100 protein-coding genes and 3 pseudogenes (1 of these 103 only partly in view) are annotated in these 113,624 nt (G+C 66.7%); 65 read left to right on the top strand and 38 right to left on the bottom strand.

The window, feature by feature from the left end:
- From AC07M7_RS09185 to AC07M7_RS09140, 10 genes and pseudogenes are all read left to right on the top strand, one after another.
- On the top strand, window positions 1-619 hold the 3' portion of the coding sequence (locus AC07M7_RS09185) for a TIGR03571 family LLM class oxidoreductase (protein ID WP_495207214.1). It extends 317 nt beyond the left edge of the window; the window shows 619 of its 936 coding nt (coding positions 318-936); its start codon lies off the left edge, out of view; it ends in the stop codon at window positions 617-619.
- A gap of 154 nt (window positions 620-773) precedes the next feature.
- Window positions 774-1,085, top strand: a complete 312-nt coding sequence (locus tag AC07M7_RS09180; protein WP_049403974.1) for a DUF3817 domain-containing protein — start codon at window positions 774-776, stop codon at window positions 1,083-1,085.
- Window positions 1,086-1,239: 154 nt separating this feature from the next.
- Window positions 1,240-2,436 carry an MFS transporter gene (locus tag AC07M7_RS09175; RefSeq protein ID WP_495207213.1) on the top strand — a complete coding sequence of 399 codons (1,197 nt, stop codon included), beginning with the start codon at window positions 1,240-1,242 and terminating at the stop codon, window positions 2,434-2,436.
- The gene (locus AC07M7_RS09170) at window positions 2,433-3,626 is read left to right on the top strand and encodes an isochorismate synthase (RefSeq protein WP_495207212.1); all 1,194 of its coding nucleotides are present in this window, start codon (window positions 2,433-2,435) and stop codon (window positions 3,624-3,626) included. The genes AC07M7_RS09175 and AC07M7_RS09170 overlap by 4 nt, the downstream gene beginning before the upstream one ends.
- The gene (locus AC07M7_RS09165) at window positions 3,623-5,275 is read left to right on the top strand and encodes a (2,3-dihydroxybenzoyl)adenylate synthase (protein ID WP_495207211.1); all 1,653 of its coding nucleotides are present in this window, start codon (window positions 3,623-3,625) and stop codon (window positions 5,273-5,275) included. Before AC07M7_RS09170 ends, AC07M7_RS09165 begins: the two co-directional genes overlap by 4 nt.
- Complete coding sequence (locus AC07M7_RS09160; protein WP_495207210.1) at window positions 5,275-5,907, top strand: isochorismatase family protein; 633 nt, start codon at window positions 5,275-5,277, stop codon at window positions 5,905-5,907. Before AC07M7_RS09165 ends, AC07M7_RS09160 begins: the two co-directional genes overlap by 1 nt.
- The gene (locus tag AC07M7_RS09155) at window positions 5,907-6,164 is read left to right on the top strand and encodes a phosphopantetheine-binding protein (RefSeq protein WP_046986169.1); all 258 of its coding nucleotides are present in this window, start codon (window positions 5,907-5,909) and stop codon (window positions 6,162-6,164) included. Before AC07M7_RS09160 ends, AC07M7_RS09155 begins: the two co-directional genes overlap by 1 nt.
- Window positions 6,161-10,051: an enterobactin synthase subunit F gene (locus AC07M7_RS09150; protein ID WP_495207209.1), complete on the top strand. Its 3,891-nt coding sequence runs from the start codon at window positions 6,161-6,163 to the stop codon at window positions 10,049-10,051. Before AC07M7_RS09155 ends, AC07M7_RS09150 begins: the two co-directional genes overlap by 4 nt.
- Window positions 10,042-10,800: a 2,3-dihydro-2,3-dihydroxybenzoate dehydrogenase gene (locus AC07M7_RS09145; RefSeq protein WP_495207208.1), complete on the top strand. Its 759-nt coding sequence runs from the start codon at window positions 10,042-10,044 to the stop codon at window positions 10,798-10,800. The genes AC07M7_RS09150 and AC07M7_RS09145 overlap by 10 nt, the downstream gene beginning before the upstream one ends.
- Before the next feature lie 186 nt (window positions 10,801-10,986).
- A pseudogene (locus AC07M7_RS09140) lies at window positions 10,987-11,431 on the top strand (REP-associated tyrosine transposase).
- Between the two features lie 63 nt (window positions 11,432-11,494).
- Here the strand turns inward: AC07M7_RS09140 and AC07M7_RS09135 are convergent.
- The 6 genes from AC07M7_RS09135 to AC07M7_RS09110 form a co-directional block, all read right to left on the bottom strand.
- Entirely contained in the window at window positions 11,495-12,955 is a 1,461-nt protein-coding gene (locus AC07M7_RS09135; protein WP_495207207.1) for an esterase-like activity of phytase family protein, read from the bottom strand.
- A 21-nt stretch (window positions 12,956-12,976) separates the two neighbouring features.
- Window positions 12,977-15,295 (bottom strand): TonB-dependent receptor, encoded by a 2,319-nt coding sequence (locus AC07M7_RS09130; RefSeq protein ID WP_495207206.1) that lies wholly within the window; start codon window positions 15,293-15,295, stop codon window positions 12,977-12,979.
- 384 nt (window positions 15,296-15,679) lie between these two features.
- A complete protein-coding gene (locus AC07M7_RS09125; protein ID WP_495207205.1) occupies window positions 15,680-16,117 on the bottom strand; it encodes a DUF2894 domain-containing protein in 438 nt (145 codons plus the stop codon).
- On the bottom strand, window positions 16,047-16,685 hold the full coding sequence (locus AC07M7_RS09120) for an OmpA family protein (RefSeq protein ID WP_046986176.1): 639 nt from the start codon (window positions 16,683-16,685) through the stop codon (window positions 16,047-16,049). Before AC07M7_RS09120 ends, AC07M7_RS09125 begins: the two co-directional genes overlap by 71 nt.
- The gene (locus AC07M7_RS09115; RefSeq protein WP_253077802.1) at window positions 16,682-18,946 is read right to left on the bottom strand and encodes a DUF802 domain-containing protein; all 2,265 of its coding nucleotides are present in this window, start codon (window positions 18,944-18,946) and stop codon (window positions 16,682-16,684) included. The genes AC07M7_RS09120 and AC07M7_RS09115 overlap by 4 nt, the downstream gene beginning before the upstream one ends.
- Before the next feature lie 10 nt (window positions 18,947-18,956).
- On the bottom strand, window positions 18,957-19,610 hold the full coding sequence (locus AC07M7_RS09110) for a DUF3348 family protein (protein ID WP_046986178.1): 654 nt from the start codon (window positions 19,608-19,610) through the stop codon (window positions 18,957-18,959).
- Between the two features lie 145 nt (window positions 19,611-19,755).
- Here AC07M7_RS09110 and AC07M7_RS09105 point away from each other — a divergent pair, with 145 nt between their 5' ends.
- A complete protein-coding gene (locus AC07M7_RS09105) occupies window positions 19,756-20,676 on the top strand; it encodes a M14 family metallopeptidase (protein WP_495207204.1) in 921 nt (306 codons plus the stop codon).
- Window positions 20,677-20,716: 40 nt separating this feature from the next.
- Here AC07M7_RS09105 and AC07M7_RS09100 read toward each other — a convergent pair whose 3' ends face one another.
- The 10 genes from AC07M7_RS09100 to AC07M7_RS09055 form a co-directional block, all read right to left on the bottom strand.
- Window positions 20,717-21,109 carry a diacylglycerol kinase gene (locus tag AC07M7_RS09100; protein WP_426353368.1) on the bottom strand — a complete coding sequence of 131 codons (393 nt, stop codon included), beginning with the start codon at window positions 21,107-21,109 and terminating at the stop codon, window positions 20,717-20,719.
- An 82-nt stretch (window positions 21,110-21,191) separates the two neighbouring features.
- Window positions 21,192-21,818, bottom strand: coding sequence for a hypothetical protein (locus AC07M7_RS09095; protein ID WP_480982733.1), 627 nt, complete (start codon window positions 21,816-21,818; stop codon window positions 21,192-21,194).
- Between the two features lie 50 nt (window positions 21,819-21,868).
- The gene (locus tag AC07M7_RS09090; protein ID WP_337302757.1) at window positions 21,869-22,399 is read right to left on the bottom strand and encodes a Cif family virulence factor; all 531 of its coding nucleotides are present in this window, start codon (window positions 22,397-22,399) and stop codon (window positions 21,869-21,871) included.
- Window positions 22,400-22,434: 35 nt separating this feature from the next.
- Entirely contained in the window at window positions 22,435-22,803 is a 369-nt protein-coding gene (locus tag AC07M7_RS09085) for a YbbD-related protein (RefSeq protein WP_248298387.1), read from the bottom strand.
- Window positions 22,804-22,873: 70 nt separating this feature from the next.
- A complete protein-coding gene (locus tag AC07M7_RS09080; RefSeq protein ID WP_136637880.1) occupies window positions 22,874-23,068 on the bottom strand; it encodes a hypothetical protein in 195 nt (64 codons plus the stop codon).
- 862 nt (window positions 23,069-23,930) lie between these two features.
- Entirely contained in the window at window positions 23,931-24,278 is a 348-nt protein-coding gene (locus AC07M7_RS09075) for an RcnB family protein (protein WP_136637881.1), read from the bottom strand.
- Window positions 24,279-24,411: 133 nt separating this feature from the next.
- Window positions 24,412-25,848, bottom strand: a complete 1,437-nt coding sequence (locus AC07M7_RS09070) for an efflux transporter outer membrane subunit (RefSeq protein WP_495207203.1) — start codon at window positions 25,846-25,848, stop codon at window positions 24,412-24,414.
- Window positions 25,845-26,729, bottom strand: coding sequence for an HlyD family secretion protein (locus AC07M7_RS09065; protein WP_136637883.1), 885 nt, complete (start codon window positions 26,727-26,729; stop codon window positions 25,845-25,847). The genes AC07M7_RS09070 and AC07M7_RS09065 overlap by 4 nt, the downstream gene beginning before the upstream one ends.
- Before the next feature lies 1 nt (window position 26,730).
- Window positions 26,731-26,940, bottom strand: a complete 210-nt coding sequence (locus tag AC07M7_RS09060) for a DUF1656 domain-containing protein (protein ID WP_495207202.1) — start codon at window positions 26,938-26,940, stop codon at window positions 26,731-26,733.
- A 4-nt stretch (window positions 26,941-26,944) separates the two neighbouring features.
- Window positions 26,945-28,819, bottom strand: coding sequence for an FUSC family protein (locus AC07M7_RS09055; RefSeq protein WP_495207266.1), 1,875 nt, complete (start codon window positions 28,817-28,819; stop codon window positions 26,945-26,947).
- A 166-nt stretch (window positions 28,820-28,985) separates the two neighbouring features.
- Between AC07M7_RS09055 and AC07M7_RS09050 the strand changes: the two genes are divergently transcribed.
- Entirely contained in the window at window positions 28,986-29,780 is a 795-nt protein-coding gene (locus AC07M7_RS09050) for an AraC family transcriptional regulator (RefSeq protein WP_308517799.1), read from the top strand.
- Window positions 29,781-29,815: 35 nt separating this feature from the next.
- Here the strand turns inward: AC07M7_RS09050 and AC07M7_RS09045 are convergent.
- Window positions 29,816-30,178: pseudogene (locus AC07M7_RS09045) on the bottom strand (alpha/beta fold hydrolase); the annotation flags it as partial.
- Between the two features lie 88 nt (window positions 30,179-30,266).
- On the opposite strand from AC07M7_RS09045, the gene AC07M7_RS09040 reads away from it, so the two are divergent.
- Complete coding sequence (locus tag AC07M7_RS09040; RefSeq protein ID WP_495207201.1) at window positions 30,267-31,277, top strand: alpha/beta hydrolase family protein; 1,011 nt, start codon at window positions 30,267-30,269, stop codon at window positions 31,275-31,277.
- 94 nt (window positions 31,278-31,371) lie between these two features.
- Here the strand turns inward: AC07M7_RS09040 and AC07M7_RS09035 are convergent, their stop codons facing one another.
- Complete coding sequence (locus tag AC07M7_RS09035) at window positions 31,372-31,746, bottom strand: hypothetical protein (protein WP_495207200.1); 375 nt, start codon at window positions 31,744-31,746, stop codon at window positions 31,372-31,374.
- Window positions 31,747-32,312: 566 nt separating this feature from the next.
- On the opposite strand from AC07M7_RS09035, the gene moaA reads away from it, so the two are divergent.
- The 11 genes from moaA (at window position 32,313) to AC07M7_RS08980 (ending at window position 40,214) form a co-directional block, all read left to right on the top strand.
- Complete coding sequence (gene moaA, locus AC07M7_RS09030; protein ID WP_428708748.1) at window positions 32,313-33,293, top strand: GTP 3',8-cyclase MoaA; 981 nt, start codon at window positions 32,313-32,315, stop codon at window positions 33,291-33,293.
- 8 nt (window positions 33,294-33,301) lie between these two features.
- Window positions 33,302-34,300 (top strand): bifunctional molybdenum cofactor biosynthesis protein MoaC/MoaB, encoded by a 999-nt coding sequence (gene moaCB, locus AC07M7_RS09025; protein ID WP_495207265.1) that lies wholly within the window; start codon window positions 33,302-33,304, stop codon window positions 34,298-34,300.
- Window positions 34,297-35,550 carry a molybdopterin molybdotransferase MoeA gene (locus tag AC07M7_RS09020; protein ID WP_495207199.1) on the top strand — a complete coding sequence of 418 codons (1,254 nt, stop codon included), beginning with the start codon at window positions 34,297-34,299 and terminating at the stop codon, window positions 35,548-35,550. Before moaCB ends, AC07M7_RS09020 begins: the two co-directional genes overlap by 4 nt.
- The gene (locus AC07M7_RS09015) at window positions 35,550-35,810 is read left to right on the top strand and encodes a MoaD/ThiS family protein (RefSeq protein ID WP_495207198.1); all 261 of its coding nucleotides are present in this window, start codon (window positions 35,550-35,552) and stop codon (window positions 35,808-35,810) included. Before AC07M7_RS09020 ends, AC07M7_RS09015 begins: the two co-directional genes overlap by 1 nt.
- 3 nt (window positions 35,811-35,813) lie before the next feature.
- Window positions 35,814-36,314: a molybdenum cofactor biosynthesis protein MoaE gene (locus AC07M7_RS09010; RefSeq protein WP_046986192.1), complete on the top strand. Its 501-nt coding sequence runs from the start codon at window positions 35,814-35,816 to the stop codon at window positions 36,312-36,314.
- Window positions 36,315-36,347: 33 nt separating this feature from the next.
- Window positions 36,348-36,896, top strand: a complete 549-nt coding sequence (gene mobA / locus AC07M7_RS09005) for a molybdenum cofactor guanylyltransferase (RefSeq protein ID WP_495207197.1) — start codon at window positions 36,348-36,350, stop codon at window positions 36,894-36,896.
- Complete coding sequence (locus AC07M7_RS09000; RefSeq protein ID WP_428708755.1) at window positions 36,893-37,258, top strand: hypothetical protein; 366 nt, start codon at window positions 36,893-36,895, stop codon at window positions 37,256-37,258. The genes mobA and AC07M7_RS09000 overlap by 4 nt, the downstream gene beginning before the upstream one ends.
- A gap of 68 nt (window positions 37,259-37,326) precedes the next feature.
- Window positions 37,327-38,103, top strand: coding sequence for a helix-turn-helix domain-containing protein (locus tag AC07M7_RS08995; protein ID WP_428708757.1), 777 nt, complete (start codon window positions 37,327-37,329; stop codon window positions 38,101-38,103).
- Between the two features lie 22 nt (window positions 38,104-38,125).
- Window positions 38,126-38,869 (top strand): molybdate ABC transporter substrate-binding protein, encoded by a 744-nt coding sequence (modA, locus tag AC07M7_RS08990; RefSeq protein WP_482997953.1) that lies wholly within the window; start codon window positions 38,126-38,128, stop codon window positions 38,867-38,869.
- A gap of 3 nt (window positions 38,870-38,872) precedes the next feature.
- Window positions 38,873-39,556 carry a molybdate ABC transporter permease subunit gene (modB, locus tag AC07M7_RS08985; protein ID WP_253077772.1) on the top strand — a complete coding sequence of 228 codons (684 nt, stop codon included), beginning with the start codon at window positions 38,873-38,875 and terminating at the stop codon, window positions 39,554-39,556.
- Window positions 39,546-40,214, top strand: a complete 669-nt coding sequence (locus tag AC07M7_RS08980; RefSeq protein WP_046986198.1) for a sulfate/molybdate ABC transporter ATP-binding protein — start codon at window positions 39,546-39,548, stop codon at window positions 40,212-40,214. Before modB ends, AC07M7_RS08980 begins: the two co-directional genes overlap by 11 nt.
- 138 nt (window positions 40,215-40,352) lie before the next feature.
- Here AC07M7_RS08980 and AC07M7_RS08975 read toward each other — a convergent pair whose 3' ends face one another.
- The 6 genes from AC07M7_RS08975 to AC07M7_RS08950 all read right to left on the bottom strand — a co-directional run bounded on the left by AC07M7_RS08975 (window position 40,353) and on the right by AC07M7_RS08950 (window position 45,140).
- Complete coding sequence (locus AC07M7_RS08975) at window positions 40,353-41,882, bottom strand: diflavin oxidoreductase (protein ID WP_495207196.1); 1,530 nt, start codon at window positions 41,880-41,882, stop codon at window positions 40,353-40,355.
- The gene (locus AC07M7_RS08970) at window positions 41,879-42,307 is read right to left on the bottom strand and encodes a PAS domain-containing protein (protein WP_005409905.1); all 429 of its coding nucleotides are present in this window, start codon (window positions 42,305-42,307) and stop codon (window positions 41,879-41,881) included. Before AC07M7_RS08970 ends, AC07M7_RS08975 begins: the two co-directional genes overlap by 4 nt.
- Before the next feature lie 134 nt (window positions 42,308-42,441).
- Window positions 42,442-42,915 carry a hypothetical protein gene (locus AC07M7_RS08965; RefSeq protein WP_253077768.1) on the bottom strand — a complete coding sequence of 158 codons (474 nt, stop codon included), beginning with the start codon at window positions 42,913-42,915 and terminating at the stop codon, window positions 42,442-42,444.
- Window positions 42,916-43,295: 380 nt separating this feature from the next.
- Window positions 43,296-43,877 carry a hypothetical protein gene (locus tag AC07M7_RS08960; protein ID WP_495207195.1) on the bottom strand — a complete coding sequence of 194 codons (582 nt, stop codon included), beginning with the start codon at window positions 43,875-43,877 and terminating at the stop codon, window positions 43,296-43,298.
- A 220-nt stretch (window positions 43,878-44,097) separates the two neighbouring features.
- The gene (locus AC07M7_RS08955; RefSeq protein ID WP_495207194.1) at window positions 44,098-44,412 is read right to left on the bottom strand and encodes an AzlD family protein; all 315 of its coding nucleotides are present in this window, start codon (window positions 44,410-44,412) and stop codon (window positions 44,098-44,100) included.
- A complete protein-coding gene (locus tag AC07M7_RS08950) occupies window positions 44,409-45,140 on the bottom strand; it encodes an AzlC family ABC transporter permease (RefSeq protein WP_495207193.1) in 732 nt (243 codons plus the stop codon). Before AC07M7_RS08950 ends, AC07M7_RS08955 begins: the two co-directional genes overlap by 4 nt.
- Before the next feature lie 127 nt (window positions 45,141-45,267).
- Here AC07M7_RS08950 and AC07M7_RS08945 point away from each other — a divergent pair, with 127 nt between their 5' ends.
- The 16 genes from AC07M7_RS08945 (at window position 45,268) to AC07M7_RS08870 (ending at window position 73,370) form a co-directional block, all read left to right on the top strand.
- The gene (locus AC07M7_RS08945) at window positions 45,268-45,732 is read left to right on the top strand and encodes an Lrp/AsnC family transcriptional regulator (protein ID WP_005409896.1); all 465 of its coding nucleotides are present in this window, start codon (window positions 45,268-45,270) and stop codon (window positions 45,730-45,732) included.
- A gap of 564 nt (window positions 45,733-46,296) precedes the next feature.
- Window positions 46,297-46,977, top strand: a complete 681-nt coding sequence (locus AC07M7_RS08940; protein ID WP_495207192.1) for an STN domain-containing protein — start codon at window positions 46,297-46,299, stop codon at window positions 46,975-46,977.
- Between the two features lie 16 nt (window positions 46,978-46,993).
- On the top strand, window positions 46,994-47,524 hold the full coding sequence (locus tag AC07M7_RS08935) for an RNA polymerase sigma factor (RefSeq protein WP_006370838.1): 531 nt from the start codon (window positions 46,994-46,996) through the stop codon (window positions 47,522-47,524).
- A gap of 69 nt (window positions 47,525-47,593) precedes the next feature.
- On the top strand, window positions 47,594-48,574 hold the full coding sequence (locus tag AC07M7_RS08930; protein ID WP_495207191.1) for a FecR family protein: 981 nt from the start codon (window positions 47,594-47,596) through the stop codon (window positions 48,572-48,574).
- 58 nt (window positions 48,575-48,632) lie between these two features.
- A complete protein-coding gene (locus tag AC07M7_RS08925; RefSeq protein ID WP_295381342.1) occupies window positions 48,633-49,184 on the top strand; it encodes a hypothetical protein in 552 nt (183 codons plus the stop codon).
- A gap of 120 nt (window positions 49,185-49,304) precedes the next feature.
- Entirely contained in the window at window positions 49,305-49,889 is a 585-nt protein-coding gene (locus tag AC07M7_RS08920) for a hypothetical protein (protein ID WP_136637907.1), read from the top strand.
- A 57-nt stretch (window positions 49,890-49,946) separates the two neighbouring features.
- Window positions 49,947-50,384 carry a type II secretion system major pseudopilin GspG gene (gene gspG / locus AC07M7_RS08915; RefSeq protein WP_480982742.1) on the top strand — a complete coding sequence of 146 codons (438 nt, stop codon included), beginning with the start codon at window positions 49,947-49,949 and terminating at the stop codon, window positions 50,382-50,384.
- A 9-nt stretch (window positions 50,385-50,393) separates the two neighbouring features.
- Entirely contained in the window at window positions 50,394-51,299 is a 906-nt protein-coding gene (gspK, locus tag AC07M7_RS08910) for a type II secretion system minor pseudopilin GspK (protein WP_495207190.1), read from the top strand.
- Window positions 51,296-52,459: a type II secretion system protein GspL gene (gene gspL / locus AC07M7_RS08905; protein WP_495207189.1), complete on the top strand. Its 1,164-nt coding sequence runs from the start codon at window positions 51,296-51,298 to the stop codon at window positions 52,457-52,459. Before gspK ends, gspL begins: the two co-directional genes overlap by 4 nt.
- The gene (locus tag AC07M7_RS08900) at window positions 52,456-52,983 is read left to right on the top strand and encodes a type II secretion system protein M (protein ID WP_495207188.1); all 528 of its coding nucleotides are present in this window, start codon (window positions 52,456-52,458) and stop codon (window positions 52,981-52,983) included. The genes gspL and AC07M7_RS08900 overlap by 4 nt, the downstream gene beginning before the upstream one ends.
- Window positions 52,980-55,361: a type II secretion system secretin GspD gene (gspD, locus tag AC07M7_RS08895; protein ID WP_495207187.1), complete on the top strand. Its 2,382-nt coding sequence runs from the start codon at window positions 52,980-52,982 to the stop codon at window positions 55,359-55,361. Before AC07M7_RS08900 ends, gspD begins: the two co-directional genes overlap by 4 nt.
- Window positions 55,358-56,791, top strand: coding sequence for a type II secretion system ATPase GspE (gene gspE, locus AC07M7_RS08890; RefSeq protein ID WP_495207186.1), 1,434 nt, complete (start codon window positions 55,358-55,360; stop codon window positions 56,789-56,791). Before gspD ends, gspE begins: the two co-directional genes overlap by 4 nt.
- Before the next feature lie 7 nt (window positions 56,792-56,798).
- A complete protein-coding gene (gspF, locus tag AC07M7_RS08885) occupies window positions 56,799-57,998 on the top strand; it encodes a type II secretion system inner membrane protein GspF (RefSeq protein WP_495207185.1) in 1,200 nt (399 codons plus the stop codon).
- A 254-nt stretch (window positions 57,999-58,252) separates the two neighbouring features.
- Complete coding sequence (locus AC07M7_RS08880) at window positions 58,253-59,458, top strand: substrate-binding domain-containing protein (RefSeq protein WP_495207184.1); 1,206 nt, start codon at window positions 58,253-58,255, stop codon at window positions 59,456-59,458.
- A gap of 152 nt (window positions 59,459-59,610) precedes the next feature.
- The gene (locus AC07M7_RS08875; RefSeq protein WP_495207183.1) at window positions 59,611-60,807 is read left to right on the top strand and encodes a substrate-binding domain-containing protein; all 1,197 of its coding nucleotides are present in this window, start codon (window positions 59,611-59,613) and stop codon (window positions 60,805-60,807) included.
- Between the two features lie 185 nt (window positions 60,808-60,992).
- Window positions 60,993-73,370, top strand: a complete 12,378-nt coding sequence (locus AC07M7_RS08870; protein ID WP_495207182.1) for a filamentous hemagglutinin family protein — start codon at window positions 60,993-60,995, stop codon at window positions 73,368-73,370.
- Between the two features lie 245 nt (window positions 73,371-73,615).
- On the opposite strand, the gene AC07M7_RS08865 is transcribed toward AC07M7_RS08870, so the two are convergent.
- From AC07M7_RS08865 to gspH, 3 genes are read right to left on the bottom strand one after another with little or no spacing between them, the layout of a single operon-like run.
- Complete coding sequence (locus AC07M7_RS08865) at window positions 73,616-74,230, bottom strand: prepilin-type N-terminal cleavage/methylation domain-containing protein (RefSeq protein WP_253077751.1); 615 nt, start codon at window positions 74,228-74,230, stop codon at window positions 73,616-73,618.
- Window positions 74,227-74,589 (bottom strand): type II secretion system minor pseudopilin GspI, encoded by a 363-nt coding sequence (gene gspI / locus AC07M7_RS08860; protein ID WP_136637916.1) that lies wholly within the window; start codon window positions 74,587-74,589, stop codon window positions 74,227-74,229. The genes AC07M7_RS08865 and gspI overlap by 4 nt, the downstream gene beginning before the upstream one ends.
- On the bottom strand, window positions 74,586-75,032 hold the full coding sequence (gspH, locus tag AC07M7_RS08855) for a type II secretion system minor pseudopilin GspH (RefSeq protein WP_495207264.1): 447 nt from the start codon (window positions 75,030-75,032) through the stop codon (window positions 74,586-74,588). Before gspH ends, gspI begins: the two co-directional genes overlap by 4 nt.
- A 115-nt stretch (window positions 75,033-75,147) precedes the next feature.
- On the opposite strand from gspH, the gene AC07M7_RS08850 reads away from it, so the two are divergent.
- The gene (locus AC07M7_RS08850; protein ID WP_253077748.1) at window positions 75,148-75,600 is read left to right on the top strand and encodes a general secretion pathway protein; all 453 of its coding nucleotides are present in this window, start codon (window positions 75,148-75,150) and stop codon (window positions 75,598-75,600) included.
- A 90-nt stretch (window positions 75,601-75,690) separates the two neighbouring features.
- On the opposite strand, the gene AC07M7_RS08845 is transcribed toward AC07M7_RS08850, so the two are convergent.
- Complete coding sequence (locus AC07M7_RS08845; protein ID WP_012511246.1) at window positions 75,691-76,026, bottom strand: hypothetical protein; 336 nt, start codon at window positions 76,024-76,026, stop codon at window positions 75,691-75,693.
- Window positions 76,027-76,227: 201 nt separating this feature from the next.
- On the opposite strand from AC07M7_RS08845, the gene AC07M7_RS08840 reads away from it, so the two are divergent.
- From AC07M7_RS08840 to AC07M7_RS08815, 6 genes are all read left to right on the top strand, one after another.
- Entirely contained in the window at window positions 76,228-77,844 is a 1,617-nt protein-coding gene (locus AC07M7_RS08840; protein ID WP_495207181.1) for a ShlB/FhaC/HecB family hemolysin secretion/activation protein, read from the top strand.
- A gap of 38 nt (window positions 77,845-77,882) precedes the next feature.
- Window positions 77,883-79,667: a DUF2341 domain-containing protein gene (locus tag AC07M7_RS08835; RefSeq protein ID WP_495207180.1), complete on the top strand. Its 1,785-nt coding sequence runs from the start codon at window positions 77,883-77,885 to the stop codon at window positions 79,665-79,667.
- A gap of 10 nt (window positions 79,668-79,677) precedes the next feature.
- On the top strand, window positions 79,678-80,091 hold the full coding sequence (locus tag AC07M7_RS08830; RefSeq protein ID WP_005409874.1) for an ExbD/TolR family protein: 414 nt from the start codon (window positions 79,678-79,680) through the stop codon (window positions 80,089-80,091).
- Window positions 80,092-80,130: 39 nt separating this feature from the next.
- A complete protein-coding gene (locus AC07M7_RS08825; RefSeq protein ID WP_495207179.1) occupies window positions 80,131-80,796 on the top strand; it encodes a TonB family protein in 666 nt (221 codons plus the stop codon).
- A 42-nt stretch (window positions 80,797-80,838) separates the two neighbouring features.
- On the top strand, window positions 80,839-82,587 hold the full coding sequence (locus AC07M7_RS08820; protein WP_495207178.1) for a putative porin: 1,749 nt from the start codon (window positions 80,839-80,841) through the stop codon (window positions 82,585-82,587).
- 97 nt (window positions 82,588-82,684) lie between these two features.
- Entirely contained in the window at window positions 82,685-83,014 is a 330-nt protein-coding gene (locus tag AC07M7_RS08815) for a hypothetical protein (RefSeq protein WP_094000714.1), read from the top strand.
- Between the two features lie 94 nt (window positions 83,015-83,108).
- On the opposite strand, the gene AC07M7_RS08810 is transcribed toward AC07M7_RS08815, so the two are convergent.
- The 4 genes from AC07M7_RS08810 to AC07M7_RS08795 all read right to left on the bottom strand — a co-directional run bounded on the left by AC07M7_RS08810 (window position 83,109) and on the right by AC07M7_RS08795 (window position 85,912).
- Window positions 83,109-83,507 carry an OsmC family protein gene (locus tag AC07M7_RS08810; RefSeq protein WP_495207177.1) on the bottom strand — a complete coding sequence of 133 codons (399 nt, stop codon included), beginning with the start codon at window positions 83,505-83,507 and terminating at the stop codon, window positions 83,109-83,111.
- A gap of 84 nt (window positions 83,508-83,591) precedes the next feature.
- Window positions 83,592-84,233, bottom strand: a complete 642-nt coding sequence (locus AC07M7_RS08805; RefSeq protein ID WP_253077743.1) for a hydrolase — start codon at window positions 84,231-84,233, stop codon at window positions 83,592-83,594.
- Window positions 84,234-84,293: 60 nt separating this feature from the next.
- Window positions 84,294-84,974, bottom strand: a complete 681-nt coding sequence (locus AC07M7_RS08800) for a hydrolase (protein WP_495207176.1) — start codon at window positions 84,972-84,974, stop codon at window positions 84,294-84,296.
- A 71-nt stretch (window positions 84,975-85,045) separates the two neighbouring features.
- Window positions 85,046-85,912, bottom strand: coding sequence for a pirin family protein (locus AC07M7_RS08795; protein WP_495207175.1), 867 nt, complete (start codon window positions 85,910-85,912; stop codon window positions 85,046-85,048).
- A 150-nt stretch (window positions 85,913-86,062) separates the two neighbouring features.
- On the opposite strand from AC07M7_RS08795, the gene AC07M7_RS08790 reads away from it, so the two are divergent.
- From AC07M7_RS08790 to AC07M7_RS08740, 11 genes and pseudogenes are all read left to right on the top strand, one after another.
- The gene (locus AC07M7_RS08790; protein WP_426353392.1) at window positions 86,063-86,989 is read left to right on the top strand and encodes a LysR family transcriptional regulator; all 927 of its coding nucleotides are present in this window, start codon (window positions 86,063-86,065) and stop codon (window positions 86,987-86,989) included.
- Window positions 86,990-87,188: 199 nt separating this feature from the next.
- The gene (locus AC07M7_RS08785; protein ID WP_006370408.1) at window positions 87,189-87,692 is read left to right on the top strand and encodes an RNA polymerase sigma factor; all 504 of its coding nucleotides are present in this window, start codon (window positions 87,189-87,191) and stop codon (window positions 87,690-87,692) included.
- An 82-nt stretch (window positions 87,693-87,774) separates the two neighbouring features.
- A pseudogene (locus tag AC07M7_RS08780) lies at window positions 87,775-88,730 on the top strand (FecR family protein).
- A gap of 182 nt (window positions 88,731-88,912) precedes the next feature.
- Window positions 88,913-92,035, top strand: a complete 3,123-nt coding sequence (locus AC07M7_RS08775; RefSeq protein WP_495207174.1) for a TonB-dependent receptor — start codon at window positions 88,913-88,915, stop codon at window positions 92,033-92,035.
- Between the two features lie 54 nt (window positions 92,036-92,089).
- Complete coding sequence (locus AC07M7_RS08770) at window positions 92,090-92,854, top strand: Slam-dependent surface lipoprotein (RefSeq protein ID WP_495207173.1); 765 nt, start codon at window positions 92,090-92,092, stop codon at window positions 92,852-92,854.
- Between the two features lie 90 nt (window positions 92,855-92,944).
- Entirely contained in the window at window positions 92,945-94,399 is a 1,455-nt protein-coding gene (locus AC07M7_RS08765; RefSeq protein ID WP_495207172.1) for a surface lipoprotein assembly modifier, read from the top strand.
- A 136-nt stretch (window positions 94,400-94,535) separates the two neighbouring features.
- Complete coding sequence (locus tag AC07M7_RS08760) at window positions 94,536-94,940, top strand: response regulator (protein WP_430766170.1); 405 nt, start codon at window positions 94,536-94,538, stop codon at window positions 94,938-94,940.
- 9 nt (window positions 94,941-94,949) lie between these two features.
- Complete coding sequence (locus tag AC07M7_RS08755; RefSeq protein WP_495207171.1) at window positions 94,950-96,536, top strand: sensor histidine kinase; 1,587 nt, start codon at window positions 94,950-94,952, stop codon at window positions 96,534-96,536.
- A 70-nt stretch (window positions 96,537-96,606) separates the two neighbouring features.
- Window positions 96,607-96,948, top strand: coding sequence for a type II toxin-antitoxin system prevent-host-death family antitoxin (locus AC07M7_RS08750; protein ID WP_012511227.1), 342 nt, complete (start codon window positions 96,607-96,609; stop codon window positions 96,946-96,948).
- Between the two features lie 3 nt (window positions 96,949-96,951).
- Window positions 96,952-97,572, top strand: coding sequence for an ATPase (locus AC07M7_RS08745; protein ID WP_495207170.1), 621 nt, complete (start codon window positions 96,952-96,954; stop codon window positions 97,570-97,572).
- A 79-nt stretch (window positions 97,573-97,651) separates the two neighbouring features.
- Window positions 97,652-98,272, top strand: coding sequence for a hypothetical protein (locus AC07M7_RS08740; protein WP_495207169.1), 621 nt, complete (start codon window positions 97,652-97,654; stop codon window positions 98,270-98,272).
- A gap of 84 nt (window positions 98,273-98,356) precedes the next feature.
- Here the strand turns inward: AC07M7_RS08740 and proP are convergent, their stop codons facing one another.
- From proP to AC07M7_RS08725, 3 genes are all read right to left on the bottom strand, one after another.
- Window positions 98,357-99,844 (bottom strand): glycine betaine/L-proline transporter ProP, encoded by a 1,488-nt coding sequence (proP, locus tag AC07M7_RS08735; protein WP_495207168.1) that lies wholly within the window; start codon window positions 99,842-99,844, stop codon window positions 98,357-98,359.
- 260 nt (window positions 99,845-100,104) lie between these two features.
- Window positions 100,105-100,233, bottom strand: coding sequence for a hypothetical protein (locus AC07M7_RS08730; RefSeq protein ID WP_282567735.1), 129 nt, complete (start codon window positions 100,231-100,233; stop codon window positions 100,105-100,107).
- Between the two features lie 85 nt (window positions 100,234-100,318).
- On the bottom strand, window positions 100,319-100,546 hold the full coding sequence (locus AC07M7_RS08725) for a hypothetical protein (RefSeq protein ID WP_495207167.1): 228 nt from the start codon (window positions 100,544-100,546) through the stop codon (window positions 100,319-100,321).
- Between the two features lie 163 nt (window positions 100,547-100,709).
- Here AC07M7_RS08725 and AC07M7_RS08720 point away from each other — a divergent pair, with 163 nt between their 5' ends.
- From AC07M7_RS08720 to AC07M7_RS08710, 3 genes are all read left to right on the top strand, one after another.
- Window positions 100,710-101,126 (top strand): baeRF12 domain-containing protein, encoded by a 417-nt coding sequence (locus AC07M7_RS08720; RefSeq protein ID WP_136637933.1) that lies wholly within the window; start codon window positions 100,710-100,712, stop codon window positions 101,124-101,126.
- A 5-nt stretch (window positions 101,127-101,131) separates the two neighbouring features.
- Window positions 101,132-101,455 carry a thioredoxin family protein gene (locus AC07M7_RS08715; RefSeq protein WP_295381417.1) on the top strand — a complete coding sequence of 108 codons (324 nt, stop codon included), beginning with the start codon at window positions 101,132-101,134 and terminating at the stop codon, window positions 101,453-101,455.
- Between the two features lie 105 nt (window positions 101,456-101,560).
- A complete protein-coding gene (locus AC07M7_RS08710) occupies window positions 101,561-103,906 on the top strand; it encodes a GH92 family glycosyl hydrolase (protein WP_495207166.1) in 2,346 nt (781 codons plus the stop codon).
- A gap of 115 nt (window positions 103,907-104,021) precedes the next feature.
- On the opposite strand, the gene AC07M7_RS08705 is transcribed toward AC07M7_RS08710, so the two are convergent.
- Both AC07M7_RS08705 and AC07M7_RS08700 read right to left on the bottom strand, forming a co-directional pair.
- The gene (locus AC07M7_RS08705; protein ID WP_495207165.1) at window positions 104,022-105,401 is read right to left on the bottom strand and encodes a sensor histidine kinase; all 1,380 of its coding nucleotides are present in this window, start codon (window positions 105,399-105,401) and stop codon (window positions 104,022-104,024) included.
- The gene (locus AC07M7_RS08700) at window positions 105,394-106,068 is read right to left on the bottom strand and encodes a response regulator (RefSeq protein WP_049462665.1); all 675 of its coding nucleotides are present in this window, start codon (window positions 106,066-106,068) and stop codon (window positions 105,394-105,396) included. The genes AC07M7_RS08705 and AC07M7_RS08700 overlap by 8 nt, the downstream gene beginning before the upstream one ends.
- Before the next feature lie 62 nt (window positions 106,069-106,130).
- Here AC07M7_RS08700 and AC07M7_RS08695 point away from each other — a divergent pair, with 62 nt between their 5' ends.
- From AC07M7_RS08695 to AC07M7_RS08685, 3 genes are read left to right on the top strand one after another with little or no spacing between them, the layout of a single operon-like run.
- Entirely contained in the window at window positions 106,131-107,378 is a 1,248-nt protein-coding gene (locus AC07M7_RS08695; RefSeq protein ID WP_495207164.1) for a TolC family protein, read from the top strand.
- Window positions 107,375-108,547, top strand: coding sequence for an efflux RND transporter periplasmic adaptor subunit (locus AC07M7_RS08690; RefSeq protein ID WP_495207163.1), 1,173 nt, complete (start codon window positions 107,375-107,377; stop codon window positions 108,545-108,547). The genes AC07M7_RS08695 and AC07M7_RS08690 overlap by 4 nt, the downstream gene beginning before the upstream one ends.
- Window positions 108,544-111,618, top strand: a complete 3,075-nt coding sequence (locus tag AC07M7_RS08685) for an efflux RND transporter permease subunit (protein ID WP_495207162.1) — start codon at window positions 108,544-108,546, stop codon at window positions 111,616-111,618. The genes AC07M7_RS08690 and AC07M7_RS08685 overlap by 4 nt, the downstream gene beginning before the upstream one ends.
- A 214-nt stretch (window positions 111,619-111,832) precedes the next feature.
- Here AC07M7_RS08685 and AC07M7_RS08680 read toward each other — a convergent pair whose 3' ends face one another.
- A complete protein-coding gene (locus AC07M7_RS08680; RefSeq protein ID WP_495207161.1) occupies window positions 111,833-112,576 on the bottom strand; it encodes an SDR family oxidoreductase in 744 nt (247 codons plus the stop codon).
- Between the two features lie 106 nt (window positions 112,577-112,682).
- On the opposite strand from AC07M7_RS08680, the gene AC07M7_RS08675 reads away from it, so the two are divergent.
- A complete protein-coding gene (locus AC07M7_RS08675; RefSeq protein WP_136637940.1) occupies window positions 112,683-113,621 on the top strand; it encodes a LysR family transcriptional regulator in 939 nt (312 codons plus the stop codon).
- The last annotated feature ends 3 nt before the right edge of the window (window positions 113,622-113,624 follow it).

Raw genomic sequence — 113,624 nt, 5'->3', positions numbered from 1 at the left:
GAAGTCCGCGTTGAGCCTGGACCGGATCAGCGACGGGCGTTTCGTGCTCGGCCTGGGTTCGGGTGACCGCCCGGAAGAATTCGCCGCCTTCGGCGAGGATCTGGAGGGCAGGGCGGCGATGTTCCGCGAGCGCTGGACATTGTTGCGCGCAGCGCTGTCACCGGAGGCCGGTGAGCGGGCCGCCGTACTGCAGGCGACGGGCGGCTTCGACGTGCTGCCGGCGCCGGCAGCGCGCATTCCGATGCTGGTGGTGGGTACCGCGCGGCAGAGCCTGCAGTGGATCGCGCGCGAGGCCGAAGGCTGGGCCACCTATCACCGCGAGGAAGCCGCACAGGAAGGACGCATCGGCCTGTGGCAGCAGGCGCTGGCGCAGCGCGGCGGGCCAGGTAAGCCGTTCGTGCAGTCGATGCTGCTGGACCTGCAGGCGGATCCACAGGCGCCGCCGGAACCGCTGCCGCTGGGCCTGAAGGTCGGCCGCGATGGCCTGCGTGACTATCTGCTGCGCGTGCATGCGCAGGGCGTGGCGCATGTGATATTCAATCTGGTCGACAACGGGCGACCGATGGACGCGGTGCTGCGCGAGATCGGGGAGCAGGTGCTGCCGCAGACGCTCCGGTAGGTGTCCACCCTGGTGGATACACCGTATCGTTGCCACGGCTGCGCTCGCCGGGGAGGGTCCGGCGCTACCCGCCGGTGTCCGGAACGTTCGCATCTGCGTATCATTCGCATTTGATATCCCGATGCCGGAGCCCCGCGTGACCCAACGTTCCCCCATGCACCCGACCGGACGCCTGTTCGCTGCGGTCGCTTTCATCGAGGCCGTGACCTGGGCCGGCCTGCTCATCGGCATGTGGATGAAGTACGGGCCGATGGCCAACGTGGCGCTGGTGAAGGTGTTCGGGCCGCTGCACGGCGTGGCCTTCCTGGTCTATGTGGCAGTCACCCTGTTTGCGGCGGTGCGCCTGCGCTGGCCGTGGTGGGCCAGTGCCCTGGCCCTGCTGGCAGCCATCCCGCCGCTGGTGACGCTGCCGCTGGAGTGGTGGTTCAAGCGCCGTGGCCTGCTCGGCCTGCGTGCAATGCGCTGAACCCACTGTTGCGTGCCCATTCAAGAGAATGGGTATCAAATGCAAATACGAGCCGTTATCATTTAAGGATGGCATCGGGCCCTGAACAGGGTCGGCGCCGGGTGGGGCGCGCAGGTGCGCCCGGCCAATCCTTTCCTGCTACGGCTGGTGTTTCATGCACGCACGTCCCGTCGTTCCCGGCTTGCCGGCGCTGGTGTTGGCTGCCCTGATCGGCACCATGGCGATGATGTCCTTCGTTGCCGTGATCGGCCCGGTGGTCCGCATGCTCGGTTTGTCCGAGTGGCATGCCGGGCTGTCAGTCACCGCCGCAGGCGTGTTGTGGATGCTGGCCGCGCGCCCCTGGGGCCAGCTCAGCGACCGCATCGGCCGCAAGCGCGTGCTGATGCTGGCGATGAGTGCCTACACCGTGGTCTACATCGCGCTGGCGGTGTTCATCGACGTTGCCCTGCAGGCAGTCCCGCCGGTTCTGGTGTCGGTGCTGGTGCTGGTCGGTGCGCGTGGCTTGATCGGCCTGTTCTACGCCGCGGTGCCTCCTACCGCAGCCGCGCTGATCGCCGACAAGGCACCGACCGGGCAGCGTGCGAAATTCCTCGCCCGCTTGGGTAGCGCCAACGCATTGGGGATGGTTCTGGGGCCGGCAGCGGCTGGCTGGCTGGCCTATACGAATCTGTCGCTGGCGCTGTATGTGGCCGCATTGTTGCCGCTGCTTGCGCTGGCATTGCTGGCGTGGCGGTTGCCGGCCACACCGCCGGTGGAGAGCGCTTCTGCGCAACGCCGCCAGCCGATGAGCCGCCTCGACCCGCGCCTGCGCCTGCCACAGCTGGCGGCGTTCATTGCGATGGTCTCGGTGACCATCGCGCAGGTCACGGTCGGCTTCTTCGCGATCGACCGCCTTGGCCTGGAAGCAGCGGCGGGCGCACGCATGGCGGGTATCGCGCTCACTGCGGTCGGCGTCGGCCTGATCCTGGCGCAGGCGCTGGTGATGAAGCTGGAGGTGCATCCGCGGCGCTGGATCATCCTGGGCGCATTGATTTCGGGCATCGGCTTCGCTTCGGTGGCCGGCGTTCAGCAGGCCTGGCAGTTGCCGGCAGCCTATGCGCTGGCCGCGTTCGGCATGGGTTTCGTGTTCCCCTCGTTCCAGGCGCTGGCTGCCGACGCGGTGGAAGCACACGAGCAGGGTGCTGCCGCCGGCACCGTTGCTGCCGCGCAGGGGCTGGGCATGGTGGCCGGACCGATGCTCGGCACGCTGTTGTATCGCGGTGGGCCCAGCCTGCCTTATCTGCTGGTGGGTGCGCTGCTGCTGTTGCTGTGCGCGTTGGCCGCCGCGTATCGGATGAAGGAGACCTCATGAACGATTCACTGATGCAGGGCGCGTGGCCGGAGGCGGCGCCGTCGGCCCTGGAGGCCATCGACGACGCTGCACTGTTCCTGTTGCAGCATGCGGGTCAGCATGTGCATGCGCGCGGTTGCCGGGCCGCGCTGCCGAGTGGCGCGCTGGCAACCCTGGCTGAGCGTGTTGCGGAGTTCTTCGCCCAGCAGCGTGGCGGCCCCGGCCTGCTGGTTGGCGCAGTGCCGTTCGAGCCGCGTGCTGACGATGCGCTGTACCAGCCCGAGCGGCTGCTGCCGCCATTGCCGTTGCAGCCGCAGGCGGCGCCGCCGCTGGAGGGGGAGCTGTGTGCCGAGCCCGCAGCGGTGGACTATGCCGCCGCCGTGGCCACTGCCGTGCAGGCCCTGCGCGCGCCCGAACAGGATCTGCACAAAGTGGTGCTGGCGCGCAGCCTGCTGGCCCGCACCCAGCAAGCGCTTTCGCCGGACGTACTGCTGGCACGGCTGGGTGCGGACCCCTCGGTGGCCACCTATGCGGTGCCGCTGCCGGTCGAACTGGGGCGGGCCCCGGCCTGGCTGGTTGGCGCAACGCCGGAGCTGTTGCTGCGCAAGCGTGGTGTGCAGCTGCTGTCGCACCCGCTGGCCGGGTCCGCACGCCGCAGCGCCGATGCCACCGAGGACGAGCGTGCCGCGCAGGCGCTGCTGGCCTCGCGCAAGGACCATGACGAGCATCGCCACGTGGTCGAAGCCATCGTCGATGGCCTGGCGCCGTACTGCAGCCACATCGATGCACAGCCGCGGCCGGCGCTGCATGCGACTGCCAGCATGTGGCATCTGGGCACCCGCATCCACGCCACGCTGAAGGATCCGCAGACCTCTGCCGCCGCGTTGCTGGCGCAGCTGCATCCCACGCCGGCCGTATGCGGGACACCGATGCTGGCGGCATTGCAGCGCATCCGCGAGCTGGAACCGGTCCCGCGTGGCTTCTATGCCGGCGCCGTGGGTTGGTTGGACGCGCAGGGTGACGGCGACTGGTACGTGGCGATCCGCTGCGCGCGCCTGCAGGGCACGCAGCTGCGCCTGTACGCAGGCGCCGGCATCGTTGCCGATTCGCAGCCCGAGGCTGAAGTGGCTGAAACCGCAGCCAAGTTCGCTGCCCTGTTGAACGCGCTGGGTGTCCATGAATCGGCGCCCGCCATCGAGCCTGCCGCATGAATACCTCCGCTGATTCTTCCCGCCTGCCACTGCAGCAGGTATGGCCTGATGAACTGATGGCGCGCTATCGCGAGGCCGGTCACTGGCGTGGCGAGACCTTCCCGGCGTTCCTACGCGAGCGCGCGGAACGCTATGCGGATGACATCGCGGTGGTGGCTGGTGACGTCCGCCTGAGCTATGCGCAGCTGTGGCACGAAGCCGGTCGCATCGGTGCCGGCCTGCTGGCACTCGGCCTGCAGCCCGGTGAGCGGGTGCTGGTGCAGCTGGGCAACACCGCTGGCTTCATCACTACGATCTGTGGCCTGTTCCGGGCCGGACTGGTGCCGGTGTACGCACTGCCTGCGCATCGCATCACCGAGCTGGTGCACTTCGCGAACAAGGCCGAGGCCAGTGCCTACATCACTGCCGACCTGCACGACGGCTTCGATCATCGCGGACTCGCGCGGGCGCTGCAGGCCGACGTACCTGCGGTGCGCCACGTGGTCATCGATGGCGATGCAGCGGAGTTCACCGCGCTGGAGTCGCTGCAGGGCGACCGCAGCCAGCTGCCGGCCGACCCGGATCCGCAGTCGGTGGCGTTCCTGCAGATCTCCGGTGGCAGCACCGGCCTGTCCAAGCTGATCCCGCGCACGCACGACGACTACATCTATTCGTTCCGCGCCAGCAATGACATCTGCGGCATCGACCGCGACAGCGTGTATCTGGTCGCGCTGCCGGCCGCGCACAACTTCCCGATGAGTTCGCCCGGCTTCTTCGGTGCGCTGTATGCCGGCGCCCGCGTGGTGCTCAGCCCCGGCCCCGGCCCGGATGCAGCGTTCCCGCTGATCGCCCGCGAGCGCGTGACGTGCTGTGGCCTGGTGCCGCCGCTGGCGCTGCTGTGGGCGCAGGCGGCCGCCAGCAGCAAGCATGACCTGTCCAGCCTGCAGGTACTGCAGGTAGGCGGCGCCAAACTGGTGCCGGAAGCCGCACTGCGCGTGATCGATGGCTTGCGCTGCACCTTGCAGCAGGTGTTCGGCATGGCCGAGGGACTGGTCAACTACACCCGCCTGGATGATCCGGAGGAACTGATCGTGGCCTGCCAGGGCCGCCCGATCAGTCCGGATGACGAAGTGCGGGTGGTCGATGACCACGATCGGTCGGTGGCCGAAGGCGAAGTGGGCCATCTGCTGACCCGCGGCCCGTACACCATCCGTGCTTACCACAACGATGCAGTGGCCAATGCGCGCTCGTTCACCGACGATGGGTTCTACCGCACCGGTGATCGTGTGCAGCAGTTGCCGGGCGGCTACCTGGTGGTGCAGGGGCGTGCAGGTGACCACATCAACCGCGCGGGCGAGAAAATCTCCGCCGAAGAGATCGAAGATCATCTGCTGGCCCATCCGGGTGTGTTCGACGCCGCCGTTGTCTCCATTCCTGACGAGTACCTGGGTGAACGCAGCTGCGCGTTCGTGATCCAGCAGGGTGAGCCGATCAAGGCGCCGGCACTGAAGGCCTGGATGCGTACGCGCGGCCTGGCTACCTTCAAGGTGCCGGACCAGGTCGTGTTCGTTGACAGTTTCGATACCACCGCGGTCGGCAAGATCAGCCGCCGCGAACTGCGCGCGCAACTGCGTGCGCGTCATCTGCAACAGACAGGAGGAACGCGCTGATGGCGCTGCCCCGTATCACCGATTACCCTTTGCCGACCGCCGCCGAGCTGCCGCAGGCGCGTGGCCCGTGGCGCCCGCAGCGTGATCGTGTCGCGCTGCTGGTGCATGACATGCAGCGTTACTTCCTGGCGGCGTTCGACGCTGGCAGTGCGCCGCTGCGGCCGGCGGTGGACAATATCGTGCGCCTGCTGGCGCATTGCCGCGCGCACGGCATTCCGGTGTTCTACACCGCCCAGCATGGTGACCAGGACCGTCGCGACCGTGGCCTGCAGGCCGACCTGTGGGGGCCGGGCATGCGCCGCAGCGCCGACCACGAACCGATCATCGAAGCACTGGCACCGCAGCCGGGTGAGCACGTGCTGGTGAAGCACCGCTACAGCGCGTTCCAGCGCAGCAACCTGGAGACGCTGATGCGGGTACGTGGGCGCGACCAGCTGCTGGTGACCGGCGTGTACGCCCATATAGGCTGCACCGCGACCGTGGTGGAGGCGTTCCAGCGTGATATCGAGGCCTTCATCGCCGCCGATGCGGTGGCGGACTTCTCGCGTGCCGATCACGATCAGGCGCTGTACTGGATCGCGCGCACCAGCGGGGTGCCGATGACCACCGACCAGCTGCTGGAGGTGCTGTGATGGCTGCCACGGGTGAGGTGCTGGATCTGGAGCGGATGCGCGCCGATGTGGCGCGTGTGCTGGAGTGCACGCCGGCCGAGATCGGTGACGACGACAACCTGATCGACCTGGACCTGGATTCGATGCGCATGCTCGGCCTGGTCCTGGCCTGGGGCAATACTGGCCTGCCGCTGGAGTTCTCGCAGTTGGCCGAACACACGACGCTGCGCCAGTGGTGGAACGTGGTGCAGACGCTGCAGGCCGCGCAGAACGCATGAACGCCGTCGCGCTGGCCACGCCGGTGGCATTGACCGAGGCCCAGGCCGGACTGTGGTTCGCGCAGCGGCTGGCATCGGACAATCCGTCGTTCAACACTGCCCATGCTGTGTGGATCGAGGGTCCGCTGGACGTGGCCGCGTTCGTCGCAGCGGCGGACCAGGCTGCGGGTGAGGCCCAGGCCTTTGCACTGCGCTTTGTCGAAGGTGCCGATGGCCAGCCGCTGCAGTGGCATGACCCGGCACATGTGCCGCTGCTTTCGGTGCGTGATGTTTCCGCCGAGGGGGATCCCGCAGCTGCGGTACGCAGCCTGATGTGCGCTGACCGGTTGAGCCCGGTCGACCCCACCCGCGACCGGATCAGCCAGCAGGTGTTGTTCGATCTGGGTGGCCAGCGCTGGGTCTGGTACCTGCGCGCGCATCATCTGGCGGCCGATGGTTACGGCATGGCGCTGTTCACTGACCGGGTGTGCGCGTTGTATGCCGGTCGTGCCGGTGAGTCACTACCAGGGCTGGCGGGCGTGCTGGCTGATGATGCCGCTTATCGTGCCGATCCTGGCCGGGCGCAGGCCGGGCAGTGGTGGCGCGCGCACATGCAGGGCGCACCGGCGGGCGTCGGCCTGGCCGGTACGCTCGCTGCCAGTGAGGACGCGCTGCGCTGGGTACAGCCGCTCGATGCGGCATTCCGGGAACAGCTGCTGCAGGCGTCGGTTCGTTGGCTGCAGCCCTGGCCGGACGTGCTGGCCGCGTTGTCGGCCGAGTACCTGCGGCGGATGAGCGCTGCCGATGAAGTGGTGCTGGGCGTGCCTTACATGGGGCGGCTCGGCAACGCGTCGGCGCGGGTGCCGGCGATGGTGATGAATGTGTTGCCGCTGCGCGTGGCGGCCGCCGAGGGCAGCGTCGAGGCCTTTACCCGCGGGCTGGGCCGTCAGCTCAGCCAGGGGCGCAAGCACGGCCGCTACCGCGGAGAGCAGCTGCGTCGTGATCTCGGTCTAGTCGGCACGCAACAGCGGCTGCATGGTCCGCTGGTGAATGTGCAGCCGTTCTACAAGCCGCTGGCCCTGCCCGGCGTGCAAGCGGCGCTGCAGGTGCTGTGCACCGGGCCGGTGGATGATCTGACGCTGGGTTTCCGTGGCGATGGCCAGGCGCTGCTGGATCTGGAGATCGAGGCCAATCCCGCGCTGTACAGTCGCGAGGATGTCGAGGCGCACGCGGCGCGGCTGTTGCATTTCGTGTCGGTGGCGCTGCAGGCTGACGATATCGCAGCCGTGCCCCTGGCGACGCCCGAGGAGGCGCAGCAGGTGCTGCAGGGATTCAATGCCACCGCGCACGCGCTGCCGGAGACGACCCTGGTCGAGCTGCTGCAGCAGGGCATGGATCGGGATCCGCACGCGCCGGCGCTGGTGTTCGGCGACACTACGCTGGATTACGCAACGCTGGAAGCGCGCAGTTTCGCGCTGGCGGCACAGCTGCGGGCAATGGATGTCGGCCCGGGCAGCGTGGTGGCGGTGGCATTGCCGCGCTCGCTGGAGCTGGTGATCGCGCTGCTGGCGGTGCTGCGTGCCGGAGCCGCCTACCTTCCGCTGGACCTTGCCCATCCTGACGAGCGGCTGGCACGTATCCTCGCCTCGGCGCAGCCGGTCTGCGTACTGGCTGCGACGGAGGTTTCGGCGCGCATGGCTGGTGTGCCGGTGCTCGCGCCCGAGCAGTGGACCGCGCTGAGCTTCGCCGCGCCGTGGGCCGATCCTGCACCCAGCGATGCGGCCTATGTGATCTATACCTCCGGTTCGACCGGCGAGCCGAAGGGCGTGGTCATCGAGCATCGCGCCATCGTCAACCGCCTGCTGTGGATGCGCGAGCACTACGGCATCCGCGCCGATGACCGTGTGCTGCAGAAGACCCCGGCGACCTTCGATGTCTCGGTCTGGGAATTCTTCCTGCCACTGCTGTGCGGGGCCACGCTGGTGGTCGCCGGGCCCGATGCGCACCGCGATCCCACTGAATTGGCGCGCTTGATCCGTGGGCATGGCATCACCACGGCGCATTTCGTGCCGTCGATGCTCGACGCGTTCCTTGCCGCGCAGGCCTCCGAAGGCCTGCAGTTACGCCGGGTGTTCACCAGCGGTGAAGCGCTGGACGCGTCGTTGCGTGATCGTTTCCATGCGCGCATGCAGGCCGAACTGCACAATCTGTATGGCCCGACCGAAGCTGCGGTGGATGTCAGCTACTGGCCGGCGTCGGCGCAGGATCATTCGCGGCCGGTGCCGATCGGGTTCCCGGTCTGGAATACCCGCCTGTACGTACTGGACGCCCGGATGCAACCCGTGCCGGTCGGCGTGGCCGGTGACCTGTACCTGGGCGGGATGCAGCTGGCACGCGGCTATCTCGGTCGCGATGATCTGACCGCCGAGCGCTTCATTGCGGATCCGTTCCGGGCGGGCGAGCGCATCTACCGTACCGGCGACGTAGCCCGTTGGCGCCGCGATGGTGCGGTCGAATATCTCGGCCGCAGCGACCATCAGGTAAAACTGCGCGGCCTGCGCATCGAACTGGGCGAGATCGAGGCGGCACTGCGCGAACTGCCTGGCATGGAGCGGGTGGAGGTGCTGCTGCGCCAGGATGCCCCCGGTGATGCCCGGCTGGTGGCCTATGTGCCGTCCGCGCTGGCAGACGCCGCCACCCTGCGCAGCCATCTGGCCGCGCGCGTGCCGGACTACATGGTGCCGTCGGCCTTCGTCGGCGTGGAGCACTGGCCGGTGACCGCCAACGGCAAGCTGGACCGCAACGCGTTGCCGAAACCACCGCAGCAGGAAGCAGGTGGACTGTTGCCGCGCACGCCGCTGGAACAGGAACTGGCCGTGCTGTTCGCACAGGCGCTGGGCCGCGAGATACCGGTGGCGGTGGATGCGGACTTCTTCAGCCTCGGCGGCGACTCGCTCTCGGCGGTGCACCTGCTGCTGGCCATCGAAAAACGCTGGCGCTGCGACCTCGGCCTGGGTGCCTTGTTCGCGCAGCCGACCGTGGCCGCACTGGCGACGCGCATTGCCGAACCGCCGGCGCTGGCCGACCACGCATTGGGGCCGGTGATCTCGCTGGCTGCGACTGACGCTGATGGGCCCACTCCGTTGTTCGTGCTGCACCCGGCCGGTGGCATCGCCTGGAACTACCGGACGCTGGCGCGCGCCCTGCAGCCGGCACGCGCGGTGTACGGCCTGCAGTCGCCGGCGCTGGATCCGAAGCAGCCGTTGCCATCCAGCATCGAAGTAATGGCCAATGACTATGTGCAACGGGTGGTCACGCTACAACCGAACGGACCGGTGCATCTGCTGGGCTGGTCGGTGGGGGGCATCCTCGCCCAGGCGATGGCGGTGCGCCTGCATGAAATCGGGCGTGAAGTCGGTGAACTGGTGCTGCTCGACGCCTATCCCAGCGAATGCTGGCGCGCCGAGCCGGAACCCGATCCGATTGCGGCGCTGCGTGCGCTGCTGGCCATTGCCGGGCACGATCCGGATGCGCATCCGGAGCTGGACAGCCGTGAGCGCATCCTTGGTTTCCTGCGTCGTGGCGGCAGCGCGCTGGGCAGCCTGCCGGACGTGGTGCTGGATGGTGTAGTGCGTGCGGTGACCGGCACCAATCGCTTGATACGCGAGCATCATCATCGGCCGTTCGTGGGCACGCTGGTGCATGTGCGCGCGGGTCGAGACCATCAGGCACGGCCGCAGCTGAAATCGGCGTTGTGGCGTGCACACGCACTCAAGGTGCAGGCACTTGAACTGCCGTTCCTGCATGCTGAGCTGACCGGCCGCGATGCGGTGGCGCAGCTGGCGCCATGGTTGTCGGCGCGCCTGCGCCATTGGGATGAGCAACAGGAGATCGCAACATGCAGTTGACCGGTTTTGAAGGCCGCGTGGCGTTGGTGACCGGTGCATCCGGTGGCATCGGAGAGGCACTGGTACGGCTGTTGGTCGAGGCCGGCTGCACTGTGGTGGCGACCGATCGCGATGCGCCCGTGGTCGCGGATGCACGTGTGCAGGCGTTTGCCCTTGATGTGACCGACAGTGCAGCGGTGGATGCGCTGGTGGATCGTGTAGAAGCCAGCATCGGGCCGATCGGCCTCGCCGCCAGCGTGGCCGGGGTGCTGCACGTGGGCGAGGTGACCGACACCACCGATGACGATTGGCGCCGGGTTTTCGCAGTCAATGCGGATGGCGTGTTCCATGTCGGGCGTGCGCTGGCGCGGGTGATGTCACCACGTCGGCAGGGTGCGATCGTCACCGTCAGCTCGAATGCGGCGGGCGTGCCTCGGCACGGCATGGCCGCCTACGCGGCATCCAAGGCAGCCGCTACGATGTTCACCCGCTGCCTTGGGTTGGAGCTGGCACCGCTCGGCATCCGTTGCAACATCGTCGCCCCGGGATCGACCCTGACCCCGATGCAGACCGGCATGTGGCAGGACGAGCATGGCGCAGAGCGGGTGATTGCTGGCAACCTGGAGACGTACAAGGCCGGCATCCCGATGCGCAAACTGGCCACCCCGGAGGACATCGCGCACTCGGTGATGTTCCTGCTCTCCGAGCAGGCCGGGCACGTGGCGATGAGCGACCTGTACGTGGACGGCGGCGCCACCCTGCGCGGGTGATTCCTGCTAATGCCGTCCGCCGGCCGGAAACCCATGGCCACGGTAGTGCCGGCCGCTGGCTGGCGATCCAATGCCCCTGGTAGTGCCGGCCGCTGGCCGGCAACCTCATTCAAATTCAGGTATCTCCCAACACCCGTCGAGGCTTGGCCTGACTCTCAACGCCCAATGATGGACCCACCATGGCGCATGAGCAGCCACCGCCTCCGCCTGGGCCGGCGTTCCATTGTCGGTCAGGTCTACGTTCTGACAACGACCACACATCAGCGCCGCCGGCTCTTTGAAAGCGAAGCTGCAGTGGCATGTGTAATCGACCCGTTTCATTACATCGAGCGGCGGGGGCCGTTGCAGTCACTCGCATGGGTCGTCATGCCGGATCACGTCCACTGGATGTTCGAGCTGCGTGCAGCTCACCTTCCAGACATTGCGCGCCGAATGAAGTCGTCGAGCGCGCTTGCCCTGAATCGCCTGGCGGGTCTTCGAATTACGGTGGCAGCCTGGCTACTTCGACCACGCCGTGAGGGCTGAGGAGTCGCTGGCGCGGCCAGCCCTGTACATCCAGGGGAACCCGGTACGCGCCGGTATTGCCGAGCAGATTGGCGAGTATCTGCATGCGTGGTCGGTCTGGGCGTGATGCCGGCCAGCGGCCGGCACTACCAGGCTTTCGAGCGAGACGGTTGCGGCACTACCCTTGCGGTCAGGGAAGGGTCAGTCGGTACACCAGCACGCGGTTGTCGTTGTCGTACGGGCTATCGCAGGGCTGGCCCTGCATGCGGCAGTGACGGGCGATGAAGTCGTTGTCGTTGCCGATCAACAACAGCACGTCGTTCGGATGCTGCGGGTCCAGCGCCGGCAGCACGTCCATGGCTTCCCACTTTTCCGAGAGCAGCCCGGCATGTGGGCCGCGCATCATGTCCAGATCCAGCCCGGCACGCGCGAGCTGCGGGCGGTCGAGCAGGTTCAGCAGTTCGTCGCTGCGTGCGGGCACGACGCCTGCCTTCAACGTGGTACCGGTGGGATCAGCCAGTACCGAGGTCGTGCCGGTTTCGTAGGTGCTGCCGGCCAGATTGCTGGCATCGGCCACATCCACCAGCAACACCGACTTGTAGACGATCGGGTCGTCGACGTCCTTGCCCAGGCCATTGCCATCCCGGGCCAGCAGCAGGAAGCGATGGTCGTCCAGCACGCGGAGCTCGCTCTGCGCGGCGGTGCGGTCCAGTTTGCCCTTGCCGTCTTGCGCGTAGGCGGGCAGGGCCATCACGTAATGGCCGATAGGTTGCTGTGGCGTCGGCGAGGCCGTCACGTCGTAGACCAGTACGCGGGTGTTGATACGGCCCGCCGCGTTGCCCTGCGCGCTGTCCTGCAGTGTGGCGCTCTGCAGGGCGACGAACAGGCGGGTGCCGTCGGGTGACAGGCCCATGCCTTCCACGCCCTGGTTGTTGCGGCGGCCGGTCTGCGGTGGCGCCAGCGAACCGAACGCCGGCTTGCCCTCGCGCTGCGGCCTGATCGCAGGGGGCGCCACGATCACGCCCTGTAGCTGACCCTGCGCATCGAAGTAGTAGACGTTGGCGGTGTACTCGTCGCCGATGTAGAAATGGCCATCGGCGGTGAACTGCAGCGACTCCGCATCCAGCGAAACCTTGCCGGCGCCCGCGCCGCTGGCCGGCGAGGGCAGCACCACATCGCGTTGGGTGATCGTGTGCTCACCCGGGTCGGCACCGGTGAACGGCTGCCCGTTGAAGTCCTTCAGCACCACGCCCTTGTCCGGGACCATCGACAGCGTACCGAGCGCACCGGGCTTGCCTCGCGTAACGTCGATGCGCAGCTGCATGCGCTCCACGCGTCCAGTGTAGTCGTAGAACAGGCCGGCCTCGGGATCGTTGCGGCCGCGGTCGGGCAGTGTCCACAGCACGCCTTCGTAGCCGCTGGCGGTGCGCTTCCAGGTGCCAGGCTGTACCGCCAGCGACGAGAACGAGCCCAGAGTGTCGCCGAGGAAGTCCACCGTGCCTGCCGGCAGCCGCCCGGCGGCGACCAGGCCTTTATCCACGTAAGTACGACCGCCCAACTGCAGGGTGCGTGGCGGTGCGCCAGCGGCCTCGTGTGGAGCGGAGTATCCGCCGGCGGAGAGGGTGGCCAGCAGCAGGGCGGTCGCGAGCATCGGTGGACTCCGGGTGGTCGATCAGAAGCGAAGGTCGATCGTACCGAATACCTGGCGCGGTGCCGAAGCATGGAACACGTACAGCTTGCCGGCCGGGTCGCTCGGCGCGAATACGCTCGAATCCAGGTTGCTGGCGTAGCGCTTGTTGGTCAGGTTGGTCACGTTGAACGACAGGCGCATGCCCTTGGCGAAGCCAATCTGGCCGAAGTCGTAGCCGCCGGCCAGGTCGAACACGGTGAAGCCGCCGAAGCCCTGGTCGTTGGTGTAGGTGTAGAAGCGTTCGCCGGTGTACTTGCCGCGCAGGCTGGCGAACCAGCCGTTGTCACGCCAGGTGATCTCGGTGGCCAGCAGCTGCTTGGGTGTATCGGTCTGGATCTTGCCCTTGATCTGCTGCTCGACACCGGCCTGCACGTAGTTGGAGGCGTAGGTCGAACGGTTCAGCGAGGCCGAGGTGTACCAGCTGAAGTGCTCGTTCGGGGTCCACAGCACGGTCAGCTCGGCACCGCGGCTGTCGACGCCGCCGACGTTGTAGAAGCGGTTGCCGCAGGTGGGGCCGACCGGCTGCCGCGAATCGCAGGGGTTGTACTGCAGCAGGCGATTGTCAAAGCGCACGCTGTAGGCAGCGACCGATGCCTGCAACGTATCGGTGACGAAGCGATAGCCCGCCTCCAGCGAGCGTGATTCTTCCGGCTTCAGGTTGCCCTGCGTGTTCCAGGTGGCCTGGCTGACCGCCTGCGGGCCCAGCTTGAAGCCGCCCTGGAACATGGCGATGTTCTCGGCGTAGCTGGCGAACACTTCGTGATGCTCGCTGAGGCGGAAGTTGGCGCCCACGCTGGGCAGGAAATTCCTGCTGGCCTTCAGCGAACCGGTGGCGAACTGGTTGTTCGAGCTGGGCGAGATCGGCGTCTTCGCATCGCCGGGCAGCGCCTGCGCATCGGAGGTGGCGTGCGGGCTCTTGGCCCCGAATTCCAGCGTCAGACGGTCGTCAAGCAGGCGCCAGGTGTCCTTCAGGAAGAACTGGTGGGTCTTCCAGCGCGTACGCTGGCCGAACACGCCCACATCCGAGGGCAGGGTGTTCATGCCGCTGAGGTCGCGTGGGCCGTCCACCGCCGTCTGGTAGCGTTCGGCGCTGCTGGTATTGCGTTCGTACCAGACGCCACCTTCGAGGCGGTGTGCGCCCAGCTCCCAGTCGAACGACAGCGTGCCGCCATCGCGGTCGATGGTGTAGATGGTGTTGCGGAAGATGATCGGGATTTCCTGCGCGGTGCCTTTGTTCGACCACGCACCGCTGTTCCAGTTGTGGCCTTCGCCGCGGTCATCGTGGTGGTAAGCCAGTGCCCGCAGGCTGAAGCCATCGGCCAGGAAGAAATCGCCGGCCAGGTAGTAGAGGTTGTCATCGCGCAGGATCTGCCCGGCAGTGAATGCACCATCGGCGTCCTTGTCCGGGCCGCTGTTGTCGCACTTCTTCGCGTTGAGGCTGGCGGTATTGCAGTAGGCCTTGGCCACCGCCTTGTTCCAGTCCGGCGCATAGCCACCCCAGTCCCAACCAAGGCCGCGCGACATCTCGTCCTTGGACAGGTAGAAGTAGTCCGCCTGGGTGGTGCGCGAGGTATCGACGAAACCGGTGATCTGGCCGCGGCCGAAGTTCCACACGCCCTTGGCATTGAACTGCTTGGTGGTGGACATGTTGTAGGCGGTCTGGTCGTTCCACAGATCAGAGACGGCGTTCATGCCGGAAACGTAGCCGGAGAAGCCGTTGTACTCGCCGCTGTCGACGCGCACGAAAGTGCGGCGGTTGGCATCGCTGCCGAAGGTCTGCACCACGCGGCCCCCCAGCTCCTGCGCTGGGCGGTCGGAGGTGTAGGAAATGGTGCCGCCGAGGTTGCTGGTGGACGGCGTGCCGAGGCTGCCGATGCCCACCGCCAGTTCGGCGCCGGCCATGTTCTCGCTGATCAGCGCACGGTTGATGGTCAGGCCGTTGTAGTTGTTGTACGCACCGTCGCCCAGCGGCACGCCGTCCAGCGTGTAGCCGAGGCGAGTGGAGTTGAAGCCGCGCAAGCTCAGGGTCATCGACTGTTCGTTGGTGCCCAGCGCATCGGCCGACTGCGCGTTGACGCCCGGCAGCAGGTTCAGGGTCTTCTGCAGGCTGGTGCCCGGCGGCAGGATGTCGAGGTTCTCGCGGGTGATGCGCTGCACCTGGCGCGCTTCACCGCTGCCGATCACCGAAACCGCATCGAGGTTGGTGGCGGAGGGCGTGCTGGAGGTCGGGGCAGCATCCTGCGCCCAGGCCGCGGGAGCGAGCGCCAGGGACAGCGCAGCGGCCAACAAAGTCTTCGTCATGTTACGGACACTCAGGCAGGCACGAGCGACCGCATGGGCGCGGAGCTCATGGATTTCAAAAGGGGAGACAGCCGATGCGACCGGCGGGCGCTGCGGATGCCGTGGGTCAGCGTGAAAATGGTGCGCTAGACAGATGACTGTCTGGTGACACCGCTATGCGCGTGGCATGCCGATGCATGCATTGGTAGATGCCAACCTTGGTTGGCATGCGCGGCGTCGAACAGACGCTGCGCTGCTCTGTCGCAGGAGCGCCAACCAAGGTTGGCATCTACCGGGGCAGGTCAGGCTTGTCGGGTCAGGAGCGCCAACCAAGGTTGGCATCTACCGGGGCAGGTCAGGCTTGTCGGGTCAGGAGCGCCGAACGAGGTCGGCATCAATGCGCGATCAACCCGCGTTGCGCGGCTTGCGCGTGCGCTTCGGCTTCGCGGTATCGCCGCCGCTGGCGGCGCCATCCTGCAGCGCCTGCAGCCACGACAGGGTGTCCACGTAGTCGATGAAATGCCGCAGGTAGCCAGGGCTGGTCGACTGCATCGTGTCCAGCATGCGCTGCACCAGCACCGCCGAGTTCAACGGGCCGCCATCGGCCGGGGCCTCGGTGCGGAGCGAACGGCGTACCTGCAGTTCGCTGCGCAGCTCCGACCACTCGCGCTGCACCTGCTGCAGCATCGGCACCTGCGGGTAATGCGGCAGCGAACGCGATCCCGCTTCGAGATCGCGCACCAGCGCGCGCAGCGCATCCAATGCTGGCGGCTTACTTGGCATCCGCGGCCTTGGGCTTGGGAATCGGTGCGATTTCCACGCGGCGGTTGCGCGCGCGGCCATCTTCGCTGGCATTGGAGCTGACCGGTTGCTCGCTGCCGAAGGCAGCGGCGAATACGGCGTCGGCCGGTACGCCATCGGCGATCAGGGTGCGGGTCACGGTCAGCGACCGCTGCGCCGACAGCTCCCAGTTGTCGGCGAAACGCCGGTTGCCTTCGCGCACCGGCGCGTCATCGGTGAAGCCGCTGACCATCAGGATCTCTTCGCGAGTGCCCAGGTAAGCAGCCAGCGGTGCGGCCAGGCTGCGCAGCAGCTCCTGGCCTTCCGGCTGCAGCTGGTCGGAGTTCAGCGCGAACAACACGCTGCCGCTGATGCCGATGCGGCCATCGACCAGGGTCACGCGACCGGCGGCCAACGGGCCGGCCAGCGCCTGTTCCAGGGTCTGCAGGCGCTTGGCTTCGGCCTGGCGCTGCTTCACTTCCTGGTCCAGCCGCTGCGACAGCTCCAGCTGCACCGCGACCACACCGACCAGGATCAGCACGAACGCGCCCAGCAGCACCGACATCAGGTCGCCAAAGGCGGCCCAGATCGGGGCGTGCGAACCGCCGTCGACCTCCAGCTCGTCGCTCATGCGTTGCCGGCCTTGCCGCGGCGCGCGGCCAGCTGCTGCAGTTCTTCCATTACCTGCTTCTGCGACAGCAGACTGAGGTCGACCACCTCGCGCGCCTGCGCTACGTAGTAGGCCAGCTGCTCATCGCTGCGGGCCAGCGAGGCATCCAGTGCGCCGCCGATCTGTTCCAGGCGGCCGGACAGCTCGGTGGAGGCGCTGCCGAACTGCGCGACCGCTTCGCCGAAGGTGCCGGCCAACTGGCCAACGTCGCCCGCGCTGCCGCTGAGTGCTGCGGCAATGCCATCCAGCTTGCCGGTCTCGGCGGCGATACGGTCGGTGAAACGGTTGCCGACGCGTTCCAGCAGCTCGGCCGAACCGCCGACCAGCGCGTCCACCGCGGTGCGCTGCTCGTGCGAGGCGTGATTGATCGCATCCAGCAGGGTCTGCACGGTGGCCAGCAGGCGGCCGCGCTCTTCCAGCATCGCGTTGTCGCGCACCAGGCTCTCGGAGAGCGTGCTGCGCAGCTCGGTGATGACGTCGGCAGCAGCCTTCGGCGCAGCGGCGGCGGTCTGCAGCAGGGTGGACACTTCGGCCAGTGTGGCGCTGGCCTGCGCGCGACCGTTCTCGCCGATCTGCTGCGCGGTTGCTGCCAGCGTGTCGCAGACCTGCTGCTGCTGGGCGGCCAGGCGTTCGCCGTTGGCCTGCAGGCGTTCGGCCAGCTCCGTGGAAACGTGCTGCAGGGCATCGCTCCAGCGCTGCAGGCGCTGTTCGTCGCCGGCCTGTAGCTGGGTCTGCAGCGCGGCGTGGGCCTGCTGCAGTTCGGCGCTGACCGCGTCCCAGCGCGCCTGGCGCTGCTGCTCGCGGCTGTCCAGGCTGGCCTGCAGTTCGGCGTGCGCGGTCGCAGCGGCGGCCTGCGCGGCCTGCCACTGCTGCGAGCGCTGCTCTTCATGATCCTGCAGCAGCGACTGGCTGGCGCTGTGGTGCTGTTCAAGTGCCTGCAGCAGCGCCTGCGCACGCGCGTCCAGATGCTCGCTGGCGGCCAGCAACGCCTGCTGCTGGCGTTCGACCAGCGCAGTATTCAATGCCTGCTGCTGTTCGGCGGCGGCGCGCCAGGCCTCGGCGTTGCCGTTGGCATCGGCCTGTAGGCGCTCGCCGATGCGCGTGACCAGTGCTTCGGCCTGCGTGCCTTGGCCGTCGCTGAAGGCCTGCAGGTGCTGGCGAAGATCGCTCACCAGTGCCTGTTGTGCCTGGGTCTGCTCGCTCACTACCTTGGCCCAGCTGGCTTCCGTCGCCACGCGGCTGCGTTCGAAACCGACGCTCAGGCCAGACAACTGCTGCTGCACGGCCTGTTCGACACGGGCGTGCAGCGCTTCACCATGGTGCGCCAGGCCAGCCAGCGTGGTCTCGGCCATCGGCTGCAGCGCACCACCAATCGCGGCGGCACTGGCTTCGGCACCTTCGCGCAGCGACTGCTGCAGCGAGACGGCCAGGCGTTCCTGCAGCGCTTGGCTCTGGGTCAGGAACTCGGCCTGGCCGGCCAGCAGGCGCTCATTGGCGGCCGAACTATGCTGTTCAAAGGTGCTGGTCATCGCCTGCAGGCGGTCGACCAGCGCAGGCAGCGCGGCGGACTGTGCCTGCAGCAGGCGCAACGATTCGGCGCGCTGCCAGGCCTGCGAGTACGGGTGCAGGTCGCCGGCAATGGCGCGATCCAGCTGCTGTACGGCCTGCAGGCGGTCACGGCGCAGCAGCGCGGCCAGAAGGCCGAGCATGGCCGAGCTGGCCACACCAGCGATAGAGGTGCCGAATGCCACCGCCAGTCCCTGCACCGGCGACGCCAGCGAGCCGCGGATGGCGGCCATGTCGGTTGCGCTCTGCAGGGCCAGGCCGGTGCCACGCAGCGTGTCCATCATGCCCAGCAGGGTGCCGAGCATGCCCAGCAGCACCAGCAGGCCAACCAGGTACGGGGTCAGCACCGGCGCGGGCAGGGCGGTGCGCTCGCCTTCCACGCGCAGGCGCACGGCGTTGCGCAGGCCCATCGGCACGCGCTCCAGCCAGGGGGCAAGGCTTTCCTTCGCGCTGGACAGGTCACTCAGTGCGCTGCGCAGGCCGTTGCTGGCCTGGCGGTAGCGGTACAGCTCCACGCCACCGGCGATGTAGCAGGCCGCGATGATTGCCGCCACCGCTGCACCCAGCGGATGCACCGAAACGTAGCCAATGCCGATCCAGCACACGGCCAGCAGGCCGACAAGGAAAACAACGACATGGAAAGCAGTTCTGGACATGGTGTTCCGGTCAGTGGGAGCGCAGGGCGTCTTGCAGCCCTTCGATCGGGTGGAAGCGCAGCTGCAGCTCGGCAAGCAGCAGGGTGCGCATGTCATGGCGGAAGGCCGCGCGCCAGCCGGGCTGGCCGTGCACGCGTTCAAAACGGGCGCCGAGCACCGCCGGCGCGGTGGCCAGCAGGCTGTGCTCGCGCGGGGTGAGGGTCTGTTCCATCACCGCATCGACCTCGGCCAGTCGCGCCAGCTCAGGCGAAACCTGCACGAGTTGGTCGCGCAGGCGCCCACGCAGGCCCCCGGTGGCGGTCTGGATTGCCTGCTGCAGCACCCGGTAGCGCTGGCGCAGCGAGGCAAAGTTGGGCGCAGCGGCAGCTTCGGCCAGGTCCAGCAGACGCTCGGCCTCGGCATCCTCACTGATCGAGGCCAGCAGGCTGGCGTGGGCCTGGGCGCAGTCGGCCAGTACATCCTCGACTGCTTCGGCGGCCTCGCCGGGCTCGGGCAGGCGTCCGCCCAGCGCTCCGGACAGGGCCACGGCACGGCTCCAGTCCACCCACTGGCCGAGGCGATCGGTCAGGGCGGGACTGCTGGCCGGCATCGCGCCGTCGCTGAGACGGGCGAGCAGGCGGAGGAATTCCGGTCCACCCAGGACCGGCTGCGCTGCTTTCGCCATCAAGGGGTGAGGGGCCAAAAACCGTTGATTTTACAGCCAGATGACCCGGCCTGGATGAAGGCGGGACGGGGGGAGGGGACCCGCAGGCGCGACAAGGCTTAGAATGACCGGCTGCACCCATTCCGTTCGACCCTTGGAGTACCCAATGACTGTTGCGCAGTTCTACCCGATCGGCACCCCCGGACAGCCCTGGGGCGACGCGGAACGCGCACAGTGGCGGGCCCGCCAGCAGCGTCAGCGCAGCTACCACGACGACGTGGTGGCCGCCCTTGAGCGCCTGGACGACAGCTTCGACGTGATCCAGTACGGCCAACTCGACTACGCCCCGGACCATTACCCGCTGTTCGCCGTGGTCAACCACAACTGGAATCCGGCGCTGCCGACCGCGCTGATCACCGGCGGCGTGCATGGCTACGAGACCAGCGGCGTGCATGGCGCCCTGCAGTTCCTGGAACAGCAGGCCGAGCGTTACCTGGGCCGGCTGAACCTGATCGTGGCGCCGTGCGTCAGCCCGTGGGGCTACGAGCGCATCCAGCGCTGGAATCCGGATGCGATCGACCCGAACCGCAGCTTCCGTGACGGCGGCCAGATCGAGGAAGCCGCCGCGCTGATGCGCTGGGTGGCCGAGCGCAAGCCGAACCTGCTGGTGCACCTGGACCTGCACGAGACCACCGACAGCGACCTGCACGAGTTCGATCCGGCGCGCTGTGCCCGCGACGGCAAGTCGTTTGAGCGCGACACCATTCCGGATGGCTTCTACGTGATCGGCAACAGTGAAGATCCGCAGGCCGAGTTCCAGAAGGCGCTGATCGCTGCCCTCGCCCCGGTCACCCACATCGCCCCGGCCGACGCCGAAGGCAACCTGGTTGGCCTGCCGCTGCAGTCGCCGGGCGTGGTCTGGGGCGAGTCGCGCTCGATCGGCGCCTGCGCCGGTTTCACCGATGCACGCTTTGCCACCACCACCGAGGTCTACCCGGACAGCCCGCGCACCAACCCGCAGGAATGCAATGACGCCCAGGTGGCGGCGGTGTGCGCGGGTCTGGATTTCGCTCTGGCGGCGCAGTAACGCATCAGCGCAGGGTCATACCCGGCGGGTTGGGCGGGGGCTAGCCCAGCAGGATCACGCCCCACACCGTGCCGACCATCAGCAGCGCGGTGGTCTGGGCGGCGCTGCCCATGTCCTTGGCGTTCTTGGAAAGCGGGTGGTGCTCCAGCGAGATGCGGTCGACCACCGCTTCGATGGCCGAGTTGAGCAGTTCCACCAGCAGGCTGATGAAGCAGACGGCCAGCACCACGGCCCGTTCGATCGTGCTGATGTCCAGCACGAAGGCCGCTGTCATCAGTAGTGCGTGCAGCAGCAATAGCTGCCGGAAGGCCGCTTCGCCACGGAAGGTAGCGATGAAGCCGTCGCGCGAATGGAGCAGCGTGTGGAAGATGCGGCGCAGGCCGGTCTTGCCATGCGGATATTTGCCGCTGTTCTTGGGGGAAGGTGGCTGCATGCCGGTCCTGCCATGAAGTGATCTCTTGGCAGCATGTGCAGGCGCGCGTCGGGAAAGCGTCGGACGCCCGTTGGATTTTCCTTCAACCGCCCTGGCGCTGCGCCTGGATGGCCTGATCAAGCGCATCCAGATCGTCGGTCGGCGAGGCCAGCCATGCTGGGTACGCCTCGGTCTCGACGAAGGCGGAGGATCGCAGCACGTCATCGAATGCCGGATTGTCCTTCTCCGCATGGCGCAGCAGGCCGGACATCAGCCCGCAGATGCGGACGGCCGCCTGGTAGGCACCCTGCAGCGATCCGGCCGGCTCGGTGACCGTGTTGAGGAAGGCCGCATAGGCCGGCCCATCGAAGACGAAGTCCTCGCGCTGCTGGAAGGCATCGCCGTTGAGGTTGGCTTCGCCGGAGACGTGCCGTGAGAATCCCCAGGACCAGATGTCGAGGAAACGCAGGTCATCCAGCATCCGGCGCGCATCGTCATTCAGCGCGACCGCGCCGGACAGAGCGTGCTCCAGCGTGGCCGCTGCGAACGGTTCGGTGCCCTCGTGGGCCAGGAAATCGGTCAGGCAGCGCAGGGCGCCGGGATGGTCTGGATCCAGCTGCAACGCCCGGTAGATCACGCGGGCGCCTTCCACATGGCGGCCTTGGGCGATGAAGATGTTGAGCGCGTGGTGGGCGAGCTGGTCGGCGTTGAGGTCGGCAATCCGGGTCATCGGGGTCTGGCTGGCGTGGACGGACGGTGTGCACAAGTCTGCCAGATCACTCATTCGGCCGGGCTGCGTGAATCGCGCATCGAGTAGATCACCGAGAAGATCTTCCAACCCCGCTCGGTGCGGACCAGCTGCCACATTTCCTTGCCCCAGTTCGTCTTCACACCATCGTCGTGGAAACTGTAGTTAAACGACACCGAGGCCACATCACCATCGGTCTCGATCTTCGTGTTGGAGAATTTCTCCTCCGTCGGTTTCGGCGAGGCAACGGCCCCGTCGATCAGCGCGATGAAGTTGTTGGCGGGAATCTGCCGTGCCTTGATCGCATCGGGCCTGGTCTTGCGGATGTCCTGCAGGCGCACGTCCTCGGAAACGACCTGCCAGCCGATGTCTTCCGCCTTGTCCGAGAAGAACAGGCCCATGTAGGTCGGCTTGTCCTTGTTGATCAGCGAGGTGCGGAATGATTCGACCACCTGCTCGATCGCCTTGACGTCTGCACGGGCGTTCTGCGCGGCGTAGACCGGCAGCCACGCCGGGAGCAGAAGGGCGAGGGCGGCGAAGCGTGCACGTGCGTTGGGCATCATAGGATCCTGAGGAAGAGTGAGGTGGCGCTGGCGCATCACCGCGCGTAGGTTCGCCAGAAAAGCACGCGGTCTCCGGTCCTGTTCATGGCGACGAAGACCGATTTTCCGGATTCGGGCGTGCAGCGAAAGACGTGGTACGACGCGCTGAGCGTCGCGTCGCCAGGCCACCAGTATCGATTGAACGCAACAGGATCACTGTTGTCGAATGGGGTCGCCTGGCAATCCGCAGGCAGCTGCAGCGGCAACGCAGGGGGCTTGGTGAAGGCCAGCGCGCTGGTGTTGGAGTCGAGGTCGTGCACCTCGCGCAGGTCGGTCGCCTCGTGGGGCACCCAGCCGGGAATCCACCCCTTGTTCACCATGTCGGAGTCAAGCGCCTCCTGTAGGGTCTCGAACGAACTTTCCATCACTAGGCCGCAGGCGCATAGCGCGCTACAGAATGTCACGACAATGGCGCGCCTGGCCATTCCACCGGGGCTAGTCATCGTCGTCCTCCTCTGCGGAAAGCAGCCTACCCAGTTCTTCCGGCGGCAAGCGCTTGAGCCGCGCTTCCAGTTTCCGATCGTACGGCCGGTCATTGGGTTCGGTATGGCGCTGCGCCTTGCGCGCGTACTGCTGCATGAACAGACCGATCTCCTGCGCGATCCTGTCCTTCCGGCTCTTGCCTGCCATCGACGGGCGTCCCTGTGTTCATCCTGAATCATCGGTCGGCGCACGCTAGCACGGATGCCGGGCGCCACAACAGGCCGGTTTGACGTTGAAGAGTATCTGCGCGGATGACGCGCGGGCGCGCGGCGCGGGAGGGGATCTGCCAATGAGGACGCCGATTTGGGGGCTTGCCGGCCTGTCCGTGGCGTATGTTGCCGGTTGCTCGGCGATCTCAGTGTGGCATTCCCGCGCGCTTGCCTCGGTCCCGGTCGAGGCAAGCAGGGTCGAGGTACTCCGGGCGCTGGGGCAACCTGACGTGGTGGAGCACGCCGGTGTTCCCTTTGCCCGCTATGCCAGCAGTGGATGTAGTGGCCGCTGTGCGCAGCGATGGTGGTATGAGAACCGGTTGGGCCTGGATACCGAAGCCTGGTCGGTGGAGATGGAATGCTTCCGATTACGTACTCGTAAAGTCGCGCGTGACATCACCGTAGAAGACCGCAGCAAGCGCATGCGTATCCATCGTCTCTTCATCGCAAGCCTGGCCCTGATGGCGTGGTGTACGTTGATGGGCGTGCTGGTGCTCATCTACGGCTTCAACGAGCAGGGCCTGCGCTGCGGCAGGCTGTGCTCACTGGAGGTTTCCATCAGCAAGATCTTTGGTGTTCGGGGATTCGAAATACTGGTGGTGATGGGGCTCTTTGCCAGAGCGCTGATGTGCGGGAGCGCTAATGTGCGGGTATGTCGCACTGCGGGAGGGCATGCATGCCGGGCGGCCGCGGAGGCAGGCGGGGCGCCGTGGACGCAAACACCGCCGACTGGGGCGACCCCGGTCGTAAGGTGTCTGCATCGAGGTAAATCGCTCCGTGTGGGGACGCTGCAGGTCGCTTCAGCGATGCAGGGCGTCGACGATCAGCCCGGTGGCGATCTCCACCAACAAGTACTCGTTGTCGGACTGGCGCACCCAGCGCCGGTCGCGGCCCGGCTCACGCAGGTGATAACGCGCATAGTCGTCCACCCAGTAACGGCGATCCACTTCGGCCCAAGGCAGGCGCTCACCACGTCGCCAGGCTTTGTTCTGCCAGCCCGGCGGCGGCGCATCACGGTTGTGTGGGCCGCCTGCATGCGGTGGCGGGCCGTTGCCGCGCGCGTGGTGCGGCGGATCGGCGAAGGCGGGAGCCGCGGCGAGTGCAGCGGCCGTGCTCACGGCAATGGCAAGCAGACGTATGGATGTCATCGGGATGCCTCCGTCATGGCCGCGTTATGCGGCGCTGTGAGCGCGAATGTACGGCAGGCCGTGTGAATGAATACGGGCGTGGGCATGGCTTTCATGAACAGATCGCGTTGCGGCTGCTGCTGCGAAGACGACCTCAGCGGACCGCGCCATTGGCCGCGTCGCCCGCAGCCCAGCCACCACCCAAGGACAGGAAAAGATCCATCTGGCGGTCAATGCGCTGCGCGCGCGAGGCGGCCAACGCGGACTCCGCATCTGCCAGCGCGGCCTGGGCCGAAAGCACATCGAGAAAATCGATCCTGCCGAAACGGTAGAGTTGCTGTGCCTGCCCGGCGGCCCGCGCTGCGTCCCCACGCGCCTGCGCCAGGCTGCGCTCGCGGTCGAGCTCCTGCGCGCAGGCAGAAAGCGCGGTCTCGGTCTGGCGCAGTGCCTGCAGCACGATGCCGTCAAAGGATGCGAGAGCGGTATCTGCATTGGCACCGGCCGCTGCGATGCGGGCCTTGGCTACGCGGCGGTTGGGCCAGTGCCATGACAGCACGGGACCGATGCTCGCACCGAAGCCGTCGGCCGACAGCAGATGCGCCGGCGCGCCAGCCACGCCCGAAGAAGCGCCCAGGATGATCTGCGGATAGAGGCTCGCGGTCTCGGCGCCGATCATTGCAGTTGCGGCGGCCAGGCTGCGTTCGGCTGCGCGTATGTCAGGGCGCCGCTGGAGCAGCTGCCAGCCGTCACCGACCGGCAGCGCCTGCTCCAGCTCAGGGGGCCGAGGGCAAGCTTCGGCCTCCTTGGGATAGTCCGCCGGGAGCCTGCCCATCAGTGTGGCCAGTTCGAACAGTGCGGCCTGGCGTTCCGCCAGCAGGTGCGGTACCCTCGCCGCGCTGCGGTTGACGGCGGCACCGGCACGGCTGACATCGAAGCCCGTTCCGCGCCCGCCTGCAGCCAGGCGACGGGTTGCCTCCAGCGTGGCGTGCTGTATCGCCAGCACCTGCTGGGTTGCAGTGAGCGTGTGATTGCTGGTGCACACCTGGAGATAGGCACGGGTGACGGCAGCAGCGACGACCACGCGGACCTGGTCCCGTGCCGCAGCGACGGCCTCCGCGTCCGCGTTGGCGGCTTCGATGCCGCGGCGGATGCCGCCTGCAAGATCCAGCGGGAAGGAGAGGTTAACGCCCAGCGCATAGGACTGCGGTGCGGCCGACGCCTGGGTGTAACCACCGGTATGGGTGAGCGTGCCCGATGCATCCACTTCGGCCTGCACGGAACCGCGCGCACTGTACTCCAGCACGGTTGCGCTGGCGCGCCGAAGGTTGGCATCGGCGGCGCGGAGGTCGGTATTGGCCGCCAGTGCTTCGCGTACGTAGGCGTCAAGCCGGGGGTCACCATACAGTTGCCACCATCGATCCGGTGGCGCGTCGTGGCTGAACGATGCCTCCTGCGCCGCGATAAACGTCCGCGACGCCCGGGGGGAGGCAGCGACCGCACTCGCAGGCAGGTGATAGTCGGGGCCGGACACGCAGGCCGTCATCGGCAGCAGCAGGGCAAGCAGCCCACCACGTACTGTTCGCAAACTCACTTGCAGGCTCCCTGTGCCGAGGGCGTGATGGTCACGTTCGCAGTGCGGCCGACGATCAGACGCGTATCCGACGGAGCATCATCGATACGGATGCGTACCGGGATGCGCTGTGCCAGTCTCACCCAAGTGTAGGTCGGCGCCACGGCCGGCAGCAGGTTGTGCGTGTTCGAGCGCTGATCGTCGGCAATACCAGCGGCGATGGTGTCCACGTGTCCGCGGACGTCGTGGTCGTCGCCCATCAGGCGGGCCACGGCGGCATCGCCTTCGGTGATGCAGCCCAGTTTGGTTTCCTCGAAGTAGCCCTCGATACGCAGGCTGCGGGTGTCGATCAGCGCCAGCGCCTGCGCACCGGGTTGCAGGTAGTCGCCCGCGTGCAGGTCGAGGTTGGTGATGATGCCATCGGTGGTCGCGCGCACCTCGGTGCGTTGCACGTTGAGCTGGGCAACGCGCTGTTCGGCCCGTGCCTGCGCCAGGGCGGCCAGCTCGGTATCGACCTTGGCGGCATTGCGTTCGCGGATTTCCGACGCGACCAAGTTGCCAAGTGCGTTGTCCCGCGACGATTCGCGGCGGGCCAGCGCCAGCGTGGCGCGTGCGCTGCTGACCGCTGCGTCGGCCTTCTCAAGCGTGGCAGCGAAGCGCGGTTGATCCAGCACCAGCAGCAGTTGACCTGCGCTGACCTGCTGGTTGTCGTGCACCAGTACCTGGGTGACCAGTCCACCTATGTCCGACGCAACGCGCACCACATCGGCGCTTACCCGTCCATCCCGTGTCCACGGGCGCGTTTCGTAACGTTTCCAGATGGACAGGGAGGCGACGACGGCGATCGCAAACACAATCAGCGTTGCACTCCAGCGCCCGATGACAGCAAGCGTGTGTTTCATTTCATTTCTCGAACAGGGGCGCGAGCCGGATCATCAGCTCTGCCAGGATCACGAACAGGGACAGGCCCACCAATGGCCGCCAGGCGAACAACCGGTACAGACCGAGGCTGGCGAGCAGGCATGAGGCCAGCACCGACAACGCCAGCGCGGCGACGGCTACGGCGAGCAGGCCGGGAATGAGCACGCCATCAATGGAAAAATCAGAAAACATGTGGTCAGTGCCGATGGGTAAGCGGGGATGCCAGCAGGTCGCGGCGCAACCCGCAGAGCAGGTGCGACAGATGCCCCTGATCAGCCCCGCTGCTGGCCGCCGCTGCCTCGCGCATGCGGTCCAGCAGTTCCAGAAGATGGATGTCGACACTGCGTGCCGAGTGGGCGCGAACCCTGAAATGTGCAGCGACGCTTTCGATCAGCGCCGCATGAAGCGCCCGGACCTGCGGGTTGTGCAGGCACTTGTCCAGTGCGCGGAGTTGGTTGGATGCACGTGCCGCACGAACGTCCGCAAACAACGCTCGCAGGTCGTGTGCTGCGCTGGAATGGCCCTGCAACCTGGGAGCGAGCAGCCCGACTCGATCCAGCACGCGGCTGAGCCAGGCGCGGGTCACACCGCCTTGTCCGGCGGCGTGTCGTGCGATGTCCCGACGGATCGAATGCTCCAGCCGTGCGCGGTTGCGGCCCGCATCGGCGGTCTGGAACAGCTGCATGCTGCACAGTGCCACCGCCGTACCCACGAACAACGCAACGCTGCTGTTGAGTGCGCCGACGATATTGACCGTATTGGTCGCGCCCAGGCCTGCGATGAGCGGGAAGGTCAGCACCACGCCCAGGGTGGCCATGATGAAGGGCGGCCGGGCCAGGAACGATCCGCACAGCAGCAGCACCGGCGCCAGTGCGACAATCAGGCCGACAATATCGGACAGCGTGGGGAAGATCAGCAGACCGTAGAGCAGGCCGACGGCAACGCCGATGCACGATCCCACCAGGTAGCGCATGACATGCGGTGCCGGCGCTTCGAGGGTGCCGAACAGAACGCATGCAGTGCCGATGATGGACACCGCCGTGGCGCCGTCAGACCAGCCCGTAATGATCCACAGCACGCAGCTTAGCAGGATGCCCACGAACGCCCCCAGCGCGCTGCGCGCGGCGATCCTGTGGTCCCGGTGAATCATTGCGCCCTGCGCATTCCGCGAAAGACGGTCAGGCACCTGCAGGCGCCAGTCGGGGCGCGCAGTGTGCAGTTGTGCCTGCAGCACGCGGCAGTCGGCGTGGGCAAGGTCGAGTTCGGCCCGTTGCGCGGTGAGGCTGGCCTGCAGCAGATCGCGCCAGCCCGTTGCATCCATTGCGCCGGCCTGCGGTGAACGCAGCCGGGCGACGGAATCTTCCACCGCGCTGGACAGCATCAGTACGTCCAGCATCCGGTCATGCAGGGCGCGCAGGATCTGTACCTGGGCCACGCCGTGGGCGCTGTCGAAGGGCAGGTGGATCGACAGCACATGCAGCTCGAGCAGGTCGGCAGCCACTTTCGAACGGTCCGTTGCCAGCACCGTGTTCGATGCACCGGCGCGCATGTCGCGCGTCCATCGTTCCGCATCATCGAGCACGGCAGCAACCCGCGCGTGCACGCGCATCGAGACCCGGCGCGGCAGCACCAGCCCATGTACCAGCGTTGCGGCCAGGATGCCGATGGAGATTTCCTGCACCCGCGTGATGGCAATGGTGAACACATCTCCCGGCACCATCACCGCAGGAAAACCAATCAGGCTGGTGGTATAGCCGGCCAGCAGGAACGCGTACGCACGTGGCGTGCGGTCGAGCATCGCCAGATACAGGCACAGTGCCATCCAGGTGGCGAGCGCGGCGCTCAGCACCAACGGGGCATTGGCGAAGCGTGGCACCAGCGCGACGGTGGCGATGGCCCCACCCACGGTACCGAGCAGGCGGAACAGACCTCGGCTGAGGGTTGCGCCGGACAGTGGCTGCGACACCAGATAGACCGTGCCGATCACCCAGAACGGGCGGTTCAGGCCGATTCGCAGAGAGACATACAACCCCAGCGACGCGGCGAGCAGGCATTTGAGCGAGAACAGCACCGCCTCCTGGTCGGTCCTGAGGGCAGGGCTCTTCAACCGTGCAAATGCCTGGAGCACGTGGGGGAGGAACGGGGTGGGAGAGTGCATGCGGCTCATGCTAGTGATCGGCCGCCATGGCGAATTTCGCTACAATGACAACCAATCGCTAAAACCGGTCAATGTGAGAATGGCTCGCATTTCGCTCCCTGGCTTTGACCTGGACCCGGACGAGACCGATCGCCCGGCGGTCGCCAGCCGCCTCCAGGTGGCCGAGCACGACGCGGAAATTCCCGTGCATGAGCACCGCAAGGGCCAGCTCATTCTTGCGCTGCATGGGGCGGTGACCTGCGAAGTGGCCAATGCGCTGTGGATCGTGCCGCCCCAGTGTGGCGTCTGGATTCCGGGTGGCATGCCGCACAGCAACCGCGCCACCGCCAACGCGCGCCTGTGCTACCTGTTCGTCGAGCCCGGCATCGTCGAACTGCCAGCGCAGTGCGTGACGCTGGCGATCTCCCCGATGCTGCGCGAGATGATCCTGCACCTGGCCGACGCGCCACTGGACTATCCGCATGGCAGTCACGCCGATCGGCTGGCGCGGGTGCTGCTGGACGAACTGGTGCAGATGCCGGCCGAGCACCTCTCGCTACCGGTCAGTAATCACCCGAAGGTGCGGGCGTTGGCTGCGGCGCTGTCGGCTGATCCGGCAGACCGCAGCACCATCAGTCAGTGGGCCATGCGCCTGGCCCTGGGCGAGCGCACGTTGACCCGGCTCATCGAACGGGAAACGGGATTGTCCTTCGGGCGCTGGCGGCAGCAGCTGCATCTGCTCATCGCCATTCGTGAACTCGCCGGCGGTGCACCAGTGCAGCGCGTTTCCGAGACGCTGGGCTATGAGTCGGTGACAGCCTTCATCACGATGTTCAAGAAGGCGCTTGGTCTTTCCCCGACACGGTATTTTGCGGTGCGCCTGCGGGGGCAGTAGCCGGAGACAATCCGGAAAGCCATTGCCTGGAACAACTACTTCAGGATGCCGATGACCGATTGAATCGCGGCCACGACCGCAGCAGGGTCCTCGCGCTGGAGGGTGTGTCCGGTCGACAGATAGCGATGCGTACCGCGCGTGAACCCGAGAAGAGCAGGGCGTGCTGTGCCTTCCAGAGTGCTTTGCCCGCTGCGGTTTCTTCGAAGAACAGCGGTTCAGCCGCGAGCTTCGTTGCAGTCAGCAGCGCAACCGGCACGTCCGGCATCGTGCGCGGGGTCTCCGCACCGGGTGCATCCAGTTGTCCGGTCAGCACCGCGTAGTCGGCGGCCATCACCGGCGGCAGCTGCCTGCACGCGTGCACTGTCGGCCTGCTTGAACGCGTGGCGCTGCCCCATCGTGGTATGCATGGATACGTTCTGCACTTGTGGCCTGGCAACCCAGTGTGCAATTTGCGGGAATGTTCCATAAGCAGATCAGGGGGAAGACATGCAGTTGATCCTGGCGGTGGCTCTGGCTGTGCTGGCAATGCCGGCTGCTGCGCTGGAGGCGGCAACGCCTGCGCAGTTCGATAGCCATGTGGTACATGACCCGGCCCTGGGTGACATTGGCTGGCACATCGACAACCTCAACCCGGAGGAAAAGGGACCGCTCGTGGTATGGCTGCCAGGCTCAGGTGCCTTCCCGCACTTCCAGCGTTTCAGCGACGGCAGCCAGGGAACCAGTTTTCCCCGCGATCTCTTCGCATTTCGCGACCGCGCGCACTTCCTGGTGGTGGACAAGCCCGGGATCCCGTTCTCTGCTGATATGCGGCTGGACGAGGCAACAGGAAGACCTGTGCAGCTGGATGGGCCCATCTATCGAGCGGGGCTTGCGCGCGACAATCTGATCGCGCGCACGGTGAAGGCCATTGCAGCCGCACGCCGCACGCTGGGGGCCAGGGTCGATCAGGTCGTGATCATGGGCGGATCCGAGGGAGCGCAGTATGTCTTTGCGGTGGCGGGCCAGGCACACGCGGACAAGGCCATGGGATGGGGCGGACTGGCCTTGCCGCAGTACCACGACTTCATCATCGAGCAACGGCTGCGTGCCGAACGGGGCGAGATCACCCGCGCCGAAGCGCAGGCCGCCGTCGAGGAGGTCTTCGCGGCCATCAAGGCTATCCATGCCAATCCGCTCGGCCTGGAGCAACAGTTCATGGGCGAGACCAACCGGCGCTGGTCCGGGTTCGGTGCGCATGCCGTGGTGGACGACATGCTGGCACTGAAGATTCCGCTGCTGTTGGTGCAGGGCGGTGACGATGACAAGGCCCCAATCATCAACACCGATTTTGCGATGGTGGCGTTCCTGTCCCGTGGTCGTAGCAACCTTGACTACTGGGTCTATCCGGAGGCCGACCACGGGATGCGGGTGACTGATCCCGCGCGTCCGGGCAAGCGCATCTCGATCGCACCGGAGATTTGGACACGTGTCTGGGCGTGGGTGACGAAGCAGCCCTGAGCGGGTGATGGTGGCGGCTCCCTCACGGACAGTAGATGAACGGGGGACGAGGCAGCCTGACACTTCTGCCCGTCGACCGGCGCGTCGCACGACGTCACACGTCCACCTGCAACCGCCCCACCGCCTGCGCGCACAACGACTGGCTGGCCAGTACCAACCCCTCCATCACCCGGTCGCCCACGTACTCTTCCGGTTCGCCGTTCTGGCGGGTGCGCTCTGCTGCCAGCAGCATTTCCAGCACCACCAGCAATCCACTCAGCGCGCAATCGGCATCGGCCAGTGCCAGGCAACGGCCGGGCAGTTGATGCCGCTCCGGCCAGGGCTGTCCATCGGCCGCTGCACCGGAGCCGATGCGGTTGAGGTTGGCAATGAAGGTGTTCCTGTCCACCGCAGGCGCAGCCTGTGGCGGACCGTCCTCGTGGGCAGTGCTGCGGTAGGCGTGCAGGTGCGAGAAGTCCGATTCGTTCATGGCAAGGCTCCGTACAGGGCAATCGGTAGCCGCCACCCAAAAAAGTGGCGGACGGTACGTGGTTCGAACACCGGGTTGATGTCAGTCCGGCGGGCCCGAAAGCCCCCACGCACCGCCCGCCATAGCCGGCAGACGGATTGCCAGCCGGCGCCACGGTAAGGTGGCGCCGGCTGGCAAGCGCATACATCAACATCAACTCGGGTGTTCGAAGCCCGGCCACCCTTTTCCGGTGGCACGCCATCTGAGCCCCTGGTGCTGTGCAATGCCAATCAGAAGAGTTGCAAACATCACTCGATTGGAGACGCTTTCGGCATTCTCCCACGCTGTTAAGCACTGCCAGCGCTGGCTGGCGTGGTGATCCGCCCGCACCGTGCAATCTGCGACAGGTGTCGAGTTCGTCACCGTGAACGGGAGGGGCAGGGAGGGTCTATTACGACAGGTGGTGCCAATTCAGGTTGGGCACTTCCCGGGTTGACGCTTTCACCGCCCCAGCGCACTCTGCGCTCTGGGGTCGACAACCCGTTCAGGGGGAAGGCTGCAGGGTGGTACCAGGAGGTGGAACAGCCATGAGCCAACTCACCGACGGTTTCGGACGCAGCTTTCCGTACCTGCGCCTGTCGTTGACTGAAGCCTGCAACTTCCGTTGCAGTTACTGCCTGCCCGACGGCTACCAGGCCGATGGCCGCCCGCGCTTCCTGCAGGTGGATGAAATCGCGCGCCTGGTGCGTGCGTTCGCCGCGCTGGGCATGAGCAAGATCCGCCTGACCGGCGGCGAGCCCAGCCTGCGCAAGGAACTCGACGAGATCATCGCCACCGTGGCGGCGGTGCCGGGCATCCGCAAGGTGGCCATCACCACCAATGGCACGTTGCTGCCGCGGCGCCTGCCGGGTTGGCACCGGGCAGGCCTGACCGCGCTGAACGTGAGCATGGACAGCCTGCAGCGCGAACGTTTCAAGGCCATCACCGGACATGACCGCCTGCCGGAGATCGAACAGGGCCTGGCCCTGGCGCAGGCGCTGGGCCTGCCGGCCATCAAGCTCAACGCGGTGCTGCTGCGCGGTCTGAACGACGACGAGCTGCCGCAGTGGATGGACTACCTGCGCGACCGTCCCTTCAGCGTGCGCTTCATCGAACTGATGCGCACCGGTGACAACGAAGCCTATTTCCAGCGCCACCACCTGCGTGCGGACCTTGTGATCGAACAGCTGCTGGCCGCTGGCTGGCACGAACGGCCGCGTGCGGCCGATGCCGGCCCCGCGCGCGAGTTCGGCCACCCCGACCATCGCGGCAGCATCGGCATCATCGCCCCGTATTCGCGTGACTTCTGCAAGGGCTGCAACCGCCTGCGGGTGACCGCCAGGGGCGACCTGCGGCTGTGCCTGTTCGGCGAGTTCGGCGTGCCGCTGCGCCCGCTGCTGCAGCGCGACGAGGACCATGACGCGCTGCTGGCGCGCATCACCACCCAGCTTGGCCTGAAAGCGGCCGGGCATGGACTGCACCAGGGCCAGACCGGGCTGACCCCGCACCTGGCCTCCATCGGAGGATGAGCAACACGATGAGTGGGGAATTGAATGCGGCCTTCCACATGGCCGATGTCCGCGACAAGCGCATCACCCGCCGGCGTGCGGTGGCGGTGGGCGAGCTGCATGCCGGTCCAGTGGCGTATCCGCTGATCGTCGAGCGCCGCCTGCCCAAGGGCGATGCGCTGGTGATGGCCGAGATTGCCGGCCTGCAGGGCGCCAAGATGGCCTCGATGCTGATGCCGCTGTGCCACCCGCTGCCGCTGGAACTGGTGCAGGTGTTCTGCGCGCCGGTGCCGGAACGGCAGGCGATCCGCGTGTGGTGCGAATGTGCCAGCGAGGCGCGCACCGGCGTGGAGATGGAGGCACTGGCTGGCATCAACGCGGCGCTGCTGACCCTGTACGACCTGAGCAAGCCAGTGGAACCGGCCCTGCGCATCGAAGGTATCCGCCTGCTGTTCAAGGAAGGCGGAAAGCGCGGTGTCTGGCTGCATCCCGACGGCATGGACGAGGCCGAGCGCGCGCGCTTCAAGCCGCGTGCGCCGAAGGGTCTGGAGGGCGCGGCCTGCGCGGTGATCACGCTGAGTGATCGCGCCAGCGACGGCACCTATGAAGACATTTCTGGTCCGACCCTGGTGACCGGCGTGAAAAAGCTGGGCGGCGAGGTTGTGGCCGCCGAAGTGTTGCCTGATGGCATCGAGCCGTTGGCGGGCCGCCTGCAGGCCTTGGCGGCCGAGGGCGTGCGCCTGTGCCTGTGCACCGGCGGCACCGGGCTGGGCCCGCGTGACCTGACCCCGGAGGCGCTGCGTTCCTTGAACGTGCGGCCGGTGCATGGCCTGGCGCAGATGGTGCGGGCGCTGAGCGCGCAGCACACGCCGATGGCCTGGCTGAGCCGTGCCGAGGTGGTGCAGCTGGGCAACATGCTGGTGTTTGCATTGCCGGGCAGCCCGAAGGCCGCCGCGCAGTGCCTGGATATCCTGGCGCCGGTACTGGGCCATGCCCTGGCGATGGTCGAGGGAGATGGCCACTCATGATTCCCTACGGCGAAGCCTTGCAGCACCTGCTGGACGCGGCCATGCCGCTGCCGGCCGAGCGCCTGCCGCTGCATGAGGCCGCTGGCCGCACTCTGGCCAGTGACATCATCAGCGGGCAGTCGCTGCCACCGTTCGACAACTCGGCGATGGACGGCTTCGCGCTGCGCGCCAACGGCGCGACGTTCGAGGCCGGTACCGAATTCGTGGTGCAGGGTTGGCAGGCGGCCGGCGATGCCGGTGCCGAAGGCGGCGAGGGTGCCTGGGAAATCATGACCGGTGCGCGCATGCCGGTTGGGCTGGATACGGTGGTACCGGTCGAGAACGTGGACGTCCTCGCCAGCGAGGACGGCCGCCCGACCCGCATCGCACTGAAGAGCACGGTGAAGCCGGGCCAGAACGTACGCCTGCGCGGCCAGGATGTGAGCGACGGCGAGCGTGTGCTGCAGGCCGGGCAGGTACTGGCTATAAATGCACGCACCCTGCTGCACGCCATTGGCGTGGGCCAGGTGGCGGTGGTGGCACGGCCGAAGGTCGCTGTCATTGCCACCGGCAAGGAGTTGGTGGCCGAGGCGGCGCAGACGCTGGAATCCGGTCAGATTCGTGACAGCAACCGGCCGTACCTGGTCGGCCGCCTGCAGGCCGCCGATGCCGAAGTGGTGTGGCAGGGCACGGTGGGTGATGACGTGGCCGCGTTCAATGCGGTGCTGGATGAAGCGCTGGCCGCTGGCGCGCAGCTGCTGATCAGCACCGGCGCGGTGTCGGCCGGCCGCTACGATTTCGTTCCCGATGCACTGCGTGGCCGCGGTGCGCGCATCGTCTTCCACAAGGTGGCGATCCGCCCGGGCAAGCCGTTGCTGTTCGCGGTGCTGCCCAATGGCGCGCTGTATTTCGGCCTGCCGGGCAACCCGGTGTCGGCCGCCGTGGGCCAGCGCTTCTTCGTCGAGCCGGTGCTGCGCCGCCTGCTGGGGCTGGCACCGGAACCCGTGTTGCAGCTGCCGCTGCAGGCCGACGTGCGCAAGCCGCCGGGCCTGCGCTTCCACGCGCGTGCGCGGGTGGAAGTGGACGGTCAGGGGCGCCTGAGTGCTCGCGTGCTGTCCGGGCAGGAGTCGTTCCGTTTGATGTCCATGCTGCAGGCCAACGCCTGGGTGGTGCTGGAGGCCGAGGGCGACCTGGCCACCGCTGGCACGCCGGTGCGGGTACAGGGCTGGGGTCACCATGACCCGGTGCAGCTGGTGAGCCAGGAGTCATGATGAAACAGGTGTATCTGCAGTTGTTCGGTGCGTTTTCCGATCTGGATGCCAGCCGCGAGATCGCGGTGGATGTGGCCGGTGGCACCGTGGCCGATCTGCGCCAGGCGCTGCGCGAGCTGCTGCCGGTGCGTTGGCCGGGTTTCCGCGCCGGCCTGCTGGATTATTCTGCGTTCGCCGACCAGCAACGCGTGCTGCGTGACCACGAGGCGCTGCCCGACGATGGCCGGGTGGCGATCCTGCCGCCGGTGAGCGGGGGCTGAGCGATGAGCGGGAAGATCATCGCCAAGGTGGTGGACCGCGCGCAGGCGGCGATCGATCCGGCCGAGGGCATCGCCGCGGTGTCCGATCCGGGCTTCGGCGGCATCGACGTGTTCATCGGCAAGGTGCGTGACGTCAACATCGGCCGGCCGGTGACCGGGATCACCTACGACCTGTTCGAACCGTTGGTTTTGAACGAGTTCACGCGCTTGGCGGCAGAGGTCCAGGCTACGTTTGGCCCGAAGCTGAAGCTGTATGTGGCACATGCCAAGGGCCGGCTCGGCATTGGCGATGTGGCGGTGGTGGTGGCGGCGGGCAGCCCGCACAGAGACGAAGCGTTCCGTGCCTGCCGCCAGTTGATCGAGGTGGTGAAGCACCAGTGCCCGATCTGGAAGCAGGAGCATTATGAGGACGGCGACAGCGAGTGGAGCGAGGGTTGCAGCCTCTGCCATGTGGAGAGCGAACCCGCACATGCCCATGGCCATGCGCACGATCATCCCCATTGATGCCGATGTCGCCACGCATGGCGTGGCTCGACCATGAATGGAACCATCGACGGCATCGTACTGGCCGGTGGCCTGTCCAGCCGGATGGGGCGCGACAAGGCGTTGCTGCCCTGGCAGGGCAGCACCCTGCTGGAACACATGCAGGGCCTGTTGAAGCAGGTCGGCGCGCGTGAGGTCTGGGTCAGCGGCAACTATCCGGCCTTCGGCGGCATCCCTGATCGTGTGCCCCGATGCGGCCCGCTGGGCGGGCTCTACAGTGTCGCGATGCAGATGCCTGACGGGCCTGCATGGGTGGTGTCCGTGGACACGCCACGATTGAACGCCGCACTGCTGCAGCGACTGTGCCTGGCAGAAGACACCGCCTGCGCGGTGTTTGCCGACGAACCATTGCCGATGCGGTTGCAGATCGATGATCATTGCCGCCGCGCGCTGCAGGAGCTGATTGAAGATCCGACGGCGCGTCGTTCGCTGCGCTCTCTGCAGGAACGCCTGGGCGTGACCCGGTTGCCACTGGCGCCAGGCGATCAGGCGTTGCTGCTCAATTGCAACACCCCGTCGGAGTGGGAGTCCATCACACCATGAAGGTCCAGCTGCAACAGCAATCGATGCGCCTGCGCGTGGATGAAGAAGAGCTGGCGCGACTGCTGGCCGGTGAGTCGGTGGAGAACCTGACCCGGTTTGGCGGTAGCGGTGGCTGGGGCGTAGCGCTTTCTCTGCACGCCGGTGATCAGGCCGTGCTGCTTGATGGCGGCACGTTCTGCCGGTTGGTATTGCCACGCGAAGCGGTTGCAGCATTGGCGGGGCGGCTGCCCTGCCGTGATGGCCTGGGCTTCGGTATCGCGTTGGACGACGAAAGCATGCTGCAGCTGCAGTTCGACGTGGACGTGCGCGACAGCATGCGCCAGCGTGGCCCGCAGCGGCGTTCGGAGCCTGCGTCGGAGTAGGCGCCGGTTGCGCAGGGCCGGCTGGCACGCTGTCGTATGATGGACGCCTTCGTTCCTGCGTCGCCGCAATGCCCCTGAATCCTTCTGCTCCCTCTCCGCCGCGACCGGCCACGCCCAATCCTGCGGCGGCCGATGACGGTGATGCGCTGCATTTCTGCAGCACCTGCGCGTTCTCCGATGCCTGCATCTCGCAGGGCTACGACAAGACCGCGCTGGGCGAGCTGCATGTTCTGGTCGATCACGTGGGGCCGTTCCAGGCCGGTGACTACCTGTTCCGTGCCGGCGATCCGTTCGACTCGATCGCAGCAGTGCGTGCCGGCATGGTCAAGACCTTTGTCGATGACAGCCAGGGCAACGAGCAGGTGCTGGGCTTCAGCCTGCCCGGTGAAGTGATCGGGCTCAATGCCATCCATGGTGCGCGCTTTCCCTGCAATGCAGTGGCGCTGGACACGGTTTATCTGTGCCGCATCTCCTTCCCGCGATTGAGCCTGCTGGCCACCCGCATGCCGGGGTTGCAGGCGCGGCTGTTCAGCCTGCTCAGTGCCGAGATCGGCAAGGTCGCGACGCTGGCCGCCAACCATCGCACCGAGGAGCGCATGGCGGCGTTCCTGCTGGATCTTTCCGAGCGCTATGCACGGCGCGGATTCTCCGCCACCCGTTTCAATCTGAGCATGGCCCGTACCGAGATCGCCAACTACCTGCGGATGGCGCCGGAGACGGTGAGCCGGGTGCTGCGCCGGTTGAGCGACGAGGGTGTGATTGCGGTGAACCAACGTGAGATGCTGTTGCTGCAACCCGAGCGGCTGGCGGAACTGGCCTTGACCCGGGAATCCGGACTGGACTGATCAGACAACCAAGGGGCCGACCATGAAGCGAACGGGGCTGTTGTTGCTGGGAATGCTGGCTGCAGTACCGGCCTGGGCGGCCGACCTGACGGTGTCGGCGGCGTCGAGCCTGACCGAGAGCTTCCGTGAACTAGGCGCGGCCTACGAGAAGGCGCACCCGGGCACCAAGGTCGATTTCAACTTCGCTGCGTCTGGCGTACTGCTGCAGCAGATCAGCCGCGGTGCACCGGTGGATGTATTCGCCTCGGCCGACGAAACCACGATGGACCAGGCGCAGCAGCAGGGTCTGCTCGCCGCCGGGACCCGCCAGGTGTTCGCGGTGAACGCGCTTTGGGTGGTGGTGCCACCGCAGGCCAAGGCGGCGCCGCGCACCCTCAAGGACCTGGCCGGTGCCGGCGTGCAACGCATCGCACTGGGCAACCCGGACAGCGTGCCGGTCGGGCGCTATGCCAAGGGCGCGCTGGAGGCGGCGGGCCTGTGGCCGTCGGTTCAGGGCAAGACCATCACCACGCAGAACGTACGCCAATCGCTGGACTACGTGGCGCGCGGTGAAGTGGATGCCGGCTTCGTCTATGCCACCGATGCGCAGGCGATGCCTGACCGGGTGCGCCGTGCCTTCGCGGTGCCGGTGGCGGGGCGCATCGCCTATCCGCTGGCGGTGACCAGGGCCAGCGCGCAGCCGGCCGAGGCCAAACGATTCGCCACCTTCGTGCGTTCGACGCAGGGCCAGGCGATCCTGGCCAGGCACGGGTTCGGCAAGCCCTGAGGCATGGATCTCGACTGGAGCGCGCTCGGGTTGTCGCTGAAGGTGGCCGGCTGGGCCACCGCGATCAATCTGGTGCTGGGCGTTGGTCTGGGCGCGCTGCTGGCGCGTCGGCGCTTTCCCGGTCGCGAGCTTCTGGATTCGGTGTTGACCCTGCCGATGGTGCTGCCGCCGACCGTGCTGGGTTACTACCTGCTGGTGCTGATCGGCCGCAATGGGCCAATCGGTGCATGGCTGCAGTCGTGGTTCGGCATCAACCTGGTGTTCACCTGGCAGGCTGCAGTGATCGCCGCCGCAGTGGCCTCGCTGCCGCTGGTGTTCAAGCCGGCACGTGCGGCGTTCGAGGAAGTGGACGGACAACTGGAGCAGGCCGCGCGCACGCTCGGGGTATCCGAAGCGGCGGTGTTCTTCCGCATCACGCTGCCACTGGCCTGGCGTGGCATCCTCGCCGGCCTGCTGCTGGCATTCGCGCGCGCGATGGGTGAGTTCGGCGCCACGCTGATGGTGGCCGGCAGCATTCCGGGCCGCACGCAGACGCTGTCGATCGCCATCTACGAGGCGGTGCAGGCTGGGCAGGATGGCAAGGCCAATGTGCTGGTGATCCTGACCTCGGTGGTCTGCATCGTGATCCTGCTGCTGGCCGCACGGCTGGTGGGCGGGGGGCGCCGGGAGTTGCGTGATGTGGCTTGACCTGCAGGTGCGGCGCCGTCTGCAGGCGGCCGGCCAGGATTTCGTGTTGGACGTATCGCTGCAGTGCACGCAGCGGCAGGTGGTGCTGTTCGGCCCCTCGGGCGCCGGCAAGAGCCTGACCCTGAAGGCGGTGGCCGGGCTGCTGCGGCCGGGGCAGGGCCATGTGCGCCTGCAGGGACAGACCCTGTTCGATGCGGCCACCGGCGTGGATCTGCCGCCGCAGCGCCGCCGGTTGGGTTATGTCTTCCAGGATTACGCGTTGTTCCCGCACCTGAGCGTGCGCCAGAACGTGGCGTTCGGATTGCAGAAGGGGTGGTTGAATCCGCGGACTGGCCAGCGCTTCGATGCGGTGGAGCAGTGGTTGCACGCATTCCGCATCGACACGGTGGGCGATCTGCTGCCCTCGCAGGTATCCGGTGGACAGCGCCAGCGTACCGCGCTTGCACGCGCCTTGGTGACGCAGCCGCAGGCACTGCTGCTCGATGAGCCGTTCTCCGCGCTGGACCATGATCTTCGCCAGCACCTGCGGCAGGAACTTGAGACGGTACTGGACAAAACCGGCATTCCGCTGCTGCTGATCAGCCACGATCCCCAGGATGTGGCCATGTTCGGCCAGCAGGTAGCGCGCGTGGTGGACGGCCGTATCGTCGGCGATTGACTCGTGATGGACGCACTGGCGATGGTTGGCTACATCTGATGGTAGTGCCGGCCGCTGACCGGCAACCATGGAATCCGGAGCAGCCGGCCAGCGGCCGGCTCTATCGAGCCGAGGTCCATGCAGTCCAGTGGTTGTGGATCAATACAACTCACAGTGCGTGCGGCCTTCGCCCCGCAGCGTGTCCCAGTGCCCCTCGCCACCGATCGCATCGATGGCCTCGCGCACCGCACCTTCCAGGTGGCTCTTGTTGCCGCACAGGTACAGATGCCCGCCACGGGCCAGCACATCGCGCACTTCGTCGGCGCGCTGCTGCAGCACATGCTGCACATAGACCTTTTCGGCGCCATCGCGCGAGAACGCGGTATGCAGGCCGGCCAGCACACCGCGCGCGTGCCAGTCCTGCAGCTGTTCGCGGTACAGGTAATCGTGCTGGCTGTGCTTCTCGCCGAACACCAGGTGCACTTCGCGTTCGCAGGCACCGGCCTGCAGCTCCTGCATCAGGCCTATCAACGGAGCGATGCCGGTGCCGGTGCCGACCAGCAGCAGCGGTGCCTCGCCGGTATCGGGCAGGTGGAATCCAGGGTTGGAACGGCAGTACACACGGGCATGGTCGCCGCCGTGCAGCAGACTGCCGGTGGCAGTGCCGAAGCGCTCGCGACCGCGCAGGGTGTAGCGCACTTCGCGCACGCACAGGCTCAGCTGGTCGTCGCAGGGGTGCGATGCGATCGAATAGGCACGCGGCAGGCGTGGTGACAGCAGTTCGCGAAGGCGGGCCAGCGGAATGCTGTCCGGGGTGGCGTGGTCCTGCAGTACGTCCAGCAGGTCCAGGCCGTGCAGGTAGGCTTCCAGCTCGCGCTTCTGGCTGACCTTCAACAGGCCCTTCAGTACGTCGCTGCCACCGAGCTTGGCCAGTTCGCGCAGCACGCCCTTGCTCAGCAGGCGCAGCTCCCGATCATGCAGCGCGGCCACGGCGGCGGTGTCGCCGTACCAGGTGGCCAATGCCTGCAGCAGGGCAGGGTCGTTCTCGGGAACCACGTGCAGGGTGTCGCCGGCGCGGTAGGCCATGCCACTGCCGGCAATGCCCAGTTGCAGGTGCCAGGCAGCCGGGTCGCTGCTGTTCAAGCGGCGGCGTTCGAGAATCGGGGTGGCAAAGGCGTTATCTTCGTCATAGGCGGTGACCTGCAGGCGCAGGTCCTGGCCAGCGTTCACGTCGCCATCCAGCACCTGGCCCAGCACTGGCTGCCATTGCTGGAAGAACTGTTCGTAGCCCAGGTCGGCATCCACGCGGTGCAGCAGCGGCTGCGCCTGGCGATCGCTCAGCGCGGCATCCAGCGCCTTGGTGAAGCCGCAGAAGCTGGGGTAGCCGGTGTCGCCGAGGCCGAACACCGCATAGCGCAGGCCGCTCAGCGTCGGGGTCTGGCGCAGCGTTTCGAAGAACTGCTCGCCGTTGGCCGGCGGTTCGCCGTCACCGAACGAGCTGGAGATCGCCAGCAGCACATCGCCGTGGCCGAGGCTGGCCACGTCGATGTCGTTGAACGGAAGTACCTGCGGACCGTGCGGCTGCAGGTCCGCGCCCAGGCGCTGGGCCAGGGCGCGGGCATTGCCCGACTCGGACGCGAAGCCCACCAGCAGGCGGCTGAAGGGCGTACTGGTCGGGAGAGCGTTCACGCGGCCTCGTAGAAGTCGTCGAACTTTTCCTTGCTGAACTCGACCAGGTCGTAGTTCTGCATCAGGTCGTTCACCACGCGGCGGATGCTGATGTACGAGGTGATGTTGCCGTCGGCGTCGAACAGCGGTTGCACGGTGGTGTCGACCACGTAGAGCACGCCACCCTTGCCAAGGTTGGGCACGATGCCGGTCCAGGTTTTGCCGGCTTTGATGGTGTCCCACATGTCCTTGTAGACCGCCTTGGGCACATCAGGATGGCGCACGATGCTGTGCGGCTGGCCGATAAGTTCCTCGCGCGCGAACCCGGTGAGCGTGCAGAACAGGTCGTTGGCGTAGGTGATGTTGCCCTGCAGGTCGGTGGTGGAGATCACCATGACGTTCTGCATGGCATTCAGCAGCTGGGCGTTGTCGGGGGTGTAGCTCATCGCAGGTCCTTTGGATGCCGGTGACGCCGGCGTATTGGGTTCCTGCATAGAGATACGCCCGCGCGGCGGCGGGCGGTTTGACATTGATCAAGCGGGTGGTGGGATGGCCTGCGACCGGGTGTCGCAGGGAGCGTTCACTGCTGCAGGGGAAAGCCGATCGTCTCGTGGCAATGCCGCATCAGGTGGCGGCCTCCCTCATTGATGTGCAAGGTGTCCGCGTCACCGAAGAACTGCAGCAGCGCTCCCCCGGTCGTACTGCCTGCATGCGCGGAGCGCCTGGCTGCCGATGGCAGAAACGGATCAGCTCGCGGATCGTGTCCGCCAGGCAGATCCGCACGTGCAACGGCGCCTTCGATCATCAGCTGGGCGCATGCGCCTGCCAGATAGGCGTCTGGCTCCCGCTGCCCGCCGCGCCGATGCTGTCCTGCCAATGCGGTGGCGATATGCTGGAACTCATGGGCGGTGGTGGCGATCACGCGCCTGCGCAGCGAGTCGGTGTCGGGACCGGAGGGAAACCAGAAGCTGACCATCTGGCCCGGCGGCTCTGGTCCCGGCAGCTGTCGCCAGATGCCGCCTCCGTCACTTACGATCGTCAACTGATAGCGCATAGGCGTCCGTTCCTGCCCATTGGCCTGGAGCGGCAGTCCAGCGGATCGTGCGGCGGCCTCGCAGAGCCGTGACGCCTGCATGGCCGAAAGCGCTCGATCTCCCCAGAGAACTCGAGTTGCGACGGATGACCACCCGCACTCGATGGACCGATTGGGGAACTCCGAGCTTTCCGGGCCGGGAAGCATCGACACTGTGCTGATCTTCAGATGTGAGGAAGGGCCTCGCAGCAGGGTGGCATACCCTCCATCGGTACTGACCAGGTTTCGGGGAGGCAGCTGGATGGATTGGCACGCACTTGTGGCCAGAAGGATTGCCGCCAGCCCAGCATAGAGCCCGAGGGGGAGGCCCGGTTGGGCACGCCTGGACTGACGGCGCTGCATCAGGGGGTCAGCCCGCATTGATACGGCGATGGATACTTCGTACAGACTTGAAAGTCCGAGACTGAGGCCGCCTTGGTGGCTCCGCCGTATCGTGAGGCCGCCGCGATGGTGTTTGGTCCAGGGGCTGCACTTACATCGAATGTTGCGAGGTCGTACCTCAACTCGGCCGCAGGACCGGACGAAGCTGCGGCCCATGCGTTCACTCCATCCGGATCGACAAGCCGGAGGATGGTTCCTGTTCGATGCCATTGGAACTGCTTGGCGGCGATGGTGGCTCCTTGCCGGCCATCAAACAGCAGCAGGGTTACAGACCCATTGGCCGGGAAGGCTATGGATGAATCCGAGACGTCGATTTCGAACTGCGCGGCGTCTGGTACTTCTGATGTCGACGCCAGCAGAATCCGCTCGAACCAAGGTAGGCCGTCGCGTTCGCCTCCGCCGATCTTGCCTCCAATCCTGCCTTCCATCCGGCACTTCTTGGTTTCTTCGCACGATGCGCTCAACTGCCACTCCATGGGCCCGCAGCCAGTAGAGGTGAGGGTGATACCGACAGCTGCCACGATAATTCGTAGATTGCTCATTGGTATTCTCCATGTTGGACTTCGATTGACCGATCAGCTCAACCTGCTGTTTCGGCAGTCAATCCGTATCGGCTCAGGCTCGATCAGGCAATCGGAATTGTTTCAAATACCTCCAGTAGTTGGTTCGGAGCCACATTTGACGCGCCAGACAAATGCACAGGTCGTGCCAATGGCGACACTTGTGTCTCCAGTCGCACCACGTGGTGGACGCGCTTCTGCGTCAGCCCATCAGATAGCGCAGCACACCCGCCGAGACCACGCCGATCAGCACCGTCGGCAGCATCGACAACCGCGTGGCGGCCAGCAGGGTGATCGCCAGCGCGGCAAGATCGGCGGGCTTGTCGGCGACAAAGTCCGGGGCGATCACCGAGATCAGCACGCAGCCCGGCGCGGCTTCCATCACCGTCACCGCGCGCCTGCTCAACGTGCGGTTACGCAGCGCGAGGAAGCCGATGATGCGGGTCAGGTAGGTGGCAGCGGCCATCACCACGATGGTCAGCACCGAGGTCCAGTGGATCAGTCCGTTGAAGATCATGCCGCGTCCTCCGCCAGCAGCCAGGCTGCGGCCAGGCCGGCCAGCGCGCCGCTGGCCACGTACCAGGCGCCGGGAACCAGCAGGTAGGTGGCCGCGGCCACCACCAGGCTGACCAGCCACGGACGCGCTGCTTTCATGCCCTGCCACATGCCGCGCAGCAGCACCAGGAACACGGCCGGGAAGGCCATGTCGAAACCATAGGCGTGGATGTCGCCCAGCATCGGGCCGACGATCGCGCCCAGCGCGGTACAGGCCACCCAGACCGTGTACAGGCCGGCCGAGACGCCCAGGTAGTAGGCCAGGCTGAAGCCGAGCGCACGGCGGCGCGCGTCGGCCACGCCCATCGCCCAGCTTTCGTCGCACATGAAGAACAGTGCCGGCAGCACGCGACGGCGCGGTAGGTGCTGCAGCAGCGGGGCAAGACTGGCGCCCATCAGCAGGTGGCGGCTGTTGACCAGCGCGGTGATCGCCACGATCAGCGCGATATGCGGCGGCGAGCTCCACAGTTCGACGGCGGCGAATTCCGAGCCGCCGGCGAAGTTGAGGCCGGTCATCAATGGCACTTCCAGTGCGCTCAGCCCCTTCTGTGCCGCCTGGGCGCCGAGCACCAGGGCGAACGGAATGAAGCCGATCATCACCGGCACGGCAGCGCGAAGGCCGCGCAGGAATTCGGCACGCGGCGCGGTATCGCAGGTGTCGGGCAGGGGGAGGGTGGTACGGGCGTCCATGGAACGGCACAACGAGGTGGGGGTGGCCCATGCTAGCGATCCAATCGCGAAATCGGGTTGCGTTGATGCCATTCGATTCGGGAATATTGAGATTCCATGCGGCTAAGGTCGCCAAAGGTGAAATCCAATGCAATACCAGCTCGACAACCTCGATCGCCGCATCCTCGACGCCCTGCAGCGTGACGGCCGCCTGCAGAACCTGGAGCTGGCACGGCAGGTGGGCCTTTCGCCCTCGGCCTGCCTGCGCCGGGTGCGGTTGCTGGAGGAGGGCGGCTACATCGACCGCTATGTGGCCTTGTTGAACGAGGCGAAGGTGGGCCGCGGCTTCACGGTGTTCGTGCGGGTGTGGCTGCGCGGACAGGACGAGGACACCACCAATCACTTCATCAACAGCATCAAGTCTTTCCCAGAAGTGCTTGAATGCCATCTGATGGCGGGTGACTGCGACTTCCTGCTGCGGGTGGCGGTGGCCGATCTTGATGCCTACCGGCAGTTCCAGATGCAGCACCTGAACCGGATTGCCGGGGTGCAGAACACCAAGACCGAGATTCCGATGCAGCGGATCAAGCAGACCACCCAGCTGCCGCTTTGAGGAATGGGTGGTTCCCGGCCGGGTTGCACCCGGCACCCGCGGTAGTGCCGGTCGCTGGCCGGCAACCTCAGAAGCAACAGCCGAAGCAACAGCGTGTATTCCGTGGGATGGCGGGGTGGGTCCGGTTGCAGGGGACGCCGTAAACCCCCAGGCCGGCCCAACCGCTGGCGGCTGGGCGTTCGGGCGCTTGCGAAGCAGTGCTTCGCAAGCAAAGCGCCCTCACCCATGGGGGCTTGGCCGCGGCATCCATGCCGCGGACACCCCTGCAACCGGACCCACCCCGCCTTCGACAGTTCCCCGCGATCTTTCGGGGTCGGATCCCGTTGCTGCGCAACGGGCTCTGACCCCAGGAGCAGATGAAGCAGATGAACATGTCGGTTCAATTCATTGATGCCTGATGCGTGACTGGCTTCTTGGAGCCCGGCCCGACGTTGGTCGGAGGCAGCAGTCATCGCAATGACATCTGGCACCGGTACGGTTTGAGCCCGCTTGCTGGTCGCGCGCGGGCCGGGGTTCCGGTCGTGGCGCGCGTCCACTGCAGCTGCTGTCGCTGCCGAGGGTCATGTGTTCTACGTCAGGGGGCTGAATGGACACCATGCGGTCAGAACTTGGAAGGTGGCCATCGCCGCATGGCTGCTGCTGTCCTTTGCCGCTGCCGGGCACGACGGTGTTCATGCCTACGACATCCCTGCGCAGCCGCTGGAACAGGCGGTCGAACGCTTCAGTGTCATCAGTGGGTGGTCGGTGATGTACCCGGGTGACCTTGCCGCCGGGCGCAGCAGCCACGCGCTGAGGGCCAACCTGCCGCCACTCCCCGCGTTGCAGGCGCTGCTGCAGGACACCGGCATCGAGGCCGAGATGATCGGCGAGCAGCGCGTGGTGCTGCGCCGGGGCACGCCCTCGGTCGCCGAACCAGGTGTTGGCACCGGCCTTCCCGAGGTCGAGCGTCGGCGTCGCTACGGTGGGCTGCAGCAGCGCCTGCGTGCGGCGTTCTGTGACGACCCCGAGATCGCGCCCGGCCGCTACGCCGCGACGCTGCGCTTCCACGTCGACAGCGAGGGCCAGGTGCATGCGCCCGAGATGCTCTCAGGCAGTGGCAGCGCCCGCCGCGATGCACGCCTGTTGCAGGCGTTGCAGGGCCTGGTGCTGGCGGCCGAGGCCGCTGCGCTGCCGCAGCCGGTAACGCTGCAGATCCGACCTTCCGGTACCGACCACGACTGTGGCCGGCGCTCGCCCCTTCCATGACTTCAAGGATTCGAACATGAGCAACGGTACGGCTGGGGCAGTAGACCTGATGGACCACCTTCTGGGGGCCTACGACGAGCTGAAGCGCCGGCTGGTGCGCAAGCTCGGCTCGGAAGAACTGGCCGGTGACGCGCTGCAGGACACCTGGATGCGGCTGAGCGCGCGCCGGGATCGTCTGGACGCGGTGCAGAACCCGGCGGCCTACCTGTTGCGCATGGCGATGAACACGGTGATCGATCGCCAGCGGGCCGATCATCGCCTGCTGAGCCTGGAAGAAGTGGATACATTGATGGACATGGCCGATCCAGGCCCGGGCCCGGCACAGGCCGCCGAGCTCGAGTTCGCGCTGGAGGACATGGTCGGCCTGCTGCAGCGCATGCCTGAGCGCCGCCGCCGCATCCTGCTGGCGATCCGCGTTGATGGCCTGCAGCAGCGTGATGTGGCCGATCACCTCGGCGTGTCGCTGCGGCTGGTGCAGCGTGAACTGAAGGCGGCCCAGGACTACCTGGCCGAGCGCAGTGGGCAGGGGCGCCAGGTGCGGTTCTGAGCGGCGGCATCCGTCTACACTTTGACGCCGAGCAGAACCCCGCAGCGTGCGGGTCCGGCATGAGCCCCCATGGATCCTGACGATCGCCCGCAACGCCCGCTGGATGCCGTCGAGCGTCAGGCCCACGCGTGGGTGGTGCGCCTGACCTCGGGCGAAGCCACCACCGCCGACGGGCGCAGGTTCCGGGCGTGGTGCGAGGCCGATCCTCTCCATCGTGAAGCATTCGGCCGTGCGCGCCGGCAATGGGAGCAGGTGCGCCTGGCCGGCGAGCAGCTGCCCGCCGCTGCGCGCCAGCCAATTGCCGCGAGTCCGGCGCAGCGCTGGAGCCGTCGTGCCTTCCTCGGTGCAGCGATTGCCGCCCCGGCCAGTCTGGTAGTGGTGGCGGCGATCCGCCCACCGCTGGGGCTGTGGCCATCGGTGACGTCGATGGCGGCCGACTTCCATACCGGCACCGGTGAGCGGCTGCAGATCGCGCCTTCGCCACAGCTGAAGATTGAGCTGGACACCCAGAGCAGCCTGCGCCGCCGTGCGGACGCGCAGGGCGAAGGCTTCGAGCTCGTACAGGGCCAGGCCGCGATCGAAACCCAGCCCGGCCTGCGCCTTGCATTGTTCGCTGGACCGGGCTGCGTGATCGCTGATGAAGGAGCGGTGCGCCTCGACGTACGCAACACCCATGGCCAGGTGCGGGTGACCTGCCTGCATGGCAGCGCCCGCATCGAGCATCCGCAGGGCCGGCTGCAGCTGCAGGCAGGCCAGCAGACCCAGTATGACGAGCGCCTCAGTGGCGTGGTGGCCGAGGCCGTGGCCTCGGACGTGAGCGCCTGGACCGAAGGCATGCTGGTGTTTCGCCGCGCGCCGTTGCACGAGGTGGTGGACGAGATCAACCGCTATCGCCGTGGCAAGGTAATACTGGGCGAATCAGCATTGGCCCGCGCGCCGGTCAGCGGCCGCTTCCGCATCGATGATCCCGATGCAGCGCTGGAGCAGCTGCGACTGACGATGTCACTGGATCTGCGTCGCTTTCCGGGTGGCATTGCCGTCCTTGGTTAGATGAAGACGCTGCCCGTGCGCGCCGCGCGGGGCTGTTGCAAGCAAGGAGAAGCCAAGGATGCGCAACGAGACCATCGGTGTGCTGGATCTGCGTCGCAACCTGTCGGCGTTGCTGGAAACCACGCAGCGGCGGCCGTTGATGGTGCATCGCTATGGATCGCCCTGGGTGTGCGTGGTGTCCGATGCGCACTGGCAACAACAAGCAGTGCTGCTGGAGTTCGATCCGCAGTCCCACCCGTTGGCGATGCTGCTGCGCCTGCAACAGCAGGCTGTGCCGTTGCCCGAAAGTGGCGTGTTGCCGCCGGCGGCGATCGCCCGTGCGCTGCTGCTGGCGCACATGCATGGCATCGATGATCTTCCGCAGCTGCACGAGCAGGTTCAGCAGCAGCGCCTGTGGCACTGGTTCGTGGCCGGCGGCCATGGCGTGATGGACGGCTGGCAGCTGCCAGCGCTGCGTGTCGCGATGGCGTCATGGCTGGATGACGCAGGCATGACCGATGTGCTGGCAGCGTTCGCGCAGCGCAGCGACGTGGCGGTGCTGGCGCGGCGATGCGGTGGTGACGCACCACGGCTGGACGGCGAAACCTGCAGGCGGATGACGTTGCTGTGACGCTGCGGATGAAGCGCCACCCAGTGCACAGAGATGCATTCGCGTTGTCGCTTCACCTGCCTTGTCGACGTCTTCTCCAGAGTACGACGCACCACGCGTCGCGGAGCACAGGCGGCGCTGATGGCAGACAGTCGCAGGATCAACATGCTGGAACTGGATCGCCACCTGAGCCAGTCGCTGGAACAGGCGCGGCATGCACCATTGAACGTGCAGCGCTACGGGCATTCATGGGTCTGGGTGCTGTCCAGCGACGCCTGGGCCGACGCCGCGCGCTGGGCTGCACTGGACAGTTCGTCGCATCCGCTGCTGGCATTGCGCAGGGCGCTCGACCCGCAACTGCGGCCCTGGCCCGAATGTGCGGCGGCGCTGCTGCCGCTTGAGGCCGGTGATGTACGCGTGCTGCAACGCGCGGCATTGCTGGTGGTGATGCGCGGCCTGAACAGCGCGCAGCGCGTGTACGACGACCTGCGCTACCACCAGGCCTACCGGCAGTTCATCGGCCTCGACCACGGCACGGCCTGGTCGCCGATGCAGTGCGTACGCCTGTTGCAGGCCTGCGCACATCCACTGCTGCGGGCCTGTATCGACGGCACGCTGGGCAGCCTTCCATCTCCGTTGCTTGAAGCGGCGTGTGCGCCAGCAGTACGTGCTGCACCGCTGCAGGCACAGCCGCAGCGAATAGCAGGCGGATGTTTATCGTACTGACACATGCACCGCTGACCATGGCGCAGCGGTCTCTTCCAGGATGATGAGGGCGGAACAATGGCAAGGCAGGTGGGTGGTCGCAGGGCTCGGCAGCAGGGTTTCAGCCTGATCGAGATCATGGTGGTGGTAGTGATCATCGGCATCCTTGCCGCATTGATCGTGCCGCGTTTGATGGATCGCCCGGACCAGGCGCGCGTGGTTGCGGCGCGCCAGGATATCGCCGCGCTGATGCAGGCCTTGAAGCTGTTCAAGCTGGACAATGGCCGCTACCCCAGTACCGAGCAGGGCCTGCAGGCGCTGGTGAAGCCACCGCAGGGCAGCGGCACGATGCCGGTCACGCCGTACCTGGACCGGCTGCCGAATGATCCGTGGGGTCACCCGTACCAGTACCAGATTCCCGGCACCCATGGCGACATCGATGTGTTCTCGCTGGGCGCGGACAGCAAGCCCGGCGGTGACGCCGGGAACGCGGACGTCGGTTCCTGGCAGCTCTGAGGCGCGCCGATGGCAGCCCGGAAGTGTTCGGTTTCGTGCGCCCGCCAGCGTGGCATGGCGGTGATCGTGGCGATGCTGGTGGTGGCGTTGGTGGCCGTGATCGCTACCGCGCTGCTGACCCGGCAGTCGGCGCAGCTGCGCGCGCTGCGTGGCGACCAGCTGCGCGCCCAGGTGCGCATTGCCGCGGATGCCACGCTGGAGCGTGCCGCGCAGCAGCTGCGTGAGGACGTGCGGGAACAGTTGACCACGGTCCGCAACGGGCGCTGGGCGCGGCCATTGCAGCTGCAGACGCCGTTGCCGGTGCAGCTGCAGCTGGTCGATGCGCAGTCCATGTTCAACCTGCGCAACCTGCTGGCCTACGGCAAGCCGGACCCGGAAGCGCGGCGCGCGTTCATCGCGTTGTGCTCAGGGCAGGGCCTGGGGCAGGATGCCTGTGCGTCTGCGGCGGACCACATCCAGGCGCGCCTGCGCGATGGCGATGTCCAGGCGCGGGCCCCGCTGCCGCGCGAATCACTGATCGAGCAGGCCTTCGCGGGTTCCGATCCAGTGGCCGTACTGGCGTTGGCACGGCGCACCGTGGTGTTGCCTGCGCAGACCCTGGTCAACGCCAATACCAGTGATCTCAGCGTCCTGCAGGCGGTCGTACCCAGTGTCGAGCCAGGGCGCCTGCAGGCGCTGCTCGGTGAGCGCGATGGTGGCCATTGGCTGCTCAACCGCGGCGACATCGCCAATCGGCTTCAACTGAGCAACGCGCAGATGGCGGTGGTACCGCTTGGCATCCATAGCGAGTGGTTCCTCGCCGTCGGCCAGGTGCAGGCCGATGGCAGTGTGGTCGACTTCCGCGCGCTGATCTGGCGCGAGTACCGCGACGACAGTGTGCGCGTGCAGCGTGTGTGGACGAGGATCGGTGCATGAGCGTGCAGCTGAGGGTGCGCCTGCCGGCGCTGGAGCGCCTGCATGCCGACAGTGCGGTTGAGTGGGCGCAGTTGCACAAGGGTGTGGTGCTGGCCAAGGGCCGCGACCCATTGGCCGTGCTGGGTCAGCGTCATCCGCAGGCAGGGGTGTTGGCCTGCCTCGACCCGCAGGATCTGATCCTGCTGGAGCTGCAGCTGCCGCCGCTGTCGGGCCGCAGGCTGCAGGCCGCGCTGCAGGGTGAAGTGGAGGCGATGCTGCTGGATGACCTGCAGGAGGTCGCGCTGGCGCATGGTGCCCAGGCGGCCGATGGCAGCGTGCCGGTGGCCTGGCTCGGGCAGCAGGCGATCATGCAGGCGCAGCATCTGCTGGCGTCGTGCGGCCTGCAGCTGCAGGCGCTGTATCCGACGCCGCTGCTGCTGCCGTGGAAGGAGGCCCAGGCCACGCTGCAGGCCTGCGGCGAGCACCTGCTGGTGCGCAGCGGGCGCGATCGTGGCTTTGTGCAGTGGTGCGGTGGGCGCGACGTGGGGGCGGTGCTGCAGTCGCTCGCGGCGCGCCTGCAGCAATCCGGGGTGCAGGCCGTGCAATGGATCGACAGCGTGCCGTCGGCGTGGCCGGAGAGTCTGCCGGCAACCGTGGTCGCGCATGAACTGCAGGCGTGCGGCCCCCTGCCAGCGTGGTCGTTGCCACTGCCGGGTCGCAGCAGGCAGGCACCGCGGTTGGCAATCGGCCTGGCAGTGGCGGCGCTGGTGCTGGCGGCGCTGGGCCTGCAGCTGCAGGTCTCGCGCTGGCGCAGCGAGGGCGAGGCGCTGCAGCAGGACATGGCGCGGCAGTTCAGTGCGCGCTTCCCGGAGATCACCGATGTGGTGGACCCGGTACTACAGGCGCGGCGCGCGCTGGCGGTGCCGTTGCCGGCGCCGCCGTTGCCACCGGTGCAGCGGCAGGTTGCCACCACTCTGCAGGCAGTGCCCGAGCTGGGTGGTCAGGTGCGTGGTCTGCATTACACGCCGGGCCAGCTGGAACTGGAGCTGGATGACAACGCACGGATATTGGCCGATGACGCACAACGGCTGGAGCAATGGCAGCAGGCCGTACAGGCGCAGGGTCTGCAACTGGTGCGGGACGCGGGCGGACGCCTGCGCGTGAGCGGGGGCGGGCAGTGACTGCCAGGACGCTGCGCCTGGGCGAAGGTCTGGCCGGCCTGCAGCAGCGCTGGCAGCGCCTGCCGCCGCGCGACCGGCTGATGCTGTGGGTGATGGTGGTGGCGCTGGTGGCGGCGGGTCTGTGGATGTTGTGGCTGGAGCCACTGCTGAAGCAGCGCACGCATTGGCAGGCCGAACTGCCACGGCTGCAGGCGCAGGCGCGCGTATTGGCGCCGCTGCTGCATGCCCGCGAACGCCAGCAACTGGCGCAGGGGCATCAGCCGACGCTGGCTGGGCTGCGCGGACAGATCAAGACCGCCGGCCTCGCCGACGGACTGCATATCGACGCACGCGAAGGGCGCTGGCACCTGCAGGTGCAGGCGGTGCCCGCTGACGCGCTGTGGAACTGGCTGCTGCCCGTGCTGGCCGATCCGGCCATCGAACTGCAGCAGCTGCAATTGACACGTACAGGGGACGCGAACATGCCGGCGGCACGGATTTCCGGAGACATCGTGATGGTACCCACCGTGGGTGACCATCCATGAGGGTGATGCGCAGCCTTGCCTGCAGCACCACGCTGGCCCTGGTGGTGGGCATGGCCCACGTTCCGGCGCCGGTGCTGGCGCAGGACGCCCGGGATGAGCCGGTGCAGTTGAATCTGGTGGAGACCGATATCGGTGGTGTACTGCGCATGGCGGCGCGCTTCACCGGTCGCCAGTTCCTGGTCGACCCGCGGGTGACCGGCAAGATGACCGTGGTCTCTGATGGCCCGCTCAGCCGTACCCAGGCGTACCAGTTGCTGCTGGGCGCACTGCGCATGCGTGGCTTTGCTGTGGTCGAGAACGGCGGTGTCAGCCGGGTGGTGCCGCAGGCCGACGCCAAGCTGCTCGGTGGCCGTGTGGGCGCCGGCGGGGCCGGCGGCGAGGTGGCCACGCGCACCTTCGCGCTGCGCTACGAGAATGCCGCCGCGCTGGTAGCGGTGCTGCGGCCGATGATCAGCCCGGACAATCCGATCACTGCCAACCCGGGCAACAACACCCTGGTGATCACCGACTACGCCGACAACCTGGAACGCATCGCGCGGGTGATTTCCAGCGTGGACACACCGGCAGGCATGGACACCGACGTGGTCAAGCTGCAGCAGGGCATCGCTGTCGACGTGGCGGCGATGGTCGCGCCGCTGCTGGATGCGCAGGGTGCCGAACCCAGCCAGAAGGTGGTGGTGATGGCCGACCCGCGCAGCAACAGCGTGCTGCTGCGCTCCAGCAGCCCCGGCCGTACCCGCCTGGCGCGGCAGCTGGTGGAGAAGCTGGACAAGGCGCAGGACGAGTCCGGCAATCTGCATGTGGTCTACCTGCGCAATGCCCAGGCCAACCAGCTGGCCGGTGTGCTGCGCGGTGTGGTGGCCGGGCAGAGCGATGCACCGGCAATGGGCAGCAACGAAGGCGTCACGCCGCTGCCCGGCGACGCCAACCGCGCCACGCCGGCGCAGCCATCGCAGCCACAGCAGGCCAAGACCGGTGGCAATGCACTGGAATCACAACGGCTGGATCCGAATCGCCGTGATCCAATCGACGCTGGCAGTACCGGTTTCAGCCAGAACGGCATCTCGGTGCAGGCCGACGTGGCGACCAACACGCTGCTGATCTCGGCGCCCGAGCCGGTGTACCGCAACCTGCGGCGGGTGATCGACCAGCTCGACCAGCGCCGTGCACAGGTGCTGGTGGAAAGCCTGATCGTGGAAGTCAACCAGACCGACGCGGCCGAGCTGGGCGTGCAGTGGATGTTGGGTAATGGCCGCACCTTCGGCGGCACCCATTTCGGTGGTACAACCGGCGGCAGCGGCCTGAACACCGCCGCGCGCACCACTCTGGACGTGCTGCCCAAGGACGGCCTGAAGATCGGCGTGATCGACGGCACCATCAACCTGCCCGGCGTCGGTCAGATCCTCAACATGAAGGCGCTGGCCAACGCGCTGCAGAGCAAGGGCGGTGCCAACATCCTGTCCACGCCGAACCTGATGACGCTGGACAACGAAGCGGCCAGCATCATGGTCGGCCAGACCGTACCGTTTGTCAGCGGCCGCTACGTGACCGACGGTGGTGGCGGCAGCAACAACCCGTTCCAGACCATCGTGCGCGAGGACGTGGGCCTGAAGCTGCGGGTGCGCCCGCAGATCTCCGAGGGCGGCACGGTAAAGCTGGACATCTACCAGGAAGTCAGCAGCATCGACGCGCAGAGTGCGAACAGCACGGCCGGCATCATCACCAACAAACGCGCCCTGGATACCAGCGTGCTGCTGGACGATGGCCAGATCATGGTGCTCGGTGGGCTGCTGGAAGACAGCGTCAGTCATGGCCGTGATGCGGTGCCGGGCCTGGGCAAGATTCCAGTGCTGGGCGCACTGTTCCGCAGTGACACCCGCAAGCGCGCCAAGACCAACCTGATGGTGTTCCTGCGCCCGCACGTGGTGCGTGACCCGGCTGCCGGCCAGCGCCTGACCCGCGACCGCTACGACTACATGCGTAACGCGCAGGCCGGCGCGCAGCCGGTACAGAGCTGGGCCTTGCCGGCGCTGTCGGCACCGCAGCTGCCGCCGCAGGACCTGTCTGTACTCGGCCAGGGCAATGCGCGCGATGGCCAGGGCCAGCCGCTGCAGAACAGCAGCCTGGCGGCGTTGTATCCGTCCGGCGACGGCGATGCCCAGCTGGTGCAGTTCGCGCAGGGGCTGGACCCGGCGCGTGCCAGCCAGGGCGTGGCGCAGGTGCGTGCACTGGGCCTGCAGGCCTATGCCGAAGCGGCGCCCGGCGAGAGCGGGCAACGCCTGCGCGTGCGATTGCCACGCGATCCGGCGACGCTGGACCCGGCACTGCAGCAGCTGCGCGGGCTGGGCTACACGCCGGAACTGGTGATCGGGCCGTGAGCGCCGCCGCACCGCTGCCGTACGCCTGGGTGCGCAGCCATGGCGTGATGTTGTCCGAGGCCGGCGGCGAACCCGTGTTGCTGGGCACCGCCGAAACTGCGGCGTGGGCCGTGGCCGAACTGCGCCGCCGGCATGGTCCGCTGCCGTTCCAGGCGCTGGATGCCGCGACCTGGCAGCAGCGGTTGGGTGAGCAGTACCGTGACGGTGGCGATGCCGCCGCCGTGGTCGGAGCTGCTGAAAGTGAAGTGGATCTGGACCGGCTGATGCAGGACATGCCGGAGGTCACCGATCTGCTGGATGCGCAGGACGATGCGCCGGTGATCCGTATGATCAACGCGCTGCTGGCACAGGCCGCACGCGATGGCGCCAGCGATCTGCACATCGAGCCGTTCGAGACCCACTCGGTGGTGCGCTACCGGGTGGACGGCACCCTGCGCGACATGGTGCAGCCGCGGCGCGCACTGCACGCGGCGCTGGTATCGCGCATCAAGATCATGGCCCACCTGGATATCGCCGAGAAGCGCCTGCCGCAGGACGGCCGCATCGCGATCCGCGTGGGTGGGCGGCCGCTGGACATCCGCGTCTCCACCGTGCCGACCGGGCATGGCGAGCGCGCCGTGCTGCGACTGCTGGAGAAGGATGCCGGCCGCCTGCAGCTGCAGCGCCTGGGCATGGCCGATGACACCCTGGCCATGTTCACCGGATTGATCCGGCAGCCGCACGGCATCGTGCTGGTCACCGGGCCGACCGGCAGCGGCAAGACCACCTCGCTGTACGCGGCGCTGGGCCAGCTCGACAGCAGCACCAGCAACATCCTCACCGTGGAAGACCCGGTGGAGTACGACTTCGCTGGTATCGGCCAGATCCAGGTCAACGCGCGCATCGGCATGAGTTTCGGTACCGCGTTGCGTGCGATCCTGCGCCAGGATCCGGACACCATCATGATCGGTGAGATCCGCGATATCGAGACCGCGCAGATTGCCGTGCAGTCGTCGCTGACCGGCCATGGCGTGCTGGCCTCGCTGCACACCAATGATGCGATCTCGGCGGTGACCCGCCTGGCCGACATGGGCGTGGAACCATTCCTGCTGGCCTCGTCGCTGCGCGGGGTGCTGGCGCAGCGGCTGGTGCGGCGCCTGTGCACGCAGTGCAGGCGTGGCGAGGTGGATGGCGAGGGCCGTACCGTATGGCGCGCGGTGGGCTGCGCGGCCTGCGCCAACAGCGGCTATCGCGGGCGAACCGGTATCCACGAACTGTTCGTGGTCGATGACCGGGTACGCGCGTTGATCCATGAAGGGCAGGGTGAGCCTGCGCTGCGCGAGGCGGCACGGCGTGCCGGCATGTGCACATTGCGGCAGGATGGCCAGCGCTGGGTCGACAGCGGGGTGACCACGCTGGAAGAGATCCTGCGCGTTACCGGCGACGATTGAGGCCTGCATGGCACTGTTCGACTACCAGGCCGCCAACGCACAGGGTCGCATCGAGAAGGGCCAGCTGGATGCCGAGAGCCCGCGTGGTGCGCGCCAGCTGCTGCGCGGGCGTGGCTTGACCCCTGTGCAGGTAAGCCCGGCGCGCAGTGCGGGCAGTGGCTGGGGCGCGCGCAGGCTTTCGGCAAGCGAGCTGGCGTGGGCCACGCGGCAGCTGGCCAGCCTGCTGGCCGCCAGCCTGCCGCTGGAAGGCGCCTTGAGCGCGGTGATCGAGCAGGCTGAGCGCCCGCATGTCGCGCAAGCGCTTACTGCCGTTCGTGCCGATGTACGCGCTGGCCAGCGCCTGACTGTTGCGCTGGCAGCGCGGCCACGCGATTTTCCGCCGATCTACCGGGCACTCGTGGGCGCGGGCGAAGACTCCGGTGATCTGGCGCGCGTGATGGAGCGCCTTGCCGACTACATCGAAGAGCGCAATGCACTGCAGGCCAAGGTACTGACCGCCTTCATCTACCCGGCGGCAATCAGCCTGGTGTCGGTGGCAATCGTGATTTTCCTGCTCAGCTACGTGGTGCCGCAGGTGGTGACCGCGTTCGTGCAGGCACGGCAGACGCTGCCGATGCTGACCCAGGTGATGCTGGCGGCCAGCGCGTTCGTACGCAGCTGGGGCGTGTGGGCAGGGCTGGGAATAGGTGCGCTGGTGGTGGCATGGCGACTGGCCTTGCGTCGGCCCGAGCTGCGCCTGCGCTGGGACGCGATGCTGCTGCGGGTGCCGATGGTCGGGCGTTTCGTGCTAGGTGTGAACAGTGCGCGCTTTGCCTCGACGCTGGCGATCCTGCTGGACGCCGGTGTGCCGCTGCTGCGCGCATTGGAGGCGGCGCGGCAGACATTGGGAAACGCGCTGCTGGCGCGCTGTGCCGATGATGTGTCCGCGCGCGTGCGCGAAGGTGCGGCGTTGGGTGCTGCGTTGAAGGTTCAGAAGGTGTATCCGCCGATCCTGGTGCACCTGGTGGCCAGCGGTGAGAAGACCGGTTCGCTGGCACCGCTGCTGGATCGTGCTGCACAGACGATCTCGCGCGAGATCGAACGTCGCGCGATGGCGCTCACTGCGTTGCTGGAACCGACGATGATCCTGGTGATGGGCGGCGTGGTGTTGACGATCGTGCTGGCGGTGCTGATGCCGATCATGGAAATGAACCAATTGGTGCAGTGATGCGCGGCGCCCATCACGGGTTGCACCGGGCCATGCCCGGCGAGCGCGCAGCGCGGGACGCTTTCGATTCTCCACACAATCCTCCACACCTTTTTTCGATCTTCCACAGGTTTCTTAAGCGGCCTGTCATCGGCGCAGACCAGCATGGACACGTCGCCGCAGAGTGGGCTGGGAGGCCCTCGGCGGCAGCAGGCGTGTAGTGACCGTTCCTCCCTTGGCGTTTCCCTTCGCAGTAAACCCTTCAGGAGAAGATCATGAACAAGTACAAGACCCTGGCCGCGCTGGTTGCTACCGCGCTGCTCGCCACCGCCGGTGCCGCTTCGGCCCAGCAGTCCCTCGTCAACGGTGGTGGTGCCTCGCTGCCGGCCGACCTCTACAAGGGTTCGGCTGACAGCATCCTGCCGTCGAACTTCAGCTACGCCGTGACCGGTTCGGGCAAGGGCAAGCAGGCCTTCCTGGAAAACAAGATCGCGATCTTCATCCCGACCGGCACCGGCAACGTGCATTTCGCCGGCAGTGACTCGGTGCTGAGCCAGACCGAGATCGACACCTACAACACCACCTACAACAGCGCGAGCTCGACCACTAAGTTCGGCCCGCTGCTGCAGCTGCCGTCGGTCGCCACGTCGGTCACCATTCCGTTCAACAAGGTTGATCCGGCCGGCTCCTCCGTCGACCTGACCGTGGCCCAGGCCTGCGGCATCTTCTCGGGCAAGATCACCAACTGGTCGAGCATCGGCACCGGCCGCAGCGGCCCGATCAAGGTCTTCTACCGCAGCGAGAGCAGCGGCACCAGCGAACTGCTGACCCGCTTCCTGACCAACGCTTGCCAGCCGGCCGACGTCTCGGGCACGACCCTGAAGCTGGCCGGTGGCGCCCCGGCGTTCTCGGTGCAGTCGACCTTCGCCAACTTGTTCACCACCCTTCCGTCCAACTTCGAAGCCGCCCCGACCGCTCCGAACACCAACGCTGGCACCCTGCTGTTCAACGCCGTGAATGCCAATGACGGCGCCATCGGCTACGTCGGCCCGGACGTGATCCCGAACCTGAAAGACGCGACCAAGGTTGCCAAGCTGAAGGGCTATTCGCCGGATGAAGTGAGCGTTGCCGCGACCCTGAACACCATCGCTCCGCCGTCGTCCGCTGCCGACATCGCGAACCCGGCCAAGTGGGTCCCGGTGTTCACCAACCCGTCGACCGGTTACCCGATCGCTGGCTACACCAATCTTGTGTTCGGCCAGTGCTACCGCACTGCTCTGCCGCGTACCGCTGTGCGCAACTTCCTGGAAGCGCACTACAACCTCGGTGCTGCCGGCAACAACGATGCCGCCGTGCGCGCGCACGGTTTCATCCCGCTGACCAAGGTCTGGCGTGAAGCGATTGCCAACAATCTGGTGGCTTCTTCGGCCCCGAACGGCCTGAGCAACGCCAACACCTGCACCACCGGCGTCGGCCGCTGATCCAGCGGTATCGCTGAAACGGGCGCCGGCCGTGAGGCCGGCGCCTTTCAGTTTCCTGGGAAAGCAGGTTCCATCTTGATGACTGCGATTGTGTGCCCTGAAGACAGTTAGGTCGCTTGCTTCCCAGAGCACGAAATTCTCAAGGATCGAACATGCAGACTCAACGAAAAATTGCGCTTCTTGCCGGTGTCATGCTGCTGGCAGCAGCGGGCTTGGCTTCGGCGCAGAAGACCGTAGTCAATGGTGCCGGTGCACCATTGCCGGCAGATGTTTACAGGAATGGCAGCGAGGGAATACTACCTGCCTACATGAGCTATGTCGTGATGGAATCCGCAGTCGGAAAGCGGGCATTTCTCGAAAACGACTTTGGCCTCCTTGTATCTGGCGAGGCCGGCAATGTCGACTTCGCTGTCAGCGAACAGATTCTGAGCGAGGCTGAGCTCGATCAGTACAACGCTCGCTTCAACTCCAGAGCCTCTGCAGTCATGCATGGCCCATTGATGCAGCTGCCCTCCATGCTGGCGCCGATTGCGCTTCCTTTCAATAGTGCAGCCACTGATGGGTCCACTCTTGATTTAACAACGCCGCAGCTGTGTGGCATCTTCTCAGGAAAGATCACCGACTGGAGTGGCATTGGTATCGGTCGCACTGGCCGGATCACTGTGGTCTACCGACGGGAAAGCAGTGGCGCGACAGAGCTGCTGACGCGCTATCTGTCCTCAGTCTGTTGGCCTGCAGATGTCGCTGCAACGTCACTAAGGTTGATCAATGGATCCCCGGGATTCTCAGTGCAGTCAAGGCTTGCAGAGGCATTCGTCGATGGGAAGGTTCCCATGAATTTCGTAGCGTCCTCCGGAGCTGGAGACAGGAATGCCTACAATTCGGTTTTCGCATCGAGCGGTCGTATCGGCTATACCGGGCCGGTGCCGATACCGGACCTGGGTGATGCAACGAAGGTGGCGAAGGTGAAGGGGTTCTCACCTGGAGAGATCAGCGTTCCCGCGACGATGAACCAAATCTCCCCGCCGACCACGCTTGTCAACGCCTTGAATCCGACCAAATGGGCGCCTCTGTTCACCAATCCGGCTGCAGGATATCCGATCGTTGGATTCACTTACCTGCTGATTCCGCAGTGCTATCGCAAGGCCCTGGTCAAGAACGGCGTCCGCGCATTCCTGGAGAAACATTACAACCTGGGGAATGCAGGCACTCACGATGCAGCCGTTCTCGCGCGCGGATTTGTTCCGTTGACGCCTACATGGCGGGAGGCCGTTGCCATCCATCTTGTTTCTTCCTCTTCCCGAACAGGATTGGGCAACGCAGACACCTGCGCGGGCATCGGTCGCTGATTCTGTGGATTCGCTGAACAGGGTCCCGGCTCCAGGGACGGGGCCCTTTGGCCTCCATGCGCTTGAACGAAGTGAAGACGGTGTCGTTTTTCCGTCTCGATGGCCGTCTATCTGATAGTGCCCGCCCATGCAGGGGGCAATCGATTTTTTCTGCCGCAGGCCGTCGCCGGCCGCATGAGGTCCCGATGTCCCACACGCTCAAGACCGTCCCGACCTTCTCGCCGCGCAACCATCCAATGGCCTGGGCCATCGCGCTGGCGCTTGGCGCGGCGCCATGGGTGCCTACCCAGGCCCAGCAGGCCTTCAGCCCGGGCTGGTTCGCCGATCGCGGCGTGGCCCAGGGCGCAGCGGCGCAGAGCGGACGCATGCCCAATGGCGTGCCGATCCAGTTCCAGTTGCCTGCGCAGCAGCAGGACGCCGCACGCCAGAAGCTGCAGCAGTCCATCGACAACCTCGGCACGGCGGCGCAGGCCATTGCATTGCAGCAACGGTTGCAGGAACAGGCTCGGCAGGTGCGACGCGATGCTGGCTTCGTGGTGGCCGATGGCTTGGGCAAGGATGGCCTGAAGGTTGATGAGAATCCGCTGACCCGCGGCTGGTTGAACGCGCGCGAGGCGATCCAGTCCCAGGGCAGCGATGGGCGGGTCCAGGTCAGCATCGAGCAGACTGCCGACAAGGCGATCCTGAACTGGGAGAGCTTCAACATCGGTGGCAACACTACGCTGAGCTTCCAACAGAACCCGAATTGGGCGGTGCTCAACCGTGTCAACGATCCCAATGCCCGGCCCAGCCAGATCCTTGGCCAGCTGAAGGCCAACGGCACGGTGTTCGTTGCCAACCGCAACGGCGTGGTGTTCGGCAACAACAGCCAGGTCAATGTACGCAACCTGGCTGCGGCTGCGGCACGGATCAGTGACGGCCAGTTCCGAGACAATGGCCTGTTCAGTGCCGACAGCAACACTGCCGCGCTGACCGATGCCTTCGGCAAGGTGATGGTCGAGCAGGGGGCACGTATCGTCACGCATGAACCCGGAACGGCCACTCGCGGCGGCGGCTACGTGCTGCTGGCCGGCAGCAACGTGGAGAACGCCGGGCAGATCGAGACCCGAAAGGGCCAGACGCAGCTGGCGGCGGGCGACAGTTTCGTGATCCGTCGCGGCGTCGGCACCGCGCAGAACACTGCTTCGACCACGGCAGGAAACGAGATCGCACCGCGCTTCGTGCAGGGCAGCAACGCAGGCGACGTACGCAACAGCGGCCTGATCCAGGCGCGTGAGGGCGACATCACGCTGGCCGGCCGCAAGGTCGAGCAGGCCGGTGTTGCCGTCGCCACCACCACGCTGAGCCAGCGCGGCACCATCCATCTGCTCAACGCGCTCAGCGACCGCCAGGGACAGGTGATCCTCGAATCCGGCGCGACCACCGCAGTGCTGATCGAAGATGATGGAAAGAGTGCGGTGCTGGACAGCCAGCGCGATGCATTGATCAAGGCGTCGGCAGAACAGGATGCCCTGCGCGCGGCAAGCAGCGCAGGCACGTTCGACAACCTGTCGCGGCTGCAGGATCGCCGTGACCAGTCGCGCGTGGAGATCGTCTCCGGTGGCGACATCAACTTCAAGGATGGCTCGTTGACCCTCGCGACCGGTGGCCAGGTGGTCAGCGACGCGGCGCGACGCAGTTACGTGGGCAATGCGGCATGGGTCGATGTCTCCGGCGCAGTCGGTGTACGCGTAGCGATGGAAAGCAACAACGTGCAGGTGAAGGTGCAGGGCAACGAGCTGCGCGATTCGCCTGACAACCGCGACAGCGGCACGCTGATCAGCAGCGAGGTCTGGATCGATCGTCGCGAGCTGCAGCGCGTGGCCGCCGGTACCGGCGGACATGCGGCCGAGCGCTGGTATGCCGGTGGTGGCCTGCTCGAAGTGGGCGGCTATCTGGACAACCAGCGCCACTCGATCAGCGAATGGGCGGCACAGGGCGGCACCGTGCAGCTGTCCGGTACCGAGGTGGTGACCCACGGCGGTTCCAGGATCAACCTGGCCGGTGGCAGCCTGGATGTGCAGTCCGGCGTGATCAAGCAGAGCTGGCTGCGCGGCACCGATGGGCGGCTGTATCGCCTGGGCGATGCGCCGGCGGAGCAGCAGTACGCCGGCCTGTACAAGGGATTCGAGGTCGAGCATCAGCGCTGGGGCGTCAATGAGGCCTTCCGCAATCCGCTGGTGGCACCGGGCGAGCGGGTGGACAACGGTTACACCGTCGGGCGTGATGCCGGCCGGCTGGTGATCTCCGCACCGACGGCGGTGCTGCAGGGTGACATCAATACGCAGGTGTTCCAGGGCGCACAGCAGGCCAAAGCGCCCGACCTGGGCAAGGATGGCTACGCGCAGGCACAGACGGCGGTGGCGCGCAATGCACAGCTGTGGCTGGGTCGCTATGACAGCGCAGAACGCAATGCGGTCTTCGATATCCAGGTGCGGATCTGGGAGGGCGCGTTGCCTGCGGCCGACTGGACGCTGCAGGCGCCCGTATCGGCACAGCAGCGCAACACCGTGTGGCTGGATGCGGCTCGCCTGAGCGAACAGCAGTGGGGACGCATCGACCTGGCCACCGCCGGCAGCATCGCCCTTGATGGCACGCTGCGCCTGCAGGATGGCGGACAGCTGGTGCTGACCGGCAGCGACGTCCGTCTCGGCGGTGACATCGCCATCGCCGGTGGTCAATTGCAGGCCGGCAATCTGTTGGCCGTGGCGGGCAATCCCGTGGTTCCGCTGCTGCAGGCCGGACGTGGGCGGGTCGAGATCACCGATGGTGCACGTATCGACCTTGCCGGCCGCTGGAGCAATCTGTTGCTGGACCCTGGCGCGGCGCAGGGCCAGGCGTGGAGCGACGGCGGTCGCCTGCAGCTGGAGAACAGCCATGATGTGGTGGTCGGGCGTGGCAGCGAATTGATCGTTGATGCGGGCGGTCGCGTCGATGGCGTGGGCAAGGCGCGTATCGGCAAGGGCGGCAGCGTGAGCCTGCAGGCCAGCAATCTGGACACCGGCAGGGGCGACGTTGGCCGCCTCTCGTTGGCTGAGGATGTGCGCATCAGCGCGCTTGGCCAGGGCAGTGGCAGCTTGTCGTTGGGCGATGGCGGGCATATCCGCATCGGTGGCGATGGTCAGGTCGACGACGTGCTGACGTTGCGCGGCGCGCTGTTCGGCAGTGGTTTCAGCCAGTACGACATCAATGCGCACAAAGGCCTGGAAGTGGCCGGTGGTGCGCAGGTCGAGGTGGTCATGCCGGGCCTGCACCTGGCCAGCGGCGCGCTGAAGGCCGTCACCCGTGAGGAAGCCGTGCAGGCATGGCTGGCCCCGCTCTACAGCGCCGATCCGTTGAGTGGCCGCGTCAGCCAGCGTGCGGGTGCCGGCCTGGTCCTGCGCTCGCAGTTCGGCAATCGCGGCGGCGACCTGCGCATCGGCACGGGCGCCAGTGTGCAGGTCGATCCGGCGCAGTCCATCGAACTGCGGGGTGGCGGCAACATCACCGTGGAGGGGCGTCTGCACGCGGCGGGCGGGCGGATCCGGTTGGATGACGTGCGCTTGGCCATTGATCCGTTCGACAGTCAGCCCAGCAGCCGCACCTACCGCATTGCCGATGGCGCCGAGCTGGATGTCAGTGGCGACACCTTCAGCGTGGAGGATTCAGCGCAGCGGCTGCGCGGGCTGGTGCGCAAGGGCGGCAGCATCGAGATCGGGGGCGCGCTGGATTGGGAGGGTGCCGGCCAGGTCAGCGATCGCCCGGTGGATGCCTTCATCGTGGTCGAGCGCGGCGCGCAGCTGCGCGCCGATGGCAGTACAACGGCATTGCACATCGATGGCCAGGGCTTGCAGCAGGTGGACAGCGATGGTGGCGAGATCGTGTTGCGTTCCGCCAATGCACTCTATCTGCAAGGCGGCATGCACGCCGCGGCCGGCGGTGTCGGCGCGCATGGCGGTACGCTTGGCATTGCGTTCGTAGGAGGCAACTATGCGAAGGGGACCAGCAAGGATGTCCAGGTACCCCGGTTCCTCAACCTCAGCCAGAAGGGCGATGTGGCATCCGCACCGATCACGCCGAAGTACGGCGAGGCACGGTTGTCGGTGGAGCAGATCCGCGACGGGGGGTTCGACAATCTGTCATTGATCGCCGCGGTCCGCAGCGAAGGAAACATCGATCTGCGGATGACGCAGAGCCTGCGTCTGTCCGGCTCGATCGGCCTGTTGCCGGGGGCCGCACCGGGTAGCACGATCGCATTGCACGCGCCCTATCTGAAGCTGGCCAATCCGCCCTTGTCTGCAATCAGCGGCAATGAGCCGGAGATCAGTGGCGATGCGCCGCGGGCGACCGGCCGGCAGCATCGATTGCAGGCCGACGCGCAATTGATTGATATCCGCGACCGTGTGGCGCTGGATGGGTTTGACGACGTTTCCCTGCGTAGCAGCGGTGACGTCCGCTTCCTCAAGGGGGCAACCAGCGTGGGTGCACTGGATGCCGATCTGCTGGCGGCGCAACACCTGGAAATCACCGCCGCACAGCTGTATCCCGTCGCCGGTGCGTCCGCCCGGATCGGGGTCGGTTTCGATCCTGCCAGGTATTCCCGGGATATGATCTGGAAGGATCCAACCGGCGTGCTCCGCATCAATGGCCTCGCAGGGGCTGCACCGGCCGCCCCGCTGTCGGCGATGGGCAACCTGATGCTGGCCGCTGCGACCGTTGAGCAGGGCGGCGTGGTTCGCGCGCCGATGGGCAGCATTACCCTGGGCGGCACCGACAGGAACCAGCAGATCGCCTCGAAGGTCTCGTTCCTGCCGGGCAGCCTGACCTCGACCAGTGGTGCGGGGCTCAGCCTGCCTTACGGCGGCACGGTGGATGGCATCCAGTGGCGGCTTGATGGCGCAGCGGTTGCCCCACGCAACGTGGGCGGTGGCGGGTTGCCGGTCGGCATCGGCGTTGTCAGCAGCCAGACCGACGTGGCGCGCGGTGCGGTGCTGGACATGAATGGCGGGGGGGAGCTGACCGGCGCTGCGTTCGTCAGTGGCCGTGGCGGCTCGGTGGACATCCTGCGCCACGTCCTGGCCGAAGCCAATCCGCGCTACGGTTTCAGCCAGGCCGGTAGCGAGGTCTACGCGATCCTGCCGGGCTACACCGGCAACGTTGCGCCGCAGGGCCTGTCCGACGGTACCGCCGATCCAGGCGTGGGCCAGCAGATTGTCGTGCCCGCCGGCGTGCCGGGGCTGGCCGCCGGCATCTACACGTTGTTGCCAGCCAGTTTCGCGCTGCAACCCGGCGCGTTCCGGGTCGAGGTGGGGGCGAGCTCCACAACCGGTTCCGCTACGCCCCTGCCCACCGGGACGGGCTCTTGGCGTGTGGCAGGTCACCGCAGCGACGGTCTGGTCGAGACGGTCTCGCCGCTGCTGACCGACCTGCTGCTGACCCCGGCCGCGACTGTGCGCCGTCATTCGGGATACAACGAAACCCGCTACAACGCATTCTCCGCCGCCAGCGCACAGCGCCTCGGCCTGCCGCGCGGCTGGCAGACAGTCGACGCGGGCATGCTGCGCTTCGAACTGGGCGACGGTGCCGGCCGCGAGGGCAAGCCCGCGTTGCGCGTCGAGGGCGAGGCGCGCTTCCAGGCCGCCACCGGCGGTGCCGGTACGGGGGGCAGCGTGGAGGTAACGCGTGTCAATCCGGTCGGCACGCTCGAGATCATTGCCGCGGGCGGCAAGGCCGACTCGCGCCTCGATGGGTCGACGATCGAAGCCGACGCACTCAACGCATTGCAGCCCTCGCGCCTGGTCGTCAACGCGCGGGTACGTTCGACGGCGCCGTCCTTCATCAATGTCAGTGGTGTCGGCGGGGATGTGGTGGTCCGCAGCGGTGCCGTCCTGCGCGCACGGGAGGTGCTGATCGGGGCGGTGTCCGGCGGCGGCGGCATCGTGGTCGAAGCGGGAGCCGCCATCGATACACTTGGCCTTGGCACCGCCGGGCTGCCTTCCAGCCTCGGTTACGTCTACCAGGTGGGCGGAGCGCTGCTGGCGGTGTCCAATGATCGGCCCGAGATGCTCGCGCACCCGGCAGGCACCGATGGTGCTGCTGTCAACATCGATATCGGCGGGTGCAGCCCGCACGCGACCTGCGCCGGTCAGGCACGCCTGGTGTCCGAGGGCAGCATCAATGTGACCACCAATGGCCAGCTGCAGCTGCGTGAGGGGGCCACCTATGGCACGCGCGAGTTGGCGTTGGGGGTGGGCAACATCAACCTGGGCTCGGCCGAAGCGATTGCGCGAGCCGCGGCCATCGCCGCACTGCCGCCGGGCATGACCCTTAACCAGCAGGTGCTGGGCGACCTGCTGCGCGGTAACACGGCTACCGGGGCCCCTGCGCTGGATACGCTGCGCCTGAATGCCAGCGAGGCGATCCATGTATTCGGCAGTGTGGACCTGGACACCCGTGATGCGGCGACCGGCAAGGCCACCCTGCGCAACCTGGTGCTGGGTACGCCCGCGATTCATGGTTATGGTGACAGCAATGACCGGGCGCGCATCTTTGCCGCGGACCTGACCTGGGCAGGGCAGCTGGGCGGTTCGCCGGCACTCGGCAGTACCCAGACGCCGCCGTCGGCGCCGGCCATCACTGGCCGGCTGGGCAGCGGGCAGCTGGACATCATCACCGACACACTGCGCCTCGCACCTTCGGCGCGCTCGCAGCCTCTACCTGAGGTGGTGGCCGGGCGCCAGGTGCTGGGTTTCGCCGGCGTCAATCTGCAGGCGGCGCGTGAACTGGTGTTTGCCGGCAATGGTGCGCTGGATGTCTACCAGCGACAGGGCGACTACATCGCCGGCAAGGGCTGGACGTTCAGTGGCGGCAATCTCGACATCCAGGCTCCGTTGATCACTGCTGAGGCCGGCGCGAAGCTTTCGGTGAAGGCTGGAGGTACGCTCACTGCGCAGGGTGCGGGGGCGGGCAGGGCAGCCGACGCGCTGGGTGCCGAACTGGACCTGCGTGCCAGTGATATCGTGCTCGATACGCGTTTCGCTCTGGCTTCCGGCAGGTTGACCGCCAACGCAGATCATTCCGTACGTCTGGGCAGCAAGGCCGAGCTGGATCTTTCCGGGCGCAAGGTCAGCCTGTTCGACGTCGACAACTACAGCTGGGGTGGCGATGTCGAGCTGACGGCTGCCGATGGCAGTGTGCTCGCCGATGCCGCATCGCGGATCGATGTTTCGGCGCGCAACAACCGGGCCGGTCGACTGACGGTCACCGCCCTTGGGGCTGGCGATGGACGTGTCGATCTGGCCGGGCAGATCCTCGGCCAGGCCAGCGGCCGCCATGACGTCAGTGGCAGCGTGGTGCCATATGACAACGGCGAACTGCTGGTGCGCGCACAGCAGCTGCAGGACTTCAGTGGTCTGAACCAACGCCTGACCCGCGATGGCGTGACCGGCGCGCGCAGCTTCCAGATCAAACAGGGCAACCTGGTGATCGGCGATGAAGTGAAGGCGCGCAAGGTTGACATCAGCGTGGATGGCGGCGCGCTTCGGGTAAATGGCCGCATTGACGCCAGTGGTGAGCAGGTGGGCACCATTCGCCTTGCAGCGCGCGACGACCTGCAGGTGGATAGCACCCTGGACGCGCACGGCACCGCGCTGCGCGTGGACAGCTACGGCAGCATCATCGACAGTCCGAACCGCGCCATCATTGAACTGGAGAGTCGCAGCGGAACGCTGGCATTGGGGCGGACGGCCAGGGTCGATCTGCGCAGCGGTACCGATGTTGCGGTTGGCAGCGCTGCGGGTCAGAACGATGGCCGTGCACGCGGCACGCTGGTACTGAACATGCCGCGCTCTGGCGGCGGAGATGCATCCATCCGCACCGATGCCGGATTGCAGGTGCTGGGAGCACGCGATGTCTTCGCCACGGGCGTGCGTCGCTATGACGATGCTCCGTTGGCGACGACGCCTGATGTGAACGGCCATCGTTCGCAGATGGTGACGCAGGCCTGGCTGGACAGCGTCGTCGACCCGGACAGCGTGGCCTGGATGAATGCCGCGCTTGGCAATGGCGATCTGTCCGCGCGCCTGGCGGCATTGGGCAGCGTACGCTTGCGGCCGGGCGTGGAAATCGTCGGCATGACATCGGCAGCCAATCCCAACGGTGACCTGACCGTCAGTGGCGATCTGGACCTGTCCGGCTACCGCTATGGCCCACAGGCCAATCGTACCGATCCGGCACGGCGCGGCTTCGGTGAGGCCGGTGCGCTGCGCCTGCGCGCTGCCGGTGATCTGCATCTCTACGGCAGCATCAACGATGGCTTCGCACCACCACCGCTGAGCCCGGATGACGCGGGATGGCAGCTGTTCGAGGGCAGCGATGCAACCGTCGGGGTCACGCCGTTCGGCGCTGACATCGTGGTGCCGGGGGACGGCGTGGTGCTGGATGTCGGCTCACGTTTCCCGGCTTCGTCGGTGCTGAACTACGCCATCAAGGTGCAGGGCACGCAGCTTCCGGCAGGCACGACACTGCCGGTGGAAATGACACTGACCCAGGCTCTGCAGCTGCCTGCTGGCACGGTGTTGTCCGCCGCAATCACCCTGAACGATGGCCAGATCCACGCCGCCGGAACCGTGCTTGCACAGGCCCTGACAGTGCCGATGGGTGCGCGCCTTGCCGCCGGCTTCCAGCTGCGCAGCGCTGCTGACGTCGCAGCGCACACCTGGCCAGCCGGCGTGCCGTTGCCGACGGAACTGCGGCTGGCGGTGAGTACGCCGTTGCCGCGTGGCGCACTGATTCCGTCGATGACCCTGATCAAGCTTCCGGGTGGCACACCGGTGAAGCTGCGCCCTTCGGACAGCGATGGGCGGCAAGGGCGCAACTGGGCGCTGGCACAGATGCTGCCCGAGGGCACTACATCATGGGATCTCTCGCTGGTAGCAGGTGCAGACACCGAGGCCTCCGATCCTCGCCTGCGCAGATTCGGTGCCAATGGCGACCTGACGCTGTCCGACACGCATTACGGTGTGATCCGTGATGCGCTGAAGCAGAACAAGTTCGTGCGCGAACGGCTGGTGACGGCTGCGGGCGCGCTGCGCGAGAACGTGGACAGCAGCTGGATCGGCAAGACTGCCAAGGCGCTGGCAGAGCACCTGGGCAAGAGCGAGGATGCGCTGTGTGCCGCGGGTGGAAGCTGCGTGAATGCGCCCTATCTGTTCACCAAACTGGGCGCCGAGGAGCTGGCCGGCGATCCTGACCTTGAAGGCACTTCGGTCAAGGACTTCGGTGACCTGCCCTGGGTGGGCATGAGTGAGGAGGCGATCTGCAATCCACCCGAGGCTGGCTATTGTGTGATGCCGGGCGAGATGCGCGAGGTCACCACGATGGGGCCGCCGCAGCATGGAACGCCGATGTGGAGCGTCCTTCGCACTGGTACTGGTGACCTGCAGCTGGCGGCAGCTCGCGATGTGCAGATGCGCTCAGTGTACGGCGTCTACACAGCGGGTACGCCATCGTCCCTTGGCGGTGGCCATGATGCTCGCTTCGAGTCCGCGCGCAGCCCATTGGGTGCCCGCGAAATGCTGCTGGGCCTGCAACAGTCAACCGGCGACTATGATGCGGCATTGGCTGCCTACCAGGCGTGGTATCCCGATCATGGCGGCAACCTGAGCGTGAGCGCGGGCCGTGATGTCAGCGGTGCAACCTGGGGTAGCACCTCCTCATCCGGAGAGGCCAGCATCTCTGCCGGCACCTTCAGCGGCGCGACCGGTGGTTGGCTGTGGCGGCAGGGCACCGGAACAACCATGGGTGTCGAGTCGGTAGCCACGAGTTGGTGGATCAACTTCGGAACCTATGCGGCCTTCAACACGTCAAACCCCCGGGAAAGCCCGAGGATGGTGGGTTTCACCGGCCTCGGCACACTGGGCGGTGGCAATCTTGAGGTTGAGGCAGGCCGGCATGGTGGTGTGACTGCCGCCAAGGGTGAGGCACTCGGTGTTCTCGGTGGTACCCGCTACTCAACGGCGATCAATGCGGCAGTGGGCGCCACCGGTCGCGTTGATGACGGCCGCCTCGTGCAGACCGGGGGGGGCGATCTGCGCCTGCGGTTCACCGGTGCGTTGAATCCGCTGCTGGCTGCAACGTCGATGAGCCAGACCGGCAACAGCCAGGCCCCGCAGCTCAACGGCACACTGGTCAATCTGCGAGGCCATCTCGGCATTGACGCGGGGCGGATTGGTGGTAGTGTCGTGCAGGCCAATGACTACCGGTCCATCAGTGCTGACCTGCGCGCGAGCGATCCGTTCCGCGCAAGTACCAGCGCTGCGATGGGCGGCCCGCTGCTGGTGCTGGGCGATGCGGTCGCGGACCTGCGGGCGCGTGGGGATGTCGTCCTTTCCAGTGCCGCGGATGCCGGCCGTGTCCAGCAGTACAATGCGTTCGAGGCCAGGGCGGACGATGGGTCGCGGTTGCTGGGCGTTACCGGATTCTCGCTGTGGACCGCTTCCACTGCGGTCAACCTGTTCTCTGCAGGCGGCGACATCGTGCCTGTCGGGCAGGCGACAACGCAGGAAGAGGCAGATGGTGGAATGGAAAGCATCGTGGGTGGCGCCGTCTACCGGATCTATCCGTCGCGCCTGACGGCTATCGCTGCCAGCGGTGATATCAAGCTTTCGCGTTCCGTTTCCAGAGAGGTGCTGCTGACGGCCCCAGGGGCCAACAGCACGCTGCAGTTGCTGGCAGGTAACTCCATCCTGGCTGCAGCCGATGCACCGATGATCAGCAGCTCGGGCGCGGATGCCCGCTTGCCGTCGCCCTTCGACCCTGCCTTCAGCGGCTTCGGTGGCAGTAGCCGCAATCAGCTGCTACGCAGCAATCTGTCGCAGGACGGCGCGATTGCACCGCTCAATGTCAGGATCAACGGGGCTTCACCGCTGTTCGCGTTCGGGCCGAACCGGCCGATGCTGAGCACGCCGCGTGCCGGCGACGGGCAGCCGAACCGCTTCTACGCCGGAAGCGGCGACATCATCGGCCTGCGTACCGGCGGCGAATGGGCGTTGGGCACCAGCGCGGGCATGATCCGAACGGTCGGCACCTGGTATGACGTGTCGGCGCCGGTTCAGCTGCGCGCAGGCATGGACATTCTCGGCAGCTCGGTCATGGCGATGAACAATGGCAGCACCGACATGACTGTGGTCCAGGCTGGCCGTGACATCGTGCACACCAACCTGACCGTGTTTGGCCCGGGAAACGTCGATGTCAGTGCAGGCCGCCAGCTCCGCCAGGAAGACAGCGGCAGTATTGTCTCGCGCGGCGGGCTGATCCAGGGCGACACGCGCCCGGGTGCGAGCATCGCGGTGACCGCCGGCAATCAGTACATCGCGTTCGACGCTGTGCGCGCCCGCTACCTGGATCCGGCAAACCTCGCCGATCCTTCGCAGTCGCTGGCATCGCAGCCCGCCAAGGCGGTGAAGATCTACGACAAGGAGCTGAAGCAGTGGCTGCAGCAGCGCTTCGGCCTTGCCGTCGACGGCGCCGAGGCCCTGGCTGTGTTCGACCGGTTGCCGAAGGAACAGCAGCACATCTTCCTGCGCCAGGTCTACTACGCTGAACTGCGCGAGGGCGGCCGCGAATACAACAATCCGGATGGACCGCGATTGGGTTCCTACCTGCGTGGTCGCGAAGCCATTGCAACCCTGCTGCCGGACAAGGACGCAAACGGCAAGACGATCGATCGCAGCGGCGATATCGTGATGTACGGAGGTTCCGGCGTGCGTACCGAGGCCGGTGGCAACATCGAGCTGATGGCGCCCGGTGGGCAGATCGTGGTGGGCGTGGTCGGCGAGGCGCCGCCTGCGAGCGCGGGCCTGGTGACCCAGGGACAGGGCGATATCCGCCTGTTCAGCCAAGACAGCGTGCTGCTCGGCCTGTCGCGTGTCATGACCGCGTTCGGCGGTGACATCCTGGCCTGGACGGAGCAGGGCGACATCAATGCCGGTCGCGGCTCTCGCACCACGCTGCTGTATACGCCGCCGCGCCGGATCTATGACAACTGGGGCAATGTGTTGCTGTCGCCGCAGGCGCCGGCCAGCGGTGCCGGCTTCGCCACGCTGGCCCCGATTCCCGAAGTGCCGCCGGGCGACGTCGACCTGATCGCGCCGCTGGGCACCATCGATGCGGGCGAAGCGGGCATCCGTGTCTCGGGCAACATCAATATCGCTGCGCTGCAGGTGCTCAACGCGGCCAACATCCAGGTGCAGGGTGAGAGCAAGGGCCTGCCGGTGCTGGCCACGGTGAACGTCAATGCGCTGGCTTCGGCCAGTGCGGCAGCGAACAGCGCCAGCCAGGCCGCGCAGGATGTGATGCGCAAGAGCCAGGACGACGCACGGCGCAACCAGCCGTCGGTGATCAGCGTGCAGATCCTCGGCTTCGGCAGCGGCACCAGCAGCATTGCGCCGCCGGCGCGCGGCACGACCGCCAACAGCGGCTACGACGCCAACAGCGCGTTCCAGTTCCCGCAGGCAAGCCGCGACGAAGGCACGCAGCGCCGATAGGCATTGCACGCCACGGTAGGTGCCGACCTTGGTCGGCACGCATTGCCCGATGCACCGCATCGGGCTGCAGCATCGGGCCAGCCGCCAGGGAACGGTGGCGGCCCCAGCCAGGACGGCACGGAGGGCAGGGAGCGGCCATCAGCGGTGAGGACCACCGACACAGCGCCGCCGGGTGCAGGAGAGCACCCGGCGGCAGGAGGGTAGTAGATCCACACCATGCGTGGATGCGGTGCCACGAACGAATCCTACAACTCCAGCACCCGCCGGTAACTCAACGGCCCACGCCCATCGCGCAGGCCCAGCCGCAGCTCCAGTCCGGTGGCTGGCAGCACCTCGCCCTTGCTCGGCAACACGGCCCATCCCTCGCCGGGCTGCCACGCCCGCACCTCGAACCGCTGCACATCGCGCGCCACCGCGATGCCCTTCGACTGTTCCGGCGCCGGCAATGGATACCGGTCCGTGGCCGCGCCGCTGGCCCGCCACAGTGTGCTGCCCTGACGCCACCAGCGCACGCGCTGCCAGTGCAGCCCATCACTGCCCACGCTGCGGGTGATCTCCAGCGCGAAGCTTCCATCCGGGTGCCGCTCGCTCACCAGCGACGGAGGCAGCAATCGCTGCGGACGATCAGCCGGACGCACCGCGCCATTCATCAGCGCATCATCCGCACGCATCTCGATATCACGCTGGAACTGCTGCAGCACGCGCAGTGCGGTGGTGGTCTCGGCATCCGCCTGTCGCAGGCGCTGGTCGCTGCTGGCCACGCTGTCGAGCGCGCGCCAGCAGATCAGCGCCAGCACGCCCATGATGGTGATCGCGATCATCACCTCAATCAGGGTGAAACCGCCCACGGCGCGCTTCATGGCGCGGCCGTCCACGGCAGCTGCATCCGCGCCAGCGACTGCCGCGGTGCATCCTCGGCGACCACGCTCAGTTCCAGCTGCGGCTGGCCGTCGCTGCCCGTGCCCAGGTGCTGCAGCACCAGGAAGGTTCCGCGTCCCTGCACGCAGCGTTGCCGTGCATCCTGGGGTGCCTGCCCGGCCAAACGAAGCTCCTGCCAGCGGTCCTGCGCGCACATCAGTGCCAAGCGGCGATCACGCAGCCGTGACTGATCGTCGGTGGCCACCGCCACCGAGCGCATCACCGCCGCCAGCGCAATCGAAACGATCGCCAGTGCGATCAGCACTTCGATCAAGGTGAATCCGCGCATGTTCCGCTTCATTGCACGACCTGCAATTGTCCGCTGCCATCATCACGAAGGCGCAGTGTGCGGCCCTCCAGCGACAGCCCCAGCTCCCAGGCGGTACCGATCCATTCCGGGCTTAGTTCGATGGCATTGGCGGGCTGCACCGCGATACCCGTTGCCTGCCACCGCTGCGGTCGCAACAGGTCGTCGCGCTGTACGGTCACCCATTGGTTGCCCTCACGGCGGCTGAAGCGATAGCCGCTGGGGTCGGCCTGCCAGCGGATGCTGCGGCCGTCGATGCGGGCCTCGTCGCGTGCCACCTGCAGGCGCTGCGCCAGCCGCTCGCTTTCCTGCCGCAGCTGCCGGCCGGGGTCGAGCAGGCTGCCCAGGCCCAGGCCGATCCCGGCCGTGCAGATGCCGATGATCACCAGCACCACCATCAGTTCGATCAGGGTGAAGCCGTGCGGAATGCGTTGCATCGACATCGCCTCCTGTCCTTGCCGATGCCTGCCAGCGTACGCGCGGATGATGAAACAAAAGCGTCAGCGACGGCTGCTAGCGTGGTCGGACACGAACGTGGCAATGGTGCGGAACATGGATGGCAGGCGCTGGGATCGCAATCGGGTGTTGACCCTGCTGGCGGCGACGCTGCTGCTGGCGGTGGTGGCCTATTGGGGCGTGACCCTTGTCGGCCAAATACCCTCGGTGGCCGCCAGTGAGGCACAGCCGAATGTGCCTGTGCGGCCCGTGTTCGACGCAGCGGCGAGTCTGCCGCTGGTGCGGCTGCTTTCACCCGGTGCGGTGCAGACAGAAGTGGTCGTGCTGGGCGTGATGGCCGGTGACCACGCGCCACTGGCCCTGCTCTCGGTGGATGGCCGCCCGGCGGAAGCCTATGCCCCCGGTCAGCGGCTGGGTCCATCCACGGTATTGGCCGGCATCAGTGCCAGCGCTGTGGAGCTGCAGCAGGCAGGCCAGTCGCGCAGCCTGCCGGTGCCGGAGCTGCCACCGGTGCCGACCGATGGCATCGTGCCCGCCAACTCCCTGTAGAGCCGAGCCCACGCTCGGCTGTCTTTGCATTCATCGGCGATGCCACGCAGAAGCAGCCGAGCGTGGGCTCGGCTCTACAGCTGTGCAGGATCAGCGCGCCGGACGCTGCGGTACCACCGAACGACCAAAGGCATCGCCCATGCGCTGTCGCGTGCCTTCCAGGTTGTACTGCATCAGCTGGTTGCCGGGCTGCCGCATCAGCCGTTCGGCTTCGGGCAACGCCGGTGACTTCGCAGATTTCGCCGGTGGCGCCAGCTTGCGCTGCAGGCACTCCCAGGCGGGAATCCGTTCGCCGTTGACCTGTACTTCAATACACGGTGCAGCGTCCTCCTGTGTTTTTTGTTCGCCGGCCTGCACCGAGGGCAACACCAGCAACACGACGAAGGCGAGCGCCGGACGACGCCATGTGATCAACAGTCCGCTCATTTCCGATCTCCCGCAGCAGCAAGGGCTTTGCAATGCAGACGTATGGCGTGCGCAGTGTCCGCCTGCGCGCGTTGGCGGACCGTCAAAAGATGACAGTGCTGTCACAAAACTGTTGGCGGCTTTGACGCGACCTACACGTCCTGTTGGTAGACCCACGCGCCGCTCCATGGCCACTTCCTTCGATACGACGCGATGCTTTCGATGACTCCTGTTCCGTACCGAGCCGTCCGCCTTCCGCTGCGCCTGCATCCGCTGGTGCTGGCCCTGGCAACCCTGCCGCTGCCGCTGTTTGCGCAGGAGGCGGCACCTGCGCCCAGCGTGAACATCAATGAGTACATCGTGCGTGGCAACACCGTGCTCGATCCGCGCCAGATTGAACGCGCGGTGGAGCCGTTCCTCGGCCCGGGCAAGACCCTGGCCGATGTCGAAAAGGCACGCGACGCGGTGAATACGCTGTATCAGCAGGCGGGCTACCAGTCGGTCTATGTCGAGCTGCCCGAACAACAGGTCAGTGCTGGTGTGGTACTGCTGAAAGTGCAGCAGACGCCGATCGGCCAGCTGCGGGTCGTAGGCACGAAGCACGAATCGCCCGAACGCATCCGTGAGCGCGTGCCGGCACTGGCCGAGGGCAAGGTGCCTGATTTCGACCAGGCACAGAAGGAATTGACCGCGCTCAACGAAGGTGGCCGTCGCCAGGTGATGCCGCTGGTGCGCGAAGGCCAGGTGCCGGGCACGATGGATGTGGACCTGCAGGTGGAGGAAAAGTCGCCGTGGCGGGCCAGCGTGGCGGTCAACAACGACCACAGCGCTGATACCGAGAAGCTGCGACTGAGTGCGTCGCTGGCCTACGACAATCTGTGGAAGCGCGGGCACAGCGCCAACATTGGCGTGTATCTGGCCCCGGAAGATGCCAAGCAGGCCAAGGTGTTTTCGGCCTCGTACATGATGCCGTTCGAAGGCACGCCGTGGAGCCTGGAAGCGTCCGGCTACAAGTCCGACAGCCGCGTACTGAACGCAGGCGGACAGGTCGGTACCGGCACCGGTACCGACGTGATCGGCAACGGCCATTCGATCGGCGTCAAGCTCAACTATCGACTGGCCGGCAGCAGCCAGTGGTGGCGCCAGCTCAGCCTCGGTGTGGACTTCAAGGACACCGAGGAAGACACGCAGATGGGCAAGGAGAGCCTGAAAACGCCGCTGAAGTACGCGCCGATCAGCCTGGCATTCGTCGGAGTGCGTCAGGGTGAGCAGGACCAGCTGAGCATCAACACCCAGTTGGTCGCCGGCACCCGTCGCCTGTTCGGCTATGGCAGCGATGCCATCGGCTTCGGGCAGAAGCGCTACTGGGCCGATCCGAGTTTCGTGGCCTTCAAGGCCGATGTGGCCAACACCCACACCTTCGGCAGCGATTGGCAGTGGTACGCGCGCGGCTCGCTGCAGGTAACCGATGCGCCGCTGGTGTCGGCCGAGCAGTTCGCCGCCGGTGGCATGTACACCGTGCGCGGCTATCTCTCGGCTGAGGCGATCGGCGACTACGGCGGCCTGGCCAGCCTGGAGTGGCGTACCCCGGCATGGTCGCTGTGGAGCGGCACCGATCTGCGCGTCTACAGCTTTGCCGACGCGGCCTACCTGCGCCTGCGCCAGCCGCTGCCCGAGCAGCGTGACAAGTACAACCTGGCGTCGGTCGGCCTGGGTGCGCAGCTGCGCCTGGGCGAACACCTGCAACTGCGCCTGGACTACGCCTGGCCCTATGCCGATGGCCCGGTCACGCGCAAGGACGACCCGCGCCTGCATTTCAACATCAGCACCAGTTACTGATCCTTTCCTTGAACATGCGTTCTCCGGAGACCCTTCGCATGGACCGTTTGCTTTCCCGAGTGTTGCTGCTGCTGGCCGCGCTGGTTGCGTTGCCCGCCGCTGCGGCCGATGCCAATTGGTGGCAGGCCGAATGGAAGTACCGCAAGCCGATTACCGTCGACGCCGGCCCGCAGGGTGCGGGCCTGGCCGGTGACCCGGGCCGTACGCCGTTGCTGCTGCGCCTGCATACCGGCAACTTCGGTTTCGACGGCACCCAGGATGCGGGCAATGACCTGCGTTTCGTCTCGGGTGATGGCCGAACCGTGCTGGCCCACCAGATCGAGCAGTTCGATCCCAAGTTGGGCCTGGCCCTGGTCTGGGTGGACGTGCCAGCGGTCAGCGCCGCGGCGCCGCAGACGATCTGGATGTACTACGGCAACGAGAAGGCCCCGGCCAGCGGCAACGGCCAGCAGGTATTCGACCCGGACTACACGCTTGTCTACCACTTCGCCGAAGCCAATGCGCCGGCACGTGACACCACCGCCTACGGCAACAATGCCGGTGCTGTGGTGCCGCCGTCCGAAGGCTCGGTGATCGGCCGTGGCGTGCAGCTGGGCGCAGGCCCGCTGCCGTTGCCGGCCAGCGCCTCGCTGGCACAGGAAGCGGGTACGCCGTTGACCCTCTCGGCCTGGATCAAGCCGGGCAGCAACAATGCGGCGCAGGCGATCTATGCCCGTCGCGATGGCGCCTCCGAGCTGGTGGTCGGTATCGAGAACCGGGTACCGTTCGTGCAGCTCAATGGCCAGCGCAGCACGCCGGCACAGCCGATTCCGGAAGGGCAGTGGGCGCACGTGGCACTGACCGCGGAGAAGGGCGCACTGCAGCTGTACCTCAATGGTCGCGTGGTCGCGCAATTGAGCGGCGAGCTGCCGGCGCTGGGTACCGCCCCGGTAGTGGGCGCCGATGTACCGGGCGCGGTACAGCCTCTGGCCAACTTCGAAGGCGCACTGGATGAACTGCGCATCTCGCGGGTTGCACGTCCGGCGGCGCTGCTGCTGGCCGATGCCACTGCGCAGGGTGCCGACTCGCGCCTGATCAGCTACGGCGCCGATGAGCAGTCGGCCGGCCAGAGCCACTTCGGCTTCATTCTCAAGGCGATGCCGTTCGATGCCTGGGTGGTGGTCGCCATCCTCGGCCTGATGATGCTGATGTCATGGGCGATCATGATCGCCAAGAGCCGCCACTTCGGCCGCACCAGCAAGGCCAACGCGGTATTCACCGAAAGCTTCGGCAAGTTGTCCGGTGTGCCGCTGCGCACTCTGTCCGAGATGGACCGCCAGGGCAAGGCGCCGACCGCGATGCATGACGGCTCGCTGTGGCGCATTTACCAGGTGGCCATCGATGAAATGCAGCAGCGCCACCAGCGCGATGGCAACAGTGGCTACCTGAGCGGCGCCACCATCGCCGCGATCCGTGCCTCGATGGATGCGGTGATGGTGCGCGAGCAGGAAGCGATGGCACGGCGCATGAACTGGCTGTCGACCACCATCGAAGGTGCGCCCTACGTGGGCCTGTTCGGCACCGTGATCGGCATCATGCTGGTGTTCGTGGTGGCGGCGATGGCCGGCGCGGTGGACATCAACTCGGTGGCGCCGGGCATGGCTGCAGCGCTGCTGTGTACCGCAGCCGGCCTCGGCGTCGCGATCCCGGCGCTGTTCGGCTACAACTACCTGGGCGCACGCGCCGAGGCGATCGGCGCAGACATGGCGGTGTTCATCGACGAGTTCGCCGCGCGACTGGCCGAAGAGCAGGACGGGCGCGGCCCGGCCGCGGTCCAGGGCTGAGGGGCGCGCCATGGGCCAGAAGGCGAAGTTCGGCATCAAGAAGCGCGAGAAGGGCATCAACGTGACGCCCTTCGTGGACGTGCTGCTGGTGGTGCTGGTGATCTTCATCCTGACCAGCAACGCCTCCATTCCCGGCATCGAGGTCAACCTGCCGAAGGCCAGCAACAGCGTGGCCCTGGAAAAGCCGAAGACCAAGGCGATCACCATCGACCCCAGTGGCCAGGTGTTCCTGGATGCCTACCCGGTGACGATGGCCGAGCTGGAAGACCGGCTGCGTACCGAACGCGCGACCACGCCGGATTTCCCGGTGATCGTACGCGGTGATGCGCAGGTGCAGTACGCCCGCGTGGTCGAGGTACTTGACCTGCTGCGGCGGCTGGAGCTGGCCCAGGTCGGCCTGGTCACCGGCAAGGCGCAGGGCTGAGGCATGACGGCCCATCAACCCCCTCGGCCGGAGCCCGGCATGCGCGGTCGCCAGTTGCTGGTGACCGTCGCGCTGGTGCTGGCCGCCTTGCTGGTGCTCGGCACCGCGGTGTGGTGGCTGCTGTTCAAGGACACCGCCAGCACCCGTCGGCCGGTGGTGCAGCCGCCGATGCTGGCACTGCCACCGCCGCCTCCGCCGCCACCCCCGCCGCCGGAAGAGCCGCCAGAGCCGGAAACGCCGCCGGAAGAAACGATGCCCGAGCCGGAGCCGCTGGATCAGCCGACGCCCGCCGAAGAGCCGACGCCGACCCCGGACAACGCCGATCCGGTGACGATGAATGCAGATGCGCAGGCTGGCGGTGACAACTTCGGCATTCAGTCCGGCAGTGGCGGAGGTTCGTCCGGCGTCGGCCGTGGCGGCGCCGGCAATGCCACCTATGGGCGCTACCTGGGCTACCTGATGCAGCAGGCGATCTCGCGCGACGACAAGGTCAAGCGCCTGGCGTTCCAGCTGCAGGTGAACGTGTGGCTGGCAACGGACGGTCGACTGGAGAAGGTCGAGCTGGTGCGTGGCAGTGGTAACGAGGAGGCCGATGCGGCCGTGCTCGACGCGCTGCGACGCATCGGCAAGGTCGACCAGGCACCGCCGCCGTCACTCGATTTCCCCGCCCGCGTCCTGATCCAGGGCCGCCGGCCTGGGGCCTGATTCCCGACTTCCATGATTCCCCTTCTTTCGATGAGAACCGTGATGAACGACCACGTCCGCGCACGAACCGACTCCCGCCGCCCGCGGCCGGCCCGACGGGCGCTGCTGTGCTGCGCCGTGCTGCTCAGCCTGGCCGCACCGGCCGGTGCGATGGCCGCCGAAACCACCATGGTCAAGCTGATCAAGGGCCTGATCGCCAGTGGTGCACTGAAGCCCGAAGACGGCCAGGCGCTGTTGGTGCAGGCCGAAGCCGAAGCGGCGGCCGCACAACGCACCGCAGCCAGCGGCAGCACGGTCGCCAGTGGCGGCGTGGCCCTGGAAGCCGGCGACGTGCGCGTGCCCTACGTGCCGCAGAGCGTACGCGACGGCATTCGTGACGAGGTACGCCAGGACGTGATGGCGCAGGCCAAGGCGGAAGGCTGGGCGGCACCCAACGAAGTGGCCGAATGGACCAAGCGCATCAAGGTCACCGGTGACATGCGCGTACGCAGCGAGTCGCGCTTCTACTCCGAGCGCAACAGCGACATCGTGAGCAACTGGTCGTCGATCAACTCCGGCAACGGCTTCGATACCAACCGGAACACCAATCCGCGTCAGATCCCGCCGCTGCTGAACACCCGCCAGGACCGCCGTAACTTGTGGCGGATCCGTGCCCGCCTGGGCATCGAAGCGACCATCGGTCAGCACACCACGGCCGGCGTGCGCCTGGCCAGCGGCAGCAGCAACGGCCCGGTGTCGACCACGGAGCAGCTGGGCGGCGGCCTTGGCAAGAAGGACGTGTGGCTGGACCAGGCCTGGCTGGCCTACAGCCCGGCCGACTGGGTGACGGTACGCGGTGGGCGCTTCGGCAACCCGTTCTGGAGCAGCGACACCCTGTTCTCCAACGACCTGAATTTCGACGGACTGGCCGCCAACCTGAAGTACGACTTCAACGGCGGTGACCTCGACCTGTTTGGCACCCTGGCGGTGGTCCCGCTGGAGTACACCTCCGACAGTTCGCCCAGCCAGAGTCTGGTCAAGACCCCGAACGAGAACAAGTGGCTGTCCGCCGCGCAGGTAGGTGTGAACTGGCGCTTCAACGATGACAACACGGTGCGCGCGGCACTGGCCTACTACGATTTCAAGAACATCAGCGGCCGCCTGTCTTCGCTGTGCGCGCTGTTCTCGGGCATCGATGGCTGCGACACTGACTGGTCGCGCCCGGCCTTCATGCAGAAGGGCAACACCCTGATGCTGATCCGCGACGTCGCGCTCTATCCGTTGGATCCGGCCAATACGCCCACTCCGCAGTATGTCGGCCTGGCCTCGGCGTTCCGCCTGGCAGCGTTGAACCTGCGCTGGGATACACAGCTGGCGCAGGGCATCGGTCTGCGCCTGGATGGCGATTACATCCGCAACCTCGCCTACGACAAGCAGGCCATGTTCAGTCGCGCCCAGAACGGCATCGTCAACAACTACGGCGCCGGCGACACTGTCGGCATCGATACCTTCCGCAGCGGTGACACCGCATGGATGGTGCAGGCCACCTTCGGTGCCACCGACCTGAAGGAGAAGGGCCAATGGCAGGCGCTGCTGGGCTATAAGCATATCGAGGCCGACGCGCTGCCCGACGCCTACAACGATCCGAACTTCCACCTGGGCGGCACAAATGCCCGCGGCTACTACGTGGGCGGCGCCTATGCGCTGGATGCGCGCAGCTGGATCAGCGGCAAGTGGATGGCGGCCAAGGAAGTGTCCGGTGCGCCGCTGTCGATCGACGTGTTCCAGCTGGAGTTCAACACCGGCTTCTGAGTGGCGGCGTGATGCGGATCACGTAGTACGTGGCGGGGGCGCAGCGATGCGCCCGTCTAAGGAAAGGAGACCACGCGTTGTTCAAAAGGAGAAGTGGATGAGCCGTCGCAAGCTGTTCGAAAGTCCCGAACCGTCCAGCCAGATGCTGGGTGTTGGACCGGCCTATGTTTCAGTGGAGGGCCTGCGCCAGCACCTGGCCGAGTTCCTCCTGTATGCGGGCCGGCCGGTGGTGATCATGCGCGGGCGCAGTGAAGTGGGCTATTTCCTGCCGGCGCGCTGCTGGCGCCAGCGTGACGATGATCCGCTGGCGGCCGCCGCCGCCGACCAGCTGCTGGACGCGGCCGGTTTCCAGGTCGAGGACATCCAGCAGGTGGAACAGGAATTCAACGCGATGCGCCAGCGCACCGTGCTGCATTCACGGCGCTGAGCCTTCTGTAGAGCCGGGCTCATGCGCGGCTTTCAGCCCAGGAGCTGAGCATGGGCGTGGCTCTACAGTACATCCACGCCACGCGTGGATAGGGTTACGCTGCGCCTCCGCGCTCACTGGTGATGCGTGCACCTTCGCGCATCACCAGGGTTACCGGGGTCTTTTCCACCACCTCCAGCAGACGCTGCCACTGTGCATCGCTCAGCTCAGCGCTGGCGTGCAGCACGCGGTGTACGTGGAAGCGCCCATCCTCGTCACGTTCAGAGCGCAGCTCGGCATGAAACTCGCCCAGTTCCCAGCCCTTGCGTTGTGCATACATGCGCAGGGTGATGGCAGTGCAGGCCGCCAGCGAGGCCAGGTACAGATCGAACGGCGCAAAGCCCTTGCTCTGACCGCCCAGCGATGCCGGCTCGTCAGCATCTACATCGAAGCTGCCATTGCTGATGTGGTGCAGGTAGTTGCCGCCGGTTGAAACAATACTTGCGTAGGCCATCACGTTCTCCATTTGTCTGTAGCGTCGAGCCATGCTCGACTGCTCCCACCGGCGGCGCCAGCCAGGACCAACGCCGCCACGGAATCACTCGGTGCGATCGTACGAGAACTGGATGCCCGCCGTACCACCGGTTTCAATGAAGAGGTTCATGAAGGCCGGCACCGTTTCCGAACGCGCCCAGTCGCGCTGCAGCTCGCAGAACAGCTGTGGCACGCTGATCAACTGGCCACCGGCCTGTTCGATGCGGCGCAGCGCGGCGTCGTGTGCCGCCAGCGAAGTGCCACCCACCGCGTCGACCACCACATACACCTCGTAGCCTTCCTTCAACGCATCCAGGGCCGGAAAAGTCAGGCAGGCCTCGGTCCACAGCGCGGTCATGATCAGCTTGCGGCGGCCGGTGGCTTCCACCGCCTTGCGGAACTCGACGTCCTCCCAGGAATTGATGGTGGTGCGGTCGTAGGTAGGGTGGTCACCCAGCACCTTGCGCAGCTGCGCAATCGGCGGCTTGTTCAGGCCGGTCTTGACGTTGACCGTCGAATGCACGATCGGCAGCCCGTAGGCCACCGCGGCCTTGGCGGTGCCGACGATGTTGTTGACCAGCAGCTGGCGGTCCATCGAGGCGATGGAGTTCACCTGCACCGGCTGGTAGTCGATGATGATGAAGGCGGAATTCTGCGGGGTCAGCAGGTGGTCGCTGGCCGGGTCGCGGATCGGTTCACTGGACATGGTGGGTCTCCGGTTGGGAGGGGGCCGGCGGCTGGCCGGCACCCCGGGGGGGGGGGCAGCTCAGCTGCGCTGCGAATCCAGCTGCTCGTGGTTTTTCTGCACGTCCTGCGCCTTCATGTAGCTCTCGATCAGCAGCTGGTAGTTCGGGAAGATCTTCGTGTAGACCTCGGCCCACTGCTGGGCATCATCGCGGTTCCAGCTGCGCTGGATCTCCGAGGCCACCGCGGCGGTGTCCATCGGCACCACGCCGGCCTGCACCACGCGGGCCAGGGTGATCTCTTCGGCCATCTTCGAATAGGTGCCCGAGGCATCGATCACCGCGAACACCTGGTAGCCATCGGCAACGGCGGCGATGGACGGGAAGGCCATGCACACGCTGGTGATGGTGCCGGCGATGATCAGCTGCCTGCGGCCGGTGGCCTTCACCGCAGCAACGAACTCCGGGTTGTCCCAGGCATTGATCTCACCCTTACGCGCCACATACTGGGCATGCGGGGCGGCCTCGTGGATCTCGGGGATCAGCGGGCCGTTCGGGCCTTGTGGAACCGAGGCGGTGGTGATCACCGGGATCCTGGCCAGCGTGGCCATCTTCGCCAGCGCAGTGGCGTGGGCGCGCACGCTGGTGAACGGCATGTCACCGATGGTCTGGAACAGGCCGCTCTGGTGGTCGATCAGCAGCATCGCGGCGTTGTCCGGATCGATCACCGGGCGGGCACCGTTGAAGTTGGCGGGGGTACTCATGGTCAGTCTCCTGGAGAAGGTGGGCGATGGCCCGTTGGCGCGGCGGGTCATCGCCCGCCGCGCGGAAGCGCTCAGTGCGCGATCTGGCCGAATCGGCCGCTGTTGAAGTCATTGACCGCCTGCGCGATCTCGGCCTGGCTGTTCATCACGAACGGGCCGTAGCCCACCACCGGCTCGTCGATCGGCTCGCCGCTGAGCAGCAGCAGGGTGGCGTTGCTGTCGGCGTCGACGAACACGTCCTCGCCGCTGCGGTCGAAGGTGACCAGCTGTGCTTCGCCGACCGGCTGGCCGCCGTTGATCCGGACCGTGCCCTTCAGCACCACCAGCGCCAGCGTGCGGCCATCGGCCACCGGCAGTTCGGCGTGGTGGCCCTGCTGCAGGCGGATGTCCCAGACATCCATCGGCGTGTGGGTACGGGCCGGGCCGGCGTGGCCGTCGAATCGGCCGGCAATGACACGGACGCGGCCGGCGCCATCGGGCAGCTCCACCGAAGGGATCTGCGCATCGAGCAGGGTCTGGTAGCCCGGTGCGCCCATCTTGTCTCGGGCCGGCAGGTTCACCCACAGCTGGACCATGTCCAGAGTGCCGCCGCGCTTGCTGAATTCCGGCGTGTGGAACTCCTCGTGGAGGATGCCCGAAGCGGCGGTCATCCACTGCACGTCGCCCGGGCCGATGGTGCCGCCGGCTCCAGTCGAGTCGCGGTGGGCGACCTCGCCCTCATAGACGATGGTGACGGTCTCGAAACCGCGATGCGGATGCTGGCCGACGCCACGCGGGGTATCGCTGGGGGCGAAGTTGTAGGGGCCGGCATAGTCCAGCAGCAGGAACGGGCTCAGGTGCTGGCCGTGGGTGTTGTAGGAAAACATCGAGCGGGCGGGGAATCCGTCGCCCACCCAGTGCGGGCGGGGGGCGCTGTAGGTACCGGTGACACGCTTCATGGCGATCTCCTGGCCGGGGCTGCCGGCGGCTGTTCTTCGTTGCGAAGACGATATCGCCGCGACAATTGGGCCGGTAGACGCCAATATTTGCCGTCATAGTCCTATCTGGTGAACAATGGCGGCAGGCCGTGGGCCGCAGGAGATCGCCCCGTGTTCATCGCAGACATCCGCCGTTGTGACCTCAACGACCTGTTCTACTTCGCCATGGTGGTCGAGCACGGCGGCTTCTCGCAGGCCGGTCGGGCGCTGGCGATGCCGAAGTCGAAACTGAGCCGTCGCATCGCGCTGCTGGAGGAACGGTTGGGCGTGCGGCTGATCCAGCGTTCGACCCGGCGCTTTTCAGTCACCGAAGTCGGCCAGGACTACTACCGCCACTGCAAGGCGATGCTGGTCGAGGCCGAGGCCGCAGAAGAAGCCATCGCGATGTCACGCGCTGAGCCGCGCGGCACCATCCGCCTGGCGTGCCCGATCGCGATCCTGCATGCGCGCATCGGCGTGATGCTGGCTGACTTCCTCGCCCTGTATCCGCAGGTGACGGTGCAGTTGGATGCCACCAATCGCCGCGTGGATGTGGTGGGCGAGGGCGTGGATGTGGCGATAAGGGTGCGGCCGCCGCCGCTGGAGGACAGCGACCTGGTGGTGCGCGTGCTGGCACGCCGGGTCTGGTGTACCAGCGCCAGCCCGACACTGCTGGAACAGTTGGGCACACCGCAGGTGCCGGCCGATCTTGCGGTGATGCCGACGGTGGACCTCGCTTCGGCCAGCCAGCAGCACGTCTGGGAGTACACCGGGCCCGACGATGTGCTGGCCAGCGTGCACCATCGCCCGCGCCTGGTCAGCGATGACATGATCGCGCTGCGTGCGGCGGCGGTGGCCGGGGTCGGGTTGCTGATGCTGCCGCGGATGATGATCACCGATGAGCTGGACAGTGGCGCGCTGGTGCCGGTGTTGACGGAGTGGGTGCCGAAGCACGGCATCGTGCACGCGGTGTTTCCGTCGCGACGTGGCTTGTTGCCGGCGGTGCGAGCGTTGATCGATTACCTCGCCGAACGCTTCGAGGCGCTGGACGAACCGTAGGCCCTTCATCCACGCATGCACGCATGGCGTGGCTCTCCTGTAGAGCCGGGCCCATGCTCGGCTGCATCTGCGCCAAGGGCAGCCGAGCGAGGGCTCGGCTCTAAAAGGCTTTGCTTGCCGCCTGCGGCCGCGCGGCCCACAATCCACGTCCGGACCGTCGCCATCACGCCCATCATTCCCCGGTCCGGCCTTGGCACCTATGTCTCCCAATGCCCTGGCGCTGGTCGAGCTGTTGATCCGCGAGCGCCGTGCGTTGTCTCGCTTCATCGCGCGCTATCTCGACCCGGCCAGTACCGAGGACACCCTGCAGAACCTGTACCTGAAGGCCAGCAGCGTGCCCGGTGATCCACCGATCCTGGAGCCGCGTGGCTATCTGTACCGGATGGCCTATCACCATGCGCTCAACCGCAGCCAGGCCGACGCCCGCGAGCGGCGCGCGATGGCCGAGTACGCCGCCGACATGGCCGAGGCCGGCCACGATGGCGAGGCGCAGGCGTTGGACCAGGCACAACTGCGCGAGATCACCCAGACCATCCTCGCGCTGCCGGCGCAGGTACGCGAGTGCTTCGTGCTCAACCGCTACCTGGGCCTGAGCGAGCGGGAAATCGCCACTCGGCTCGGCATTTCCAAGAGCCTGGTCGGCAAGCATGTGCTGCGCGCGGCGCTGCTGATCCAGCAGCATCAACAGGGAACGCGCCGATGACCGGCGATTGCCGTGGGCAGATCGCGCCCGCCGTTGTCACAACAGGAAAGCGCACCCGTTCGCGGTGCGGCAGGCCACAACCATGACCACGTCCGAACCCTCGCCGCGTCAGGCCAGGCAGGCGTTGCGCTGGGTGATCCGGTGCAGTGCAGGCCCGCTGCCGGAACGCCAGCAACGAATTCTGCAGCGCTGGCTGCAGGCCGACCCCCGCCATGCGCTGGCCTGGCGCCAGCAGCAAGCCTTCTGGCAGGGGTTGGATGCCGCCGGGCCCGAAGTGCTGGCGGCGCTGCCTGAACTGACCGCCGACCGCCAGGGGTTGCGGCCGATCGCACCGCGTCGCCGCCTGCCTTGGCTGCTGGCCAGTGCAGCCGCAGTGGTGCTGATGGTTGCCGCTGCGCCGCACGCGCTGCTGCTGGCACGCAGTGACCTGCGTAGTGGCGATGCGCCACGCGTGGTGCAGCTGGAAGACGGCAGCACCGCTGTGCTCGATGCGGGCACCGCGCTGGCGCTCGAGTTCGACGGCCAGCAGCGTCGCCTGCGCCTGCTGCGCGGGCAGGCCTGGTTCCAGGTGGCGCACGAGGCTCGTCCGTTCCAGGTCGAGGCCGGGGGCGGCCGGGTCCGTGATATCGGCACCGCCTTCAGCGTGTCGATGCAGGACACCACGGTCACCACCCAGGTCAGCGAGGTGCGGTCGACGTGCGTCCGGGCGATGGCAGCGTACAGCGCCTGCATGCGGGGCAGTCGCGGACGTTCCGTGACGGCCGCTGGCTGCAGCCGGTGCGGCTGGAAGATGCCGAGGCCATGGCGCCGTGGCGGCGTGGTGAGGTCGCGATCGACAATCTGCCGGCCGCGCAGGCCATCGCCGATCTGGCGCGCTATCGGCGTGCACCGGTATGGGTGCTGGGCGGGCAGGGCGCGAACGTGCGGGTCAGTGGCCTGTTCCACCTGCAGCAGCCGGAGGCCGCTATTGATGCCGTGGCCACACAGGCGGGACTGCGCGTGCAGCGCTTGCCCGGTGGCGCGTTGGTGCTGTGGTGAGGTGCAGCCGGTTCATGGCGGAATACGCGGCATGAAAAAAACATGAAAAAACCGTGGGCAGTCGCCACACGCGGCTGTCTATAGAGGTATAGCCAGAGCGAAACACCGTTTCTTCTCAAGCCAGACACACCACCGGCACCGGATGTGCCCGTGGTCCAGCCACGCTTGAGGAGTTCCTGTCCATGCCGTCCACGGCATCTGCCTGTCATCGCCGCGCCACCGTCCTGGCTCTGGCCATCTCTACTGCATTGCTGCCGCTGGCCTGGGTCCCGGTCGTGCAGGCGCAACCGGCGGTCGTCGCGCCGTTGCGCCAGTACACCATTCCGGAACAACCCCTGGCCGACGCCGTGCGTGCCTTTGGCCGCCAGGCCGATGTGCAGGTGGTGTTCCGCAGTGACCTGGTGGAGGGCCGACGCTCCAGTGCGGTGCAGGGCGAGTACAGCCAGATGCAGGCCCTGCAGCAACTGCTGCGCGGGAGCGGCGTACGTGCGCAGCGCGGCATGGACGGCACCTGGAGCCTGCGTGCCGCAGCGGAGGCGGGTGAGGGGGAAGGGGTACGGGTGACCGAAACACTGGACGTGGCCGGTCGCCTGCAGTCGGAAGGGGGCGAGGCCCGCGATCGGCGCGGCTACGATGATGTGTTCGCGCTGGACCTGACCACGGCGTATTCGGGGCGAGACCGGGTGGAGCGCTATCGCGGTTCCAATCCGGCCGACGTGGTCAAGGATCTGGTCGGTGTGTTCAGTGGAGACGCCCGCAACAGCGGTGCGCTGGACGTCAACATCCGTGGCATCCAGGGGCCGGGGCGGGTGCCGGTCAGCATCGACGGTGGCGAACAGGCGCTTACGGTCTGGCGCGGCTACAACGGCGTCAGCAACCGCAACTACATCGATCCCAACCTGATCGGTGGCATCCAGGTCATCAAGGGGCCAGGGCTGGTGCGCGATGTGCACAGCGGGATCGGTGGCGCGCTGGTGATCAAGACCATCGACGTTGACGACATTGTTGCTGCCGGCGAACGCTTCGGCGGGGAGCTGAAGATCGAAGGCAGCAGCAATGCGGTGGCGCCACGCCTGCCTCGCCTGCACACCGGCGAGGACTACCGAACCGTAACGGGCTTCCCGCAGGGCTCGCCGAACTCGCCCTACGACGACCGCACCTTGGTGGTGCCGGTGAAGTCGCGCAGTGGCAACAACCCCTTCGATGGCGAGGACCAGGCCTGGCGCCTGGCGCTGGGCGTGCGTGGCGACAACGTCGACCTGATGGCCGCCTACGCCTGGCGCAAGCGCGGCAACTACTTCTCCGGGAGCAACGGCAGCGCCTACTACGACCAGGACCGGCGCGAGCAGTACGAGTACCAGGGCATCGACTACATCACCACGCTGGCGCGCTATTTCAAGCCCGGCGATGAGGTGCCCAACACCTCCAGCGAACAGGAGTCGTGGCTGGTCAAGGGAACTTGGCAGATCAATGACGAGCAGCAGCTGAAGGCCACCTGGCGGCGCACGCTGTCGCACTATGGCGAGATCATGCCGTCGCGGATACTGTCCGCGCCGGACTACGGACGAATCCAGTGGCCGCTAAGTCGGGTTGCGTCCGATGCCTGGAACCTGGAGTACCGCTTCCAGCCGGCCGGCAGCCGCTGGCTGGACCTCTACGCCAACCTGTGGCGCACTGAGACGGACAGCGATACCTACACCGCAGGCGGCTTCCCGAACTTCGCTCCCGGCAATCCGGACTGGAATGCCGGGGCCAGCCCGATCCTGCGCAACACCGCGCTGGCGAATGCGAGCAACGACCGAACCGGCCTGACCCTGAGCAACCGCTTCGCCCTGCATTCCACGCTGGACCTGACCGTGGGCGGCAACTGGCAGTACGAGAAGCTGGGTTCGCGTGACCCGTATTTCGGCCCGTCCGATGGCTGGCGCATGTACCCGCGCGCTGGCCGTCGCCAGGAAGGCGAGGGCTACCTCAATCTGGAATGGCGTCCGGTCGACTTCCTTGCTTTCAACGCCGGCGTGCGCTACAGCCGCTACTGGGCCTTCGATGATTTCCTGCAGGCGCATCCGGAGCTGCTGACCAAGGGCGTGGGCAGCAAGGAGGCGACCTACCGGACGAATGAGCTGCCCGAGCGGCCGGCCAGCCTGCAAGCGCAGATCGATGCACTGGAGGCCGAACGCGAGTTCTGGGAGAGCATCGGCATGGGTTCGGTGGTTGACGATGCACTGCATGGTCTGCTGGCGTACTACGAGACGCCGCAGGCGGTGGAACATCGGCTTCCGTGGTTGCCCGATGGCAACGGCAACTATGCCCGTGCGACCAACCCCTGTCTCAACGGCCAGGTGGCGGTCATACCCGGCGTGCTGCCGATCTACCCCGGCAGCGACCTGGTCTGCAATATCGGCAACACCATGCAGTCGCGGCCGGTGGACGGGCGCAATGACCGCCGCCGCGATCACGCGTGGTTGCCTACTTTCTCGGCCACCGTGAACCTGTCCAAGGCCGCGCGCGTCTACCTGCGCTACAGCGAAGCAGTGCGCTTCCCCAGCATGTTCGAAAGCACCATCGCTTTCTCCAGCAGCCTCAACCCGCTGTACACGCTCAAGCCCGAGCATGCCTACAACTACGAGCTGGGCTACGTGCACGACCTGTCGGGCCTGTTCGGCAACATGGCCGATGCCGACGTCAAGCTGGCCTATTACGTGCACAAGACCCGCAACGTGATCGAGCGCGACGCCTACTTCCTGTTCGACAATATCGACAAGCAGACCATCCGCGGCATCGAGCTGCAGGCACGCTTCGACAACCGGCGCTTCTTCACCGACCTGGGTATTTCGCGCACGCTGGAAAACGAGGTGTGCGACGAAAGCACGGCAGTGCTGCTGGATGCCAACCGTGGCCTGGTGCCGAACTGCGTGCAGGACGGTTTCGTCAGTGGCTACCTGCTGACCCAGGCGATTCCGAAGTTGTCGGTGAACCTGTCGCTCGGTACGCGCCTGTTCGATGAACGGTTGGAACTGGGCAGCCGCATCGTGCACTACCAGCGCCACGAAAACCCCGATCTACAGGCCTATCGCGACCGGTTGCTGGCCGGTGGCAGCAGCCTGCTGTGGCAGAACGTGCCGTTCACCTGGGGCAACATCACCACCGTCGATGCATACGCGCGCTGGCGTTTCAACGAGCACGCCAGTGTCGAGCTGGTGGGCAGCAACCTCGGCAATCGCTACTACGTCGACCCGGCCACGCGCTCCACGCTGCCGGCGCCGGGCCGCACCCTCAAGCTCGGCTTCACCGCGCGCTTCTGACCTCCCGCTTTCAAGCGTTGTACCCGTAGTTCCCACAACCCAAGGAGCAATACCATGAAGATGATCTCCCGTTCGGTTCTCGCCGTTGCTGCCACCTTTGCCCTGGCCGGCGCCGCGCATGCCGCTGACATCGTCGGTGCGGCCAGCCCGGTGACCGACGCCGAGCTGTACGTCGCCGTCGGCGAATCGCAGGTCAACGGTGGCCCGCACAAGGCAGGCAAGGCCGGTATCGGCGTCGGCACCGTCTCCAACGCCAAGCCGGTCGATTTCCAGGGCCTGAGCCTGTACTCGGGCACCACCACCGTCAATGGCACCGCTGTGCGCACGCTGGCCATGCCGATCACCGGCGCACCGGGCAGCCATGCCGGCATGGGCCACTTCAACTTCGTCAAGGTTGGCAGCGGCGATGTGTGGTTCGGCGAGTGGTCCAAGGATGGCGCCGCTGGTGGCTTCAACAACCGCCAGGTCTACTTCGTCGGTGACCGTGCCGGCACCACGCTTCCGGCCGGTGTGGCCACCTACAGCGTTGCGGGCCTGAACAAGTTCAACGGCAGCAACCTGCTGTCGGGCACCTTCCGTGCGGACTTCGGCAGCGGCAAGCTGCTCGGCGGCCTGACCGGTGGCGGCCTGGCGATCAACGTCAACGCCAACATCAACAGCGCCAATGCGTCGTTCGCCGGTTCGGCCACTGCCAACGGCAGCGTTGCTGGCACCACCCAGGGCCAGTTCTTCGGCGCCAACGCGGCCGCCCTGGCCGGTATCGTCACCTTCAGTGGCAACAGCCAGTACGACACCGCCTTCGGCGGCAGCAAGAACTGATTGCCACGCCCCTGACGGGGCAGGGCAGGGGCAAGCCGCGATCCGCCAGTCCCTGCTTCGGCCCGCTGCATGCACCACCACGGATCGACCATGCGCCACTCCATCTTCCTTGTCGTTCTGCTGCTGGCGGCCGCCGATGTGCGCGCCCAGCAGGACGATCTTCGCCGCGTGCTCGAACAGGGCACCGACCTGCGTCACCAGCAGCAGGACCAGCAGCGCCTGCAGCAGGCCGAGTCGGAGCGGCCGACCATCACCATCGACGGCCAGATGCTGCGCGTGGAGCGCACCGTCGATGATCTTGGCCAGGCTCTCTACCTGTCACTGCAGCATCAGCAATGGCAGGCCGCCGCTGCGTTCCTCGATGAGTACATCGAACTGCCCGGCCATGACCCACTGCTGCGCCACTATGCGCAAGGGGCGCTGGCGCGGGTGGCGGGCGACCATCGCCGCGCGGCGAAGGAGTACGAAGCACTGCTGGTGGCGCAGCCGTACTTCCTGCCGGCGCGCCTTGAACTGGCGCGTGTCTACGCAGAAGACCAGCGCGATCGCGATGCGGCCGCGTTGTTCACGGCCATCGCTGCGGGCATCAATGCCGATGATCCGGCCACGGCCGGCGTCCGCGCTCGCGTGGACGGCTACCTGAGTGCCCTGCAGGCGCGCCAGCGCTGGAAAGGCGCGCTGTCCGCCGGCCCGGCATGGAGTGACAACATCAACCGCAGCTCGGCCAGCCGCACCTGCCTGTTCGGCGTGGGCGACGCCTGCATCATCGAACGGAAACTGCCCGACGCCCAGCGCGCGGCGGGCCTGGACTACGACGCCAGCCTGGAACGGCGCTGGGTGCTCGGCGGGCATCATGGGCTGTACGTGCGCGGTCTCGCCTTCGGACAGACATGGCGCGGGCAAAGTGCGTACAACGAGCTCAATGCCAACGTGCAGGCGGGTTACAGCTGGCGTAGTGCACGGCAGACCGTGCTGCTTGCCCCCAGCTATGACTACCAGGGCCTGGGCAACCATGCGCTGCAGGGCGGCAGTGGCGTGCACGGGGAATGGCAGTACGCCCTGGATGCACGCAGCCTGCTCAAGCTGGAGGCCGACTGGAAGCGCCAGCGGTATCGACAGCAGGGCCTGGCCAGCAACTACGACGGCGAACTGGCATCGTTGTATGCCACCTGGTTCCGCGCGCTCAACCCGCGCTGGACGGTTTTCGCCGGGCTGGATGTCGCCGACAGCAGCGCAGCCGACCCGGCCAACGGCTACCGCCAGCGCGGCCTGCGGCTGGGCGCGGCACGGCAGTGGATCGGCACCACGGCCACCGTATTCGTGTCGCTGCGCCATCGCGACTACGACACCTGGAGTCCATTGCTGGAGGCGCGCAGGCAGGACGACGAACAGAACCTGATCGCCATCGTCCGCAGCGAGCGCCTCGCCGTGGCCGGGCTGGTGCCCAGCCTGAGCCTGCGTTATGCCCGCATCGACAGCAACGTTGGCTGGCTGTACAGCCATGATCGCAGTCTGCTCAGCCTGAAGTGGGAGCGGGCCTTCTGAACGCGCTGCTGCAATGCCGCGGTGAACGCGCCGTGGCCGCGACCTTCATCCATCATCACGCGCCCTTGTAGCCCGGTTCGCGCATCCTGCGGGCGTTGCGGCAGAGGTGGGCCGCGTGCATCGAGGAGCGCCGGTCGTGCTGGAAGCGGGCAACAAACCAGAAAGCCTGAAAGGGCTGCGTGTACTGGTGGCGGAGGATGAATTCGCCATCGCGATGTTCCTGGTCGACTATCTGGAGCTGAAAGGCGCACAGGTGGTGGGGCCGGCGGGAAACCTGCAGGCGCTGGGGCAGCTTGTCGATACCCATTCCATCGATGTGGCGTTGCTGGACATCAACCTCGGTGGCGAGCAGGTCTATCCGCTGGCCGACCGCCTGGCCGAGGCCGGTACCCCGTTCCTGCTGACCTCCGGCTACGACGACAACCTGCCCAGCCGCTTCGCCACCGCTCCGCGCTGTACCAAGCCTTATCACATCGAAGTCCTGGTGCAGCAGCTGGCCGGGCTGGTGGCGACGCCGCAGGTCCCTGCGGGCATCGCCTGATTGCGCGGCATGTCGCGCCGTCCTGAAGGCATCCATGCCGCCGAGCTGCGTGGCGGAATGCCACCCAAGCCACGCCTGCACGCGCGCCACGATGGCATGGCCGCGCGTATCGCCCGCCATGACTGGTCACGCAGCCCATTGGGCGCGATCGAGCAATGGCCGCCGCACCTGCGCGCCACCGTCGATCTGATGCTGGCCCACGGCTTCCCGATGATCGTGTTGTGGGGCGAGCAGCTGGTACAGCTCTACAACGATGGTTACGCCGAGATCCTGGCCGACAAGCATCCTGGCGGGCTTGGGCAGCCGACCCGTGAATGCTGGCCAGAGGTCTGGCACATCAACGGTCCGCTCTACACCCGTGTATGGCAGGGCGAGACGCTCACCTTCGAAGACAAACTGTACCCGCTGGTCCGCCATGGGCGCCTGGAAGACGTCTGGTTCACAATCACCTACAGCCCCATCCGTGGCGAAGAGGGGCGGATCAACGGGGTGCTGGTGACCATGTTCGAGACCACCGCGGCACACATGGCGCTGGCCGCGCGTGAGCGTGAGGAGCTGCGGCGGCGCGAGAGCGAACGGCGCCTGGAACTGGCCTTCAGGATGCTGCCGGTGGGCCTGTGCATCGTCGATCTGCAGGGCCGCATGCTGCTCTCCAATGATCAGATGCGCGCCTACCTGCCCACCGGCAAGGTGCCTTCCAGGGACGCGGACAACCAGCATCGCTGGCACGGCTGCCATTCCGATGGCACCCCCATTGCGCCGGACGACTTCGCCATTGCACGGGCGATGCGCGGCGAGACCGTGGTGCCGGGGCTGGAATTCCAGTACCTGCACGATGATGGCCGCGCACGCTGGACGCGGGTCGCGGCCGCGCCGTTGCGTGACGCCGACGGTGAGGTCAGCGGCGTGTTCGCCATTGCCGTGGACATCGATGATCTCAAGCGTGCGACCGAGCGCCAAACGGTGCTGTTGGCCGAACTGCAGCACCGGGTGCGCAACATCATGTCGACCATCCATGCCATCGCCTGGCGTACCCGCGAGTCGGTCGGCAGCGTGGATGAGTATGCCGAGCGCTTGTGCGGGCGGCTGATGTCACTGGCGCGGACGCAGAGCCTGCTGACCCGTGGCGCCAATGCAGGGGTCTGCCTGCGCGGCATGCTGGATGAGGAGATCGCGGCGCAGTCCCCGCCTGCCGCGGTCTACAGCCTGCACGGCGAGGATGTGCTGCTGCCGCCGAAGGCCGCCGAAGTGCTGTCGCTGGCCATCCATGAATTGGCCACCAATGCGCTGCGGCATGGTGCGCTGACCCATGAGGATGGGCATATCGACGTGTCCTGGCACCTGCAGGTGCAGGAAGGGCAGCCGTGGCTGGGCCTGCACTGGTGCGAACGGCATGCCGAGGTGGAGGACTGGGAGCTGCCCCGGCAGCGGGGTCTTGGCCGGTCCCTGATCGAGCAGCGCGTGACCTATGAACTGGCCGGTAGTGGCGAGCTGCGCTTTGGTGCACAGGGCCTGGACGCCTGGATCCGCTTCCCGCTGCGCGAGCGCGACAGCCTGTTGCAGACCGACGCTCCCCAGGCTGGAACCGGCAGGTGAATGCCATTAATCCCCAATTTGGCCAAATTGGGTATAGTGGCCATAGTCCATTTCTGCCTGGAGCCGTGCCATGACCTTGCCGCTGGATCTGCCTGGCCTTGAGAAGGCCCCGGCCTCGTCGGTGAAGACCCGGGGCTGGCCGAGCCTGATGCGCACCGTGCGCGAGAAGCAGGCGCTGGTCATCACCAACCACAATCATCCCGAAGCGGTGATCGTGGATATCCGCACTTACCAGGAGCTGCTGGCCAAAGCCGCCGGCGGGGACGCGGGTGAGCGCAGCGAGGAACTGCTGCGCCTGCGAAGCGAGTTCGACCAGACCCTGGCAGGCCTGCAGCGCGGCGAAGGGCTGGGCAAGGTGCTGGGCCAGCCGATCCGTCGCGGCCGCAAGGTCACCCTCGGCCGTCCGCTCTGACCGATGGGGCGGATCCTGGTGCTGGCCGGCGTCAACGGCGCCGGCAAGAGTTCGTTGTTGGGAACCTGGCTGGAAGCGGAGGGCCTGGGTTGGTTCAATCCCGATTCTTTCACCCGGCGCCTGGTCGAGGCCGGCTGGCCGCTGCCCGAGGCCAATGCCGAGGCCTGGCAGGAAGGTGCCCGCCGGTTGCGCCAGGCCATGGCCGACGGCACGGACTTCGCCTTCGAGACCACGCTGGGTGGCAACACCATTCCACACCTGCTACGTGAGGCCTGCGAACACCATCACGTTGCGATCTGGTTCTGTGGCCTGGCCACGGTCGAGCTGCATATCGCCCGCGTTGCGGCGCGGGTGGCGGCTGGTGGTCACGACATTCCAGTGGAGAGGATCCACGCCCGTTTCGATTCGGCACGCGAGAACCTGCTGGAACTGCTGCCACACCTGGCCGAGCTGCATGTCTACGACAACAGCGCACCGGCTGATGCCGAGGGCTGCGTCGAGCCGCTGCCGGTGCTGGCGATGGAGCGCGGCCAGCTGCAATACCCGGTCTCGGTGGCCGAACTGCTGCATACGCCTGACTGGGCCAAGCCGATCGTGATGCGTGCGATGGAGTTGAACGGATAGGGCCAGTACTTCCTGGCAGAGGGTCACAACAGGGCTGGTACGATTTCGCTACGCTGTTCGCTCATTCAAGGAGGATGTCATGCAGGGATCCGCAACGTTCCGCTCGACCCCGATCCGCCTGACGCTTGCAGCGCTGGCGCTGGCGCTGTCCTGTATGCCGGCGATGGCCGCGTCGCCCGCCGCCAAGCGACCATCGCCGCCCAGCCTGGTGCAGGCCTTCCACGCCGCCGAAGCCAACTTGCGGCTGATTCCCGGCGACGACATTGAATCCGATTTCCGTCCGGTGTGGAGCGCTGTTGCCGACCTCGATGGCGATGGCCGTGCCGAGGTCGTGTATTTCTACACGTCCGACTACACTGGCGGCAGCTTCGCGCAACGCAATGTGGTGGCGGTGATGACGGTGCTGACGGCAAACGATCCGCGCGGCCAGGAGAACCCGAACAGCCTGTCGCCGGTGGAAGCAGAGGACTATGCCGCCATCCGCAGGTATGGCTATGGTGACGACGCGGCTGAACAGATTCCAGGCGCCATCCGCGCGATCCGCATCCAGGGTGATCGCATCATTGTCGATTTCACCGTCAGTGCCGGGGCGACGGTCTGCGAATGGAGGAGCCCGAATCGCCACGTCTGTCCGCCGGATGGAAACTACACATGGACGCTGCGTTGGACGCCGGGGAAGCTGACCCGCATCAAGAAGTAGCGCCAGGTAGCGCCGGGTGTACGCGCCCGGCGCCACTGGCCCCGTAGATCCACGCCAAGCGAGGATCGCGTTCTGCGCCCAGCCTCAGGCCGGTTTCACCTGCTCAGGCTCTGCAGCCTCCGGCAACGGCGGCAAGGTTGGGTCCACTGTGACCGGCACATCGCTCTTCAACAATGCCGCGGCTTCCCTGTCGCTGCCGACGGCCGGCGGTGAGCCGCGCAGCGGCAGGCCGGCGGTTTCCTTCACGAACAGCATCGTGATCAGGCCGATCACCGCCGCGCCCATCAGGTAATAGGCCGGCACCAGCGGGTCGCCGGTACGTTCCACCAGCCACGCGGTCACCAGCGGCGTGGTGCCACCGAACAGCGATACCGAGACGTTGAAGGCGATCGACAGCGCGCTGTAGCGCACCGGTGTGTAGAACAGCGCTGGCAGGGTGGACGGCATCGAGCTGGTGAAGCACACCAAGGCCAGGCCCAGCAGCATCAGGCCGAGGAAGATCATCCAGTCGTTGCCGCTGCCGACCAGCAGCAGGCACGGAATGGCCAGCACCAGCAGCGCGATGCAGGCGCCGATGATCATCGGCCGGCGGCCGAGTTTGTCACTGAACAATCCACCGACGATGTTCAGCGGCATCATCACCAGCATCACGATGATGATCAGCAGCAGGCCCTTGCTCTCTGCGTAGCCCATGGTCACGCTGAGGTAGCTGGGCATGTAGGTCAGCAGCATGTAGTCGGTGACGTTGAACACCAGTACCAGGCCCATGCACACCAGCAGCTGGCGGCCGTGCACCTGGAACAGTGCACCCAGCCCCGGACGCTCGTGCTCGCGCTTCTCGGCTTCCTCGGCAAAGGCGCGGAACGCCGGGGTTTCTTCCAGTTTCATGCGCATGTACAGGCCGAGCAGGCCCAGCGGGCCAGCCACCAGGAACGGAATGCGCCAGCCCCAGTCCAGCATCTGTGCGTTGCTCAACAGCATGTGCAGTGCGGTGACCGTACCGGCGCCGGCGATGTAGCCGCCCAGCGTACCGAACTCCAGCCAGCTGCCCATCAATCCCCGGTTGCGGTCGGTGGAATACTCGGCGATGAAGGTGGCCGCGCCGCCATATTCGCCACCGGTGGAAAAGCCCTGCACCACGCGCGCCAGCAGCAACAGCACCGGCGCCCAGATGCCGATGCGCTCATAGGAGGGAATCAGGCCGATCGAGAACGTGCCCAGCGCCATCAGGATCATGGTGAACGCCAGCACTTTCTGGCGCCCGTAGCGGTCGCCGAGCGGGCCGAACACCAGGCCGCCCAGCGGGCGCACCAGGAACGCCGCGGTGAAGGTGGCGAACGCGGCGATTACCTGTGCGGTGGGGTTGCTGGACGGGAAGAACACCTGGCCGATGGTGACGGCCAGATAGCCGTAGACACCGAAGTCGAACCATTCCATCGCGTTGCCGAGTGCGGCGGCACCGACGGCACGCTTGAGCATGGGCTTGTCGACGACGGTGATCTCATCGACCTTGAGGTGGCGGCGGCGTTTGAACCAGCCAAAATGGGCATGGGAATCAGGCGTGTCCTGCATGGGGGCTCCCTTGTAGGTATGGAATAGGGGATGGGCGATGTGATGTGTCCCGGAAATCGGAAACGGCGATGCAGGCGCAAGTGGCGCAGGGGCATCGGAGCGCGGCGTGGGGGCCGGGGAATGTGTGCAGGCACAACGCCACGCGCACGGCAAAGCACCGCCGCAGGGGCGGAAACGCAGCAACGGGATCACACCGGCAGCGCAGTCAGCGGCCGGGTGTCACAGCAGCGTGGGGGATGCAGGCAGGGGGCCTGCGGGCGTCAGCCGCCGGGATCCAGCGCGAGGCGATGGAAATTCAGGGCGGGAGCAATCGTGGCAAGCGAAACGCCGGTCGGCAGTGCTTTCCACGTAACAGGTTCGCCCGTCACGTAGTGGGTCGTGTCGATCATCCGTTCATGATAGCGGCATCGGCGTGAGCGTGCAGCGAAGCGGGCTGATCTGCACGCTGTGTTCCACGTCGCCTGTTCAGATGGCTCAGGCCGACTTTGCCATCAATCCAAGCACGGTGCAGACCAGCGCCACCGCACCCGGCAACGCCAGCCGCCGCGTAATCAGTGCGGCACCAACCACCGTCAACACCGAGAACATGATGGCGAGTGAGAACAGCGGTTGGCCCTGCAGGAACTGATGGATGCACCCTGCGCAGCCGAGGATGGCCAGGCTGGTGGCGAAGTAGACGTGGAACAGTGAGCCAGCGTGCACAGAGGTTCCTCGCGATGATGGAGGCCATAGCGGCAGGCCGCTGGACAAATTTAGGGGGGATTGCAGATTGCGATGACCGGATCACATCCTGTAGGCGCGCCGGTGACATCGATGTGCATAGGGTGGAGCACACAGCAACTTTTTCTGACTGATGGAGGGTGCAATGGCGCGTACGATTCCCGAAGGAACGTTGATCGTGGTGGCCGATGGTGGTTCGGCAAGGGTGTTCACCAACGTGGGTAGCGCGCACCAGCTTGCGTTGAAGCAGGAAGGCGAGCTGCGCCTGCAGGACATCAGCGAGCAGGGCGTGTCCGGGCAGGGCCCGGCCGGTGCTGTGCCCAAGGACATGTCGATCTCGCAGCTCAATGAAGCGACGTTTGCCAAGCAGGTGGCCGAACAGCTCAACGAAGATGCGTTGAAGAACCGGTATGCGCACCTGGTGTTGATCGCCGACCCGACCACGCTGGGCCGCATCCGCCCGCTGCTGCACAAGGAAGTCCAGGCGCGATTGCTGGGCGACATCGCCAAGGATCTGACCAACGCGCCGCTGGAAGACATCCAGAAGGTACTGGCGGCGTAGCGCTCATGCCGTTCATGCGTGATCACCTGCTGACCGAGCCCACCTCTGCGGAGGTGGAGGCGCAGGCGGGCTGGCAGCTGCTGGAATTCGGGACGGCCTGGTGCGGTCATTGCCAGGCTGCACAGCCGGCGTTGCGAGCCTTCGTCGAGGCGAACGATCTTCCGCACCGGAAGATCGAAGATGGCAAGGGCAAGCCATTGGGCCGCGCGTTCAAGGTGAAGCTGTGGCCGACGGTGATGCTGTTGCGCGATGGCCTGGAAGTGGCGCGGGTGGTGCGCCCGGTCGACAGCACAGATCTGGCAACGTTGCAGGGCGTGCTGCCGGACTGACGCCTATGTAGCGTTGAGACGGCCGATGGACGCCCGCACTGCAACATGCAGCGCAGCAAACCCGGTGCTAGCATCCGGCAACCATCTGAATCGATCCAAACGCCGATGCCCACGCTGGACCGTCGTCTCCTGATCGCCGTCGCCGCCACGGCGATGCTCGCCTCCGGCCTGGCGTCGGCCGCTCCTGCCAGAACGGCCGCCGACAAGGCCTACGCTTCGGTTGACCCCTTCATTGGTACCGGCGGCGAAGGCCACACCTATCCCGGTGCGACGGTACCGTTCGGCATGGTCCAGCTCAGCCCGGATACGCGCATCCAGCCGCGTGAGAAGGCCTACGGCTGGGCGGCCGGCTATCGCTACGACGACAGCAGCATCGTCGGCTTCTCGCACACCCATTTTTCCGGCACCGGCCATTCGGATCTGGGCGACATCCTACTGATGCCGTTCACCGGCAATCCGGGCCTGGAGCGTGGCGATCCCGAGAAGCCGCGCAGCGGCTACGCCTCGCGCTTCCGTCACGACGACGAGAAGGCCGAGCCGGGCTACTACGCGGTCACCCTGGACGATTACAAGGTACGCGCCGAGCTGACCACCAGTGCGCGCGTGGGCGTGCACCGCTATGCCTTCCCCAAGGGCGCCGAAGCCAAGGTGCTGCTGGACATGCGCACCAGCATGTACGACTACCCGGGCAAGGTACTGTGGTCGCGGGTGCGGGTGCGTGCCGATGGCACGGTGACCGGCTTCCGCGAAACGCGTGGATGGGCGCCCGGCCGCCAGGTGTTCTTCGCGATGCGCTTCTCGCGGCCGCTGGCTGGCCACGAACTGCACAATACCGAGAAGGACATCGCCTACAAGGGCTTCCCGCCGCCGGGCGAGAAGGATCCCGCGCAGCGCGCCCAGATCGAAGGCAAGCAGCTGGTCGGCACCTTCGCCTTCGGCAAGCTGGACGCGCCGCTGGTGGTGAAGGTGGCCATTTCTCCGGTCAGTGAGGCCGGCGCCATCGCCAACCTCGACGCGGAAGTGGCCGATTTCGATTTCGATGGCGTGCGTGCGCAGGCCAAGCAGGAGTGGACGCAGGCGCTGTCGGTGCTGGATATCGAAGCCCCCGAGCATGCCCGCCGCAGCGCCTACACCGCGCTGTACCACACCCTGCTGGGGCCGACACTGTTCATGGATGCAGATGGCCAGTACCGCGGCTCGGACAATGCCGTGCACCAGGCCAAGGGCTATACCAACTACTCCACCTTCTCGTTGTGGGATACCTATCGCGCGCTGCATCCGTTGCTGACCCTGGTGCAGCCTGAGAAGCGCAACAGCGATTTCGTCAATTCCATGCTGGCACACCATGAGCACAGCCCCTACGGCATGCTGCCGGTGTGGTCGTTCCATGGCCTGGAAGACTGGTGCATGATCGGCTACCACGCCGTGCCGGTGATCGCCGACGCCTACGTGAAGGGCATTCGTGGCTTCGACGCCGACAAGGCGTTGAAGGCGATGGTCGAGACCGCCAACTACGGCCCGTACGATGGCATCGCGCAGTACCGCGAACTGGGCTACGTGCCGATCGACGAGGAAGGCGAGGCCGCCAGCAAGACGCTGGAGTACGCCTTCGATGATTGGACCATCGCACGCATGGCGCAGGCCATGGGCAAGGCTGATGTTGCCGCTACCTTCGACAAGCGCGCCGGCAACTGGCGCAATGCTTTCGACAAGGACACCGGCTTCATGCGCGCGCGCAAGCGTGATGGCAGCTTCCGCACCCCGTTCGATCCCAGCGCCAGCGGCTACGGCACTGACTACACTGAAGGCAACGCCTGGCAATACTCCTGGTACGTGCCGCAGGACGTGGCCGGACTGGCCGCAGCGCACGGTGGCAGTGACAAGCTGCTCGCGCGCCTTGACGAGGTGTTCAACGCCAAGGTCGATCCGTCCATCTTCGAGCACATGGAAGACATCACCGGCCTGATCGGCTGGTATGCGCATGGCAACGAGCCCAGCCACCACGTGGCCTACCTGTATTCGTACGCCGGCCAGCCGTGGCGCACCCAGGCCCGCCTGAAGCAGATCATGGACACCCAGTACGCCGACCGTCCCGATGGCCTGGCAGGCAACGATGATGTCGGCCAGATGTCGGCGTGGTACGTGTTTACCGCGCTGGGTTTCTATCCGGTAGCGCCGGGCAGTGGCGAGTACATCCTGGGCCGTCCGTTCCTGCCGAAAACCGCGATGCGCCTGCCCAACGGCAAGACATTCACCATCGTGGCTGATGGTCTGGACGACAAGCACACCTACGTCGGCAGCGTGAGCCTCAACGGCAAGCCGTTGCAGCGCACCTTCCTGCGCCATGACGAGATCCTGGCCGGCGGCGAGCTGCGTTTCAGCATGCAGGCCGAGCCGAACAAGGCGTGGCCGGGGCAGGGCGCGCAGGCGCCGTATTCGATGAGCAGATGACGATTGGTAGGTGCCGACCTTGGTCGGCACGCGGAAGGTCAACGGCGCCCACCAAGGTGGGCGACTACCGGATGGCGTGACTGGTAGGTGCCAACCTTGGTTGGTACGCAGGACGTTAGCGGGAACGAAACCGCAGCCCGACCCGCGCGCCACCGATCGGGGCGGTATCGATCACCAGCGCCGCATCATGCCGCTGCGCGATCTCGGCCACGATCGCCAGCCCCAGCCCGCAGCCGTCGCCTTCTGTGCTGGCTCGGTAGAAGCGTTCCGTGACGCGCGCGCGCTCGGCTTCGGCGATGCCGGCGCCGTTATCGTCCACCCACACCCGCACGCCACCGGCATCGTGCTGCAGACCCAGGGTGATCACGCCGCGCACGCCGCCATAGCGCAGCGCGTTGTTCAGAAGGTTGCCCAGTGCCTCGCGCAGCAGCTGCGGATCGCCCTGTACCTGCAGGCCATCGTCGGGCCCGTCATAGCCAAGATCGACGCCTGCAGTCAATGCACGGTCGGCATAGCGCTCCACCACGCCGCGCGCCAACGCGGCCAGGTCCACAGGCTGCAGCGGCAGTGCGCTGCCATGCGGATCTTCGGAGCGGCTGAGCATCAGCAGCTGGTTGACCAGATGCTGCAAGCGGGCCAGCCCGGCCAGCGTGCCGGACAATGCCAGCTGCTGGGCCTGCGGATCATGCTGGCGCAATGAACTCTCCAGCTCCACCTGCATCGCTGCCAACGGTGTGCGCAGCTGATGTGCAGCGTTGCTGACAAAGCGGCGCTGCGCGGCCTGCATCGCGTCCAGCCGCTGCAGCAGCGCGTTGTACGCCTCCACCGCCGGCCACAGTTCGCGCGGCGCTTCCTGCGCAGGATCCAGCGGTGCCAAAGGATCCGGCCGCGGGCTGGCCAGCTTCCGCGCGACCAGGTTGGCATGGCGTGCAGCAGCGCCTGTACCGGACCAGGCCAGCCACGCCGCCAGTGCCAGGATCGCAGCCTGGAACGGAACGCTGGTCAGCAACAGCTTGCGCTCCAGCCGATGGCGCTTGCGCAGTGTCTCGGCCACGCGCAGCCGGATGTCATGGCCCGGGCCGGCGCTGACCACCACTTCAACCATGCGCACGGCCTGCCCGCGTAGCCGCGCGTCGTAGTACACCGCGTCGTCATTCCCAGCGGCGGCCATGGGGCGAGGTAGTGCCTCGGGCAGGTCGCCATACAGGCGCCCGCCATCCGCATCGACCACCTCGCCATGCACTTCGTCGGCGGTGTCCCAGGTGAACATGCGTGATACCGCCGGGGTGATTTCGATGGATGCGCGGCCGTCCTGTACCGTCACCAGTTCGGACAACGACATCGCTGAATCCAGCAGCCAGCGGTCGTAGACCTGGCCGGCATAGAAGCGCGCCAAGGCGAATGAACCCACCGCACTGCACAGCAGCAGCACCAGCAGAGGCAGCCACAGGCGCCGCAGCAGCAGGCCACGCAGGCTGTGCACGCGCTCAGTCACCCATGGCCTCCAACCGGTAGCCGAGGCCGCGCAGCATGCGGATGCCGACGCCGGCGCGGGCCTGTTCCAGCTTGCGGCGCAGGCGGCTGACGTGCACCTCGATCACCGACAGGTTGGCCTCGTGGTCCCAGCTGTACAGCGCGTCGAACAGGCGCTGCTTGGTCACGGTACGCCCGGGGTGCTGCATCAATGCCTCGACCAGCGACAGCTCGCGCGCGGTCAGTTCGATACGCTGGCCGTCCACCTGCACTTCGTTGCGGATGCTGTCGAAGCACAGGCGCCCCAATCGCTTCTGTGCTGGTGCGTCACTGCGGCGGCGCGACAACGCACGCAGGCGCGCTTCCAGCTCTCCCAGCGCGAATGGTTTTGCCAGATAGTCGTCACCGCCACGGTCAAGGCCGAGGATGCGGTCCTCCACGCCATCGCGCGCAGTGAGAATCAGCACCGGCAGGGTGGCGCCATCGTTGCGAAGGCGCGACAGCAGGTCGAGGCCATCCACGTCCGGCAATGAAAGGTCCAGCACCATCACGTCATAGGGTGCACTGGCCAGCGCCGCAGGTGCGTGCAGCCCGCGCGAAAGGTGGTCGCACAGATGGCCGGCACCCTGCAGGGCGCGGATCAGTCCATCGGCCAGGGCAGCATCGTCTTCGATCAGCAGGATTCGCATTGCAAGCTTCGTGCAAGGTTCGGGCAAGTTTGGCGCAAGTGCATCACCTTACCGTGACGTGCATGAATTTCTCCCCTCGTCTTGCGGCCGTGCTGGCCGCTCTATTGTGCGCGCCTGCGGCTTCGGCGCTGTCCCTTGTAGAAGCGCAGCGTGCAATGGAAGCGCACAACCCGGACCTGCGCGCGGCGGCACTGGAACTGCGCGGGGTACAGGGCGATGCGCAGACGGCGGCGTTGCGGCCGGCCACCGAGTTGTCGATCGGCACCAGCAAGATCAGCCCCAAGCATGGCATCGGCCCGGGGCGCTGGCAGGACAGGCGCGTGGACAGCACCGTGGGCCTGGGCTGGACCTGGGAACGCGGTGGCAAGCGTGCATTGCGCATCCGACAGGCCGACGCGCTGCTGGAAGTGGCCGGGCTGGAGATGCTCGATACCCGGCGCCGCCAGCAGGTGGCGCTGCATGAAGCCTATTTCGGCCTGAAAGGCGCACAGGAGCGGGCGCAGATTGCCGACGCCAACCGGCAGAGCTCGGCCGAGCAGATGGCGGCGGCGGACAAGCAGGTTGCGACAGGGGCGATGGCGCCGGTGGATCGCGCGCGGCTGGCGGTGGACGACCTCGCTGTGGCGGACGCGGCGCGCGAGGCAGCATTGGATCTGCGTGACGCGCGGCATGCGCTGGGCCTGCTGCTTGGACGTGACGACAGCCATGACATCAGCGCCGATGATCCGTGGCCGGCTGCCAGCAGCGTGGCCAGCGTGCGTGTGTCCGACCCGCAGCAGCGCGCGGATCTGCGCGCCGCACGCTCGCGCCTGGCGGCTGCTGATGCCGGCGTGGGACTGGCTCGCAGCGAGCGCCACCGCGACATCCAGCTGGGCGTGGAGGCGGAGCGTGAGCCGACCGACATCAGCGGCGTCACCTGGGGCGTGTCATTGACCATTCCACTCGGCGGCCCGTCGCGTGCACGCGGCGCGATCCAGCGTGCCGAGGCTGACCGTGACAATGCCGCGCTTGAGCTGCAGGTGCTGCAGCGCGAAGCACGCGCCGAACTGGACCAGCTGCAGGCCAGCGCGCAGTCCGCTGCACAACGCCGCAGCGACTACGAAGGGCTGCAGTCAGACGCCGCACGCAAGGCCGTGCAGGGCATCGAGCTGGCCTACCGGCGTGGTGCTGCCAGCCTGACCGATCTGCTGGATGCGCGCCGCAGCTGGCGCGAGTTCGAGGCCGCGCTGATTGAAGCGCGTGCCGACCATGCCATTGCCCTGGCGCGCTGGGAAGCGGCCACATCCATTGCTGAAGGAGAGTCCCGATGAAGTCCACCGTCACTTATCGCCCGCAGGCGCGACACGCCGTGCTGCCCGTCTTGCTGGCGCTGGCCCTGCTGGGCGGCTGCGGTCGAGAGCCCGCATCCTATCTTGAGGATGCGCCTCAGGTCAGCGCCGGCCAGATTCAGTTTCCCGCCGACAGCCGCCAGCTGGACGTGCTGCGCAGCGAGGCGGTGAGTTCCCGCGCCAGCGCCAGCCTGCAGTTGCCGGGCCGGGTGGTATGGGATGAGACGCGCTCCAGCGCACTGCACGCGCCGCTGCCGGGGCAGGTGGTGCGCATCGAGGCACAGCCGGGGCAGAAGGTGAAGGCTGGCCAGGTCATCGCCTGGATCACCTCGCCCGAGTTCGGCCAGGCCCAGGCTGAAGGTGCCCGTGGTCGCGCCGAGCTGCAGCAGGCACGCAAGGAACTGGACCGTACCCGCGAACTGCACGCGGCGGGAGTGGCGTCGGGTCGTGAACTGGACGAGGCCGAAGCCAATTTCGCTGGCAGCCAGGCCGATCATGCGCGCGCGGCCGCTTTCGCCAAGGCTTATGGCAACGGCCAGCGCGTCGATCAGCGCCTGCCGCTGCGCGCGCCGATCGATGGCGTGCTGGTGGAGCGGCGAATGAGCCCGGGCATGTCGGTCAGCCCCGACAACGACCAGCCGTTGGCAGTGATCGGCGATCCGGACCGCCTGTGGCTGTTGCTGGATGTTCCCGAGAGCCTCGCCGGACGCTTGAAAGCGGGCATGCAGGTGAGCGTGCCAGGCGCCGATGGGCAACCGCTGCAGGCGACCCTCCAGCACGTGGATGACTTCGTCGACAGCGAACGCCGCGTGGTGCAGGCGCGCGCCGAGCTGGACAATCGCGCACGCGGCTTCAAGGCCGGACAATATGTGCGCGCCCAGGTGGCGTTGCCGGCCGAGGGCGGTGTCTCGTTGCCCGATGCGGCGGTGCTGCTGATCGACGGCAAGCAGGTGGTGTTCGTGGAAGAGGGCAAGGGCCGCTTCGTGCGTCGCGCCGTGCACGCGGAGGAGCTGGGTGACGGCCGGCTTTGGGTACGTGAGGGCCTCGCCGCCGGCAGCCGGGTGGTCGTCGAAGGCGGCCTGCTGCTGCAGCAGCTGGTCGACAGCGCGCCGGCAGCCGTCAGCACTGGTAGCGGGCACGCCGCCCCATGATCGATCGCCTGATTGCCTACTGCCTGCGCCAGCCGCTGATGGTGATGCTGGCACTGCTGCTGTTCATCGGCGCTGGCATTGCCGCGTTCCGCGTGCTGCCGGTGGAAGCCTTCCCGGATGTGTCCGACACCCAGGTGACAGTGGTGTCGCTGCACCCGGGCCGTGCCGCCGAAGAGGTCGAACGCGAGGTGACGATGCCACTGGAAGTGGCGTTGTCCGGCATCCCGCATTCGGTGCGGGTGTTCTCGCATACGCAGTTCGGCCTGTCGATGATCATCCTGACCTTCGACGACAAGGCCGATGACTATTTCGCGCGCCAGCAGGTGCTGGAGCGCCTGCAGGGCGTGGAGCTGCCGGAAGGGGTGACCCCGGAGCTGGAAGCGATGAGTTCGGCGGTGGGCGAGATCTACCGTTACGTGCTCAAGGGCCCGCACATGACACCGACCCAGCTGCGCACCGTGCAGGAATGGACAATGGAGCGCAGCCTGCGCACCGTGCCGGGCGTGGCCGATGTGATCAGCTTCGGTGGCTTCGCGCGCACCTTCCAGGTCAAGCCGGACCTGGACAAGCTGCGCGATCGTGGCGTCAGTCTGGGTGAGTTCGCCGAGGCGCTGGAAAAGGCTAGCTCGAACGCGGGCGGCGGCTACGTGGAGCGCGGCCAGCAGCAGTTCCTGATCCGCGGTGTGGGTCTGATGCGTTCGCCGGCCGACATCGGTAATGTGGTTGTGGCGCAGCGCGGGGGCACGCCGATCCTGGTGCGCGACCTCGCCGGCATCGCCGATACCGGCCTGCCGCGTCAGGGTCTGGTCGGCCAGGACGACAATGACGATGCGGTGTTCGGCATGGTCCTGATGCGCAAGGGCGAGAACCCGTCCGACGTGCTCGACGCGCTGCATGCGCGCATCGCCGAGATCGAGGCGAACCAGCTGCCGGCCGGGGTCAGCATCGAGCCGTTCTACGACCGATCGTGGCTGGTCTCGACCACGCTGAAGACCGTCTTCCGCAACCTGCTGGAAGGCGCGGTGCTGGTGTTCCTGGTGCTGTGGCTGTTCCTGTACAACGCCCGCGCCGCGCTGATCGTCGCGGCGATGATGCCGCTGGCTCTGCTGTCGACCTTCCTCGGCCTGCACCTGTGGGGCGTGCCGGCCAACCTGCTGTCCTTGGGTGCGATGGACTTCGGCATCATCATCGATGGCGCGGTGATCGTCACCGAGCACATCGTCTCGCGATTGTCGAAGCTGCCACCTACGGCTGATCGGAAGACGCGGTTCTCGACCATTCTGTCGGCCGCATCGGAAGTGGGTCGGCCGACGTTCTTCTCGATGCTGATCATCATCGCCGCGCACATCCCGATCTTCACCCTGCAGCGCCAGGAAGGCCGCATGTTCGCGCCGATGGCGTACTCGGTGACCTCTGCGCTGATCGGTGCGTTGATCCTGGCGCTGACCGTGGTGCCGCTGTTCTGCTACTGGTGGCTGCGACGGGACCGCATGCGCGATGGCAACCCGCTGATGGACCGCCTGACCGGCTGGTACCGGCCGATCCTGGAGCACGCACTGGCCCGGCCACGTGCGGTGGTGCTGACCGCAGTGGCGTTGCTGGTGGGTACGTTGGCACTGGGCACTCGCCTGGGCTCGGAGTTCCTGCCCGAGCTGGACGAAGGATCGATCTGGCTGACCGCCACACTCGACCCCAGCACCAGCCTGGCCGAAGCGCAGCAACAGTCGCGGCGCATCCGTGAGCTGGTCGGCACCTTCCCGCAGGTGTCGACGGTGGTGGCCAAGCTGGGGCGCCCGGAAGACGGCTCCGATGCCAAGGGTGCCAACCAGATCGAGGCGCTGGTGGCGTTGAAGCCGGAGAAGGAATGGCCGAAGGGCGTGGACAAGCGGCAGCTGGTCAGCGACCTGCAGCGCACCCTGGAGCAACGCATTCCGGGGCCGGAGTTCTCGATCTCGCAGCCGGTGCGCGACAACATCCTGGAGAGCATCTCGCAGATCAAGGGCCAGGTGGCCATCAAGGTCAGCGGCTCGGATCTGGACGTGCTCAACCAGCACGCCCAGGCCATCCTGGGCCAGGTGCGCGGAGTGGAGGGCGTGGAGAGCGCCTTCATTGACCGCGATGGTTCGTTGCCGCAGCTGCAGATCGAGATCGACCGCGACCGTGCAGCACGCTATGGCCTGAACGTGCGCGACATCGACGAGGTGATCGAGACCGCGCTGGGCGGGCGCCAGGTCGGCGAGCTGTGGGAGGGCGATCGCAAGTTCCCGATCTCGCTGCGCCTGGACGATGCCGACCGCGACCTGCAAAGGCTGCGCACGGTGCCAGTGGGTATCGGCGATGGCCACACGGTGACGCTGTCCGACGTGGCCGACTTCCGCATGGCCAGCGGCGCGATCAACATCTCGCGCGAGAACGCGCAGCGGGTGAAGGCGGTCAGCATCTTCATCGCAGGGCGTGACATGGGCAGCGTGGTGGCCGACATGCGCAAGCGCGTGGATGCCAGCGTGCAGCTGCCGGAAGGCTACCGGTTGGAATGGTCCGGCGAGTTCGAGAACCAGCAGCGTGCGATGAAGCGGCTGGGCTGGGTGATTCCGCTGTCGGTGCTGCTCATCTTCGTACTGCTGTTCGATGCCTTCAAGGACATCAGCAGCGCGGCGCTGATCCTGGCCAACGTACCGCTGGCGATGATCGGCGGCATCCTGGCCCTGTGGTTGACCGGCATTCCTCTATCGGTGTCGGCGGCGATCGGATTCATTGCGTTGTTCGGACAAGCGGTGCTGAACGGGGTGGTGATGCTCAGTCGATTCGCCCAGCTGCGCGAGCAGGGCATGGACCTGCTGCAGTCGGTGGTGCAGGGCTCGCTGCAGCGCCTGCGCACGGTGCTGATGACCGCGCTGCTGGCGATGTTCGGCCTGCTGCCGATGGCGACCTCGCATGCGATCGGTGCCGAGACCCAGAAGCCGCTGGCGGTGGTGGTGATCGGTGGCCTGCTGTCGGCGATGCTGCTGACCCTGCTGGTGCTACCGACGCTGTACTACTGGGTGCACCGGCGCCGCGCCATGGCCCGGTAGATGCCAACCTTGGTTGGCATGCGGTGAAGCGCCCACCAAGGTGGGCGACTACCGATGTGGCGTGATCTGGTAGATGCCAACCTTGGTTGGCATGCAGTGATGCGTCCACCAAGGTGGGCGACTACCGATGTGGCGTGATCTGGTAGATGCCAACCTTGGTTGGCTCGCGGTGAAGCGCCCACCAAGGTGGGCGACTACCGGGGTTGGCGCGTGGTCATACCATCCCACCATTGGCCCGCAGCACCTGGCCGTTGATCCACCCGCCATCGGCACCGGCCAGGAAGGCCACCGCTCCGGCGATGTCCTCCGGCGTGCCCAGTCGCTCCAGGGGATTCATCTTCGCCAACCGCTCGATCAGCTCCGGTGCCTTGCCATCCAGGAACAGGTCGGTGGCGGTCGGGCCGGGCGCCACCGCGTTCACGGTGATGTTGCGCCCGCGCAGCTCCTTGCTGAGGATCGCGCCCATCGTCTCCACCGCGGCCTTGCTGGCCGCGTACACGCTGTAGTTCTCCAGCTTGATGCCGACGACGCTGGTGGACAGGCTGATCAGGCGGCCGCCGTCACGCACCCGTCGCGCGCTCTCGCGCAGCACGTTGAAGGCGCCCTTCAGGTTGATGCCGATGACCCGTTCGAACAGTGCGTCGTCACTGTCGGCCAGCGTCGCCAGCTGCAGTACGCCAGCACTGTTCACCACCACGTCGATGCCGCCGAAGCGGGCTTCGATGGCGTCGAACAGTTGGCGCACCGCCTGCGGGTCGGCCACATCGGCCTGCAGCGCGATGGCCTGCGCACCAGTGGCCATGAGTTCGGCTGCCAGTGCCTCGGCATCATTGCGGCGGCCGGCGTAGTTGATCGCCACGGCATGGCCGTCGGCGGCCAGGCGGCGCGAAATGGCAGCGCCGATGCCACGGGAACCACCGGTGACCAGGGCGACGCGGCGGGCGGAAGATGTGGGCATGGTCGGTTCCAGCAGGGCGCGCCGGACTGGCGCAGTGCCATCTTCGCCATCTCATCGATCCGGATAATCATGCATAATCCGTCAACATAATCCGGGTAGCCGAACAATGGACCGTTTCACGGCCATGCGCGCCTTCGTCCGTATCGTCGAGCGCCGCAGCTTCACCCGTGCCTCCGGGGACCTCGGCTTGCCGCGGGCCACGGTGACCGATGCGATCAAGGCGCTGGAGAATCGGCTGGGCGTGCGCCTGCTGCACCGGACCACGCGGCTGGTGGTGCCGACGCTGGAAGGCGAGGCCTTCTATGGCCGTTGCCTGCGCCTGATCGCCGACATGGACGACGCTGAAGCCGCGTTCCGTGACGTGCCACCACGCGGCCCGCTGCGGATTGAAGTGCATGGCACGCTGGGCCGGCACCTGCTGTTTCCGCACCTTCCAGACTTTCTGCAGCGCTACCCTGAGATCGAACTGGAGGTCAGCGAGGGCGATCGCTATGTCGATCTTCTGCGCGAAGGCGTGGATGCGGCGATGCGGGTGGGGACGCTGGCCGACAGCGATCTGGCGGCGCGCCGGTTGACGATGCTGCGCGAGGTCACGGCGGCCTCGCCAAGCTACGTGCAGGCCAGAGGCGTGCCGGGCAGCATCGATGCCCTGCAGGACGGCCACCAGATGGTCGGTTACCGCTCAAGTGCCACCGGCCAGCTGATACCACTGGAGTTCCAGCAGGCTGGCCAGATCCGCTATGTCCCGCTGCCCGCGCGGGTGACGGTTTCCGGCGCCGATGCCTTCCTCGGTGCCGCGCTGGCAGGGCTGGGCATCATCCAGGCGCCGCGCTACCGGATGGCCCCCTACATTGCGCGCGGGCAGCTGGTCGAGCTGTTGCCGGACGCACCGCCGACGCCGAGCCCGTTGAATCTGGTCTACCCGCGCAACCGCACGCCGTCGCCGCGGCTGCGGGTGTTCATCGATTGGGTAGCCGGGATGTTCGACCCGGCCGGGGTTGCCGGCCAGCGGCCGGCACTACCAACCGCTGGCCATGCTGGGTAGTGC

The organism is Stenotrophomonas sp. GW821-FHT09E08, assembly GCF_059416125.1.
The sequence above is the reverse complement of the archived record's forward strand: the minus strand, read 5'-3'. Positions and strand labels throughout refer to the sequence as shown.

Bases quoted from the DNA above. Each gene is read 5' to 3' on its own strand.
- AC07M7_RS09180 (WP_049403974.1), top strand. From the start codon at position 774: ATGCACCCGACCGGACGCCTGTTCGCTGCGGTCGCTTTCATCGAGGCC.
- AC07M7_RS09175 (WP_495207213.1), top strand. From the start codon at position 1,240: ATGCACGCACGTCCCGTCGTTCCCGGCTTGCCGGCGCTGGTGTTGGCT.
- AC07M7_RS09170 (WP_495207212.1), top strand. From the start codon at position 2,433: ATGAACGATTCACTGATGCAGGGCGCGTGGCCGGAGGCGGCGCCGTCG.
- AC07M7_RS09165 (WP_495207211.1), top strand. From the start codon at position 3,623: ATGAATACCTCCGCTGATTCTTCCCGCCTGCCACTGCAGCAGGTATGG.
- AC07M7_RS09160 (WP_495207210.1), top strand. From the start codon at position 5,275: ATGGCGCTGCCCCGTATCACCGATTACCCTTTGCCGACCGCCGCCGAG.
- AC07M7_RS09155 (WP_046986169.1), top strand. From the start codon at position 5,907: ATGGCTGCCACGGGTGAGGTGCTGGATCTGGAGCGGATGCGCGCCGAT.
- AC07M7_RS09150 (WP_495207209.1), top strand. From the start codon at position 6,161: ATGAACGCCGTCGCGCTGGCCACGCCGGTGGCATTGACCGAGGCCCAG.
- AC07M7_RS09145 (WP_495207208.1), top strand. From the start codon at position 10,042: ATGCAGTTGACCGGTTTTGAAGGCCGCGTGGCGTTGGTGACCGGTGCA.
- AC07M7_RS09135 (WP_495207207.1), bottom strand. From the start codon at position 12,955: ATGCTCGCGACCGCCCTGCTGCTGGCCACCCTCTCCGCCGGCGGATAC.
- AC07M7_RS09130 (WP_495207206.1), bottom strand. From the start codon at position 15,295: ATGACGAAGACTTTGTTGGCCGCTGCGCTGTCCCTGGCGCTCGCTCCC.
- AC07M7_RS09125 (WP_495207205.1), bottom strand. From the start codon at position 16,117: ATGGCCGCGCGCGCAACCGCCGCGTGGAAATCGCACCGATTCCCAAGC.
- AC07M7_RS09120 (WP_046986176.1), bottom strand. From the start codon at position 16,685: ATGAGCGACGAGCTGGAGGTCGACGGCGGTTCGCACGCCCCGATCTGG.
- AC07M7_RS09115 (WP_253077802.1), bottom strand. From the start codon at position 18,946: ATGTCCAGAACTGCTTTCCATGTCGTTGTTTTCCTTGTCGGCCTGCTG.
- AC07M7_RS09110 (WP_046986178.1), bottom strand. From the start codon at position 19,610: ATGGCGAAAGCAGCGCAGCCGGTCCTGGGTGGACCGGAATTCCTCCGC.
- AC07M7_RS09105 (WP_495207204.1), top strand. From the start codon at position 19,756: ATGACTGTTGCGCAGTTCTACCCGATCGGCACCCCCGGACAGCCCTGG.
- AC07M7_RS09100 (WP_426353368.1), bottom strand. From the start codon at position 21,109: ATGCAGCCACCTTCCCCCAAGAACAGCGGCAAATATCCGCATGGCAAG.
- AC07M7_RS09095 (WP_480982733.1), bottom strand. From the start codon at position 21,818: ATGACCCGGATTGCCGACCTCAACGCCGACCAGCTCGCCCACCACGCG.
- AC07M7_RS09090 (WP_337302757.1), bottom strand. From the start codon at position 22,399: ATGATGCCCAACGCACGTGCACGCTTCGCCGCCCTCGCCCTTCTGCTC.
- AC07M7_RS09085 (WP_248298387.1), bottom strand. From the start codon at position 22,803: ATGGAAAGTTCGTTCGAGACCCTACAGGAGGCGCTTGACTCCGACATG.
- AC07M7_RS09080 (WP_136637880.1), bottom strand. From the start codon at position 23,068: ATGGCAGGCAAGAGCCGGAAGGACAGGATCGCGCAGGAGATCGGTCTG.
- AC07M7_RS09075 (WP_136637881.1), bottom strand. From the start codon at position 24,278: ATGACATCCATACGTCTGCTTGCCATTGCCGTGAGCACGGCCGCTGCA.
- AC07M7_RS09065 (WP_136637883.1), bottom strand. From the start codon at position 26,729: ATGAAACACACGCTTGCTGTCATCGGGCGCTGGAGTGCAACGCTGATT.
- AC07M7_RS09060 (WP_495207202.1), bottom strand. From the start codon at position 26,940: ATGTTTTCTGATTTTTCCATTGATGGCGTGCTCATTCCCGGCCTGCTC.
- AC07M7_RS09050 (WP_308517799.1), top strand. From the start codon at position 28,986: ATGGCTCGCATTTCGCTCCCTGGCTTTGACCTGGACCCGGACGAGACC.
- AC07M7_RS09040 (WP_495207201.1), top strand. From the start codon at position 30,267: ATGCAGTTGATCCTGGCGGTGGCTCTGGCTGTGCTGGCAATGCCGGCT.
- AC07M7_RS09035 (WP_495207200.1), bottom strand. From the start codon at position 31,746: ATGAACGAATCGGACTTCTCGCACCTGCACGCCTACCGCAGCACTGCC.
- moaA (WP_428708748.1), top strand. From the start codon at position 32,313: ATGAGCCAACTCACCGACGGTTTCGGACGCAGCTTTCCGTACCTGCGC.
- moaCB (WP_495207265.1), top strand. From the start codon at position 33,302: ATGAGTGGGGAATTGAATGCGGCCTTCCACATGGCCGATGTCCGCGAC.
- AC07M7_RS09020 (WP_495207199.1), top strand. From the start codon at position 34,297: ATGATTCCCTACGGCGAAGCCTTGCAGCACCTGCTGGACGCGGCCATG.
- AC07M7_RS09015 (WP_495207198.1), top strand. From the start codon at position 35,550: ATGAAACAGGTGTATCTGCAGTTGTTCGGTGCGTTTTCCGATCTGGAT.
- AC07M7_RS09010 (WP_046986192.1), top strand. From the start codon at position 35,814: ATGAGCGGGAAGATCATCGCCAAGGTGGTGGACCGCGCGCAGGCGGCG.
- mobA (WP_495207197.1), top strand. From the start codon at position 36,348: ATGAATGGAACCATCGACGGCATCGTACTGGCCGGTGGCCTGTCCAGC.
- AC07M7_RS09000 (WP_428708755.1), top strand. From the start codon at position 36,893: ATGAAGGTCCAGCTGCAACAGCAATCGATGCGCCTGCGCGTGGATGAA.
- AC07M7_RS08995 (WP_428708757.1), top strand. From the start codon at position 37,327: ATGCCCCTGAATCCTTCTGCTCCCTCTCCGCCGCGACCGGCCACGCCC.
- modA (WP_482997953.1), top strand. From the start codon at position 38,126: ATGAAGCGAACGGGGCTGTTGTTGCTGGGAATGCTGGCTGCAGTACCG.
- modB (WP_253077772.1), top strand. From the start codon at position 38,873: ATGGATCTCGACTGGAGCGCGCTCGGGTTGTCGCTGAAGGTGGCCGGC.
- AC07M7_RS08980 (WP_046986198.1), top strand. From the start codon at position 39,546: ATGTGGCTTGACCTGCAGGTGCGGCGCCGTCTGCAGGCGGCCGGCCAG.
- AC07M7_RS08970 (WP_005409905.1), bottom strand. From the start codon at position 42,307: ATGAGCTACACCCCCGACAACGCCCAGCTGCTGAATGCCATGCAGAAC.
- AC07M7_RS08965 (WP_253077768.1), bottom strand. From the start codon at position 42,915: ATGCGCTATCAGTTGACGATCGTAAGTGACGGAGGCGGCATCTGGCGA.
- AC07M7_RS08960 (WP_495207195.1), bottom strand. From the start codon at position 43,877: ATGAGCAATCTACGAATTATCGTGGCAGCTGTCGGTATCACCCTCACC.
- AC07M7_RS08955 (WP_495207194.1), bottom strand. From the start codon at position 44,412: ATGATCTTCAACGGACTGATCCACTGGACCTCGGTGCTGACCATCGTG.
- AC07M7_RS08950 (WP_495207193.1), bottom strand. From the start codon at position 45,140: ATGGACGCCCGTACCACCCTCCCCCTGCCCGACACCTGCGATACCGCG.
- AC07M7_RS08945 (WP_005409896.1), top strand. From the start codon at position 45,268: ATGCAATACCAGCTCGACAACCTCGATCGCCGCATCCTCGACGCCCTG.
- AC07M7_RS08935 (WP_006370838.1), top strand. From the start codon at position 46,994: ATGAGCAACGGTACGGCTGGGGCAGTAGACCTGATGGACCACCTTCTG.
- AC07M7_RS08930 (WP_495207191.1), top strand. From the start codon at position 47,594: ATGGATCCTGACGATCGCCCGCAACGCCCGCTGGATGCCGTCGAGCGT.
- AC07M7_RS08925 (WP_295381342.1), top strand. From the start codon at position 48,633: ATGCGCAACGAGACCATCGGTGTGCTGGATCTGCGTCGCAACCTGTCG.
- AC07M7_RS08920 (WP_136637907.1), top strand. From the start codon at position 49,305: ATGGCAGACAGTCGCAGGATCAACATGCTGGAACTGGATCGCCACCTG.
- gspG (WP_480982742.1), top strand. From the start codon at position 49,947: ATGGCAAGGCAGGTGGGTGGTCGCAGGGCTCGGCAGCAGGGTTTCAGC.
- gspK (WP_495207190.1), top strand. From the start codon at position 50,394: ATGGCAGCCCGGAAGTGTTCGGTTTCGTGCGCCCGCCAGCGTGGCATG.
- gspL (WP_495207189.1), top strand. From the start codon at position 51,296: ATGAGCGTGCAGCTGAGGGTGCGCCTGCCGGCGCTGGAGCGCCTGCAT.
- gspD (WP_495207187.1), top strand. From the start codon at position 52,980: ATGAGGGTGATGCGCAGCCTTGCCTGCAGCACCACGCTGGCCCTGGTG.
- gspF (WP_495207185.1), top strand. From the start codon at position 56,799: ATGGCACTGTTCGACTACCAGGCCGCCAACGCACAGGGTCGCATCGAG.
- AC07M7_RS08880 (WP_495207184.1), top strand. From the start codon at position 58,253: ATGAACAAGTACAAGACCCTGGCCGCGCTGGTTGCTACCGCGCTGCTC.
- AC07M7_RS08875 (WP_495207183.1), top strand. From the start codon at position 59,611: ATGCAGACTCAACGAAAAATTGCGCTTCTTGCCGGTGTCATGCTGCTG.
- AC07M7_RS08870 (WP_495207182.1), top strand. From the start codon at position 60,993: ATGTCCCACACGCTCAAGACCGTCCCGACCTTCTCGCCGCGCAACCAT.
- AC07M7_RS08865 (WP_253077751.1), bottom strand. From the start codon at position 74,230: ATGAAGCGCGCCGTGGGCGGTTTCACCCTGATTGAGGTGATGATCGCG.
- gspI (WP_136637916.1), bottom strand. From the start codon at position 74,589: ATGAAGCGGAACATGCGCGGATTCACCTTGATCGAAGTGCTGATCGCA.
- gspH (WP_495207264.1), bottom strand. From the start codon at position 75,032: ATGCAACGCATTCCGCACGGCTTCACCCTGATCGAACTGATGGTGGTG.
- AC07M7_RS08850 (WP_253077748.1), top strand. From the start codon at position 75,148: ATGGATGGCAGGCGCTGGGATCGCAATCGGGTGTTGACCCTGCTGGCG.
- AC07M7_RS08845 (WP_012511246.1), bottom strand. From the start codon at position 76,026: ATGAGCGGACTGTTGATCACATGGCGTCGTCCGGCGCTCGCCTTCGTC.
- AC07M7_RS08840 (WP_495207181.1), top strand. From the start codon at position 76,228: ATGACTCCTGTTCCGTACCGAGCCGTCCGCCTTCCGCTGCGCCTGCAT.
- AC07M7_RS08835 (WP_495207180.1), top strand. From the start codon at position 77,883: ATGGACCGTTTGCTTTCCCGAGTGTTGCTGCTGCTGGCCGCGCTGGTT.
- AC07M7_RS08830 (WP_005409874.1), top strand. From the start codon at position 79,678: ATGGGCCAGAAGGCGAAGTTCGGCATCAAGAAGCGCGAGAAGGGCATC.
- AC07M7_RS08825 (WP_495207179.1), top strand. From the start codon at position 80,131: ATGCGCGGTCGCCAGTTGCTGGTGACCGTCGCGCTGGTGCTGGCCGCC.
- AC07M7_RS08820 (WP_495207178.1), top strand. From the start codon at position 80,839: ATGAACGACCACGTCCGCGCACGAACCGACTCCCGCCGCCCGCGGCCG.
- AC07M7_RS08815 (WP_094000714.1), top strand. From the start codon at position 82,685: ATGAGCCGTCGCAAGCTGTTCGAAAGTCCCGAACCGTCCAGCCAGATG.
- AC07M7_RS08810 (WP_495207177.1), bottom strand. From the start codon at position 83,507: ATGGCCTACGCAAGTATTGTTTCAACCGGCGGCAACTACCTGCACCAC.
- AC07M7_RS08805 (WP_253077743.1), bottom strand. From the start codon at position 84,233: ATGTCCAGTGAACCGATCCGCGACCCGGCCAGCGACCACCTGCTGACC.
- AC07M7_RS08800 (WP_495207176.1), bottom strand. From the start codon at position 84,974: ATGAGTACCCCCGCCAACTTCAACGGTGCCCGCCCGGTGATCGATCCG.
- AC07M7_RS08795 (WP_495207175.1), bottom strand. From the start codon at position 85,912: ATGAAGCGTGTCACCGGTACCTACAGCGCCCCCCGCCCGCACTGGGTG.
- AC07M7_RS08785 (WP_006370408.1), top strand. From the start codon at position 87,189: ATGTCTCCCAATGCCCTGGCGCTGGTCGAGCTGTTGATCCGCGAGCGC.
- AC07M7_RS08775 (WP_495207174.1), top strand. From the start codon at position 88,913: ATGCCGTCCACGGCATCTGCCTGTCATCGCCGCGCCACCGTCCTGGCT.
- AC07M7_RS08770 (WP_495207173.1), top strand. From the start codon at position 92,090: ATGAAGATGATCTCCCGTTCGGTTCTCGCCGTTGCTGCCACCTTTGCC.
- AC07M7_RS08765 (WP_495207172.1), top strand. From the start codon at position 92,945: ATGCGCCACTCCATCTTCCTTGTCGTTCTGCTGCTGGCGGCCGCCGAT.
- AC07M7_RS08755 (WP_495207171.1), top strand. From the start codon at position 94,950: ATGTCGCGCCGTCCTGAAGGCATCCATGCCGCCGAGCTGCGTGGCGGA.
- AC07M7_RS08750 (WP_012511227.1), top strand. From the start codon at position 96,607: ATGACCTTGCCGCTGGATCTGCCTGGCCTTGAGAAGGCCCCGGCCTCG.
- AC07M7_RS08745 (WP_495207170.1), top strand. From the start codon at position 96,952: ATGGGGCGGATCCTGGTGCTGGCCGGCGTCAACGGCGCCGGCAAGAGT.
- AC07M7_RS08740 (WP_495207169.1), top strand. From the start codon at position 97,652: ATGCAGGGATCCGCAACGTTCCGCTCGACCCCGATCCGCCTGACGCTT.
- proP (WP_495207168.1), bottom strand. From the start codon at position 99,844: ATGCAGGACACGCCTGATTCCCATGCCCATTTTGGCTGGTTCAAACGC.
- AC07M7_RS08730 (WP_282567735.1), bottom strand. From the start codon at position 100,233: ATGATCGACACGACCCACTACGTGACGGGCGAACCTGTTACGTGGAAA.
- AC07M7_RS08720 (WP_136637933.1), top strand. From the start codon at position 100,710: ATGGCGCGTACGATTCCCGAAGGAACGTTGATCGTGGTGGCCGATGGT.
- AC07M7_RS08715 (WP_295381417.1), top strand. From the start codon at position 101,132: ATGCCGTTCATGCGTGATCACCTGCTGACCGAGCCCACCTCTGCGGAG.
- AC07M7_RS08710 (WP_495207166.1), top strand. From the start codon at position 101,561: ATGCCCACGCTGGACCGTCGTCTCCTGATCGCCGTCGCCGCCACGGCG.
- AC07M7_RS08700 (WP_049462665.1), bottom strand. From the start codon at position 106,068: ATGCGAATCCTGCTGATCGAAGACGATGCTGCCCTGGCCGATGGACTG.
- AC07M7_RS08695 (WP_495207164.1), top strand. From the start codon at position 106,131: ATGAATTTCTCCCCTCGTCTTGCGGCCGTGCTGGCCGCTCTATTGTGC.
- AC07M7_RS08690 (WP_495207163.1), top strand. From the start codon at position 107,375: ATGAAGTCCACCGTCACTTATCGCCCGCAGGCGCGACACGCCGTGCTG.
- AC07M7_RS08685 (WP_495207162.1), top strand. From the start codon at position 108,544: ATGATCGATCGCCTGATTGCCTACTGCCTGCGCCAGCCGCTGATGGTG.
- AC07M7_RS08680 (WP_495207161.1), bottom strand. From the start codon at position 112,576: ATGCCCACATCTTCCGCCCGCCGCGTCGCCCTGGTCACCGGTGGTTCC.
- AC07M7_RS08675 (WP_136637940.1), top strand. From the start codon at position 112,683: ATGGACCGTTTCACGGCCATGCGCGCCTTCGTCCGTATCGTCGAGCGC.